Raw genomic sequence first — 110,536 nt, 5'->3', positions numbered from 1 at the left:
CGCACACCGGTGACGCCGGCGGCTTCGGGAACGGGCCCGGCGGCGGCCTCGGAACAGGGCGTGCCGACTCCGGGAGTGAGCACGGAACCGGCGCCGGAGGCCAAGAAGGCCTCCAAGGCGGGCCGGAACCTGCCCGCGGCGATCGGCGTCGGGCTGCTGCTCGGCGCCGCGATCATCGTTTCCCTGCTCACCGTGCGCTTCATCTTCATCGGGATCATCGCGATCGCGATCGCGGTCGGCACCTTCGAGTTCGCCGGGGTACTGCGCCGGGTCGCCGACACCCGGGTCGCGATGATCCCGGTGCTCGTCGGCGGGCAGGCGATGATCTGGCTGGCCTGGCCGTTCGGCCGGGAAGGCGCGCTCACCGCGTTCGTCCTCACCGTGCTCGCCTGCCTGATCTGGCGGCTGCCCGGCGGTGCGAAGGGCTACCTGCGCGACATCAGCGCGTCGACGTTCGCCGCCGCCTACCTGCCGCTCTTCGGCGCCTTCGCGGCGATGCTCGTGCCGCCCTCGGACGGCGTCGGCCGCGTCCTCACCTTCCTGATCGGCGTCGTCGCGTCGGACACCGGCGGCTACATCGCCGGCGTCCTCGGCGGCAAGCACCCGATGGCGCCCACCATCAGCCCGAAGAAGACCTGGGAAGGCTTCGGGGGTTCGCTGGTCGGCGGGGTCGTCGCGGGAGCGCTGACGCTCAGCCTGCTGCTCGACGGCCACGTCTGGCAGGGCGTGATCTTCGGCGTCGCGATCGTGCTGACCGCGACCCTGGGCGACCTCGTCGAGTCGCTGATCAAGCGCGACCTCGGCGTCAAGGACATGGGCACGCTGCTGCCCGGGCACGGCGGGATCATGGACCGCCTCGACTCGCTGCTGCCCTCAGCGGTGGTGTCCTGGCTGCTGCTCTCGGCCTTCGTACCGCTCGGCTGACCTGCGGTGGGAGCTTCCGGCTACCAGCCGTAGGCGATGGTTCGTGGACGGCCGAAGCTTCCGCGGGTTTGACTCGGGGCATGCTCACCGAAACCCGCGCCCGGCTCGCGCTCGCCGCCGTCTGCCTGGGCTTCGTGATGATCACGCTCGACGCGACCATCGTGAACCTGGCCCTGCCCGCGATCGGTGCCGACTTCGGCGAACCGTCGACGGCGGCGCTGCAGTGGGTCGTCGACGCCTACACCGTCACGCTCGCCGCGTTCCTGCTCACCTGGGGCGCCGCCGGGGACCGCTGGGGCTCGCGACGCGTCTTCGAAGCCGGCGTCGCCGTCTTCGTCCTCGCGAGCATCGCCTGCGCACTCGCCGGTGACACGGCTTGGCTGATCGCCGCGCGGGCGGTGCAGGGTGCGGGGGCCGCCGCGCTGCTGCCGTCGTCGCTCGCGCTGATCGTCCACCAGTTCCCGGACGCGCGGGAGCGAGCCCGCGCCCTCGGTGTGTGGGGCGGCATGAGCGGCGTCGGGCTGGCGGCCGGGCCGATGCTCGGCGGGCTCGCGGTCGGCCTCGCCGACTGGCGGCTCGTCTTCGCCGTCAACGTCCCGGTCGGCGTGGTCGCGATCGTCCTGACGCGGCGCGCGGTCGCGGAACCGCCCCGGCACGCCGCCACCCGCCTGGATCTGGCCGGGCAGCTGACGGGCACGGTGTCGCTCGCCGGGTTCGTCGCCGGGTTCATCGAGTCCGGGCATGCGGGGTGGTTCGCGCCCACCACGATCGCGTTGCTCGGCGGGGGAGTGGTGGCCGGCGCGGTGTTCGTGGTGGTCGAGAAGCGCGTCCCGGAACCCGTGCTCCCGCTGGGGATCCTGAAGATCCGGAACTTCGCGGTGGCGACCGGGATCGGCGGCCTGTTCAACTTCTGCCTCTACGGCACGCTCTTCTGCCTCGCGCTGTACCTGCAACGCGCCTGGTCGCTCGGCGCGCTCGCGGCCGGGCTCGCCCTGGTGCCGCTGACGGTGGCGGTCGGCCTCAACGCGTTCTTCAGCGGCCGCCTGACCGGGCGTTTCGGCCCGCGCGTCCCGATGGTCGCGGGGGCGCTGACGGGCCTGGCCGGTTCGGCGGGCTTCGCGCTGCTGCCCACGGACCGCGCGCTCGTGGCGTTCGTCGTGGTGTCGGTCGTGTTCGGCGGCTGTTCGCTGGCCATGCCCGCGATGACGTCGCTGGCGATGAACTCCCTGCCGGGCCAGGCCGGGCTGGCCGCGGGCGTGCTCAACGCGTCCCGCCAGACCGGCGGCGCGATCGGGGTCGCGCTCGTCGGCGCGCTGCTGCCCGCCACCGGGATGTGGCTGGTGGCGGGCGGGTACGCGCTCGTCGCCGGGCTCGCGTTGGCCGAACGTCAGTCGTCGTAGGGGTCGTCGACCTCGGCGCGGCCCCAGGCCTCGGAGACGCGCGAGTGGTCGATCACCGCGAAGACGGCGCCTTCCGGGTCGGCGAGGATCGACATCCGGCCGAACGGCGTGTCGTAGGGCTGGATCACGACGGTGCCGCCGTTCATGAGCGCTTCGCCGGCGACCGCGTCGACGCCGCGGGCCGGGTCGATGTCGAAGTAGACGAGCCAGTGCGGCGGGGTGTCGAGGCTGTACTCCGAGCCCATCACGTACCGGTACAGCACCGGCTCGTGCTCGATGAGCCATTCGACGTAGTCCAGGGACTCGCCGTCGCCGATCTGGTGGCTGCCGTAGGTGAAGAGCTTGGTGTAGAAGTGATCGGCCGCGTTGCCGTCGTGGGTGTTGAGGTCCGCGCCGCTGAAGGTGTTGGGGATCCCGGTGACGAACTCCCAGTCCGGCGGCACCTCCCAGAACACCACCGGCGCGCCGCTGGTGTCGTAGGCGTGCAGGATCGTGCCGCGTTGCGGGATCGGCATCGGGCCGAGCGTCAGCCGCCCGCCGAGGTGCTCCACCCATTCGGCCGCGCTCGCCGTGTGCGGCACGGACAGGTGCGGCATCCAGCCCAGCGGCGCGCCCTGGGCGGCGCGGTAGAGGCCGCCGACCGGGACGGTGTTGAGCGTCGCGATGGCGTACCGGCCGTCGGACGTCGCCGGGTCGCGCTGAGTGGCGTACGTCCAGCCGAAGAGGGCCCCGTAGAATCTTTCCGCCACGGCCTGTTCGCGGCAGGCCAGCTCGATCCAGCACGGAATTCCGGCCGGGACCGGGGACGACGTGATGGACGGGTCGATCGCCATGGGTGCTCCTCCCGAGACCCACCGAATTCTAGGCGTGCTCGGTAAGTTTTCCGCCAAGATTCGACGCCGGAAAGTCACCGGCGGCGGTCAAGGCCCCGGAAGGAGCAGCGGTGCGGTGGTCGTCCCGGCGCGCGGAGGTCGTGCCGAGTCCGAACATCTGGTACTACCAGTCCGCCTACGAGCTGGAGAACCGGGCGCAGGACAGCGGCGGCGAGATCTGGCGTGTGCTGCGCGAAGAGGGTGACTGGGCCGGCCGGGACGTGCTGGACGTCGGGTGCGGCGACGGGTTCCACCTGCCGCGTTTCGCCCGTGACGCGCGGTCCGTGCTCGGGGTGGAGCCGCACGAGCCGCTCGTGCGAAGCGCGTTGGAGCGGGTCAAGGGTCTGTCGAACGCGGAAGTCAAGATGGGCCGGGCCCAGCGGCTGCCGGTCCGCAGCGCGAGTGTCGACGTCGTCCACGCGCGCACGGCGTACTTCTTCGGGCCCGGCTGCGAGCCGGGGCTGGCGGAGGCCGAGCGGGTGCTGCGGCCGGGCGGGGTGCTCCTGATCGTCGACCTCGACGTGACCAGCGAGCCCTACGGCGGCTGGATGCGCGCCGACCTACCGCACTACGACCCGGGTGCCGTCGAACGGTTCTTCGCCCGGGCCGGCTTCGGGTGCCGCCGGGTGACCGCCGAGTGGCGGTTCGAGACGGCGGGGGATCTCGAAGCGGTGCTGAAGATCGAGTTCAGCAAGCGCGTCGCCGAACAGGCGATCGCGGAGTCGGTGCAGCGTAATGGGAATCGCGCGCACGACCTGACGCTGCCGGTGGGCTACCGCGTCCACACGCGGGTCAAGCCCACCGGCCTCGTCCTGCCAGGTCACTCGGCTGCTTCTTCGGACGTCGAGGACTCGTCCTCGTCTTCGCCGAGGATGCCGTAGAGCGAGCGCCGGGCGTCGTTGAGCACTTCGGCCGCGCGGGCCTGCTGGCTCTCGCTGCCCGCGCGCATGATCTGCACGACGGCGGCGGCCAGGTTCTTGCCCGCCTTGGCCAGCCCGACCTCGGACGGGTCGACGTCCTGCGCGATCTGCTCCCACGGCGGGGTGCTGTCCTGCTCTTCCGCGGCGGTGCGGCCGGCGTCGGTCAGCTCGAAGAGCTTCTTGCCGTGCTCGTCCTTGCTGACGACCAGGCCTTCGTCGGCCAGCAGCTGCAGGGTCGGGTAGACCGAGCCGGGGCTCGGCCGCCAGAAGCCGCCGGAGCGCTCGCCGATTTCGCGGATGATCTCGTAGCCGTGCCGGGGCTGCTCGGCGAGCAGCGCCAGGATCGCGGCGCGGACGTCACCGCGGCGGCTGCGCCGTCCGCCGTGACCCCGCCTGCCCGGTCCGTGGCCGCGACCGCGTCCACCGGGGCCGAAGCCCGGGGGGAACTCGCCGAAACCACCGAAGGGGCCGAAAGGTGCGCGCCCACGCTCGTGGGCGAAGGGGTGTCGTTGCCTACGCATGTCTGTGTTCCTTTCTCGAACTGTTGCGACACGTTCACGATATATCGGAAACAGTCGGAAAGCAACCTCGGTCCGGTGATACCGCTCACGGAGCTTGAGCCTTCAAGTTCCGCGCCATAGATTAGGCAAGCCTAAACACCGGTTAGCAAAGGTAACGACCCGTGCGGACCCGCTCGCTCCCGCTGACGGCCGGGCTGCTGGTCCTCACCGCGGCCCTGGTCGCCGCCGTGCTGCTCAGCGTCGCCGTCGGCACCCGTGGTCTCGGCCCGGGCACCGTGCTCGACGCGCTCTTCCACTTCGACCCGGGCAACCCCGACCACCTCGTGGTCCGCGAGCTCCGCCTCCCGCGCACCCTCGCCGGGGTGCTCGCCGGCGTCGCGCTGGGCCTGTCCGGCGCCGTCATCCAGGGCGCGACGCGCAACCCGCTGGCCGACCCGGGCCTGCTCGGCGTCAACGCCGGCGCGGCGCTGTTCGTCGTGCTCGGCATCGGCACCTTCGGCATCACCAGCGTCGGCGGTTACGTCTGGTTCGGCTTCGCGGGCGCCGCGGCCGCCGGGGCCGTCGTCTACGGCGTCAGCTCCCTCGGCCGGGCGGGGGCGACACCGGTGAAGCTCGCACTGGCCGGGGCGGCGGTGACGGCGGCCTTGGCCTCGGTGACGAGCGCGCTGCTGCTCACCGACGCCACGACGTTCGACCAGTACCGGTTCTGGCAGGTCGGCTCGCTGACCGGCCGGGACGCCGCGACCGTCAGCCAGGCGGTGCCGTTCGTCGTGGTCGGCGTCGTGCTCGCGCTCGTCGCGGCCCGGCTGCTCAACGCGCTCGCCCTCGGCGAGGACGTCGCCCGCTCGCTCGGCCAGAACGTGCCGGTGGCGCGGCTGGTGTGCGCGCTGGCCGTCGTCGTGCTGTGCGGATCGGCGACGGCGATCGCCGGGCCGATCGCGTTCGTCGGGCTCACCGTGCCGCACGCGGCCCGGCTGATCACCGGGCCCGACCACCGCTGGCTCCTGCCGTACTCCGCAGTGATGGCCCCCGTGCTCCTGCTGGTCTCCGACGTCGTCGGCCGCGTGGTCGCGCGCCCGGCCGAGGTCCAGGTCGGGATCATCACCGCCCTCGTCGGCGCGCCCGTGTTCGTGCTGCTGGTGCGCCGCCGGAAGGTCGTGGCGGTGTGAGCGCCCTCGCCGAAGCTGTCGCCGCCACGCGCTCGGCGCGTCGCCAGGGCACCTTCCGCGCCCGATCGGTGTCGCTGCTGCTCTTCTTGGCGATCGTCGTCCTCTTCGCGGTTTCCCTGGCGGTCGGCGACTTCCCGGTGCCGCTCGGCGACCTGCCCGGCCTCGTCTTCGGCGGTGACGGTGTCGGCCGCGCCGCCTACGTCGTCACGGAACTCCGCCTGCCGCGCGCGGTCACCGGCCTGCTCGTCGGCATCGCCTTCGGCACGTCCGGGGCGCTCTTCCAGCGTCTGCTGCGCAACCCGCTGGCCAGCCCGGACATCATCGGCGTGACGCAAGGCGCGAGCGCGGCGGCGGTCGTGGCGATCGTGCTCTTCGGCGCCGCGGGCACCGTGGTCTCGGCCGCCGCGCTGGCCGGCGCGCTGCTCACCGGCGCCACGATCTACCTGCTCTCCCGGCGCGGCGGCGTCCACGGTTACCGGCTGGTGCTCATCGGCGTCGGGGTCGGCGCGGTGCTCACCAGCGTCGTCTCGTACCTGATGACCTGGGCCGACGTCACCCTGGCCCAGCAGGCCCTGATCTGGCTCACCGGCAACCTCAACGCCCGCACTTGGGACCACGCCGTCCCGCTGGCCGCCGCGCTCGTCGTCCTGCTGCCGGCGGCGCTCGTCCAGAGCCGGGCGCTCACCGGGCTGCAGCTCGGTGACGACACCGCCGCCGGGCTCGGCCTGCGCGTCGAACGCAGCCGCCTGGCGCTGCTGCTGGTCGCCGTCGCCCTCGCCGCCTTCGCGACCGCGGCCGCCGGCCCGATCTCGTTCGTCGCGTTCGTGGCCAACCCGATCGCGACCCGGCTCGTCGGCGGCGCCCGCGCGGGATTGCTGCCCGCCGCGCTGACCGGCGCGCTCGTGGTGCTGCTCGGCGACTTCGTGGCACAGCACCTGCTCGGCGAGCAGCTGCCGGTCGGCGTCGTCACCGGCGCCGTGGGCGCGCCGTACCTGCTGTGGCTGCTCGCGACCGCGAACCGGGCCGGGCGAGTGTGAGGGGAACGCCATGACACTGCACACCGAGCACCTCGACCTCGGCTACGGCCCGCTGCGCGTCGTCAAGGACCTCTCCGTCCGCATCCCCGAAGGTCGCGTGACGATGATCGTCGGGACCAACGCGTGCGGGAAGTCGACGCTGCTGCGCGGCCTCGCGCGGCTGCTCACCCCGACCGCCGGCGCCGTCTACCTCGACGGCAAAGGCATCACGACGTTGCGCAGCAAGGACGTCGCCACCGTGCTCGGCCTGCTGCCGCAGTCGCCGACCGCGCCCGAGGGCATCACTGTCGCCGACCTCGTCGGCCGCGGCCGCTACCCGCACCAGGGCGTCTTCCGCCGCTGGAGCGACGAGGACGACGACGCCGTCGCGAAGGCGATGCTCGCGACCGACACCGTCGAGCTGGCCGGCCGCGCCGTCGACGAGCTCTCCGGCGGGCAGCGCCAGCGCGTCTGGATCGCCATGGCGCTGGCCCAGCGGACACCGTTGCTGCTGCTCGACGAGCCCACGACGTTCCTCGACATCGCCCACCAGGTCGAGGTCCTCGACCTGCTCTCCGAGCTGAACGCCGAGGACGGCCGCACGATCGTCATCGTCCTGCACGACCTCAACCTGGCCGCCCGCTACGGCGACCACCTGATCGCGATGAAGGACGGCCGGATCGCCGCCGAAGGCGCGCCCGCGGACATCCTCACCGCCGACCTCGTCGCCGACGTCTTCGGCATGCCCTGCCGGATCATCGAAGACCCCGTTTCCCGCACCCCCATGGTCGTCCCGATCGGCCGCCGGCGGGCCACCCCGGAAGGAAGTCCCCATGAGTCCTAAGTGGACGAAGCTGGTCGCCGCGCTCGCGGCGGTCACGCTCCTCGCCGCGTGCGGCCAGCCGGAGAAGCAGAGCACCTCCGGCGTCGGCGACCAGGACGTCGCCACCGGCGGCCGGCTGTTCTCGACCGCGGACACCGAGACCGCGAAGCTCGGCGCGGACGTCGGGCCCGGCGTCTTCCCGCGGACCGTCACCCACGCGCTGGGCAAGACGAAGCTGGACAAGAAGCCCACGCGGGTCGTGGTGCTCGACAGCGGTGAGCTGGACGACGTCCTCGCGCTCGGCATCACGCCGGTCGGCATGGCCACCAACGCCGGGCAGAACGACGTGCCGGCCTACCTCGCCGACCGCGCCAAGGGCATCCCGGCGATCGGCGGCGTCAGCAACCTCAACCTCGAGGCGATCGCCGCGCTGACCCCGGACCTGATCCTCGGCAGCAAGCTGCGTGCCAACGACCTCTACCCGCAGCTGTCGAAGATCGCGCCGACGGTGTTCAGCATCCGGCCCGGGTTCCCGTGGAAGGAGAACCTGCTCCTGATCGGCGCGTCGCTGGGCGCGGAGACGCAGGCGACCGGGCTGCTGAACGACTACCAGAAGCGCGCCAACGAGGTGAAGGCCGCAGTCAAGGGCGCGCCGAAGATCTCGCTGCTGCGGTTCCACTCCACCGGCATCCGGCTCTACGGCAACCTGTCGTTCATCGGCGTCATCCTGAAGGACACCGGCCTGGCGCGGCCGGCCAACCAGGACATCAACGAGCTCGCCGCGCAGATCTCCCGGGAGCGCATCGACGAGGCCGACGCCGACTGGATCTTCTACTCCAGCCTGGGCGCGGGCCCGGGCGCGGACGAAAAGGCCGTCACGAGCAGCGGGCTGTGGGCCGGGCTGAGCGCGGTCAAGGCGAAGCACGCCATCCCGGTCGACGACTCGGTGTGGTTCCTCGGCCTCGGCCCGATCGGGGCGATGAAGGTCCTCGACGACCTGAAGAAGTACCTGGGCTGACAGGATCGGGCGGTGCCGGAAACCATCGACGAGATCGACGCGCGCCTGCTCCAGGCGCTGGGGGAGGACCCCCGGTCCACGGCGGTCGCGCTGGCCGAGCGGCTGGGCCTGTCCCGCAACACGGTGCAGGCCCGGCTCGCGCGGCTGGAGCAGCGCGGTGTGCTCAGGTCGTTCGAACGCCGCATCGACCCGGCCCGGCTGGGCTACCCGCTGCGGGCGTTCGTCAACGCGCAGGTCGACCAGCGGCGGCTGGCGGAGATCGCCGACGCGCTGGCCGAGATCCCCGAGGTCACCGAGGTGTGCGGGCTGACCGGGGCGAGCGACCTGATGGTGCAGGTGGTGGCCGTCGACGCCGACGACCTCTACCGCATCGCCGGGCGCATCCTGGCCTCGCCCGGGGTGGAGCGGACGAACATCTCGCTCGTCATGCGCGAGCTCGTCCCGTACCGGCTCGCACCCCTGCTGGAGCGCGTGCATTCTGCGCACCCGGAGACCTGAGCCGTCCCGTTCGGGTGGGCATTCTGCTCGGTTTCGCGGGCGTCGGTTGTGCGAAGCGTCCACCAGTGCTGTTCTGGTGTGCGCTTCCTGCACGAAAGGTGTCGACGATGACCCAGGTCTCCCCGTCCGCTCAGGCGACCGGCACACTCGCCTCGATCGAGCAGCGGGTGCTGTGGCTCGCCACCGCGATCGTGCACCAGGCCAACCGCGTCCGGCCCAACCCGTCCGGGCTCAAGGTCGGCGGGCACCAGGCGTCGTGCGCGTCGCTGGTCTCGATCATGACGTCGCTGTGGTTCCGGCACCTGCGCCCCGAGGACCGCGTCTCGGTGAAGCCGCACGCGTCGCCGGTGCTCCACGCGATCAACTACCTGCTCGGCGAGCTCGACGAGGCCTACCTGCCGACGCTGCGCGAGTTCGGCGGCCTGCAGAGCTACCCGAGCCGCGCCAAGGACCCCGACCCGGTGGACTACTCGACCGGCTCGGTCGGCATCGGCGCGACCGCCCCGATCTGGGGCGCGCTGGCCCGCCGCTACCTGACCACCCGGGGCTCGTCGGCCGGCACCGGCCGGCAGTACTCGCTGGTCGGCGACGCCGAGCTGGACGAAGGCGCGATCTGGGAGGCCATCCTCGACCCGGGGGTCGCGGACCTCGGCGAGATCGTCTGGATCGTCGACCTCAACCGCCAGTCGCTCGACCGCGTCGTGCCGAACATCGCCGCCGCGCGGCTGCAGGGCATGTTCGACGCGGCCGGCTGGCAGGTGCTGACGCTGAAGTACGGACGGCTGCTGGAGGAGCTGTTCACCCGGCCCGGCGGCACCGAGCTGCGTGCCCGCATCGACGCGATGCCGAACCCCGAGTACCAGCGGCTGCTGCGCTGCGACGCCGCCCAGCTGCGTGACCGGCTGCCCGCCGGCGATGACGCGCTGGCCGGGCTGGTGGCGTCGCTGGACGACGAGACGCTGCTGGCCGCGATCCGGAACCTCGGCGGCCACGACCTCGGCTCGCTCGACGAGGTCTTCGCGTCCATTTCGGACAGCCGGCCGACGGTGATCTTCTGCTACACCGTCAAGGGTCGCGGGCTGCCCACCCAGGGGCACCCGCAGAACCACTCCTCACTGCTGACCGTCGAGCAGATGGAAGAGCTGGCATCGTCGCTGGGGACGGACCTGGCTTCGCCGTGGGAGGGCTTCGCGGATGGGTCGTCCGAAGCCGCGTTGTGCGCTGAAGTCGCTTCGCGCCTTCGCCGTCCGGACGTCCCTTCGGTGCCTTCGCTGGACCTGCCCGTCGACATCGGACGGACGCCGTCCGGGACCGCGACGACGCAGGCGGCGCTGGGGCGCGTCTTGCTCGACCTGACGCGCGAAGCGCCCGAAGCGGCGAAGCGGGTTGTGACGGTCAGCCCCGACGTCAGCTCGACGACCAACCTCGGGGGCTGGGTCAACAAGGTCGGCGTCTGGTCGGCGACGGAGCGCCGCGACTGGTTCGACGACGACCCCGAGACGATCATGCACTGGCGGGAGAAGCCGACTGGTCAGCACGTCGAGCTGGGCATCGCCGAGACGAACCTGGTCGGGCTGCTCGGCGAGCTGGGCGCGACCTGGAGCCGGTGGGGCGAGCCGCTGCTGCCGATCGGCGTCATGTACGACCCGTTCGTCGAGCGCGCGCTGGAGCCGTGGTCGTTCGGCATCTACGCGGGCGGGCAGTCGATCCTGATCGGCACGCCGTCGGGCGTCACGCTCGCCCCGGAGGGTGGCGCGCACCAGTCGATCACCACGCCGTCGATCGGCATCGAGCAGCCCGGCTGCGTCAGCTACGAACCCGCGTTCGCGATCGACACCGAGTGGACGCTGCTGGCGGCGCTCGGCCGGCTCGGCAAGCCGGGCGGCACGTCGTCGTACTTCCGGCTCTCGACGCGCCCCGTCGACCAGACGCTCGCCGCGGTGCCGGCGGACCCGGCGGCACGCGAACGCCGTCGCCGTCAGGTGGTGGCGGGGGCGTACCTGCTCCGCCGGGCTTCTGCGCCGGCGGTCACGCTGGCGGCGATGGGCGCGCTGGTGCCGGACACCCTGGCGGCGGCCGAGCGGCTGGCCCAGGTGGGCGTCGAGGCCGACGTCGTGTGCGTGACCAGCCCGGGTCTGCTGTTCGAGGCTCAGCAAGCGCGGTCGGGCCGGGGCAGCGGGGAGTCGTGGATCCTCGACCAGGCGTTCCCGGCTTCGCGGGCGAAGCCGCTGGTCACGGTGCTCGACGGTCATCCGCACACACTGGCGTTCCTCGCCGGGATCAACCGGGTGCCTTCGGTCGCGCTGGGCGTGACGGGCTTCGGTCAGTCCGGGTCGCTGGAGGACGTGTACCGCCACCACGGCATCGACACGGACGCGATCATCCGGGCGGCGCTGGACGTCGTCAGCTGAAGGTCGCCGCGGCGAGCATCGCGTCCATCTTCTCGTCCCAGTCGCGGGAGGACCCGTACTCGACCGCGAGGATCTTGCTCGTCGGCAGCCACCACATGCGGACCTGGTTGTTCTGGGTCGCGTCCTGGCAGGTGACCTGCCACTTGCCGTACTCGGCCGTCTTCGTGCCGATCGGCTTGAACCCGGAGTCGAGCAGGTTGCTGCCGGTCGCCACGGCGGCGTCCCCAGGCGGCGAGGCGGCGGTGATGCACGTCGGGACGTCCGTGCCCGTGTACCAGCCGAAGGGCCGCTTCGCGCTGGGCAGGTTGATGGGCGCGTTGGGGTCCGAAGTTGCTTCGCGCAGGTCCAGCAGCCGCGCCTGGCAGACGGCGCCGCCTTCGCCGATACAGCCGTCGAGCAGGCCGTCCTGGCTCTTGTCCGTGTACTTCGCGCCGACGGGCAGGGCGACGTGCATGGTCCCGACGACGATCTGCGGCCCGGCGACCTTGGTGACGGTCGGAACGGGCTGCGCCTGACCGCCGGTGGAGGTACTGCAGGCGGCGGCGCTCAGCGCCACCGCGACGGCCAGGATGAAACGGCTCCGCACGGGCTCACCTCTTTCGTCCGCCCTTGGACTCACGACCGCCCCGGCAGGTTTCACCGAGCGATCGACAATCTAGCCAGACGGGTGAAGGCGACGACGTCCGGTCCGTGGGTGACCTGGCCTACACCCGGCCAGGGCGGCGCGTGCCGGGGCTCGGGGCGCGTGGGAGACTGGTGCGGTTATGACTGCCCTCCCGCTCGTTTTCGACGCCCCCAAGCGCGGCCTGCCGCCGCGCCACCTCGCCGACCTTTCGGTGGCCGACCGCGCCGCCGCAGTGGCCGAGCTGGGGGAGAAGCCGTTCCGCGCGAAGCAGCTGTCGAACCACTACTTCTCGCGCCTCACGGTCGACCCGGCGGAGATGACCGACATCCCGGCGGCGTCCCGCTCGAAGCTGGTCGAGTCGCTGATGCCGACGCTGCTGACCGAGGTCCGCGCGCTGGAGGCCGACAAGGGCGCGACGCGCAAGACGCTCTGGCGCGCGCACGACGGCACGCTCCTGGAGAGCGTCCTGATGCGCTACCCGGACCGCGCGACGCTGTGCATCTCGAGCCAGGCCGGCTGCGGCATGGCGTGCCCCTTCTGCGCGACCGGCCAGGGCGGCCTCGACCGCAACCTGTCGACGGCGGAGATCGTGGACCAGGTCCGCTCGGCGGCGGCGGTCATGCGCGACGGCGCGATGTCCGGTGGTCCCGGTCGGCTGTCGAACATCGTCTTCATGGGCATGGGTGAACCTCTCGCGAACTACAAGCGCGTGGTTGCCGCGGTCCGGCGGATCACGGATCCCGCGCCGGGTGGGCTGGGGATCGGCCAGCGTTCGGTGACGGTGTCGACCGTGGGGCTGGCGCCGGCGATCCGCAAGCTGGCGGACGAGAAGATGCAGGTGCGGCTGGCGGTTTCGCTGCACACGCCGGACGACGAGCTGCGGGACACGCTGGTGCCGGTGAACGAGCGCTGGTCGGTGGACGAGGTGCTCTCTGCCGCCCGGTACTACGCCGACACGTCCGGTCGTCGGGTGTCCATCGAGTACGCGTTGATCCGGGACATCAATGACCAGCCGTGGCGCGCCGAGCTGCTGGCGAAGCGGCTTCGGAAGCACCTGGGTCAGCTGGTGCACGTGAACGTGATCCCGCTGAACCCGACGCCGGGGTCGAAGTGGGATGCCTCGCCGAAGCCGGTGGAGCGGGAGTTCGTGCGGCTGGTGAACGCCGGCGGAGTAGCGTGCACGGTGCGTGACACGCGCGGCCAGGAGATCGCCGCGGCTTGTGGCCAGCTCGCGGCCGAAGGCTGAGTTTTCGTTTCTATGATGGAGAAATTGTCGTGATGTATGCCCCCAGCCTGCTGGACCCGGCTGCGGATTCGTTGAAGCTCTCGGACTTCACCGGCGCGACGGATGTTGCGCGCGAAGCCCGCACGTTGCTCGGTGAGCGGTTCAGCTCGGTGACGTTCATGTATGTCTTGATGCGTGCGTACGAGGTGGAGTACAACGCGGCGCGTGATGCTTCGAGGTGGCACGAGTTCCACGGTGGGCCGCGCGCGTTGTCGGACGCCGATCTCGAGACGTTGCTGGCTCCCTGGCTGGGCCGCTGACCAGCACTCCCCGCGAGCTGACGCGGGCGGAGCGCGAAGTTCTCGAATTCGTGCTGTCGCCGGATTTCGACGGCGCGGACCGGCTTCGCGCGCAGATACCGCATTGCCGGGTCGTGGCGGTTTGGGTGCACGGGCTGCCGAGCGTCGACCTCGCCGTGCCCGCGACCGCCGCCCCGGCGCGGGTGCCGGACGGGGTCATACCGTCCGGGGCGGAAGTCCGCGACCGCGCGGGACAGTACCTGGGTGAGGTGCTCGTCTGGGTCGGCGGCGGTCATCTGTCGGCCATCGAATACGCGTGGGTCACCGACGAAGCCCCCGATCGGCTGCCCGACGTCTCGACGATGACACTCGTCTGACTAGCGGGACGGTGGCTGCCCGCCTCCCGGAGGTGCGCCGCCGGAGGGTTTGGTCGTCGTGTCGACTCCGACGTTGAGCGTTACCTGGTAGCCGCTCGTGACGTCTCCGGTCACCGTGGCGAGCTGCAATGCTCCGCTGTCGTCGCCGAACACGTTGTCGCTGCTCAGGTTCACCTTCGCGAGGTTCGGTGCGGACTGTTCGTAGCCGGGCTGGGCGTAGACCGCTTCGCACACGTTCTGCGGCAGGGCGACCTGTGAGGTGGCGATGGCCTTGGTGGAGTCGGTGATGCCGGCCTGGTCGGGGTACACCTCGAAGTGGATGTGCGGCCAGCGGCCGTCGTAGCAGGCGGGGAAGATGCTCGTGTAGCGGACGCGGCCGTCGGCGTCGGCGAGCTGGACGCCGCGCAGGTAGTTCTCGTTCTCGATGCCGTCCGAGTAGAGCGAGTACCGCCCGGCGCGGTCGCAGTGCCAGACGTAGACGGCCACGCCGGCGAACGGTGCGCCGCCCTTGGCCAGGTCCGCCACCACCAGTTCCAGGGTCATGGGCACGCCTTCGGCGGTGCCGCTGCCGGTCCCGAAACTCGACCGGATGTCCCCGCGCACGACGCCGCTTTGCTCGAGAACGTCCGGCCCGTTGGATCCGTCGCCCGGGTACGGCCCCGCGGTCTCGTCCGGGATCTCGCCCGAAGCCGCCGACGAGGTGGAGGTGGCCGAAGAACCGCCGGAGCCGGCGCCGCACGCGGTCAACACGGCACCGGCCGCCCCGACCCCGAGAAACGTCAGCGCCCGCCGGCGGCTGAGCAACGTCGCGACGTCGAAGCCGAGACCTTGGTCGACGACCTCGTCCCGCGGCCGGGGCAGCGGGCGGCCTTCGTAGGCCGGATGCGGATTTTCCATGTCTCCGAACTTGCCGGGAGAAGGTAAGGGACGCATGTGCGAGAGCTGTGCGGCGGCTTTGGAAAAGAACATTACGGACGAACGGGGTGGCTGGCGAGACGTTCCGGCGGTGAGGTCCGAGTCTCGCTGGCCTGGGCCTCCGCGGGGTGGCCGGTGGCCGGTGGCCGGAGACGCGATGCGATGGAGTGGCCGGTGTGCGGACCGGGTGGACGCGGGCGCATTGCCGGGCTGGCGCGGCTGACCGGGTTGGTGCGCAGTGTCCGACGCCGGAGTTCCGGTACCTGACCGTCGCCGCCCACGAAGCCCCTTGGCGGCAATGGTCCGCGCGATCCGGGACGAGGGCATGGATTGCACGGTGTTTCTGTCGCCGATCCGGAGCGGGAGGCGGGGCAGCAGCTTTCCGGAGGATCCGGCTCAGGCGACGTTGTTCTGACGGTGTGGGTGTAGGCCCGTAGCCGGTGGCTGCGGGCCTTTCCCGTTACGCCGCGAATGGCAGTGGTTGGTGGAGGTTGTTGCGCCTGGGTTTTCGGCGCCTGTCCAGGAATACTGGTGGCAGGAACTCGGGCAATCCATCTGCGGCGATCCGGACTTGCCAGCCGGAACGGTGCAGCAACCGGTGGTGATGGGCGCACATCAACACCAGATTGCTCAGCTCGGTGGGGCCGCCGTCTGCCCAGTGGCGGATGTGGTGGCCTTGGCAGTGCCGGGGTGGGCGATGGCAGCCCGGGAAGGCGCAGCCTCGGTCGCGCAGGTAGAGCGCGCGGCGGATTCCGGTTGTCACCAACCGGCTCTGGCGGCCGAGGTCGAGGGGTTCGCTTTTCTTGCCCAGGACTGCGGGGATGAGCATGCAGTCGCAGGCGTGGATCCTCGCTTCGGCGGCGGAGATGGTGCCGAGGTCGCCGAGGGTGGCCTGGCCGGCGCCGGCCTTGGGTGTGGCGGTGTCGCCGAGAGTGGCCTGGCCGGCCCCGACCTTGGACGCGGTGCCGAGGTTGCCGAGGATGGCCTGGCCGGCGCCGGTCTTGGACATGGTGGGGGTGTTGCCGAGCGAGGCTGTGCCGATGCCGGACTTCAGATCTGCCAACGAGACCGCGATCATCACGTGGGCTCGTTCGCCGGCTTGCATCGGCAGGTCTGGGGTGTTGAGCGCGAGGTCGATGGCGTCGGAGAAGGCGTCGCCGTAGCGTTCCTGCGGCGAGCGGAGGTCTGGGCCCTCGTCGGTCGTGCGGCGTTGAGCCAGGGAGTCCAAGAGTGCGCTGGCGCGGGTGCCGGTCTCGTCGTCGAAGCGGCCGTTCAGCTCCCAGACCCCGGTTCTTTTGCGGCGTAAGGAAAGTTCTCGGCTGGGGGTGGCCGGTTCAGTCTCGTCGGGTTCGGTGCCGTCGGGGTCGAGGTGGGCCACGATTCGCGCGCCCAACGCCGCGACCTGTTTGTGCCCGGCGTCTTCGGCGAAGGTGAGGAGGTGCTGTTCGGCCTCGTCGCGGTGCTCGGGCGAAAGTTGAGTCACTACACCAACGATGGTGTCGATCATCGGATTGCTCAACCGGCCATCAGCAGCGGCAGTGCCGGTGGCGGGAGCAACAGCGGGGATCGGCGTGCCGTCGAGGTTACGGCCGGGGGTAAGGGCTCGGGCTCGTTTGACCACGGTTTCGGCGGCAGACTTGGGAACATCGGCGAGATGCTCGAAAAGCCGTGCTACAGAGCGGTATCCGAAGAGTTCCATGACACCGCGGGACTCGATTTCCACGAGCAGTGAACCGATCTCAGCCTCGGCAGACCGCACAACAGTGAGCAGCGCGGAGACACGATCGGCCAAGGCCACCGCATCCGCTTTCCGCACCGTTTCGCTGTCCACACACCAAGATTACCGGCAGTCGAACGCATGGGCATCACACGATCAGGTGGAAGCGGCGGCGCGGCAGGGACACCGTTGCGTGGGGAATCGGCGCACTCGCACCGAGCGGCAAGCAACAACACGAAGCGCCGATTTCCCACGCCCCGGCGAAGCCGCATCAGTAAAACCCGACCTCAGGAAGACCCAGGAGCCCAAAGCCCATCAGCATCCCCGGCTTCAAGCCGCCCCCGATAAACGCCGATCTTCCGATCACTCAGCTGAACGTTCTCCTCCAGTTCAGCCAACCGAGCCAGCACCTCAGCCCGATGGGATTCCAGCAGCGCCAACCGTTCCGGCTCGTTCCCACGACCAGCGCTGCCCGGCGACGCCGCTGCCGCTCGTACTGGCGGTCTACCTGCTGTTCGGCGTCTTCCTCGGCACGGTCAACCCGCCGATCACCACCACAGCCGTCTCCGGGATGCCGGCCTCGATGGCCGGCCGGCGTGTGGTGGCCGCGCTCGGCGCCGGTGTCCTCGCCCTGGCGCTGCTCAGCGCCGGCCGCCGCGTGGCGGTCACAGCCACGCAGGCGGCCCTGTTCGCCGAAGTCGAAGGAGTCAGCCTCCGGCGACCGACGGGATGATCTGCACCTCGCCGCGGTCGCGCAACGCCGCCGACGGGCCGCCGCGGTGGCGGCACTCCTCGCCGTCGACGTAGAAGTTGACGTAGCGGCGCAGCCCCGCCTGTTCGTCGCGCAGGCGTCGTTCGAGCGCCGGGTACCGCTGCGCGAGCGCGTCGAGCAGGGTCCCCAGCGTGGCCGGTTCGGCGACCTCGAGCTCCAGGTGGGACTCGCCGCCGGTCTTCTCCCGCAGGGCGCCGGGCACCAGCACGGTGATCCGCACGGTCACACCGTCGCGACGCGGACGGACAGGATGTCGGGCAGGTGCGAGACGACCAGCTCCCAGCTGTCGCCGTCGTCCCGGCTGGCGTAGACGTCGCCGGTCCGGGAACCGAAGTAGATCCCGGCCGGGTCGGCGTCGTCGGCGCACATCGCGTCGCGCATGACCCCGGCCCAGTATCCGTCCGGCAGCCCCGGACCCACGGCCTCCCACGACTTCCCGGCGTCCTCGCTGCGGTACACCCGGCACCGGCCCTCGGGCGGGAACCGCATGACGTCGGCGGTCAGCGGGAACGTGTAGATCACCTCGGGCCGGTGCGGGTGGACGACCATGGGGAAGCCGAAGTCGCTGGGCAGGCCGTCGGCGATGGACTGCCAGCTCGCCCCGCCGTCGTCGCTGCGGTAGACGCCGTGGTGCACCTGCGCGAAGAACCGGTCCGGCGCGCTCGGGTGCATCGCGACCTTGTGCACGCAGTGGCCGTACTCGGGGTACGGGTCGGGCACGTGCACCGCCTTGATGCCCGTGTTGCTCGCCTGCCAGGACGTGCCGCCGTCCTCGGTGCGGTAGACGCCGCCGGTCGACATCGCCACGGTGACGCGGTCCGCGTCCACCGGGTCGGGGAGCACCGTGTGGATCGCCTTGCCGCCGCCCCCGGGCGTCCAGTGCTCACGGTGCGGGTGGTCCCACAGGCCGCGGACCAGCTCGTAGGTGCGGCCGCCGTCGGCCGAGCGGAAGAGCGCGGACGGCTCAGTGCCGGCGTAGACGACGTCCGGCTCACTCACCGGCCCGGGCACGAGCTGCCAGGTCCGGACGAGGGACTCGTCGGTGTCCGGCGGGAACGCGATCGGGGCGTGGTCGGGTTCCTGCCAGGTCGCGCCCAGGTCGTCGCTGGTGGCCACGCTCGGCCCGAAGTGCTCGCTGGTGACTCCGGCGAGCAGCCGCGGCGCCGACCGGCGCGTGTCGATGCCGACCGCGTACACCTCGGTCATCGGGTGGTGGGGGCCGGTCACCGCCCAGCTCCTCCGGTCGTCCATGCTGGTCGCCAGCCACAGACCCTTGCGCGTACCGATCGCCAGCAAAACGGACATCGAGCACCCTTCCTCCCAGTGACCGGGGTCACAGTATTCTCCCGGAAAACTTCCGGGGAAAAATGTCGAACGCCGCGAGCGGCCGATCGACGCGGGGGTGAAGGCCGGTCAACGAGCCCCGGAAGACCCGGGCCCCGGCCGACGAGAACCAGGGAGCAAGGCCATGCGTTTCCTCATGATGCACCGGCTCGACGAGAACGACCCGCAGGCGTGGAACCCCAGCCCGGAGTTCATGCAGAAGATGGGCGGGTTCATCCAGGAGTCGGCGGAGAAGGGCATCCTGATCACGGGGGAAGGGGTGCACAAGTCGGACAAGGGGGCGCTGGTCCGCAAGCCGCGCGGCGCGGCGATCCGCGTCACCGACGGGCCCTTCGCCGAAGCCAAGGAGGTCATCGGCGGGTTCGCGCTGATCAACGCCGCCGACCGGGCGGACGCGGTCGAGTTCGCCAAGAAGTACGTCGAGCTGTTCGACATCGACATCGAGGTCGAGGTGCGCCAGGTCTCCGAGTTCGAAGACCTTCCGGCGTAGGACCGGCGCCCGCCGGTGGCGCTAGGCCGGCCTTGAGGTCGGTCACCGGCGCCACCGGCAACGTCGGCGCGGAAGTGGTCGCGGCACTGGCGAAAGCGGGCGAACCGGTCCGGGCGCTGGTGCGCCGGCCGGACGCCGCGCTGCCGGACGGCGCCGAAGCCGTCACCGGCGATCTCGACGATCCCGCGAGCCTCGGTGACGCGCTCGAGGGTGTCGACGGGATCTTCCTGCTGCCCGGCTACCACGACCTGACCGGCCCGGTGGCGCTGCGGCCCGCCGACCAGGTCGCGGTGCCGGCCGAGGTGACCGGCCGGCCCGCCCGCACCTTCGCCGACTGGCCGAGGCGCGCGCGGCCGCGTTTTCCTGACAGCTCCCGGACATTTCCGGCGGACCGTTGTGCTCCGCCGGGCGCCACGCCAAGGTGGACCCCGGCCGGGAGGGGGAGCGTGCGCGACAAAGAGCGGGCCAGGGTGGATCTTTCCGCGGTCCTGGGGGTGGTGCTCGCCGTCCCGGTGGTCGCCAGCAGCCTGCTGGTGCTGGGCCTGCTCGGGAAGCTGGTCTGGCCGGCGTACTTCTGGGTGCTCCCGGCCGGCTGGGCGCTGGCCGGCGCGATCACGTTCGTCCCGGTCTACGAGCACCTCGTGCTGTCCGTGCTGCTCAAGATGCGCGAGCCCAGCCAAGGTGAGCTGACCTGGCTCACGCCGAGCTGGGCGGCCGTCTGCGACGCGGCCGGGGTCGACGGCAGCCGGTACCGGCTGTGGGTCGAGCCGTCGCGCGAGCTGAACGCGTTCGCCGCCGGGGGCCGGACCGTCGCGGTGACCCGGGCCGCCCTCGACCTGGAGCGCCCGGGCCTGGAAGCGATCCTCGCCCACGAGCTGGGCCACCACCTGTCCGGGCACACGCGGGCCACCCTGCTGGTCCACTGGCTCGAACTGCCGGCCCGGGTGCTGTCCCGCCTGGTCCGGCTGATCGCCTGGGTCGTGCCGCACGTCGGGCGCGTGTTCCGCTCCTTCGGCCGGTCGGCCGAGGTGCTGGTCACCGTGCTGCTCAGCCTGGGCGTCCTCACCGCACTCGCGTTCCTCGACCCGTGGCTGCTGCTGACGCCGCTGCTCGGCCCGGTGCTCGCCTGGTCGAAGCGGCTCGGCGAGTACCGGGCCGACCGGATGGCGGCGCGGCTGGGGTACGGCCGCGAGCTGGCGCTGCTGCTGAAGGCGTGGAACCTGCGCGACCACGGGGACGAGCGCCGGTTGTGGTCCCGGCTGATGGCCGGGCACCCCGCCCACATCGACCGGGTCAAGCGGCTGAAAGACCTCGGCGTCAGGCTGTGAGCACGGCGAGGACGACCTTGCCCGCCGCGCGTCCCGCGTGCAGGTGGCCGATCGCGGCGGCGGCGTCGGCGAGGGGGTACGTCCGGTCGAGCGCCGGCGTGAGCTTCCCGGCCTCGATGAGTTCCCGCAGGTCTTCGAGGTCCGCGGCGCGCACGCGGGAGACGAGCCCGCACAGCCGCTGCCCGACGAACGGGTTCAGCAGCGCCGCCCGGAGCACGCGCTGGATGCCACCGAGCCACTTGCCGCCGTTCTCGCCGCCGACGATCACCAGCGTGCCGCGCGGGGTCAGCGCCCGGCGCAGGTCGGTCAGCGAGCGCAGGCCCGCGGTGTCCACGACCAGGTCGTACCGCTGCGCCGCGAAGTCCTCGCGCGTGTAGTCGACGACGTGCTCGGCGCCGAGCGTGCGGACCAGGTCCGTCTTGGCGGTGCTGCACACCCCGGTGACCTCCGCGCCGAAGGCCTTGGCCAGCTGGACCGCGAAGGAGCCGACACCGCCTGCCGCGCCGATGACCAGGACGCGCTGTCCCGGCTGGACGCGGCCCACGTCGCGCACGGCCTGCAGGGCGGTGCCGCCGGAAACCAGGACGGCCGCCGCCTGCTCGAACGAAAGGCGTGCGGGCTTGGCCGCGACGAGGTCCGCCTTGGCGACGGCGTGCTCGGCGAACGCGCCCTCGCAGGCGCCGAACACCTCGTCACCCGGCCGGACCCGCGTGACGCCGTCGCCGACCTCCTCGACCGTGCCGGCGAAGTCGAGGCCCCGCACGGGCTGCTTCGGCCCGCGCAGCCCGAAACCCAGGAGGCGCATCAGGTACGGCTGCCCGGTGGTCAGGTGCCACACACCCGCGTCGACGCCGGCCGCGTGGACGCGCACGAGAACCTCGCCGCCACCGGGCGACGGTCTGCCGGTGTCGCGGAACTCGAGGACGTCCGGGCTGCCGTAGCGGTCTTGGACGATGGCTTTCACGGTGACTCCTCCGGGTACTGGAACACTTCTTCGAGCGGAACTCCGAACAGGTGCGCGATCTGGAACGCCATCTCGAGCGAGGGCGAGTAGCGGCCCTGCTCGATCGCGATGACGGTCTGGCGGGTGACGCCGATCCGGCTGGCGAGGTCGGCCTGGGTCAGCCGGCCGTGCGCGAACCGGAGGGCGCGGATCGAGTTGGTGACGCGGGTCGGTTTCACCACGGCTGGAAACCCCGGCGGTAGGCGAAGATCCGGGCGACCGACCCGAGGATCGCCGAGAGCGTGAAGGCCAGGTAGACGGCATTGGCGATCCAGAAGTGCGGCGCCTCGGCCATCGCCAGCAGCAGCGCCGCGACGGCGCCGATGACGACGAACGAGTGGCCGACGTACTCGCCGAACCGGCCGATCTCGCGGTCGCGCTGGTCCTTCCCGCCGTCCTTGGAAACGATCGCGGCGAGGATGCTCGCCGCGATCGTCGCGACGATGGACGCGCCGACCGTCCACAGCAGCGCCGCGACGTAGGGGACTTCGGCCAGCGGTCGCCCGCCGGCCCGGCCGAGGACCAGGACGAGGTACACCGCGTAGCTCGCTATCGCGGCGATCCCGAGGATCCACGCCCGTTTCTCTTCGTGTGTCACGACCGCTCCCGTGTAAAACAACTTTGACATCCCCAAGGTAAAGCAAAGCAGACACCGTGTCAAAGTTTCTTGACATGAGAAAATCCTCGGCGAGAGTGTCCAAGGCGGCGCAGGCCGTTCGTAGTGATCGCGTACGGCAACCGAGCCACTGGAGGATCCCGTGAAGTACCTGATGCTGATCAACGCCTCGCTCGACGCGGACGGCGCGCCCACCGGCTGCAGCACACCCGAGGACTGGATGCTGTTCGACAAGTCCATGAAGGACGCCGGCGTCCACGTCGGCGGGAACTCGCTCGCCGACTTCACTACGGCGGCCGCGGTGCGCGTCGACGAGCGCGGCGAGCGGATCGTCACCGACGGGCCGTTCGCCGAGTCGCGGGAGGTGCTCGGCGGCTACTTCGTCGTCGACGTGCCGGACTTCGACGTCGCGCTCGACTGGGCGGCGCGCTGCCCGGGCGCCCGCGACGGCGGGAACATCGTCGTCCGGCCGCTCGCTTCGTACGGGGACTGACGGCGATGAAGGGGCGGGCGTCGGTCGAAGCGGTGTTCCGGGAGGAGCGCGGGCTGCTGCTGGCCGCGCTCGTCCGCCGGTTCGGCGACCTCGACCTGGCCGAGGAGGTGACGTCGGAGGCGATCGAGGCGGCGCTGGTGCACTGGCCCGCCGAGGGCGTCCCGCCGAAGCCGGGCGCCTGGCTGATGACGACCGCGCGGCGCAAGGCCGTCGACCGGCTGCGCCGCGACCAGGCCTACGTGGCCCGGCTCGCGGTGCTGCAGGTGGAGGCCGACCGCGCGGCGCCCGCCCCGTCGTCGGATGGCGAGCTGCCCGACGAGCGGCTCCAGCTGTTCTTCACCTGCGCCCACCCCGCGCTGCCCGCCGAAGACCGGACGGCGCTGACCCTGCGCTGCCTCGCCGGGCTGACGACGTCCGAGGTGGCGCGTGCGTTCCTGGTGCCCAGCGCGACGATGGGCAAGCGGATCGTGCGGGCGAAGAACCGGATCCGCGCGGCCCGGATCCCGTTCCGGGTGCCGGACGCGGGTGAGCTGCCCGGGCGGCTGCCGGGCGTGCTCCAGGTCGTCTACTCGATCTTCACCGAGGGGTACGCGGCGAGTTCGGGGCCGGATCTGCAGCGGCTCGACCTGGCGGAGGAGGCGATCCGGCTGGCCCGGATCCTGCACCGGCTGCTGCCGGGGGAGCGGGAGGTCGCGGGGTTGCTGGCGCTGATGCTGCTGATCCACGCGCGCCGCGACGCCCGCACGGGCCCGGACGGCGACCTGGTGCTGCTCGACGACCAGGACCGCAGCCGCTGGGACAGCGCGATGATCTCGGAGGGGACCGCCTTGGTCGAGGTCGCGCTGACGGGCGGGCCGCCAGGGCTGTACGGCGTCCAGGCGGCGATCGCGGCCCTGCACGACGAGGCCGCGGACGTGGCGGGGACGGACTGGCCGCAGATCGTGGGGCTGTACGACGTGCTGCGCGGGCTGGCGCCGTCCCCGGTGGTGGAGCTGAACCGCGCGGTGGCAGTGGCGATGAGGGATGGCCCGGCGGCGGGTCTGGCGCTGCTCGACTCGCTGGCGGACGAGCCGCGGTTGCGGGAGTACAGCCCGTTCCCGACGGCGCGAGGCGACCTGCTCGCCCGCCTCGGCCGCCACGCCGAAGCTTCGGCGGCCTACCGGGAGGCGCTGGGGTTGGCGGGCACGGAACCAGAACGCGAGCACCTGCGCCGCCGGCTCGCCGAGGTGGGCGAGGTGGGCGAGCCCGCGAAAGGTCGCGAATGAGTCATTGGCGGCGTCGGAGGTCGCGAATGAGTCATTCGCGACGCTCGGCGGAACTCGCGCAGGCCTTCACGGCTTTCAAGTCGGGTGCGCAAAGCCGTGAGGGGCACCCTTAGGGACATACGAGCCATGAGGGTGCCCTTCACGGCATTCGAGCCGGTCGTGCGAGTGTCCGGAACTGTCGGTGCCGCCGGGTAAAGTGGATACCGGGGGCCGGAGGCCTACGCCGGCGTGCGCAGCGCCGCGACCGCCGGGGCGAACATCGTCGCCTTGATCGCGCCCAGCGTTCCGCGGTCCTTGCCCGCCAACGCTTGGACCCGCTCGGAAGCCACCTTCACCACGTCGCTCTCGGCCGCGATCTCGTCCACCAGGCCGAACGACAAAGCGTCCGCGCCGCCGAACCGGCGGCCCGTCGTCATCGACGCGATCGCCGCCGCCGGTGTCAGCTTTCCCTGGATCAACGCCGCCATTCCCGGCGTGAACGGGATGTTGATGTCGGCCTCCGGGAAGCAGAAGTAGCCCCGGTCGGCGCGCATCACGCGGAAGTCGTGCGCCATCGCCAGCATCGCGCCCGCGCCGAACGCGTGCCCGTTGATCGCCGCGACCGTCGGCACCGGCAGCGTCAGCACGCGCGCGAACAGCTCCTGCACGTCGGCCACGTACTCGGAAGCCTTGTCCCCGTTGGCCATGAGCCACTCGAGGTCCAAGCCGTTCGAATAGAACTTGCCGCCGCCGGTGGTCACCAGCACGTCTTCGACTTCGTCCAAAGTGGAATGGACGCGCTGCAGCCACTCCGGCGAGAAGCGGTTTTCGTCGTCGCCCAAGGGCAAAACGGTCACGGTCGGTCCTTCTCTCGAGGGGGCACGGTCAGCACGGCCCGCACGGCGGCGGCGAGCCTCTCCCGCACCAGGGAATCGGTGACGTCCCGCCGGAAGAACGCGGTCGGCAGGTCGACGACGCAGGTGGTGATCACCTCGACGGCCAGTCCGTCGCCGCGGTCCCACACCTGACGCGCCAGCCGCACGAGCAGCGCGACCAGGCGTTTGTCCAGCGCGTGCAGGGCGTCCGCCAGCTCGTCGGGCAACTCGGGCCCGAAGAGCCGGTCCGCCTTGACGCGAAGCAGCATCCGGGCTCCGTCGGGACGCAGGGAGGCGAACACCGCGGGTGTGTCCGCCGCCGCGACGACCGCGTCCACCGGGGAGGAAGCGGCGTCCACGCGTGAGGTCTGCAGGTCGAGGAACGCGGTCGCCGCGCGCAGCCAGACCTGGGCCAGCAACGCGCTGAGCGACCCGAAAGCGTGGTAGATCGTCCCGTTCGGTACGCCCGCGGCGGCGGCCAGGCCACGCACGGTGACCTCGCCCGACGACGCGACGAGCCGTTCGGCGACGTCGAGCAGCGCGTCGAGGTCGTGGACGCGAGGGCGGGGCATGCCGCGACCATAACAGAACGCGTGCTCCAAAACCAAGGCGGTAAGCTGCCGCCGTGGAGATCTGGGTCAACCCGGCGTGCGCGAAGTGCCGGTCAGCGGTGTCGATGCTCGACGAAGCCGGCGCGGAGTACACCGTCCGCCGCTACCTCGACGACCCGCCGACCGCCAAGGAGCTGAAGGCCGTCCTGAAGCGGCTCGGCCTGGAGCCGTGGGACATCACGCGCACCGCGGAGCCGATCGCGAAGGAGCTCGGCCTCAAGACGTGGGGGCGCACCGACGCGGACCGGCCGAAGTGGATCGAAGCCCTCGCGGAGAACCCGAAGCTGATCCAGCGCCCGATCATCACGGCCGACGACGGCACGACGGTCGTCGCCCGCGACCCCGAAACGGTGCGTTCGGTCCTCTAAGGAATGCGACCGTCCCGGGGAAGCAGCGGCACGTCGAGCGGCACCGTCTCCGGGTACTTGATCCCGGCGCCGGTGTTCAAGACCACGACGTCCTCGTCGCCGGAAAGCCACTCCGACTCGCGAAGGTGTCGCAGCGCGGCGAAGCACGCCCCGCCTTCCGGGCAGACGAACGTGCCTTCGAAAGTAGTCAGTTCCCGTTGCGCGGCAAGCAGTTCCTCGTCCGTGACGGCCACCGCGGTGCCGCCGGTGGCGTACACCGCGTCGAGCACCAGGAAGTCGCCCAGCGCCTTGGGTACGGTGATGCCGAAGGCGACCGTGTGCGCGTCGGGGAACGAAACACTTTCCCGGGCCCCCTGCGAGAAGGCCTGGACGATCGGCGCGCACCCGGTGGCCTGCACCGCCACCAACCGAGGCAACGGCCCGGAAGCCCAGCCGAGTGCGAGCATTTCCAGCAGCGCCTTGTAGATCCCGATGATCCCGACCCCGCCGCCGGTGGGGTAGAGGATGACGTCGGGCAGCCGCCACCCGAACTGCTCGGCGATCTCGTACCCCATCGTCTTCTTGCCCTCGATGCGGTACGGCTCCTTCAGCGTCGAGACGTCCTGCACCCCCGGACGACGCGGAACCGCCGCCGCCACGAGCTTCCCCGCGTCGCCGATCAGGCCGTCCACCCGGTACAGCTCGGCCCCCGCGGCGACGCACTCGCGCATGGTGATCGCCGGGGCGTCGTCCGGCATCGCGATCAGGCTCGTCAGGCCCGCGCGCGCCGCGTACAGCGCCCACGCCGCGCCGGCGTTGCCGTTCGTCGGCATCGCGACCCCGCCCACGCCGAGCTCGGCCGCCCGCGACACGCCGACCGCGGCACCGCGGGCCTTGAACGTGCCGGTCGGGACCAGGCCTTCGTCCTTCATCCACAACCGCGAAAGCCCCAGCTCACGGCCATAGCGCGGCAGCGGCAGCAGCGGCGTCATGCCCTCGCCGAGGCTCACGACGTGCTCGGGCGAGCGCACCGGCAGCACCTCGTGGTAGCGCCACAGCGTCGGCTCTCGCCCGGCGATCTCCTTCGGCGTCACGGCTTCGCGGACGCCGTCGAGGTCGTACCGCGCGAGCAGCGGCGCACCCGTGGACGAGAGGCCTTGGACCGCGTCGGCGTCGAGGCGCTCGCCGGTCCGGGAGCATTCGAGGTGGCTGAGGAACGAGTACGGCACGGCGTCTCCGGTCAGAAGCGGCGGGTGAACGGCTTCGGCGCGCGCATCCGGATCAGCAGCAGGAGCGGCACCAGGACGTAGGGCAGGTTGAACGCGAGGAACTTCGCCGGGTTGCCGGTGCGCATCGCCGGGTCGCCGAAGAACTCGACGCCGAACACGACGACGCCGGTCAGCGTGACGATCATCGTCGCGTAGATCACCGACGGCAGCTGGATCCAGTTCCGGCCGGTCAGCAGCGCGAACACGAGCACGACGTAGAACGGCATGTAGACGAACGCCGAGAGCCCGGTGACGATCCGCATCCAGTCCGGCGGGTGCATGAACAGCTGGTCCGCGTCGTGGGCGTACCAGTAGTTCGAGTTCACGAAGAAGTTGTCCGACGGCTGCGAGAAGTCGACGCCGACGGTCGGCAGCAGGTCGCTGATCAGCGACGTGACCGTGAAGGCCGAGAACAGCACCGCGAAGAAGATGTCGATCTTCCGGTCCCGCAGCGGCAGGTTCATGAGATCGATCCTAGGTCCTAAGGTGAGCGGATGGACGCGCTGCGGGTCTGCCTGTACGTCTTCGCCGGAGTGACGCTCGGCACCTGGCTGCTGTCGGTGCTGACCAGGGAGTACTCCTGGGTCGACCGGATCTGGTCGATCGTCCCGGTGGCCTACCTGGCGATCTTCGCCGGCGCCGCCGGGTTCGCCGACGCGCGCCTCGACGTGATGTTCGCCCTGGTCACCCTGTGGGGGATCCGGCTGACGTTCAACTTCGCCCGGAAGGGTGGTTACGCCCGCGGCGGCGAGGACTACCGGTGGGCGGTGCTGCGCGAGAAGCTCGCGCCGTGGCAGTTCCAGGTGTTCAACTTCTTCTTCATCTCGCTCTACCAGAACGCGATCCTGCTGCTGATCACGTTGCCGGCGCTGACGGCGCTGGACCACCAGGGCTCGTTCGGCGTGGCGGACGTCGTCGTCGCGGTGGTCTTCGCGGCGTTCCTGGTCGGCGAGACGGTCGCCGACCAGCAGCAGTGGGTGTTCCACCGGGAGAAGCACGCGGGCCGCGCGTCGACCCGGTTCCTCCAGGAGGGGTTGTTCCGCTACTCGCGGCACCCGAACTTCTTCTTCGAGCAGGCGCAGTGGTGGGTGATCGCGGTGTTCGGCATCGTCGCCGGCGGTCTGCAGTGGACGGTGGCGGGCGCGGTGCTGCTCACGCTGCTGTTCGTCGGTTCGACGAAGTTCACCGAGAGCATCACGAAGTCGCGCTACCCGGAGTACGCGGACTACCAGCGCCGGACGTCGCCGGTCGTGCCGTGGCCGCCGAAGCGCGAGACCGTCCGCGGATGACCGTCGTCGCGGCGCTCCAGATCGCGACGGGCGTGACCGTCTCGCGGGTCCTGGAGTTCGAAGAGGAGATCCGCGGCGCCTCCCTGGTGGTGCTCCCCGAAGCCGTGCTCGGCGGGTACCCGGGCCGGGAGCCGTTCGTCGGCTACTTCCACGCGTCGATCACGGTGCCGGGACCCGAGACGGCCGCGCTGGCCGGTCTCGCCGCGCGCACGGGCGCGAGCCTGGTCGTCGGCGTGATCGAGCGGGACGGCTCGACGCTGTACAGCACGGTGGTGTTCCTCGACCCCGGCCTCGGACTGGTGGCGAAGCACCGGAAGCTCGTCCCGACGGCGCGGGAGCGGCTCTTCTGGGGACGCGGCGACGGCTCGACGCTCCCGGCGGTGCCGACGGCGGCGGGCCTGGCCGGGGCGGCGATCTGCTGGGAGAACCACATGCCGCTGCTGCGCGCGGCGATGTACGCGAAGGGCGTGGAGATCTGGTGCGCCCCGACGGCGGACGACCGCGACGTCTGGCAGGCGTCGATGCGCCACATCGCGGACGAGGGCCGGTGCTTCGTGATCTCGGCCTGCCCGTACGAGACCGAGGGCGACGACCCGTTCCGCGGCGGGAGCGTGATCGTGGGGCCGCAGGGAGACGTGCTGGCGGGCCCGCTGCACGACGGCGAAGGCCTGATCACGGCGGAGATCGACCTCGACGAGATCGTGGCGGCGCGCAAGAGCCTCGACGTGTCGGGGCACTACGCGCGTCCGGACATCTTCGCGCTGTCGGTGGACGAGCGACCCCAGGACGGCGTCACCTTCCTGCGGTGACGCCGTCCTGGTGGGGCTCAGACCGCCAAGCGGCCGCCGTCCACCGGGAGGATCGCGCCGTGGACGAAGCTCGACTCCGGCGTCACCAGGAACGCGATCGCCGCCGCGATCTCCTCGGGCGCGGCCACCCGGCCGGCCGGGCCCGCCGAGGCCAGCTCGTCCAGGCCGTCGCCGAACACCGCCGTGCCTTCGGTGCGGGTCGGGCCGGGGCTGACCGCGTTGACGCGCACGCCGGACGGTCCGAACTCCGCCGCCCACGCCTTGGTCATCAGCTCGATCGCCGCCTTCGACGAGCCGTAGAGCGCCATGCCCGCCATGCCCCGCGCCGCGACCAACGTCGACACGTTGACGATCGCGCCGTGGCCGCGGGCGGCCATCTCCGGCGCCAGCTCGGCGGTGAGGAAGAACGGCACCTTCACGTTCGTCTCGTAGACGCGGTCGAAGTCGGCCTCGGCAGTGTCCGATGTGGACCCGGTCGGGAAGATCCCGGCGTTGTTCACCAGCACGTCGACCTGCCCGCCCACCTCGCGCGCCCGGGCCGCCAGTTCGCGCGCCGACGCGGCGTCCGTCAGGTCGGCCGCGACGAAGTCGGCCTTTCCGCCCGCCGCCCGGATCCGCTCGACGACCTCCGCCCCGCGCGCCGCGTCCCGGCCGGACAGCACGACGTGGGCCCCGAGCCCGGCGAGCGCGATCGCCGTCGCCCGCCCGATCCCGCTGGTTCCGCCGGTCACGAGCGCCGTGGTCCCGGACAGTCCTTCAGTCATCACTCAACTCCTCGCGGCCGGGGTGTTTCCCCGGTCACCGGGTTCAAGGACGAGCACCGGACAGGACTTCCGGCTGCGCGTTCGGCGCTGCTTATGCCCGCGATTCGCCGCGCCGATGGTCTTCCAGCGCGGCGACGAACTGCGCGAGGTCGCGGCGGTGCGATGTCGCCGGCCACACGGCCCAGGTCCGCCGCACGATCGGGTTCCCGGCCAGCGGCAGCCACCGGACCGTGTCCGGCATCGGGTACGGCCACCCGGGCGGCGCGAAGGCGTACGCCCCGCCCGCGCTGACCGCCGGGATCTTGAGCTCGACGATCAGCCGCTGCTCCTCCGGCACCTCCGGCCCGATGTCGAGGCCGTGGCTGCGCAGCGTCGCCGCCAGCTCGTCGTACCACGCCGGGCTGCCCGCGCGGGGGAAGGCGAACCAGTCGAGCCCGGCCAGCTTCTCCAGGCGCACTCCGGCCGGCCCCGCGAGCTTCTCCGCGACGTCGGCCGCCAGCAGGACGCCGACGTTCTCCTCGACGACGAGCGCCGCGTCGAGGTCCGGCCCGGCCGGACGCTCACGGACGAGCCCGACGTCCAGCTCGCCGGTCCGCAGCGCCGCCACCTGCGCCACCGACGACAGGTGGCGGGCCTGCACCCGCGTGTCCGGGCACGCCTCCGCCAGCCGCGCGAGGGCCGCGGGCAGCAGCTCCGGCGGCAGTTCCAGAGGTACGCCGACGCGCAGCACGCCACCGCCGGTCTTCGTGTGCCGGGTCATGGCGGCGACGGCCCGGTCGTGGCGGGCCAGCACCGCGCGGGCCTCGCCCAGCAGCGTCGTCCCGGCGTCCGTCACCTGGACGCCGGTGCTGGTGCGGACCAGCAGCTGGACGCCGAGGCGGCGTTCGAGCGCGGTGATCGTCTGGGACAGCGCCGGCTGGCTCACGTGCAGCTGCCGCGCCGCCTTCGCCATCACGCCCGCCTCGACGACCGCGACGAACGCCCGCATCTCGCGGATCTCCATCAGCGTGCCCACCGGATCGGCAGCGACTTCAGGCCGTTCTGGAAGTTCGACCGCAGCCGCACCGGTTCACCGGCGAGCGACACTTCGCCCAGCAGGTCCAGCACCGCGCCGAACATCGCCCGCAGCTGGACGCGGGCGAGGTGCGCGCCCAGGCAGAAGTGCGGGCCGTGGCCGAAGGTCAGGTGGTCGTTCGGGGTCCGGCCGACGTCGAACGCGTCCGGGGCGTCGAAAACGTCCTCGTCGCGGTTGGCCGCGGAGAACCAGACCACCACCTTGTCGCCGGCCCGGATGTCCACATCGGACAAGGTGACGTCCGCGGTCGCCGTCCGCCGGAAGTTCATGACCGGCGTCCAAAAGCGCAGCATCTCTTCGACCGCGGACGGCAGCAGCGACCGGTCGGCCAGCAGCCGCCGGTACTGCGCGGGGTGCGAGAGCAGCGCCAGCATCCCGCCGGGCAGGCCGTTGCGCAGCGTTTCGTTGCCCGCCACGGAAAACAGCCAGAAGAGGTTCTCGAACTCGGCGAGCGAGACGCGGCCGCCGTCGTCGCCGACGTGCCGCATCAGGTTGCTCATGACGTCGTCGCCCGGGTGCTCGCGCTTGTACTCGCCGAGCGCGTTGGCGTAGGCGTAGAGGTCCGGCATGCCGGCGCGCGTGCGCGGGTCCGGCATCGACCCGTCCGGCCCGGGGGACGGGCGGACGGCGAGCGCGGCCCGCGCCAGGCCGGTCACGTCGGTTTCGGAGACCGTCGAGCTTGCCGCGTACTCGGCGTCCTGGTAGCCGATGACCCGGTTGCTCCAGTCGTACATCAGCCGCCGGTCCTGCTCCGGCACGCCGAACACCGCGGCGAGGGTGAGCAGCGGCAGGTCGGCGGCCACTTTGGCGAAGTCGCACTCACCCTGCCCGGCGACCGCCGCGACGAGATCCCGCGCCGACGTCTCGATCCGCTCGGTCAGCTTCGCGATCGCGCGGGGCGTGAACGCCCGCGTCAGCAGCCCGCGCAGCCGGCCGTGCTCCGGCGGGTCCATGTTGAGCATCATCCGCCGCACGTAGGCGAGGTCCGAGGACGTCGCCGGGTCGCGGATCTGCGTCCCGCCGAGCTGCGAGGAGAAGAGGGCGGGATCGCGCAGGACGCGCCGCACGTCAGCGTGGCGCAGCACGGCCCAGAAGTCATCGACGCGCACCACTGGAGACGCGCGCCGCAGCCGCGCCAGCTCGTCGTACGGGACACCCCGCACGTAGGTGTCCGGATCGGTGATCCCCACGAGCCGACCCTAGCCGCGCCCACCGACAGTTTGGCAGGCTGCTCCGATGGACACGCTGAACATGCGCACCGGCGGCGAGGGCGAACCGGCCATCCTGTTCCTGCACGGCCTCGGTGCGACCGGCGCGGTGTGGGCCCACCTGACCGAACAGGTGCCCCGGCGCGTGCTGGTGCCCGACCTGCCCGGCCACGGCCCGTCCGCGCCGCTGCCGCACTACAGCTTCGAGACGCTGACCACGGCCGTCGCGCGGGCGCTGCCCGGGAAAGGCCCGCTGGTCGTCGCCGGGCACTCGCTCGGCGGGGTGCTCGCGCTCGAACTCGCCTCGGGCAAGTACGACGTCGAGGTCGCGGGCGTGCTGGCGCTGGGCGTGAAGGTCGAGTGGACCCAGGACGACCTGGGGCGCGCGGCGTCGTTCGCGGCGCGGCCGCCCCGGGTGTTCGAGACGCAGCCCGAGGCCGACCAGGCATACCTCAAGGTGTCCGGGCTGCTCGGCATCGCGCCCGCGGACCCGGCCGGGCTTCGCGAGACCGAGGGAGGTTGGCGTCTCGCGATGGACCCGGCCGCGTTCGGCGTCGGCGCGCCGGACATGCCGGCGCTGCTCGCCGCGGCGCGGTGCCCGGTCGTGCTGGCGGCGGGCGAGAACGACCCGATGAGCCGTCCTGACCAGCTACGCGCGCTGGACCCGGACGCGGTCACCCTCACCGGTCTCGGGCACAACGCCCACGTCGAGGATCCAGCCGCCATCCGCGCCCTGTTGGAGCGCCTCGGCGTCTGAAGGTCCGGGTGCAGCCGTCGTACCCCACGCGACGGCTGCTCCGAACCCCTCGTCACCACCGGACCCGGCAAGCCTAGGAAACCGTGGTGGACGTGGGCCTGTACCCGCCGGGCCCGCCGTCGTCACCCTCGGTACCTGCGGAAACGGTTATCTTCGCCGTTCGGTGGTACAGGTATAGCGGCACGATCGGAATGCTGGAGGGGTACGTTCCGCTGCGGGGCACGCGGGGAAAGGACGCCAGTGGACGAAGGCCTGCCGTTCGCCCGGTGGCTGCGGGAGCGGCGCGTGCTCGCGGGTCTCACCCAGGCCCAGCTGGCCGACCGCGCCGGGCTGAGCCTGCGCGCGGTGCGCAACGCCGAGCTCGGCAGCGTCCGCCGGCCCCGGCCGGAGACGGAACGCCGGCTGCGGGAAGCGCTTGCCGAAGCACCGCCGGAGCGGGTGCGGATCGGCGTCCTGGGGCCGCTCACCGTGCGGCGCGGGGACGCCCCGGTCGAGATCGGCGCCGAGAAGCAGCGCCTGCTGCTCGCGATGCTGGCCCTGGAGCCGAACCGCACCGTCCGGCGCGAGGACCTCGTCGACGTCATCTGGGACGAGCCGCCGCCGTCGTGCCTGGACCTCCTCCACACCTACGTCGCGCGGCTGCGGCGGGCGCTGCGGCCCGCCGACCTCATCGCCACCGACAAGGGCGGCTACCGGCTGTCCGCCGGTGCGGACGACCTCGATCTCCTGCACTTCGAAGCGCTCCTGGCCGAGGGCGCCCACCGCGAGGCCCTGGCGCTCTGGCGCGGTCAGGCGCTCGCCGACGTCGGACCGCTCCGGCAGCACCCCGCCCGGCTGGCCCTGGCGATGAAGCGCGCGAAGACGGTCATGGCGTACGCCGGGGCCGCGGACCCCGAGGACGCCGCGGTGCAGCTGCGCGTACTCACCGCCGAAGAGCCGCTGAACGAGTCCGCGCACGCCCGGCTGATGCAGGTCCTCGCGGCGTCCGGTCGGCAGGCGGCCGCGCTGGCGGTGTTCGAAGAAGTCCGGCTGCGGCTGGACGGCGAGCTGGGCATCGAACCCGGCCCCGAGCTGCGCGCGGCCCAGCGTCAGGTGCTGCGACAGGACTTCGCCGCCCCGGAACCGCCGGCCCGCGTGCCCGCCCAGCTGCCCGCGGACGTCCCCGGCTTCCGCGGCCGCGCCGCCCAGCTGGCCGAGCTGGACGCCCTCCTGGAGGACAGCGGCACCGGCGGGCGCATCGCGGTCCTGTCCGGCACCGGCGGGGTCGGGAAGACCGCGCTCGCCGTCCACTGGGCCCAGCGCTCGCGCGACGAGTTCCCGGACGGCCAGCTCCACCTCGACCTGCACGGCTACGGCACGGTCCGGCCGGTCGAGCCGGGCGACGCGCTGTCCGGGTTCCTGCGCGCCCTCGGCGTCGACGGCGCGGACATCCCCGCCGAGCAGGAGGAGCGCGCCGCGAAGTTCCGCACCGCGCTCACCGGCCGGCGCATGGTGCTGCTGCTGGACAACGCCGGCTCGGTCGGGCAGGTCCGCCCGCTGCTGCCCGGCTCGTCGTCGTGCCTGGTGCTGGTGACCAGCCGGGACGCGCTGCCCGGGCTGGTCGCGCGGCACGGCGCCCGCCGCGTGCTCGTCGACCTGCTGACCGAAGCCGAAGCCCTCGACCTGCTGCGGACGCTGCTCGGCGCGCGCGTCGACGACGAACCGGACGCCGCCGAGGCCTTGATCGGGTATTCGGCCCGGCTGCCGCTGGCGCTGCGGCTGGTCGCGGAGCTGGCGCTGAGCCGGCCGGGCGAGCGGCTCGCCGCCCTGTCCGCCGAGCTGGCCGACGAACGCAAGCGGCTCGACCTGCTCGACGGCGGCGGCGACCCGCTGACCGCGGTCCGCGCGGTCTTCTCGTGGTCCTACCGGCACCTGGCGGCCGACGCCGCGCGCGTGTTCCGGCTCTGCGGCCTCCACCCGGGCCGCGACCTGACGCACGCCGCGATCGCGGCGCTCGCCGGCGTCGACCTGCCGGAGGCGGAACGGCTGACCGGCACGCTGGTCCGCGCCCACCTCGCGCAGGAGACCGGCGAAGATCGCGTCCAGCAGCACGACCTGCTGCGCGTCTACGCCGCCGAACTGGCCGCGGGGGACGAGGCCGAGAGCCACGGCGCGCAGGAGCGGCTGTTCGACTTCTACGTCCGGTCCGCCGCGCAGGCCATGGACGTCGTCCTGCCGCAGGAACGGCACCTGCGCCCGGAGGTGCCCGACCCCGACGTCAAGGTGATCGACGCGCCGGCGTGGCTGGAAGCCGAGCGCCGCAACCTCCTGGCCGTCGCGGCGCACGCGACGCGGCACGGGTGGGCCGACCACCTGCGGCTGCTGTCCGGGATCCTGTGGCACTACCTGGACGTCGGCGGCTACCACGAAGAGTCGCTGGTGCTGCACTCGCACGCGTCGGCGCTGGCCCACGACGCCGGCGACCGGGTGGCCGAGGCCGAGCCGCTCATCCTGATCGCGCTCGGCCACTGGCGCGTCGGCCGGTCCCGGGAAGCACGGCGGTACCTGGAGGAGGCGCTCGTCCTCGCCCGCGAGACCGGCGACCAGCGCACCGAGATCCACGCGGTCAACACCCTCGGCCTGGTCTGCCGGGCGCTGGGCCGCTTCGCCGAGGCGATCACGTATTCGACGGAAGCCCTGTCCCTGGCGCGCAAGGCCGGTGACCGCACCAGCGAAGGCCTGGTGCTCGTGGTGCTCGGCTGCTCCTGCCGCGGCATCGGCCGGTACGGCGAAGCGCTTGGCTACCTCGAAGAAGCGCACGCGCTCGCCCGCGACACCGCCGACCGCACGGGCGAAGGCTATGCCTTGGTCAACACGGGAGACGCGCTGTCGGCGCTGGGCCGCCACGACGAAGCGGTCCGTGCGCTGGAGCAGGGGCTGGAACACTTCCGCGCCATGGGCGTGTGGGTGAGCGAGGGCTACGCGCTGGGCATCCTCGGCGACATCGAGCACGCGCGCGGCCGGTACCCGGAAGCCGCGGCGCACCTCGAGCGGGCGCTGGAAATCTCGCAGGAGACGGGAAGCCCGACCAACCGCGCCCTCGCGCTGAAGCACCTCGGCGACGTCCGGCTCGCGCAAGGACGGCACGCCGAAGCGGCCCAGCACCTCGAAGAGGCACTGGGCCTGGTCCGCGAATGCGGCGACCGCGGCGTGGAGTCCCGCGTCCTCAACAGCCTCGGCGCGCTGGCGGCGGCCCGAGGCGCGTCTTCGGACGCGCTCGGCTACCACCGCGAAGCCCTTGCCGTGGCCAAGGAAACGGGCTGCCGTCCCGAGCAGGGACGGGCGTACAGCGGGCTCGGCGAAGTCCACTGTGGACTCGGTGAGCCGGAAACCGCGCGCGGACACTGGGAACGCGCGCTGACGTGTTACGCCGGGGAGTGCGTGCCCGGCGTGAAGCGCGTCCGGGACCGGCTGGCGGACCTCGAGTAGTGGCGTTCGTCGGCGACGAGGTCGCCTTCGAGGCGCTGGAAGTCCCGGTCGGGGACGTCGGTGCTGCCGGCCAGCCGGTTGCGCGGGTACGGACGGCGGCGGTAGGCGTGGTCGAGCGCCCAGGCGAGCAAGACAAGGGCTGCGAGAACGGCGATGATCATGACGCTCCTCCCGGAGTACGACGAGCTGTTACCTTGAAGAACGTGTAAAGGAAGGTCCCGTATTCCCTGGTGGTGCGGTAAAGATCGGCGATCCCGCGGGCCCAGCCGGCTTCGTCGATCAGCCCTTGCGCGACGGCGGCTTCGCCGACGCCTTCGACCATCGCGGTGAAGGTGTCGCGGGTGAACCCGGTGACGAGGTCCGGCTTCGACGCGTCGGCGTAGACCGTCCGCGGTTCGACCTCGACGTCGCCGAAACCGGCGTCGGCGAGCAGTGGGTGGAGACGCCGTCCGAGGAGTCCGTCGCCACCCGCTTCGGCTTGCAGGCGTACGAGGCAGTCGATCGCCGCCTGGGCGTGCTCGCTGCGCGGGTGGAAGAGCGCCGAGCCGTGGTCGCCCTCGATGACGGTGATCGTCCCGCCCGGCCGCAGCAGGGTTTTCAGGTGGGCCAACGCTTTCTCCGGCTCCGGCAGGTGTTCGAGCACGAAGCAGACGAAGAGGTGGTCCCACTCGCCGTCGAGGGCGAACAGGTCGGCCCGGCGGAACTCGACGCCCTGGACTCTTTGTCTGGCTTGGTCCAGTGAGGCTTCGGAGATGTCGACCGCGGTCAGGTGCGCGTCCGGGCTGCGGGCCACGAGGTGGACGGTCTGGGCGCCGACGCCGCAGCCGACCTCCAGCACGCGGCTCCCGGCGGGGTAGGCCGTCCCGGCGTGCAGCAGCGCGGCCAGGGTGTCGGCCTGGTCGCCGAGGCGGCGGGCCTCGGGTTCGGTGTATCCGTGCACGTAGGTGGTGTCCATGCGACCAGCGTGCTGCGACAATGGCTCGATGGACAGAGCCAAAACCTCGCTCTCGGAGGGGTCCATAGGTTCGGACTTCCTCCAGCTCGACGTCCGCGAGGCACCGCCGGGCGGGCTCGCGGACTGGCTCGCCGGGCAGGTGCGCGCCGCCGTCGCCGACGGCAGGCTCCCGGTCGGTGGGCGGCTGCCCGCATCGCGGGTCCTGGCCGCGGAGCTGCGCGTGTCCCGCGGGGTCGTCACCGAGGCCTACCAGCGGTTGATCGACGACGGTCACGCCGCGGGCCGCGGCCGGGCGGGCACCGTGGTGGTGGCCGCGCCGGTCCTCCCGCCGGCTCCCGCGCACGTCCGGCCGTCGTCGAAGGTGATCACGCCGATGCCGGGCGTCGAGGTCTTCGACGCCGTCCGCGCGGCCCCGGCCCGGATCGACCTCACGCCGGGCGTCCCCGACCTGACGGCGTTCCCGCGCGCGGCGTGGCTGCGGGCCGAACGAGCGGTGCTGGACGAGCTGGAGCCGTCGCACTTCGGCTACGGCGACCCCCGCGGGGCGCCGGCGATGCGGCTCGCGGTGTCGCACTGGCTGGCGCGCAGCCGCGGCATCCGCGTGGACCCCGGCGAGATCATCGTGGTGGCCGGCGTCGCGCAGGCGTTGACGCTGGTGGGGGAGGTGCTGCGGCAGCACGGCGTCGCGGAGATCGCGGTGGAGGACCCGAGCTCGCTGGGCGCGCGCCAGCACCTGCACCACTGCGGCCTGGCGACCCCGCCGGTCCCGGTGGACGAAGACGGCCTGCGGGTCGCCGACCTGCGTGCGCCGGCGGTGTTGCTGACCCCGGCCCACCAGTTCCCGATGGGCGTGGTCCTGGGCGGCGAGCGCCGCCGCGACCTGATGCGCTGGGCGGCCGAGGGCGGCATCGTCGTGGAGGACGACTACGACGCGGAGCACCGCTACGACCGCGCGCCGGTGCCCGCGGTCCGGTCGATGCTGCCGGAGGTGCTGTACACGGGCAGCGTGTCGAAGCTGCTGGCGCCGGCGTTGCGGGTGGGCTGGCTGCTGGCGCCCGCGCGGTTCCGGGACGACCTGGTGGCGGCGAAGCGGTTCGCGGACCTGGGCAACGCGGTGCTGGCCCAGCTGGTCCTGGCCCGGCTGATGGAGACGGGCGAGTTGGAGCGGCAGCTGAGGGCTGTCCGGACCCGGCACCGCCGCCGCCGCGACGCGATGATCCGTTCACTCGCCTCGGACCTGCCCATCGCGGTGGTCCACGGCGCGGCGGCGGGGCTGCACCTGACGATCACGTTCGATGCGGATTTGGACGACGTCGCGCTGGCGGCGGCCGCGTTGGAAGAGGGGGTGAAGGTGCAGCCGCTGTCGTGGCACCGGCAGCGTCCGGGGCGGCCTGGGCTGGTGCTGGGGTATGCGGCGCGGACGTCGACGGAGATCGCCGAGGGGATCGCGATCCTGGGCCGGTTGGCCCGTTCGGTAAAGGATCCACAAAGGACACTCAACCGAGTGTGATCATGCTCTCGCAGGGGATTCGCCCAGTTGGTTGCCATACGCAAGCAAGTTGCTTAGCCTAGCTAAGGGACTTGCGAGCAGAAGGGTTGCACAGTGGCGGAACGCCGGACGTATTCGATCGCGGAACTGGGGCCGCGGTACAAGTGGATCGCGCTGTCCAACACGACGCTGGGCATGCTGATCGCCACGATCAACTCCTCGATCGTGCTGATCGCGCTGCCCGACATCTTCAAGGGCATCGGCATCAACCCCCTCGAGCCCGCCAACACCAGCTACCTGCTGTGGATGATCATGGGCTTCCTCGTGGTCACCGCGGTGCTGGTGGTGAGCTTCGGCAGGCTCGGGGACATGTACGGCCGCGCGAGGATGTACAACCTCGGCTTCGCCGTCTTCACCGTTTCTTCCATCATGCTGGCCGTCACCTGGTTCGGCGGTGACGCGGCCGCGCTGTGGCTGATCGGCTGGCGGATCGTGCAGGGCGTCGGCGGCGCCTTCCTGATGGCGAACTCCTCGGCGATCCTCACCGACGCCTTCCCGGCCAACCAGCGCGGGCTCGCGCTCGGCATGAACGGCGTCGCGGCCATCGCGGGCTCGTTCCTCGGCCTGGTCGTCGGCGGGGTGCTCGCCCCGGTCGACTGGAACCTGATCTTCCTCGTGTCGGTGCCCTTCGGCGTGATCGGCACGATCTGGGCGTACCTCAAGCTGCACGACACCGGCATCCGCAAGCACGCGCGGATGGACTGGTGGGGCAACATCACCTTCGCCGTCGGCCTGATCTCGGTGCTCGTCGGCATCACCTACGGCATCCAGCCCTACGGCTCCTCGCAGACCGGCTGGGCCAGCCCGATGGTGCTCTCGTGCCTGATCGGCGGCGTCGCGGTGCTGGTCGCCTTCGTGATCATCGAGACCAAGGTCGACAACCCGCTGTTCCGGCTGTCGCTGTTCAAGATCCGGTCGTTCACCTGGGGCAACGTCGCCAACCTGACGGCGTCGCTCGGCCGGGGTGGCCTGCAGTTCATCCTGATCATCTGGCTGCAGGGCATCTGGCTCCCGCAGCACGGCTACACCTTCGAGCAGACGCCGTTGTGGGCGGGCATCTACATGCTGCCGATGACCATCGGCTTCCTCCTGGCCGCACCGACGTCGGGCATCCTCGCCGACCGGATCGGCAGCCGTATGCTCGCGTCCAGCGGCCTGTTCATCACGGCCGTGACGTTCCTGCTGCTGATCATCCTGCCGGTGAACTTCGACTACTGGGCGTTCGCGGCGATCCTGCTGATCAACGGCATCGGCATGGGCATGTTCTCCTCGCCCAACCGCGCCGAGGTGATGAACAGCCTCCCGGCGGACTCCCGCGGCTCCGGCGCGGGCATGATGACGACGTTCCAGAACGCGGCGATGGTCCTGTCGATCGGCTTCTTCTTCAGCCTGATCATCTCGGGCCTGTCGAGCAGCCTCCCGTCGACGATGCACGACGGCCTGATCGCCCACGGCGTCTCCGACGCGGCGGCGACGCAGGTGGCGAACCTGCCGGCGGTGGCGGTGCTGTTCGCGGCGTTCCTGGGGTACAACCCGATCCAGCAGCTCCTGGGCGGCCAGCTGTCGTCGCTGCCGCCGGACCAGGCGTCGTTCCTGACGGGCCGCAGCTTCTTCCCGAACCTGATCTCGGGCCCGTTCCAGTCGGGCTTGGCGGTGGCGTTCGGGTTCGCGATCGCGGTCTGCCTGATCGGCGCGGTGGCGTCCCTGCTGACGAAGGACGCCCGTCCGAAGGACCGCGAGTCGGTGGGCGAGGAGCTGGCCGCGGTCGCCGGGGAGTCCGGTGGCGGGCCGAGCGAATTGGTGTCGCCCGCCGTCGAACGCTGACGGTGGTTTCGGAAGCCGGGTGCCGCACTGCGCGGCACCCGGCTTCCGATGTCTTGGGGGAGCGGGAGTCCGCCGCCGGCTACCTCACGGCAGCGTTGGACGAGATCCGTTCGCGTTCGTCGGTGGGGATCAGGGCCGCCGCGAGTGCGGGTTCGGCGGCCTCGGCCATCGGGGCCGCTTCGGCCTTCTTCGCCCGGCGGCGCACGATGATGCGGCGGCCGACGTCGATCATCGGGACCTCGACCCAGCGGTAGGTCAGGTCGGCGGCCAAGAGCCCGACGATCGTCACGGCGATCGCGGTGAGCGTCCGGTGCGGGGCGAACTGCGGGATCGCGCCCGCGAGCGCCATCGCGACGACGCCCTGCATGAGGTAGAGCGAGTACGAGCGCTCGCCGATGAACCGCATCGGCCGCCGGGACAGCACCCAGACCAGTGGGCCGCGGCCGGCGACCAGGGACGGCACCAGCAGCGCGGCGAACAGGATGTAGATCGTGCCGGTGATCGAGCCGCCTTCGTCACCCAGCAGCTCGGTGATCTCGCCGAACATGGTCTGGACCGCGATCAGCGCGGCGGCGACCACCAGCCCGACGGCCGGGTGCGTGAACACCCGCAGCGCGGCGAAGCCCTTGCGGTGGTGCAGCACGATCGCCAGCGTGCAGCCGATGAGGATCGGCGAGTACGCGCCCGCGTAAGGCATGAAAGGGATCAGGGCGAGCATGAGGGCGACGAGCCCGAGAGAGAGGCTTAGGCGCTTCACGAAGCTCAGCGCGCCGATGCCGAACGCGAGCAGCGGCCAGACGAGGTAGAACTTCTGCTCGACGCCGAGCGTCCAGGCCTGGCCGAACAACGTCATCTGGTGGTACTCGCCGACGAAGAGGACGTTCCACGGCAGGGCCTCGACGATCCCGCTGTGCCGCAGGCCCAAGCCCCGGAAGTAGGCGAAGACGACGACCACGCCGATCACGACGTAGTAGACGGGAAGAATGCGGAACGCCCGGCGGATGTAGAACTCCGGCAGGGACACCCGGCCGTTGCGGGCTTCCTCACGCAGGGCCAGGGTGGTGATCAGGAAGCCGGAGAGCACGAAGAACAGGTGGACGCCGATCCAGCCGTTGGCCCGCACCCAGTTGGGGCCCCCGTAGTGAAAGACGACGACGAGCACGGCGGCGATGGCCCGGACCCCGTCGAGGGCGTCGAATCTGCGAGTGGCCAGGTACTGGTCGTGCGTCATCATCGCGGGGTCCCCCTCAGGCTGCTCAACTCGCACAATGTAATCGGGCGAGAACGGCATTCACTCTTTGGGGTGACGTTCCGGATGTCGGGGCCGGTACCGTACTTGATCGCTATCGGCTGAGCGACGCGCGCTGGATCTTCACCGGATGTGCCGGGGCGCCGTCCAGGGGCCCGTTCGGGTCGGTCGGGATGATCCCGTCCGCCACCATCCGGTCCAGCGCGTCCATCCCCCGGACCACGGTGCCCAGCACCGAGTAGTTCGCCGGGATGTTCGCGAAGGAATGCACGATGAAGAACTCGGAGCCGTTCGTCCCCGGCCCCTGGTTCCCCATGGCGACGGTCCCGCGCGGGTAGGTCTCCGCACCGGTCACCTCGTCCGGGAACTTGTACCCCGGCCCGCCCTTCTCGACCTCGTAGATGTCCCCGCACTGCAGGACGCCGAGACGCGAAGAGTTCGAAAGCCGCCAGCACTGCGAACGGTCGTAGAACCGCTGGAGGATCAGCGACACCATGTTGTGCACCGCGCAGGGCGCCGCTCCGGCGCGATTCAGCCGCACCGTCACCGGCCCGTAGTTGAAGCGGAAGGTCACATCCACGGTCCCGCGCGTCAGCGCGAACGGCAGCGGGCGCACCACCGGCCGGGCCGCCGGGTTCGACGGCGTCGGCGTGAAGGAGCATCGGACCACCGGCGGTGACGCGGCCGAGGCCGAAGCCGGGGCCACGAGCAACGCACCCAGCACACCGACGAGAGCCAGACCCCAGCGCACCTTCATGCCCCGGGACGTTAGCCGGTAACGGACTACTTGCGCCAGGCCGTGCGCTGCTTACGGATGTCGAGCACCAGCAGCAGGATCAGGAACAGCGCGAGGCCGACGAGCCACACGTTCTCGGTGTTGTTCTCGTGGTTGCCCTTGATCATCACCAGCAGGATGATCGCGCTGACCCAGCCGGCGATCCGGGTGGCCTTCGGGAACGACCCGTGCCAGCCCCAGGCGGCGGACGGTTCGTCGCGGGGGTCGACCTCGGGCCGCTTCTCGACCGCCTTGCCTGCCACGATGAACTCCTCAAGACCCATGAACCACGGACGCGCCGATGATCCCACACCTCCGGGTGCGCCGCGGAGACGCCCCGCGCGACAATGACCCGCGATGACTACCTCGCGAAGCGTTCTCGTGCTCGGCTCCACCGGGTCCATCGGCGTGCAGGCCCTGGACGTCGCGGCCCGCAACCCGCACCTCTTCCGGGTGGCCGGGATCGCGGCGGGCGGCGCCGACCCGGCCGCGCTCGCCGCGCAGGCGCTCGCCCACGGTGTCGAGGCCGTCGCCGTGACCAAGGCCACGGCCGCCGAGGACGTGCAGCTCGCGCTGTACACCGAGGCGAAGAAGCGCGGCTACGACCAGGGTGACTTCAAGCTGCCGCGGCTCTTCGCCGGTTCCGACGCCGTCACCGACCTGATCGAGGCCGTGCCCGTCGACACCGTCCTCAACGCCCTGCCCGGTTCCCGCGGCCTCGAGCCGACGCTGCGTGCGCTCGCCACCGGCGCCACCCTCGCGCTCGCGAACAAGGAGTCGCTCATCGCCGGTGGGCCGCTGGTGCTCGCCGCGGCCAAGCCGGGGCAGCTGGTGCCGGTCGACTCCGAGCACTCCGCCATCGCGCAGGCCCTGCGCGCCGGCCACCGGAACGAAGTCGCCCGGCTCGTGCTGACCGCGTCCGGTGGCCCCTTCCGCGGCCGCAAGCGCGCCGAGCTGGCCGATGTCACCGTCGAGCAGGCGATGGCGCACCCGACGTGGTCGATGGGCCCGCTGATCACCATCAACTCGGCCACCCTCGTCAACAAGGGCCTGGAGCTGATCGAGGCGGCGCTGCTGTTCGGCATCGAGCCGGCGCGGATCGACGTCACCGTGCACCCGCAGTCGATCGTGCACTCGATGGTGACCTTCACCGACGGCTCGACGATCGCCCAGGCCAGCCCGCCCGACATGCGGCTGCCGATCGCGCTCGCACTGCACTGGCCCGACCGGGTGCCCGACGCCGCGCCCGCCTGCACCTGGGACAAGGCCGCGACCTGGACTTTCGAGCCGCTGGACGACGAGGCCTTCCCGGCCGTCGAGCTGGCGCGGCACTGCGGCACCGTGGGCGGCTGCTTGCCCGCGGTGTACAACGCCGCGAACGAGGAGCTGGTCGCCGCTTTCCTTGCGCAGAACACCCGCTTCACGTCGATAGTGGACACTGTTTCCGAGGTGGTGGGAGCCGCCGACGAGTGGCGTCGCGAACCGCGCGACGTCGACGACGTTCTCGCCGCCGAGCGCTGGGCTCGCGCGCGGGCCCGTTCGATCATCGAGGGGAAGTAGCGGGTGTCCTACATCATCGGTGTGGTGCTCTTCGCGCTGGGGATCTGTGTCTCGGTCGCCCTGCACGAGGCGGGCCACATGGTCACCGCGAAGGCCTTCGGCATGAAGGTACGGCGGTACTTCGTGGGCTTCGGGCCCACGGTGTTCTCCTGGCGCCGCGGGGAGACCGAATACGGCCTGAAGTGGATCCCGCTCGGCGGGTTCTGCGACATCGCCGGCATGACCGCGCTCGACGAGGTGACGCCGGACGAGGCGCCCCGCGCGATGTGGCGGTTCAAGACCTGGAAGCGCACGGTCGTCATGTGCGCCGGGTCGGTCACGCACTTCATCCTCGGCTTCGTCGTCCTCTACCTGATGGCCGTGACGATGGGGCTGCCGGTCCTGACCCCGCAGACGACCGAGCCGGTGCTGGCCGCGACCTCCTGCGCCCAGTCGGCCACCACCGAAAAGCAGCTCAGCGAAGACAGCTGCCGTCCTGGCTCGCCGACCCCGGCGAAGTCGGCCGGCCTGCAGCCCGGCGACAAGGTGCTCGCCGTCGGCGGCAAGCCGGTCGCCTCCTGGGAGCAGATGCTCGCCGCCGTGCAGGCCACCAGCGGCCCCACGCAGTTCGACGTGCAGCGCGGCGACCAGCGGCTGGCCCTGGTCGTCGACGTGCCGAAGGTGCAGCGCTGGACCGCCGACGGCGTCAAGTCGGTCGGCATGATCGGCGCGTCGGCCCAGCGGGCGTCGCCGACCACGCAGTACGGTCCGGTCGCCGCCATCGGCGCCACGTTCAGCTTCACCGGCACGATGTTCTCCGAGACGGCCCAGCGGCTCGTCGAGTTCCCCGAGCGCATCCCCGCCGTCGTCACCGCGATCTTCGGCGGCGAGCGCGACCCGAACACCCCGGTCAGCGTCGTCGGCGCCAGCCGGATCGGCGGCGAGGCCGTCGAGCGGGGCATCTGGGTGCTGTTCTTCTTCCTGCTGGCCAGCCTGAACTTCTTCATCGGCGTGTTCAACCTGCTGCCGCTGCTCCCGCTCGACGGCGGGCACATCGCGGTGGTCTGGTACGAGCGCATCCGCGACTGGATCCGCGCCCGGCGGGGCAAGGCGGCCGGCGGTCCCGTCGACTACACCAAGCTGTCCGGGATCACGATGGTGCTGGTGCTGATCGGCGGCGCGGTGACGCTACTCACGGTGACGGCGGACATCGTCAATCCGATTCGGATCGGGCAATAGCCGCCACGGAGGGGTTCCGGCCCCTCCGTGGCGGGTCATACCGGGCGTAATGCTGCTCACCGTGACGGTTGACATGATGAAGGTGGCCCGGTCGGGGTAGGTACGCTGGAAACCGTGACCGTCGCACTCGGTATGCCTGCCCTGCCCCCGCCCGTCCTGTCCGAGCGCCGCAAGACCCGCCAGCTCCAGGTGGGCTCGGTCGGTGTCGGCAGCGACCACCCGATCTCCGTCCAGTCGATGACGACGACGCTCACCTCCGACGTCAACGCGACCCTGCAGCAGATCGCCGAGCTGACCGCCGCGGGCTGCGACATCGTCCGCGTCGCGTGCCCGTCGGCCGACGACGCCGAGGCGCTGCCCGCGATCGCGAAGAAGTCGCAGATCCCGGTGATCGCCGACATCCACTTCCAGCCGAAGTACGTCTTCGCCGCGATCGAGGCCGGCTGCGCCGCGGTGCGCGTGAACCCGGGCAACATCCGGAAGTTCGACGACCAGGTCAAGGAGATCGCGCAGGCCGCGAAGGACCACGGCACGCCGATCCGGATCGGCGTCAACGCCGGCTCGCTCGACAAGCGGATCATGGACAAGTACGGCAAGGCGACGCCGGAAGCGCTGGCCGAGTCGGCGCTGTGGGAGGCGTCGCTGTTCGCCGAGCACGACTTCCACGACATCAAGATCTCGGTGAAGCACAACGACCCGGTCGTCATGGTGCGCGCGTACGAGATCCTCGCCGAGCAGTGCGACTACCCGCTGCACCTCGGCGTCACCGAGGCGGGCCCGGCGTTCCAGGGCACCATCAAGTCGGCCGTCGCGTTCGGGGCGCTGCTGCGCCAGGGCATCGGCGACACGATCCGCGTCTCGCTGTCCGCGCCCCCGGTCGAAGAGGTCAAGGTCGGCATCCAGATCCTGCAGTCGCTGAACCTCAAGCAGCGCAAGCTGGAGATCGTGTCGTGCCCGTCGTGCGGGCGCGCGCAGGTCGACGTCTACACGCTCGCCGAGCAGGTCACCGCCGGGCTCGAGGGCATGGAGATCCCGCTGCGCGTGGCCGTCATGGGCTGCGTCGTGAACGGCCCGGGGGAGGCCCGCGAGGCCGACCTGGGTGTCGCGTCCGGCAACGGCAAGGGCCAGATCTTCGTCAAGGGCGAGGTCATCAAGACCGTGCCCGAGCACGCGATCGTCGAGACGCTCATCGAAGAGGCCATGCGCATCGCCGAAGAGGCGGGCGAGTCCCTCGGCGAGGGCGAGCCGGTCGTCACCGCCGGCTGAGCTGCTGACGGACGACGCTCCGGAGGCCCCACCTACACGGGCCGGCCCCGACTACCCGGGCCGGCCGGCGCTCCACTCGTACTACGAGTCAACCCTGTAGGTGGTGCTGGGCGGCGTCGCGAATCTGGAGGCGGACGTTCTCCAGCGCGGCCGCCACCTCGTCGATCTGCTGCGAGGCCAGCTGGATCGAGCCCTGGATCGCGGTCGCGGTCGACGTCTCCCCGAGCAGGCCCATCACCTGCGCCTGCAGGTCTTCGAGGTCGCTCTTCGTCGCGAGCGCGATGCCGGTCGGCACCTGGTCGGCGAGCAGCTCGAGCTGCTGCGCCTGCTCCTGGATCGTCATGGGGTTCCTTCCGCGGTGGGGGACGCCCTTCCGTGTTAGCAGAAAGCGGAACTGTCGGTGGTGACGTTTACGCTGGTATTCGTGAGCGTGACCTGGGCCGTCCGGCAGCCGCACCCCGTGGTGCGGCCCCTGGTCACGCGCTACGTCGGGTACCGGCAGGACGACGTGACGCTGCCCGTCCACCGCGGGCTGCCGTCCCGGTATGTGACGCTGGTCATCAGCCTGGCCGGGCCGGTCCGGATGGCCGGGCACAGCCTGCACGGGCTCGTCGGCGGGCTGCACACGAGCGCGGTGCTGATCCGGCAGGACCGCAGCCAGGAAGGGCTGCAGCTGGAGCTCGACCCGCTGGGCGTGCGGACGCTGTTCGGGGTCACGGCGGCGGAGCTGAGCGGCGAGGTGCACGACCTGGCCGAGTTCGGCCTGGGCTCGCTGCCGGACCGGCTGCGGGAGCTGCCGACCTGGGGCGAGCGGTTCACCCTCCTCGACGACGTGCTGGCCGCCCGGGCGGTCGAGCCGGTGGCGCCGCCGCCCGAGCTGGGGGAGGCGTGGCGCCGGATGCGGGGCGCGGACGGTCAGGTGCGCGTCACGGAGCTGGCGGGCGAGGTCGGCTGGAGCCGCCGGCACCTGGGCGAGCGGTTCCGGGCGGAGCTGGGCCTGGCGCCCAAGCAGGCGGCGCGGGTGCTGCGGTTCGAGCGGGCCGGGAGGCTGCTGCGGCAGGGGCGGGCGGACCTGGCCGCGCTGGCGGTCGAGTGCGGGTTCTACGACCAGGCACACCTGACCAACGAGTGGCGGGCGCTGGCCGGGTGCACGCCGGGCACGTGGATCGCCGAGGAGCTCCCGTTCCTCCAAGACGAGGAAGCCGGGGCCGGGCAAGACTCGCCGGCATGACTCCTGAACCGAACGTCTGGCCAGCCCTGCGCTACGACGACGCCCCGGCGGCCGTCCGTTTCCTCGTCGACGTCCTGGGCTTCACCGAGGCGCTGGTGGTGCCCGAAGGCGACCTGATCGCGCACGCGGAGCTGCGCTGGCCCGAGGGCGGCGCGGTGATGCTGGGCAGCGTCCGCCCGCCGGACGGGATCCACGACGCGATGAAGCCCGGCACCGGCGCGGTGTACGTGGTGTCGGACCAGGTGAACGACATCTACGCGCGGGTGAAGAAGGCGGGCGCGGAGGTGACGGCGGAGCTGACGGACACCGAGTACGGCTCGCACACGTTCAGCCTCCGCGACCCGGAGGGCAACGCCTGGACGATCGGCACCTACCGCGGCGCGGCCTGACCGGAGCCGAGCGGGACCCGGACGTCATGAACGACTCGTTCAGGTCGCCGGACGTCATGAACGAGTCGTTCATGACGTCCCTCAGCCCACCGGCTTCTCGAAGGTGACCAGCAGGCCCTCGACCCCACCGGGCCCGACACGCCCCTTCACCTCCGCCGAGGTGATGGCCTTCAGCTGCCAGCCGTCGGCGGCGTGGTCGTTGAGCAGCTTCTCGAGCTTCCCACCCGACATCTTGCCTCCGACGAGCTTCTCCCGGACCTCGACGACCTTGTACGTATACCGCTGCATACACCCCATTCTCCTCGCGAACCGCGACCCGGGCTGTTCATCTCACCGTGTCCGGGGCCTCGCGTTCCGTTCAGGCGCCGAATCTGGCACCCTGGACCCCGTGTTGCGGCTTGCAGGTGCACGGCTGCTCGATGATCGGGACTATCCGGCGGTTCGTGCCGCGCTCGCCGCCGACCCGGTGGGCAGCTGCATGGTCAGCGCCCGGGTCGAGGCCGCGGGCCTCGACCCGTGGCGGCTCGGTGGCGAGCTCTGGGCCGCCGACAGCCGGCCGGTCCGGGCGGGCCGGCTCCAAGGGCTGTGCTTCTCCGGGCCCAACCTCATCCCCCTCCGCGGCAACGCCCCCGCACTGCGGTCCTTCGCCGACCGTGCGTTGCGGCGACAGCGAACCTGTTCCTCGCTCGTCGGCCCGGCCGAGCAGGTCCTCGGCCTGTGGGAAGAGCTCGAGGACGAGTGGGGCCCGGCCCGCGAGGTCCGCGACGACCAGCCGCTGATGGCCCTCGACTCGACCCCGCTGGTCGCGGCCGACCCGCTGGTCCGCCCCGTCCGGCCGGACGAGCTCGAGCGGTACCTGCCGGCGGCCGTCGCGATGTTCATCGAGGAGGTCGGCGTAGACCCGCGCAGCGGCGACGGCGGCGCCAGCTACCGCGCCCGCGTCACCGAGCTGATCGGCGCCGGGCGCGCGTTCGCCCGGTTCGAGAACGGCGAGGTCGTCTTCAAGGCCGAGATCGGCGCGATGTCGGCGACCGTCGGGCAGATCCAGGGCGTCTGGGTACACCCGGAACGCCGCGGTGACGGCCTTGGCACTGCCGGCACCGCCGCCGTGGTCAACCGGCTCGTGCGCGGGCTCGGCCGCACCGCCAGCCTCTACGTCAACGCCTTCAACACCCCGGCCCTCGCGGCCTACCGCAAGATCGGCTTCCAGCAGGTCGGCCAGTACGCGACGGTGCTCTTCTAGCCACTCTTCCGTGGCGGCGTTTCAAGGCCGGGACAGGCCCGCTGACCAGGCATCATCCCGCCATGAGTGCACGTCGACGCCGCGGTGTGCTCGCGGTGCTGCTGCTCGCCGCCGCGACCACGGCCGGGTGCTCGGGCGACAGTCCCGAGGACGCCCTCTCCGCCTTCCTCGACGCCGTCGCGTCCGGCGACGTCGCCGCCGCGGCCGCGAACACCGACTCGCCGGACGCGGCCACGACCGTGCTGTCCCAGATCCGCGGCGTGCTCGAGCCCGAGTCCCTGGACGTCGACGACGAAGAGGTGAAGGAGCCGGCGGACGGCGACACCGTCACCGCCGGCTACCAGCTCACCTGGCACCTGCCGCACGGCCGCACGTGGACCTACCACGCCGACGCGCTGCTGCGCGCGGCCGAGAACGGCTGGCAGGTGCACTGGCAGCCGTCCGTGGTCCACCCGCAGCTGGCCGTCGGCCAGACCCTCGGCCTGCTGCCGCAGCTGCCCGAGACCGCGCCGGTCCTCGACCGCGACGGCGTGCCGCTGATGCGCCCGCAGACCGTGGTCGGCGTGGTCGTCGACCCGCAGAAGACGGGCAACGCGAGCGCTGTCGCCGGCTCGCTGGCGAAGGCGCTGCACCGCTTCGAGCCGTCGGTCACCGGCCGGTCGGTGCTGGACGGGATGAGCAAGACCAAACCCGGCGACGCCTACTCCGTGATCAGCCTGCGGGCCGGCGACTACCAGCGGGTCAAGCCGGTGATCTACGACCTGCCCGGCGTCCGGTTCGCCAGCCAGGAGCGCCTGCTGCCGGTCACCCGCGGCTCCGGGCAGCAGGTCCTCCCCGGCATCCGCGCGCTGGTCGAGCAGCAGCTGGCCGGGGCGGCGGGCTGGCGGATCGTCACCCGGGACGTCACCGGCGGCGAGGTCTCCGAGCTGACGGCCGAGCCGCCGCGCCCGGCGGCCGCGGTCACCAGCACCCTCAGCGCGAGGATCCAGGCCGCCGCCGAGAAGGCCCTGGAGACCGAGCAGTACCCGGCCGCGCTGGTGGCGATCCAGCCGTCGAGCGGGGACATCCTGGCCGTCGCGCAGAACGACGCCGCCGACGAGGAGGGTTCGCTGGCCCTGGCCGGCCGCTTCCCGCCCGGGTCGACGTTCAAGATCGTGACAGCGGCGGCCGCGCTGTCGACGGGCGACGTCGACGCCGGCAGCCCGGTCGACTGCCCCGGCACCACGACGATCGAGAACCGCGTCATCCCGAACGAAGGCCGCTTCGACCTCGGGCGCGTCCCGCTGAAGACGGCCTTCGCGCGTTCGTGCAACACGACCTTCGCCCGGCTCGCCGCCGGGCTGCCGTCGTCGGCGCTCACCGATGCCGCCCGCTCGTTCGGGATCGGCGCGGACTTCGTCGTCCCCGGCCTGACGACGGTGACCGGCGCCGTCCCGGCCAGCGACTCGGCCGTCCAGCGCGCCGAGAACGGCTTCGGCCAGGGCACGGTGGTGACCAGCCCGTTCGGCCTGGCGCTGGCCGCGGCCACCGTGCAGGCCGGGAAGGTGCCGACGCCGTCGATCGTCAAGGGCCTGCCCGCGACCACGCAGAACGTCGGCGACCCGCCGTCGGACGACGTCCTGGGCGCGTTGCGCGGGATGATGCGCGAGGTCGTCACCGCGGGGACCGCGACCGGGCTGCGCGACATCCCCGACGTCGCCGGGAAGACCGGCACCGCCCAGTTCGGCGACGGCTCCCGCTCGCACGGCTGGTTCGTCGGCTACCGCGGTGACCTGGCGTTCGCGGTGCTGCTGACCGAGGCCGGGTCGTCCAAACCGGCGGTGCAGGCGGCACACCGGTTCCTGGCGGCAATCGGCTGAGCGGGCCGTCGTAAGGTGGAGGCATGTCCGTTCGTGCCCCGCTGGTTCCCGGCGTCCAGACGCCGCGCCGTGACGTCCCCAGTTCCATCGCCCGTCCCGAGTACGTGGACAAGCCGGCGCCGAAGCGGGACACCGGCAACGGCGTGCGCACGCCCGAGGTGATCGAGGCGATGCGGGTCGCGAGCCGCATCGCCGCGCAGGCCCTGGAGGAGGGCGGCAAGGCCGTCAAGCCGGGCGCCACCACCGACGACATCGACAAGGTGGTGCACGAGTTCCTGCTCGACCACCACGCCTACCCCTCGACGCTGGGCTACCGCCGGTTCCCGAAGTCGTGCTGCACCTCGCTCAACGAGGTCATCTGCCACGGCATCCCGGACTCGACGCCGATCGAGGACGGCGACATCTGCAACATCGACGTCACCGCCTACATCGGCGGCGTCCACGGCGACACGAACGCGACGTTCCTGGCCGGCGACGTCTCCGAGGAGGCCCGCCTGCTGGTGGAGCGCACCCGCGAGGCGACGCTGCGGGCGATCAAGGCGGTCCGGCCGGGCCGGCAGCTCAACGTGATCGGCCGGGTCATCGAGGCCTACGCCAAGCGCTTCGGCTACGGCGTGGTCCGCGACTTCACCGGCCACGGCGTCGGCCCGGCATTCCACACGCCGCCGACGGTGCTGCACTACGAGGAGCCCACCGTCGACACCGTGATCGAGGAGGGCATGACCTTCACGATCGAGCCGATGATCACCCTGGGCACCATCGACTACGACATCTGGTCCGACGACTGGACCGTCACCACGAAGGACAAGAAGTGGACGGCCCAGTTCGAGCACACCCTCGTGGTGACGGCCGACGGCAGCGAGATCCTCACACTGCCGTGAGTCAGTGGCTGGTCGCCTTCTTGTAGCAGCGCACCGAAAGCGGCACGAACACCGCCAGCAGCACCACGATCCACAGCACCGACGCCAGCACGGCGTGCTGCATCGGCCAGACGTCGTGCACCGGCATCACCGCGCTCGTGTTGCCGAACAGCTCCCGGGCCGCCTGGGTGATCGCCGAGACCGGGTTCCAGTCCGCGATCGCCCGCAGGGGCGTGGGCAGCCGTGCGCTGTCGACGAACGTGTTGGCCAGGAACGTGAGCGGGAAGATCGCCACGCTCGCGACGTTGTTGAACACCTCGGGCTTGCGCACGGCCAGGCCGAGCGTCCCCATCACCCAGGACAGCGCGTAGGCGAACGCGAGCAGCAGGAGCACCCCGCCCAGCGCTTCGAAGACGCCGGTGTGGATGCGCCAGCCGACCAGGAGGCCGACGATGCCCATGATGAGCAGGCTCGTCACGTTGAGGATGAGGTCGGCGGTGGTCCGCCCGATCAGCACCGCCGCCGGTGACATGGGCAGCGAGCGGAACCGGTCGATGATGCCCTTCTGCAGGTCGTCGGTCAGCCCGTAGCCGGTGACGATGCTGCCCATCGCCACCGCGAGCGTGAAGATCCCCGGCAGCATGAACTCGCGGTAGGAGATCCCGGGGATGTCGATCACGCTGCCGAACACGAAACCGAACAGCAGCACGAACATCACCGGCATGAACACGATGGACCCGAGCAGGTCCATCGACCGGAGGATCTTGATCGAGTTGCGCTTGGCGACGGTCACGCCGTCGGTCACGGCCATCTGCACCGCGTTCATCACACGGCCTCCTTCGCGGTCTCGGTCACGTCGTGGCCGGTGAGGGTAAGAAAAACGTCGTCGAGGGTGGGACGGCGGACGCCGACGTCGCGGACTTCCACGCCGTCCACCGCGAGCAGCGCCAGCGCTTCGGTAAGCGCTTTCGCGCCGTGGGTCACGGGCACGGTGAGCCGGAAGCCCTCGGCCTGCGGCTCGCCGCTGGCCAGCCGGGCCAGCGCTCGCTGCGCGACGACGACGTCGTCGTGCGTGCCGACGGTCAGCTCGATCCGCTCGCCGCCGACCAGGTCCTTGAGCTCGTCGGCGGTGCCGCGGGCGATCACGCGCCCGTGGTCGATGACGGCGATGCTGTCGGCCAGCCGGTCGGCCTCTTCGAGGTACTGGGTGGTGAGCAGCAGCGTGGTGCCGCCGGCGACCAGCTCGGTGATGACGTCCCACAGCTCGGTGCGCGCCCGCGGGTCGAGCCCGGTCGTGGGCTCGTCGAGGAACAGCACCGGCGGGTTGGCGACCAGCGCGCCGGCCAGGTCGAGCCGGCGCCGCATGCCGCCGGAGTAGCCCTTGACCGGGCGGTCGGCGGCGTCGCCCAGGCTGAACCGGGCCAGCAGCTCCCGGCCGCGGGCCTTGGCCCGCTTGGTGCCCAGGTGGTAGAGCCTGCCGACCATCTCGAGGTTTTCGGCCCCGGTCAGCTCGAGGTCGACGGCGGCGTACTGCCCCGACGCGCCGATGTGCGAACGCAGCTCCGGCGCGTCCTTCACCACGTCGAACCCGGCGACGGTCGCCCGGCCCGCGTCCGGCTGCTGCAGCGTCGTGAGGATCTGGACGGTGGTGGTCTTCCCGGCGCCGTTCGGCCCGAGCACGCCGAGCACCGTCCCTTCCGGTACCCGTAACGACATCCCGTCGAGCGCGGTGACCTTCCCGTACTTCTTGACCAGTCCCTCGGCCACGATGGCGTCTGACATGGATCTTCCCCTTTGTGTGTGCGGAGTCTTCAGGCGCGGCGGATGACGATGTCGCCGGTGTAGGTGTGGGCCTTGACCTCGACGGTGTCGGTGCTGCCGCCGGGTCCGTCGGCGGCGCTGAGCGTGTTGCGCACCGTGCCGGTCAGGGAGTTGAGCTCGAGCCACGCGGCGCTGCCCTCGCGGATGCCGACCTCGATCTCGCCGACGGCGGTCTCGACCACGACCCGGTCGCGCATGACCTCGCCGAGCCGGATGTCGCCGGAGGCCGTCTTGGCGTGCACTCCCGCGTGGGCGACGTCGACGAGGATGTCGCCGTTGGCGGTGTTGACGCGCAGGTCGCCGGTCACTTCGCCGACGCGGGTCTCGCCGTTGGAGTTCTTCAGCACGGCGGTGCCGTCGACCTCGCGGATCCGCAGTTCGCCCGAGCCGGTGTGGACCTCGGCGTGCCCGGTGGCGCGCTCGACGGTGACGTCGCCGGTGGCGGTGCTCGCCTCGACGCCGGCGGCTTCGTCGAGGTGGATGTCGCCGACGGAGGTCTTGACCCGGCTCTCGCCGACGCGGCCGCTGACGCGGACGTCGCCCATGGCGGAGGTGCTCTTGAGGCGCGAGCCGGCCGGCAGGTCGATCGTGATGTGCAGGGCGCCGGCCTTGCCCCAGAGCTTGGTGACGTACTTCGGGCCCTTGACCAGCAGCTCGCCGTGGGCGAACTCGACACTGGTCCGCGCCGCGGCCTTGACGTCCTCGTTGTCGGCCGGGTCGGCCGGGGTGACCTCGACGGTGGTCTCCGCGCGGTCGCCGGCGACGATCCGGATGTCCGCGACGCTGACGTCGATCGTGGCGGTGATCGGCTCGGGAGTGGGGAAAACGGGCATGGCTGCGCCCTCCTGGGGTGCTCGGGTGGCGTCTCCGCAGGTCGGAGACGTGAAGGAACGGACGGAAAAGGGCTACTGGACCCAGCCGGTGTACTTCTCACCGAAGGCCGAGCGGCGCTGGGTGGAGCTGCTCCGGCCGGGGCCGAGCGCGCCGCTCGCGGCCCGGACGAGCCAGGCGTTGATGGAGATCCGGTCGCGGCCGGCGGCTTCTTCGACACGCTGCTTGAGCTGTTCAGGCAGGCGCAGGTTGATCCGGGCGACGGCGCCGTCGTCGGCCTCGGCCGGGGGCGGCGGCGCTTCCGCGGGCGCCGGCTCGGGCGTCGTGGGCAGCGAAACGGCGAACTCGGCTTCACGGCGGCGAAGGCGTACTTCGACGGAGCCGGGCGCGAGGTCGCGGGTGATCTCGTCGGCCGCGGCCGAGAGCGCGTCGAGCAGGGTGAGCCGGATCGCCGATTCGAGCGGCGCGGTGAGCCGCTCGGCGAGGGCGACGGCTTCCTCACCCGCCGCCTCGGCGGCGACCGCGAGCTCCCGGCGGAGTTCGTTCACGAAGGGCGTCAGGTCCATGGCGCTACTGTGGCACCGCCGTGGCACCACGACAACCCTGAATTGGCACCCTTAAGGGTAGAAGTGGTGCCAGAGTCGGCAAAGGCGCAGTTCAGGAGCGTTCGACGCGCTCCAGGAGCTCGTCCAGGAAGCCGCACGCCTCGGCGGCGGCGCGGTCGGGATCGCGCTGGGCGATGGCTTCGGCGAGACCTTCGTGGCCGATCTCGGGCACGTGGTCGACGCCGGGCGTGATGCTCGACGTCGCCGCGACGCTCGCCGTGATGACCTCGGTCAGCCCGCGGTGGAGCTCGGTGAGCAGCCCGTTGTGGCCGGCGCGGACGACCGCCGTGTGGAACTCGGCGTCAGTGCGCGCGAAATCCTCCCAGCGCCGTTCGCGCAGCTCCACCTCGCGACGGGCCAGCAGCGACCACAGCTCCGAGACCTCTTCCTCGGTGCGCGACATCGCGGCGAGGCGGGCGCCTTCGGCTTCGAGGGTACGCCGGACCTGCAGCACCTCGCGCAGTTCCGAGCCGCAGAGCCGGCGGATCGCGCCGGACACCTCGCTGGTGGCGCGCACATACGTGCCGTCGCCCTGGCGGACCTCCAGTAGCCCCGTGTGCGCGAGCGCGCGCACGGCTTCGCGGATGGTGTTCCGTCCGACGCCGAGCTGTTCGCCGAGCTCGGCTTCGGTGGGGATGCGCTCGCCGAGGGGCCATTCGCCGTCCGCGACCGCGGTGCGCAGCTGCTCGATGACCTGGTCGACCAGGCCGGCCCGCCGGGTGGTGGCCAGAGGCACAGGAGTTATCCCTTCATCCAATCATCCTACGTATGCGATAGTAGCGGTCATGCGCGTCGAACACCGTGAATCCGCCCTCGAACCCGAGCTGGACGGCGCCGTGGAGATCCGGACGCCGGGCGTGGTCACGGCCGGCGCGCTGCTCGCGGTCGCGGTGGTGCTCACCGCCCTCAACCTGCGCCCGGCCATCACCGGCGTTGGGCCCATGCTCGCCGAAATGCGGGCGGACCTGGGCGCCTCCGTGGTCTGGGCGGGCGTGCTCACGACGTTGCCGACGCTCTGCTTCGCCGGCGCCGGGCTGGCCGCGCCGCTGCTGGCCCGCCGGGCCGGGATCGGTGCCGCCATCGCGATCGCCCTGGGCGCGCTCGCGACCGGGCTCGTGCTGCGCGTGCTCGACGGCCCGTACGTCGTGCTCGGCGGGACGCTCGTCGCGACCGCAGGAATCGCCCTCATCAACGTGCTCATCCCGGTGGTCATCAAGGGCTCCTTCCCGGCTCGCATCGGCGTCATGACCGGCGTCTACACCGCCGCTCTGCAGGGCGGCGGCGCCCTCGGGTCGGCGGTCACCCCGCAGGTCGGCGACGCGTTCGGCGGCTGGCGCCCGGCCCTGGGTTCCTGGGCGGTGGTGGCCGTCGTCGCGCTGGTCGCGTGGATTCTCGCAGCCCGTGGCACCGGCCGGGCACCGCGTCACGCCGATGCCGCCGATGCCGGGCGGTCGCTGTTGCGCAACCGGCTCGCCTGGGTCGTCACGATCTTCTTCGGCCTGCAGGCCTTCTACGCCTACGCCGCGATGGGCTGGTTCCCGCAGGTGCTGATGGACGCCGGCGTGCCGCGCGACGAGGCCGGCCTGCTGTTCGGCCTGGTCTCGCTGATCGCCGTGCCGATCAGCCTGGTCGTCGCGCCGATGGCGGCCCGTCAGCGCGGCCAAGGCCGGTGGATCGTCGCGCTCGGCGTGTTCGGGTTCGTCGGGACGACCGGGCTCATGCTCGCGCCGTCGTGGTCGCCGCTGCTGTGGAGCCTGCTGGTCGGGCTCGGGATGAGCGTGTTCTCCCTTGCCTTGACGGTGATCGCGCTGCGGGCCCGGACCGGCGCCGACACCGCCCGGCTGTCGGGCATGGCGCAGGGCTTCGGCTACCTGTTCGCCGCGCTCGGGCCGTTCCTGTTCGGCCTGCTGCACGACCTCGCGGGTGGCTGGCAGGTGCCGCTGGCGATGCTGCTGGGCCTGCTGCTCGTCCAGATGGTGTTCGGCGCGCTCGCCGGCCGCCGCCGGTTCGTCTGATTCTTAACTGTTAATGCCGTTCGCCGGGGTCGGCGCCGCTTAAGATCACCGGATGGCCGTGCCGTCGCCGGACCTCGGGACGTTGCTGCGCGTGGGCCCGTTCGACGCCGCCCTGCGCGCGGCCATCCGCGCCCGCGGGCTGAGCCTGGACCGGCTGCGCGAACACCTGCACGTCCGCGGCGTCTCGGTCACGACGGCGACGCTGAGCTACTGGCAGTCCGGCCGCAGCCGGCCGCAGCGGCGGGACTCGGTGCGCGGCGTGCGGCAGCTCGAAGTCGTTCTCGACGTGCCGCCGGGTTCGCTCGTCGCGCTGCTCGGCTCGTCGCGGCCGCGCCGGTCCACGGCCGCCGAGATCGGCCGGTTCTGGCCGGACGGCGGGCGCATCGACGCCGCGGTGTCCGATGTGGACACGCGCTGGGACGAGCGGCTGACCCGGATCAGCCAGCACGACGTCGTCACGGTCGGGCCGGATCGGGAAGAGCTGGAATTCCACTCGCGGCAGGTGCTGCGGGCCGAAGCGGACGGCCCGGACCGTTGGGTGGTCATCCTGCACCTCGACGAGCACGACCGGCCGCTGCCCGAGGTGCGGTCGCTGCGGGGCTGCCAGGCCGGGCGCAGCGTGCACAAACCGGAGGACGGCCTCCTCGTCGTCGAACTGCTCTTCGGCCGGCCGCTCGTCCGCGGCGAAACAGTGATCACCGAGCACACGCTCGTGAACCGCGCGCCGCACCCGCTGGCCACGAACTACGAACGGAAGTTCCGGCTCCCGGTCCGCGAATACGTGGTCGAAATCCGGTTCGACCCGGCCGCGGTTCCGCCGGTGTGCCGCCGGTTCATCGGCCGTGACGGGCAGCCGACCGAATACGCCGACGTCGTCCCGGAATCCGGTGCGGTGCACGGGGTCGCGCTCAACTTCGGGCCCGGTCGCTACGGTTTCGATTGGGAATGGGACGCCAGTTAACTGTTAAGGCCTTGCGGATCTTCAATTCGGTGTTTCCCGCGATCTACCGTTTGCGCATTCCGCTCCCCGAGTCGAGGAGAAAGCATGCGCAGGATCGTTTCCGTCGCGAGTGTGGCCGCACTGGCCGCGCTCGGACTGGGCTTGGCGCCCGCAGAAGCGGCCACGCCGTCCCATCCCCAGGCCGAGGTCGACGGCGTCGCCGCGGCCTTCGGGCTGACCGCGGACCAGGCGCGAGCCCAGCTCACCGCCCAGGACGACGCGCACCGGCTGGCCGCGGCCCTGCCCACGGGCGTGCGGCAGCAGTCGGCCGGGCAGTGGTTCGACGCGGCCACGGGCAAGCTGACTGTCGCCGTCACCACGCAGACCGCCGCCGACCAGGCCCGCGCCGCCGGAGCCGCGGCTCAGGTGGTCGCCCGCAGCCAGGCCGACCTGGACCGCACCGACGCGGCCGTCCGGACTCTGGTCGGCAAGGGTGTCCCCGGCGTCTACGGCTGGGGTGTCGACGTCCGCGGCAACGCGGTCGGCGTTTCCGTCGACCGGACGAAGAAGACCGCCGCCACCGAGAGCTTCCTTTCCCACGTGCGGGAAATCGGTGTCCGGATCACCGAAACGACGACCTCGCCGCGGCAGCAGTCCGGCACGATCCAGACCGGCAACCCGTGGTGGCCGGGCAGCGAATCCAACTGCTCGGTCGGGTTCCCGGTCACGGATTCCAGTGGTGCCAAGCACTTCCTGACCGCCGGCCACTGCACGAACGACCGCGACCAAGCCGCGTACGGTGCTTCGGGGCAGCAGAACAAGATCGGCACGTCGAACGTCGGCGGCACGCACAGCGTCAACGCTCGCGAAGGCGACATGGGCGTCGTCGCGGTCACGGAGGCGGGCTGGAACCTCTCGGCGTCGGTCAACACCTGGGGCCAGCCGGCGGTGACGCTCACCGGCGCGGCCGAGGCGATGGTCGGCGACCGCGTCTGCCACTCCGGCAACACTTCGCACTGGCAGTGCGGCGAGGTGAAGTACACCCACAAGTCCGCCGACTACGGCAACGGCCTCATCATCGACGACCTGACCTGGACGACCGCGTGTTCCCTCGGCGGCGACTCCGGCGGCGGCTGGCTGCTCGGCGACAAGGCCACCGGCCTGCACGACGGCGGTCCGTCGCAGTGCGTCCAGAACCCGAGCGACGGGGACATGTCCCTGTTCCAGCCGGTGCTCGAGGCGCTGAACAAGTGGCAGCTCACGCTGGTCACGAGTGGCGGCACGGGGGACACGACGGCGCCGAGCGCGCCCGGCAACCCGCGGTCCACGGGCACGACGGCGAACAGCGTCTCGCTCGCGTGGGACGCCGCGACGGACAACGTCGGCGTCACCGGCTACGACGTCTACAACGGCTCGGCGCTCGCCGCGAGCGTCGCCGGGACCAGCGCCACGGTCAGCGGCCTGAACCCGGACACGGCGTACACCTTCACGGTCAAGGCTCGTGATGCCGCCGGGAACGCGTCTCCCGCGAGCGCGGCGGTGTCCGCGCGCACGCAGGCGGGCGGCGGCGGCAACCGGACGCTGACCAACGACACGGACTTCGCCATCCGTGACTACCAGCAGGCGTTTAGCCCGATCGGCTCGACGCTCACCGGCAGCGCGGCCGCCACGATCGGCGTCTCGCTGACCATCCGCCACACGTGCGCCGAAGACCTCGGCATCACGCTGCTGGACCCGAAGGGCAAGGCATACGCGCTGAAGTACAGCGGCGGCAGCACGTGCACGCCGTGGAGCGGGGCCCGGACGTTCAGCGTCCCGGCGACGGCGTCGTCCCCGGCGGCCGGCAAGTGGCAGCTGCGCGTGACCGACTACGGGCCCGGCGACACCGGCACCCTGGACACCTGGTCGATCACGCTCTGAGTGCTCCCGTGGGCCGGGCGGTCACCCCGCCCGGCCCGCGGTGACTCAGTCCAGGGGCAGGTTGAGCAGCGCGTTCTCGATCAGCTCCGGCATGGCCGGGTGGATCCAGTACTGCCCGCGGGCGATCGAGTGCGCGTCCTGGCCGAAGCTCATGGCCTGGATCAGCGGCTGGATCACCGACGACGCCTGCGGGCCGATGATGTGCGCGCCGAGCAGCTGCCCGGTCGCCGGGTCGGCCAGGAGCTTCGCGAAGCCCGTGGTGTCCTCCATCGCCCAGCCGTACGCGATCCCGGCGTAGTCCTGCTTCGAGGTCACGTAGGAGACGCCCTTGTCGCGCGCCTTCTGCTCGGTGAGCCCGACCGACGCGACCTGCGGGTGGGTGAACACGGCGTGCGGCACGAACCGGTGGTCGGCCTTGATCCGCTCGTCCGGGTGCAGCAGGTTGTGCTGCACCACCCGGGATTCGTGGTTCGCGACGTGCTTCAGCTCGTGCGGCGACGAGAGGTCGCCGAGCGCGTAGATGCCTTCGACCGCGGTCTCCTGGTAGTCGTCCACCACGACGTGTCCACTGTCCATTGTGGTCACTCCGGTGGCGGCGACGTCGAGCAGGTCCGAGTTCGGCTTCCGGCCGGTGGCGATCAGCAGCAGGTCGGCCTCGACGGTTTCGGCGCCCTGGGGGCCTTCGAGGTCGAGCGCGACGCCGCCGTCGGTCTTGCGGGCCCGCACGGTCTTGCGTTCGAGTCGGACGTCGAAGCGTTCCGAAGCCAGCTCGGTGAAGCGCGCGCTGACGTCCTCGTCCTCCGAGCGCAGCAGCCGCGCCGAGCGGTTGACCAGCGTGACCTGCACGCCGAACGACGCGAAGACGTGCGCGAACTCGGCCGCGATGTACCCGCCGCCGAGGATGACGATGCGCTCGGGCAGCTCGTCGAGCCGCATCACGGTGTCGGAGGTGTAGTAGTCGACGGTGTCCAGGCCGGCGATGTCCGGGATCACCGGGCGCCCGCCGGCGGCCAGCACGAACTTGTCGGCGGTCAGCACCTCGTCGGGGCGGCCGTCGGGGAAGCTGACGCGCAGCTCCTTGTGCCCGGTGAAGCGGCCGGTGCCCTCGTAGACGTCGACGTTCTCGTTGTCCTCGTGGCTGCGCCGGTACTCCGCGCCGCCCGCGGCGATCGGGTCGATCCGGCCGAAGATGCGGTCGCGGATGTCGCGCCAGCGCACGCCCTTCAGCTCTTCGTCGACGCCGTACTTCGCGCTGTGCGAAGGCGTGTACGCGACGTCGGCGGCGTACACGAACATCTTCGTCGGGATGCAGCCGACGTTCAGGCAGGTGCCGCCGAAGGTGCCCTTCTCCACGATGGCCGTCTTCTTGCCGGCGAAACCGGGGCCGAGGATCGAGTTTCCCGATCCCGTCCCGACGATCACCAGGTCGTAGTGGGGCACTGCATCCTCCGCGGGGTTCGGTCCGGTCGAGTCACCCTAGCCAACCGTCTCCGGGAGGCGGGTGTTCCCGGCTGTGCTTAACGTCGTATTACGTGGTCAGTGGCCGTTGCCGGTGAAGTGCATCCGGTCCTTCGGGCTGGTCCACGCGCCACCCCAGCTCCAGCCGATCGCGGCGAACGCGCGCACGGTCGCGTCGCCGGCCAGGACCATGCCCGGCCGGCGGTTCGAGCGGTCGAGGTAGGCCGACGCCAGCTCGGGCAGCACGAGCTTGCCCTGGGTGTAGGGGTTGCAGAACGGGTTGACGTCCACCGCGAGCCCGTACGCGTGCGCCGACCAGGACGTCTGCCCGCGCGCCGGGCGGCAGACGAACGCGCTGGTGCTGTTGCCGTCCCCGGTCGGCGGCGCGGTCAGCTCGGCGGGGCTGGTCACGCGCATCTCTTCCAGCGGGAAGCGCGCCGCGAAGAGCTGCCCGAAGACCTTGGTGATCCCGGCGGCGCCCTTCGCGTTGACCAGCATCTCGCCGGTGTGCGCGCGGCCGTCGAAGCCCCGGAACGACATGGTCAGGTAGCGCAGGTCGGCCGCCTTGACCGGGCAGGCCGGCTGCCAGGTGCTGCGCGCGAGGACGTCGGCGGGCACCGCGCTGATCGTCGCCTGGTACTTGTCGTTCGCCGGCGGCGGGAGGAGGTCTTTTGTCGGAAGTGCCCGGTTCACCAGTTCGGGTGGTGTCGGTTCGACCGCGCCGAACCCGTCCGGGCCGACGGGGAGGAGCCGGGCACCCACCTGCCAGGTGACAGCCGGGGCGCTGGACGTCTTCGGCGGCGCCGAAGTCACCGGTGCGGGGGGTTTGGCCACGGTGGTCGAGAAGGGCGTCGCGGCCGCCGGCTGGGGTGCCGAAGGGGCCTCCGACGAGCATGCGGCCAGCGTGAAGGCCATGACCGCCCCCGCTGTCGCCGTCGCTGTCCGTCGCATCGAATCAGCTTGACAGAAGCGCTCGGTGAGCGCGGAGTCCACCCGTTTCAGTGACACCGTTTCGGGCCCACTCCGATTAGGGTATTCAGCGCCACTCCTTCACGCACCGGAGTCGTCCGGGTGCCGAGTGTCTTGCCTTGTGTTGTGTCGAAGAGGGGAACGACCCATGTCCGTGAAGTCCCGCCGATCCCTGCTGCTCGTGAGCGGCGCGCTCCTCGCGGTCGCCGCGGTGGTCGTCCCGGTCGTCGTCGGCACGGCGTCGGCGGATCCCGCGTCCGCCAACCAGCCGCGGATCGTCGGCGGCGACAAGGCATCCCTCTCCGACCACCCGTACGCGGTCTACCTGACCGACGCGGGCGGCAACCAGTTCTGCGGCGCGGTGATCGTCAGCTCGACGGCGGTCGCGACGGCGGCGCACTGCGCCAAGGCGGTCGGGAAGCAGGACGTCCGCGTGGTGGCCGGCCGGGAGGACAAGCGCACCGGCGAGGGTGACGTCCTGAGCGTCTCGAAGGTCTGGATCAGCAAGGGCTACAACGACCCGACGCAGGGCGACGACATCGCGGTGCTGACCGTCCGCGGCCAGCTCGACTACCGGCCCGCGAAGCTGCCGGACAGCAGTGACTCGAAGGTGTACGGCACCGGCACGAAGGCGACGGTGCTCGGCTGGGGCCGGGTCGCCGACGGCGGCGACCGGTCCGACTACCTGCGCAGTGCCCAGGTGCCGCTCGTCTCCGACTCGGACTGCAGCTCCGACTACGACGTCTACAACAGCAAGACCATGGTCTGCGCGGGCTACACCGAGGGCGGCATCGACGCCTGCCAGGGCGACTCCGGCGGCCCGCTCGTCGTGGGCGACACGCTGATCGGGATCGTGTCGTTCGGTGACGGCTGCGGCAAGGCAGGCAAGCCGGGCGTCTACACGCGCGTCTCGGCGTACACCGACGACATCGAGGCCCAGGCCAAGCCACGCATCTTCTGAGCGTGGTAAGCAGGGGTATGCCGACCCTGCACGACGCGACCGGGCCCGAGCTGACCGCCGCCCAGCTGCACGACATCCTCCGCCTGCGCGTGGACGTGTTCGTGGTGGAGCAGAAGGCGGCGTACCCCGAGCTGGACGGCCGTGACCTGCTCCCGGACACCCGCCACCTGTGGTTCGAGGACTCCAGCGGTGTGTTGTCCTACCTGCGGGTGCTCGCCGACCCCGGTGGTGTCCGCCGGATCGGCCGGGTGGTGACGGCGGCCTCCGCCCGCGGCCGCGGCCTGGCGGCCCAGCTGATGGACGCGGCCCTGCTCACCCCGGGCGAGTACGTCCTGGACGCGCAAACGTACGTCCAGGGCTTCTACGCGCGCTACGGCTTCGTCGCGGAAAGCGCCGAGTACGTCGACGACGACGGAATCCCGCACATCACAATGCGCCGCCCCGCCTAAAGCCCGCCTAATCACGCGAGTTCCGCCTTCAATCACGCGAGTTCCGGCCAGGATCACGCGAGATCCGCCCCCGATCACGCAAACCGACCCGCCAGGTACGTGAGCCGACTCTCCAGGTACGTGAGCCGACCCTCTGGGTACGGCTCAGGCGGTCGCGCCCGGGGGAGCCGTCGCCGTGATCACCTTCACTGCGCGGTCCACATCGGACTCCGTGAGGTCGGCTCGCGCCGTCAGCCGCAGCCGCGAGATGCCGTCCGGCACCGACGGCGGCCGGAAGCACCCGACCCGGATTCCCTGCTCCGCGCACGCCGCCGCCCACGCGACCGCCGTCTCCGCGGATGGTGCCTGAACCGAGATCACGGCCGCGTCCGGCATGCTCACCTTCAGCCCGGCCGCCTTCAACGACATCGCCAGGTTGCCCGCGTTCTCCAGCACCTTCTCCGCCAGCCCCGGCTCTTCCTTCAGCGCGTGCAACGCGGCCAACGCGGCGGCGGCGCTCGCGGGCGCCAGGGCGGTGTCGAAGATGAAGCTGCGAGCGGTGTCCACCAAGTGCTTGATCACCCGGCGCGGCCCGAGCACCGCCCCGCCCTGAGCACCAAGCGACTTCGACAGCGTCAACGTCGTGACGACGTCGGGCGCGCCCGCCAGCCCGGCCGCGTGGACCGCGCCGCGGCCGCCGTCGCCCAGGATGCCGAAGCCGTGTGCGTCGTCGACCACCATCGCGGCGCCGTGCTCGCGGCAGATCCCGGCCAGCTCGGCGAGCGGGGCGAGATCGCCGTCGACCGAGAACACCGAGTCGGTCACCACCAGTGCCCGCGGCTTCCGCCGGGTCGCCAGCGCGTTCTTGATCGCCGACGGCGTCGCGTGCGCGACCGCGGCGATGTCGGCCCGCGAGAGCCGGCAGCCCTCGATCAGCGACGCGTGGATGTACTTGTCGGTGACGATCGCGGACTCGGCCCCCGACAACGCCGTCACCGCGCCGAGGTTCGCGGTGAAGCCGGACGAGAACACCAGCGCCGCCTGCACGCCGCAGAACCGGGCGAGCTCCAGCTCCAGCTCGGTGTGCAGCTCGGTCGAACCGGTGACCAGCCGTGACCCGGTCGACCCGGCGCCCCAGCGCAACGCGGCGGCCGCGGAGGCCCCGGCGACGCGCTTGTCGCGGGCCAGCCCGAGGTAGTCGTTGCCGGCCAGGTCCAGCTCGTCCGCCTTCGCCGGACGCGGCCGCAGCTGCCGCACGAGCCCCGCGTTCGCCCGCTTCTCCGCCTCGATGTCGAGCCAGTCGAAAACCTCTTCGGGCGGGAGCGTCGGCGGCGTAGTCACGTCCCGCAGTCTCGCATCCGAGCCCGGCACAACCGGGAAGCGGGCCCGGAAACGCCGGAAGCCCCGGACCGAGGTCCGGGGCTTCCGAAAACTTGCTACCAGGAGATCAGCTGTCGTAGCCGCGACGCGGGCCACGGCTCGGGCGGCCGTAGCCACCACCGTTGCCCGAGCGGGGCTGACGGGCACGGCCGCCGAAGCCGCCGGGACGACCCTCGCCGGAGCGCTGGCCGTAACCGCCGCGGTCGCCACCGCGGTCGCCGCCGCCGTAGCTGCCGCTGCCGCCGCGCTCGCCGCTCTGGCTGCTGCTGCTGCCACCGCGGTAACCACCGCGGCTCGAGCCACCGAAGCCGCGGTCGCCGCGGAAGCCACCGCCGCCGCCGCGACGCGGGGTCTCGCGCCGACGCTCGATGACCGGCTCGCCGCTGGGCTCGCGGGCACCGGTGATGCGGGTCAGGGCTTCGTCACCCGGGCGGACCATCGTGGACTCGGCGCGGACGCCGGCCCGGTCGGTCATCCGCTTGACCATGCGGCGCTGGTCGTTGGTGACCACCGTGACGACGACCCCGGACGCCCCGGCGCGGGCCGTGCGGCCGGCGCGGTGCAGGTAGTCCTTGTGGTCGGCCGCCGGGTCGACGTGCAGCACCAGCGAGATGTCGTCGACGTGGATGCCGCGCGCGGCGACGTCCGTGGCGACCAGCACCGGGGTGTGGCCTTCCTTGAAGTCGGCGAGGACGCGGTTGCGCTGTCCCTGCGTCTTGCCGCCGTGCAGCGCCGCCGCGTTCACGCCCTGCTCGCGCAGCCGCTCGGCGAGACGGTCGACGTGGTGCTTGGTGCGCACGAACATGATCGTGCGGCCCTCGCGGGCGCCGATCTGCGTGATGACGTCCTGCTTGTCCTGGTGCGAGACCTGGAGCACGTGGTGGTCCATGGTCGTCACGCTCGCGGTCGACGGCGCGACCGAGTGCGTGACCGGGTCGCTCAGGTACTGCCGCACGAGGCGGTTGACGTCACCGTCGAGCGTCGCCGAGAACAGCAGCCGCTGCCCGCCCGGCGGGGTGAGGTCCATGATCTCGCGGACCTGCGGCATGAAGCCCATGTCGGCCATCTGGTCGGCTTCGTCGAGGGCGATGAAGTTGCAGTCGCCCAGGTGCGCGGTGCCCTGCCGGACGTGGTCCGACAGCCGCCCCGGGGTGGCGATCAGCAGGTCGACGCCACGCGAAAGCGCGTCGGCCTGGCGAGCGAAGGCCATGCCGCCGACGGCGGTGCGGCACCACAGGCCGAGGGACTTGGCCAGCGGGGTCAGCGAGTCGGCCACCTGCATGGCCAGCTCACGGGTCGGGACGAGGATCAGCGCGCGGGGGCGCTTCGGGCGGGCCTTGCCGTCGGCGAGCCGGGCCAGCATGGCCAGGCCGAAGGCGAGGGTCTTGCCGGAGCCGGTCTGGGCGCGGCCCAGCACGTCGCGGCCGGCCAGGGCGTCCGGGATGGTCGCGGACTGGATCGGGAACGGGCTGTTGATGCCGGCCTCGGCCAGCGCGCGGAGCAGCGGCTCCGGCAGGCCCAGCTCGGCGAAGGTCCTGGTCTCCACGGTCTCGACAGCGTCATCGCGCAGCGCGTCGCCACCGGCGGGGCGCTGACGCGGCCTGCGGTCGGGACGGCCCGCGTGCGCGGACGTCGAGGAGGGACCAGAGTTGAACGTGACTGTCACAAATGCCTCTCGGACGTGGTTCGTCACAAGGGAGGCCCGGGCTCCCTGCGCGCAGGCAGGGCAAGATGGTGTGCGTGGGCGTTCACAGGGACGGACCCGGCACACTGTGTCTTGCGCTGTTCCGACACTGCGCGCCGCTTGGGGGGTTGCGGATCACCGCGAGCCATTCGGTGGCTCTGGAGGCGACGGACACCAACTCATCCACGCCGCCGGTTGCGGTCTGTACATACTGTACCTGAGGGGGAGCTGGTCCTCCGCATCGAGGTAACCGGTTGTGGGCGGCGTCGCAGACGTGTTCCGTGCCACATCGGCGACGCCGCCGCGGAATCAGCCGAGCCCGGCGGCGGAAACGAGCTCGGTCAGCAGCTCATCGGTATCGGTGACGTGCTCACCGAGCCCGCGGCCGTGGAACCAGCCGGCGAGGTTGCGCACGTCCCGCGCGAGGAACTCGACGCCGCCGGGGTTGGCGACGACGTCGACCACCTGCGGCAGGTCGATCACCACCAGCCGGCCCCGGTGCACGAGCAGGTTGTACGCCGAGAGGTCACCGTGCGCGAGACCTTCCGAAGCGAGCAGCTCCAGCGCCGCCGTGGCCTGGAACCACAGATCCTTGAGCTCGTCCGGCTCCGGGCGCACCTGGGCCAGGCGTGGTGCGGCCGTCCCGTCGTCCTCGCCGAGGAACTCGAGGAGCAGCTCGGTGCCCTTGCGCTGCACCGGGTACGGCACCGGCGCGCTGAGCGTCCACAAGCGACTCAACGCGGCGAACTCCGCGACCGCCCACTGTTCGGCGATCAGGTTGCGGCCGAACGCGGTGCGCTGCGCCATCGCCCGGGTCTCGCGGGAGCGGCGCATCCGCCGTCCTTCGAGGTAGCCCGCGTCGCGGTGGAACAGCTTGTGTTCGTCGCTGCGGTAGCGCTTCGCGGCGAGCAGCGTGCCGGGGGTGCCGGGGGTGCCGGGCAGACCGCGCCGCAGCAGGTGGACGTCGGCCTCCTTGCCGGTCTTGAGGACGCCGAGGTCGGTGTCGACGGCGGCGAGCTCGGTGACGACCCAGCCAGGCCGGGGGAGCGGGCCGTGTTCGGCGTCGTCCCAGGTCGACCAGCGGTCGGCGCCGTCCGGCAGCTGGTTTTCGGTGTAGGCGTCGTCGCGGAGCTTGGCGAGCCGGACGCGTTCGCCTTCGGTCAGCCGGCCGCTGCGGGTGGGTTCGGGTTCGTCGTCGAACCGCGTGGCCCGGCGAACCCGCGGGGAGTCGTCCTCGGACCGCGTACGACGGCGGGTGGGGCGTTCGTCGAACAGGTCGAAGTCTTCGAAGTCGTGCTGGCGCACTGGTGGGGTTCTCCTTGGTCAGGGATGCCCCACCGGGCGCGTGGTCAGCTCCGGGGGGCGGGTGGGTGGGGGCGCGAAAGGGCCCGGACATCCATCACGACAGGCACCTCCCACTCTCGACACCCCGGCTCCCTGCCGGCTGCGTTCAGCTTGCCGGACCGATCCGGGCTCGCGCAACCGAATAGCGCGAAAGGACCGTTCGTGCGCTTTCCTTGAATTCCGCCTGCCGCCGTGGTCACGATGAACGGGCAAGCCGAGCTAGGAGGAGCGGATGGACTCGTACGACGTCGTGGTCGTCGGTGGCGGCCACAACGGGCTGGTGGCGGCCGCGTACCTGGCGCGGGCAGGCCGGTCGGTGCTCGTGCTCGAACGGCGGGGCGAGACCGGTGGCGCCGCCGTGTCGTTCCGCGCGTTCGGCGGCGTCGACGTCCGGCTTTCGCGCTACTCCTACCTGGTCAGCTTGCTGCCGAAGAAGATCGTGGCCGACCTCGGCCTCGACGTGCGGCTGAAGCGGCGCCGGATGTCGTCCTACACGCCCACCGGCGACTCGGGTCTCCTTGTCGACACGGGGGACGGCGGCCGGACGGCGGCGTCGTTCCGCGCGGTCACCGGGTCCACTTCGGACTTCGCGGCATGGCAACGGTTCTACGAGCTGACCGAGCGCGTCGCCGAACGCTCCTTCGGCACCCTCACCGAACCCCTGCTGTCCGAAGTGGACTTCCGCGACCGCGTCAGTGACGGCGAAGCGTGGTCATTGCTGTTCGAGCGGCCGATCGGCGAGACGCTCACGTCGTGGTTCGGCGACGACACCGTGCGCGGCGTCGTGCTCACCGACGCCCTGATCGGTACTTTCGCCGCGGCGGGCGGCGAGGACCTGCGGCAGAACCGCTGCCTGCTCTACCACGTGATCGGCAACGGGACCGGCGACTGGGACGTCCCGGTCGGCGGCATGGGCGCGGTCACCGGCTCGCTCGCGGCGGTGGCCGCCGGGGCGGGCGCGCGGCTCGTGACCGGTGCGGAGGTGCTCTCGGTCGACCCCGGCGGCGAGGTGCGCTACCGCCGTGACGACGCCGAACACGTCGTGCGCGGCGGGCACGTCCTGGCGAACGTCTCGCCGGACACGCTGGCCCGGCTGTTGGGGGAGGAGCCACCCGAGCGGCCGGAAGGCGCGCAGCTGAAGGTGAACATGGTGCTGTCGCGGCTGCCGAAGCTGCGCGACCCGCACGTCGACCCGGCCGAGGCGTTCGGTGGCACGTTCCACGTCAACGAGACGTTCACCCAGCTGGAGGCGGCCTATCGCGAGGCGGCGGCGGGGAAGATCCCTGCGCTGCCGCCGTGCGAGATCTACTGCCACTCGCTGACGGACCCGTCGATCCTCGGCCCGGCCGAACGCGCGGCCGGCGTGCAGACCCTGACGTTGTTCGGCCTGCACATGCCCGCCCGGCTCTTCGAAGGGCGCAACGACGAGGCGCGCGAAGCGGCGTTGCGCGCGACGCTGGCTTCGCTGAACAGCGTGCTGGCCGAGCCGATCGAGGACTGCCTGCTGACCGGGCCGGACGGGAAGCCCTGCGTGGAGGCGAAGACTCCGCTCGACCTGGAGGCCGAGCTGGGCCTGCCGGCCGGGCACATCTTCCACCGCGACCTGGCCTGGCCGTTCGCCTCGGAGCCGGCGCAGGCGGGCCGGTGGGGCGTCGAAACGGCCCACGAACGCGTGCTGCTGTGCGGTGCGGGAGCGGTGCGAGGAGGTGGTGTCAGCGGCATCCCCGGCCACAACGCGGCGATGGCGGTGCTGGGCGTCTCCGGGAGCTGAATTGTTCCCGGATTTCCGGGGCCCGGGAAAGCATTTCGCGAAATCGGCGGCTGCTGCACCTCCGAGGGGCCGTTCGCGCCGCCGGAAAGTGCCGTGTCAGGGGCGGGGTTCGGCGCACAGGCACCCGACGCCCGGCTCGATCCACTCCCGCCCGGCCCACTCCGGATGGCGGCCGACCAGCACGTCGCGGACCTCGGCGGCGATCTCGTCGACGCCGAGACCCGCGTCCTGCCGGCGCCACGTCTCGTCCCGCAGCTCGCGCAGGTAGTCGCGGACGTCGGTGAGCACCGAAACGCCCCCGGCCTCGCCGTGCCCGGGCACCACCACCCGGGGCTCGCCGAGCGTCAGCCGGTCCAGGACGTCGAGCCAGCCGACGCCGGTGACGTCCGTGTCGTGCGGCGGGAACCACGGGAGGATCGCGAACTGCCCGGTCTCGGCCAGGTCGCCGGTGAACAGCACGCCGGCGTCCGGCACCTCGACGACCTGGTCACCGGTGGTGTGGCCCCGGCCCGTGGGCCGCAGCAGGACGGTCCGGCCGCCGAGGTCGAGCTCCCGCGTGCCGTCGTAGACCACGTCGGGCGTCGGCACGCGGACGCCCTCGAGGCGGCGGGCGACCACCTCGCCGAGACCGCGGAACATCTCCAGGTAGCCCGCGCCCTTCGTGGCGAGGTCGTCCGCCTGTCCGCGGTTGACCAGGTACGTGGCCTCGCCGGCGAACACCTGCGCGCCGTACGCGTGCTCGGGGTGGAAGTGCGTCGTGGTCAGGTACAGGCGACGGCCCTTCGCGACTTCGGCCGCGAAGGCGAGTACCTCCGAGGCGTTCGCGGTGCCCAGGCCCGTGTCGACGACCAGGACGGCCTCCGTGCCGCCGATGACGCCGATGTTGGGCACGAGGTCGACCCCGCGGTTCGGGAGCACCAGCAGATCCGCGGCGAGTTCCTGGGCGTCGGTCACCCGCACGGCGGGATCGGTCAGGTCGGTCATGCCCCGATTCCACCGCCGGGACGCCGGCGCCGTCCAAGACCGGTTTCGTCGCACCGATACCGGGCGCCTATCGTCGCCGGTCATGGAGCTGCGGACGCTGCGTTACTTCGTGGCCGTCGCCGAAGAACTCCACTTCGGCCGGGCCGCGGTGCGGCTGCACATGAGCCAGCCGCCGCTGAGCCGGGCGGTCAAGCAGCTGGAAGCCGACGTCGGCGCCGTCCTGCTGGTGCGCTCCGCGGCCGGCGTCACGCTCACCCCGGCCGGCGCGGCACTGCTGGACGAGGCACGCGCCCTGCTCGACCAGGCCGACCGGGCGCGCGTGCGCGTGGCCGCCGCGGCCGGCGCCGCGACGATCACCGTCGGCCTCCTCGCCGACAGCGCCGACCCGGACGCGACGCGGCTGGCCGACGCCTACCGCCGGCAGCACCCGGGCGTCGAGGTCCGCGTCCGCGACACGGACCTGACCGACCCGACGTGCGGGCTGCGCGCCGGGCTGGTCGACGTCGCGCTGACCCGCGGGCCGTTCGACGAGACCGGGCTGACGGTGCACCGGCTGCGCGAAGACCCGGTGGGCGCGGTGCTGCGCGCCGACGACCCGCTGGCCCGCCGCGACCACCTGGAGCTGGCCGACCTGGCCGGCCGGCCGTGGTTCCGGTTCCCGGACGGCACCGACCCGGTCTGGCAGGCCTACTGGCACGGCGGCGAACCGCGCGAAGGGCCGGTGGTGCGCGGGGTCCAGGAATGCCTGCAGGCCGTGCTGTGGAACGGGACCGTCGGGCTGATGCCGCTCGGCCACCGGCCGCCGGGAGAGCTGACCGTCGTGCCGCTCACCGACCTGGCGCCCAACCCGGTGGTCGTCGCCTGGAAGGACGCCGGCCCGCTGGTCCGCTCGTTCGTGCGGCTCGCGAACGCCGCGTATCAGACGACCGGCGGGCGCCGCACGTCGTAGAGGTCCCAGTCCAGCTGCCAGAACGCGTCGATGCCGTGCTCGCGGATGTACTTCCGCTCGGTGTCGTGCACCGGGTAGCAGCCGGCGATGCTGATCGGCGCGCCGCCGATGTCGATCAGCGTGTACTGGTGCGCGTCGAGGCCCGCGGGCGCCGACACGGCGAACGCCGTCATCGTGGACTCCGGGGCGATCGGCTCGCCGAAGTCGATGGTGTCGCCGTAGACGAACGGGCAGGTGCCCCGCAGCTGCTCGGCGAGGTAGCCGATGGCCAGCGCCCACACCGGGTCGTCGGACCGGACGCTGATCCACAGCTCCGGTTTCACGCCGTGCCAATCGGCGTGGTCGCCCAGCGAAAGGCCGTACGTCACACCGGTCAGGTATCTCGGCTCCGGTTCGTCGGTGTAGACGAACGCGATGACGTCGTCGAGCCCGGCGTGGGTCGACGAGATCGGCTGCAGCCGGGGCTCGGTGCTCCCGGTCAGGCCATCGAGATGGGCGACATACCGCTCGGCACGGCTCGGCATGGCGCGCAGCATACGGCCGGTCGGCCGAGGGCGCGGGGCAAACCCGGTGGCCCGGGCGCGGCACGGTCGGGCAGGGTGGGGGACATGCGAGTGCTCGTGATCGGAAGCGGAATCGGCGGCGCGGCAACGGCCTGGCACCTGGCGGGCCGGGGCGCGGAAGTGATCGTCGCGGATGCGGCCCGGCCGGGGACGGCCACCGAAGCCGGCGCCGGGATCGTCAGCCCCTGGGTGTCGCGCGGGGAAGACGCGCTGTACCCGCTGTCATCGGCGGCCGGCCGGTACTACCGTGAGTTCACGGCCTCACTGGAGGACTCGTCGTTCGAGGTCGTCGGCGGGATGGTCGTGTCGGCTGACGACGCTGAGCTGACCGAGGCGCACGAACGGCTGACCGCGCGAGCGGCGGAAGCGCCCGAAATAGGGGAAATCCGGCGGCTCGACTCCGCGCAGGCGCGCGAACTGTTCCCCGAGTTGGCGCCCGGCCTGAGTGCGGTGCACCTGTCGGGCGCGGGCCGCGTCGACGGCCACCAGCTGCGCCGGGCCCTGCTGTCGGCCGCCGAGCGCCGGGGCGCGAAGTTCGTCGAAGGCGAGGTCGCGTTCCGGGCCGACGGCACGGTGACGAGCGCGTCAGGCCCGCTGGAGGCGGACAGCATCGTGGTCGCGGCGGGCGCGTGGAGCCGGGAACTGCTGGCACCGCTGGGGATCGACCTGCCGGTGACGCCGCATCGCGGCCAGATCAGTCATTTCGACCTGCCGGGCACGGACACGTCGGCGTGGCCGGTGGTGCTCCCGCGCACGAGCCACTACCTCCTGGCGTTCCCCGGCGGCCGCGTGGTGGCGGGCGCGACGCGCGAGGCGGAGTCCGGCTTCGACTACCGCGTGACGGCGGCGGGCCAGCGCGAGGTGCTGGACAACGCGCTGACGGTGGCCCCGGGCCTGGCGGACGCGACGCTGGCGGAGACCCGGGTCGGCTTCCGCCCGGGGACGCCCGACGGCTTGCCGATCCTGGGTCTGCTGCGGCCGGGGCTCGCGGTGTCGACGGGTTTCGGCGCGGGCGGGCTGACGAACGCGCCGTTCGCGGGGAAGCTGGTCGCCGAGGTCGCGCTGGGGGAGGACCCGGGCTTCGACCTGACGCCGTTCGCCCCGCACCGGTTCTGAGCGGAGGCCGCGCCCCTGCGATGACATGAACGACTCGTTCACCTCGTCCGGCGACAGGAAAGAGTCGTTCATGACGTCCGGCGAGCCGTCAGCCCTCCGTGACCAGCTCCAGCGCGTGCTCGCCGGTGCGCTCCACCACCAAGCCCGCCTTCGTGATCACCTTCACCAGCTGGTCCACAGTGGACGGCTCGGCCCGGGTGATCGCCAGTTCACGAGCCAGCCGGCCCTTGTACGCCTTGTTGAAATGGCTGACCGTCACGCGCTCGCCGCGGGCGTTGGCCGTCACCACGCGGACCGTCACCGCGTCCGGGCGCAGCTTCGCGAACGCCGAGTACGTGCCCGACCGCAGGTCCACCACCAGGCCCTCCACCTGCTGCAGCACCGGTTCGAGCACGGGCTTCCAGTGCCCGCGGACCGTCCCCAGCGACGGCAGCGAGTTCCCGCCGGAAAGCCGGTACGCGGGAATCGGGTCGGTCGCCGACACCACGCCGAACAGTGACGACGTCACCGCCAGCCGCCGGTGTGCCTTCTCCAGGCTCGCCCTCGTGAAGCTCTTCACGTCCAGCGCGTCGTACAGGACGCCGGTGTAGCGGCGCAGCGCCGGCATCGTCGGCGACGTCAGCAGCTCCGCGTTGCGCGCCACCTCCCCGGCCTGGCGCTCAGTGAGGCCCAGGGCCGAGACGCTGCCCGGGACGTCACGAGCCAGCTCGACGAGCGCGTCGGCGAGCTTCGCGCGCGCCGGGTTCAGCTCGGGGAACGACAGTGCGTCGAGGTCGAGCGGGCCGCCGCGGCCGCCGTCGGCCTTGGTCTCAGAAGGAGGAAGGAGGACCAGCACGCACCGAGCGTACTGTGTCGGCTTTTGCCAAATCGGGGTGCGCGGACGTCGCCGTCCGGCCTAGCCTCGCGGCATGGACCTGACCTGGCGCCCGTTGACCCTCGACGACGTCCCCGCGTTCACCCGGCTGTACGCCGCCGCCGAGGAGATCGACCGGACGGGTGACCACTTCACCGACGAAGACCTCCGCGAGGAGCTCGAAGGACCCAACATCGACCTGGCCCGGGCCACCACCGGCGCCTGGGCGGGCGAGACGCTCGTCGGCTACGGCCTCGTCCGCCGCCGCGACGCCGCGACCCCCGTCCACATGCTCCGGCTCCAGTCCGTCGTGCGCCCGGAGTACCGGGGCGCCGAAGTCGGCGCTCACCTGGTCGAGTGGTTTTCGCGGACGAGCCGCGAGGTCAACGAGCGCACTTTCCCGGACGCGCCGATCGAGCTGCACCACGGCCACCACCAGAACGAGCGCTGGATCGCCGGCGTCCTGGCCGGCGCCGGGTACACGCACGCGCGGACGATGGTCAACATGCGCGTCGGCCTCGCCGACCTGCCGCCGCAGCCGGCCCTGCCGGACGGTTTCACGGCAGTCCCGTTCGACTTCGAGCACGACCTCGCCGTGCTCGACGCCCGCAACGACACCTTCGCCGACCACTGGGGCAGCACGGTCTACGAGCCCGACGCCTGGCGCCACCTGGTCACCGGCTCGAAGGACTTCCGCCCGGACCTGTCGTACCTGGTCCTCGACGGCGACAAGGTCCTCGCGTTCGTGCTGAGCCACTTTTACGCGTCCGAAGCGGCGGCGACGGGCATCCGCGAGCACTACGCCAGCTGGGTGGGAACGCGGTCGGTGCTGCGCGGCCGCGGCGTCGCGTCGGGGCTGCTGGGACACACGCTTTCGGCGGCGAAGGCCGCGGGGTTCGACCGGTCGGCGCTGAACGTCGACGTCGACAACGCGCACCGCGCCCTGGGCGTTTACGAGCGGTGCGGATATCGCGTCGACGACGAATGGCACGTCTACGTACTGTCCTGAAATCGGGACGCCCCAGGGGCAGCGAGTCCCCGGCCCGGCTGCCGCCGTCAGTGCTCTACGAGGTTGAGCAGCTCCTCACCCTTCGCGTACCTCCGCAGCTGCTCGCCCGCCAGCTTCTTCGCGCGCGGGTAGAACGACGCCGACCCGCCGGCGATGTGCGGGGTGATGACCACGCCCGGCACCGTCCACAGTGGATGGTCCGCGGGCAGCGGTTCCGGGTCCACGACGTCGAGGCCCGCGCGCAGGCGGCCGGTGCGCGTCTCCGTCAGGAGGGCGTCCGTGTCGATCGCCGTGCCGCGGCCGACGTTCACGACCAGGGCGTCGTCGGGGAGGGCGGCCAGGGCCTTCGCGTCGAGCAGGCCGCGCGTCGCGGGGGTGTCCGGGAGGACCAGTACCACGATGTCGGCCTCGGGCAGCAGGTCCGGCAGCTCGGCGACGCCGTGGACGTCCTCGTCCGGGCGCGCGCGGCTCGCCACCCGGGTCACGACCGCTTCCGCGGCGAGGAGCTGGCGCTCGATCGCCTGCCCGATCGAGCCGTGACCGACCAGCAGGACACGGCTGTCGGCGAGGGAGCGCGTGTGCTCACGGGTCCATTCGCCGCGCGCCTGCTGCGCGAACCAGCGCGGCAGGTCGCGCTGCGCCGCGTGGATCAGCGCGAGGGCGTGCTCGGCGACGCTCAGGTCGTGGAGCCCCCGCCCGTTCGCCAGCCGCACCCCTTCGGGCAGCAGCGGCACGAGCGTCTCGACGCCGGCGGACAGCGACTGCACCACCCGCAGCGACGGCAGCTCCTTGATGAGCTTCGGCGGTTCCGGCCCGCGGTCGTAGGGCAGCACGTAGAACTCGACGTCGTCCAGCTCGGCCGGGGGCGGCTCGACGCCGTCGTAATAGGCGGCTTCGACCCCCTCGGGCACGTCGATGTCGGTCCAGGGCAGCAGTACGCGAGCGCTCATGCCGCCTTTCTACCCGCTGCCGCGCCGACCGGCCGCGCAGGCCTGTGACCAGCCATTTCGGCTCATCCCGATACGCAGAACTCGTTCCCCTCCGGATCCGTCAGCACCGTCCACGCCAACCCGGGCACCTCGTGCTCGCCCAGCTCTTTCGCACCCAGCCCCACCAGCCTCGTCACCTCCGCTCCTCGATCGTCCGCACCGAAGTCGATGTGCACCCGGTTCTTCCCCGCGCGCGGCTCCGGCACCCGCTGCAACCCCAGCGGCAGCCCGCCCTCCGGGGGCGCCAGCACCAGGAACTCGCCCCCGTAGTCCTGGGCCACCGTCGTGCCGAGCGCCGCCGTCCAGAACTCCGCCAGACCGCGTGGATCCGCGCAGTCGATCGTGATCATGCCCATGTGGATCGCCATGCCCCCGAAGCTAGCGGCCACCACCGACAAAAACCGGCCGCCGAGTAACCCGTTGGAGTCACGGCCGGGGGAGTGACTACCCTGAGCGGGACTTTCACACCCGCCCGGAGCAGGGAGCTCGCAGTGATCACCAGGACTTCGTCGTTGTTCCTTCGCACCTTGCGCGAGGACCCGGCGGACGCCGAGGTACCGAGCCACCGGCTCCTGGTGCGCGCCGGCTACGTCCGCCGGGTCGCACCGGGCGGGTACTCCTGGCTTCCCCTCGGCCTCCGCGTGCTGCGCCGCATCGAGAACATCGTGCGCGACGAGATGAACGCCATCGGCGCGCAGGAGATCCAGTTCCCCGCGCTGCTGCCGAAGGAGCCCTACGAGGCCACCGGCCGCTGGACCGAGTACGGCGACGCCCTCTTCCGCCTCAAGGACCGCAAGGGCGCCGACTACCTCCTCGGCCCGACGCACGAAGAGCTCTTCACCCTCACCGTCAAGGGCGAGTACAGCTCCTACCGCGACTACCCGGTCACGCTGTACCAGATCCAGACGAAGTACCGCGACGAAGCGCGGCCCCGCGCCGGCATCCTGCGCGGCCGCGAGTTCGTCATGAAGGACTCGTACTCCTTCGACCTCGACGACGAGGGTCTCGAGCGCTCCTACCAGGCGCACCGCGCGGCCTACACCAAGCTGTTCGACCGCCTCGGCCTCGAGTACGTCGTCGTGAAGGCGACGTCGGGCGCGATGGGCGGCTCGGCCTCGGAAGAGTTCCTCGCGGTCGCCGAGACGGGTGAGGACACCTACGTCCGCAGCACCGAGTCGGGCTACGCGGCGAACGTCGAAGCCGTCGTGACGCCCGCGCCGCCCGCGCAGCCGGTCGAGGGCCGTCCCGAGGCGCAGGTGCACCACACGCCGAACACGCCGACCATCGAGACGCTGGTCAACTTCCTCAACGCGGCCGGGCTCGGCCGCGAGTTCACCGCCGCGGACACGCTGAAGAACGTCATGCTCAAGACGCGTCAGCCGGGCGCGAAGGAGTGGGAGCTGGTCTGCGTCGCGCTCCCCGGTGACCGCGAAGTGGACATGAAGCGCCTCGAAGCGTCGCTCGAGCCGGCCGAGGTCGAGCTGCTCGAAGAGGCCGACTTCAAGGAGAACCCGTTCCTGGTCAAGGGCTACATCGGCCCGAAGGCGCTGCAGGACAACGGTGTGCGCTACCTCGCCGACCCGCGGATCGCGCCCGGCACCGCCTGGGTCACCGGGGCCGACAAGGCCGACCACCACGTCGTCGACCTGCTCGCCGGCCGTGACTTCACCCCGGACGCCACGATCGAGGCCGCCGAGGTCCGCGAAGGCGACGCGTCGCCGGACGGCCAGGGCACCCTGGTCGCCGCGCGCGGCATCGAGATCGGGCACATCTTCCAGCTCGGCCGCAAGTACGCGGACGCGTTCGAGCTCGACGCGCTCGGCCCCGACTCCAAGCCGATCCGCATCACGATGGGCTCCTACGGCGTCGGCGTCTCGCGGCTGGTCGGCGTGCTCGCCGAGCAGAACCACGACGAGCTCGGCATCATCTGGCCGCGCGAGGTGTCGCCGTTCGACGTGCACATCGTCATCGCGGGCAAGGACGACGCGGTGCGCGCCGGCGCCGAGAAGATCGCCGCCGAGCTGGACACCGCCGGTCTCGAGATCATCCTCGACGACCGCAAGGCGACGCCCGGTGTCAAGTTCGCCGACGCCGAGCTGGTCGGCGTGCCGACCATCCTGGTGGTCGGGCGTGGCCTGGCCAACGGCGTCGTCGAGGTCAAGGACCGGCGGACGGGCGAGCGCGAAGAGATCGCGGTCGACGCCGTCGTCGAGCACCTGGTCAAGCTCGTCCGCTCCTGATGGGGCTGTTCTCCCGGCGCTCGGACGACACGACGCCGGGGTACGAGGACAACGCGGCGCTCCGCGGGTTCGGCGGCTACGAACCCGCGGACGCGCCGCCGCCTTCGCCCTCGCTCTCGCCGGAACCGCCGAGGGCACAGCCGAAGCGGATCCGCCCGGCGCCGAAGCCGCAGAAGTGGCGGCGGGCGCCGTGGGTCGGGCTGGTGCTCATCGCGCTGATCGCGGGCGTGCTGAACGCGCTGGGCGTGGGCAAGTCGCACCACACGTCGACGCCGACGTCGCGCCCACCGCGGGTCGAGACGCCGTCGCCGCGGACGGTCGTCCCCGCGGCCGTCGCCGGTTGGCGGTCGGTTGCGGGCAAGGACGGCTCGTACGCCTATGACGTCCCGCCGAGCTGGGAACCGTCGCCGAGCACGCTGCACGGCTGGGAGAAGACCGCTGCCGCGCCGGGGATCCGCCTCATCACGAGCGCGTTCCTGGGCGAGAACTTCTGCGAGCACGCGAACCTCGGCGGCGCGGGTGTCACGACGGAGCCGCTGCCGGACGCCGACGCGGCCGCCCGCAAGGCGGTGACGGACCTCGGGGTGAGCGCGTACAGCCCGGACAACGGCCCGCCGGCCGCGGTGACCGCGGACGCGGGTAGCGACGCACAGGTGACGAAGGCCGACGGCTCGAAGGCGCCGGCGCGGATCGTGATCGCGGACGTCATCCCGACCGAGACCGGGCCGTGCTGGGCGAAGCACGCTTTGGTGGCGGCGATGGGGTTCGGGAACGGCTCGGGTGGTGCGTCGGGCGTGGTGGTGGCGTACGCCGACGCCGACCGCTCCGGGCCGACGATCCGGGAGGACCTGGTGCGGATCCTGCAGAGCTATCGCTTCGTCCCGGCCACGAGCCGGAGCACGACCACTCCGCCGCCGACCACCTACCGCTGACCGGCGTCACGGCGGATCATTTCGGTCGATAGCTCAGGTGGTGGATGAATTAATGGATAAACGGCTGCTTAGGGTAAGGGCTGGTGCAATCAGCGTGCTGGTTGTGGCCGGAATTCTTCTGCTGTTCGGTCCGTTGCTCGGCAAGGCTTGGACGTGGGTCACAAGGGCTCGTGGTGCCGACTGGTGGGGCGCCGCTGGGCAGTGGGCTGGTGCAGCGGGAACGGTCGCGGCGGTGGTCGTCGCGTTGTGGATCGCCCGCCGGGATGGGCGGATAGCTCGAGAAGACCGCCGACGGCAGGAACTGCGCGACAGGCAGGAGCAAGCATCGCGCGTGACGGCATGGATCGAGGCCTCTGAGGACGGTGCGACCTTCCCTGACGGCACACCGGTGGATTTGTACATGATCGTCGCCAACGGGAATCCAGAAGCAATCAACAATGTTATTGTCTCCTTTGACATCTTCAAGAGTCTTCCGGTACGCGGTCCCTACATCCAGCGCGGTGATAGCGTTGAACGAGACGAGTACCTGTACGCGGTGCTCCCGCCGGGAAAATGGCGAATGCCGGTGCGGCCCGGTTGGGGAGGAATGAGCGCCCAACCGGGTGTCATGTTGGCCTTCACAGATTCCACGAACTGTCATTGGCTACGCCTGACGGACGGCACTCTGACCGAACAGTCGGAGAATGTCATCAAGCGGCGTGAGATTTGGTTCCCGCAGGGGATCAGCGTCCCCGAGAGCTACTGACCAGCTTCGCCAGCTCTCGCAGCCGGACGTCCGGCAGGTACGCCCGGCTCAGCGCCAGCCCGATCCGCGGCAGGTCCGCCTCGTCGCGGTAGGCCAGGTACAGCGGCACGTGCCGGGGCTGGAACTTCGCCTTGAACGCGTGCAGGGAACGGAATCCGTAGTACGGCTCCATCACGCGGCCCAATGACTCCAGCGCGCGGTCGATCGTGCGCGCCGGGCCGTCGTCGGGCGTGCGGGCCAGGGGCGCTCCCGACAGCGAGACGAACCTCGCGCCCTCGGCGCGGAACTGGACGCAGGCCGACGCGATCAGGAACTCCATCACCGGGCGGAATCCGTGGGGGCTGCGGCGCATCACGTCCAGCGTCCAGCCGCCCACCTTGCCCGCGCCCGTGTGGACCGGCAGCCACGACGTCACGCCGTGGACCGTGCCCTCGGCGTCCACCGCCAGGCCGACGCGCGTTGCCGGGTCCATCGCCTCGTCGAGGCCGCCGAGGGTGAAGCCCATCTCCGGCATGCTCTTGCCCGACATCCACTCCTCCGACAGCGCCCGGACCTGGGCGAGGATGGGCTCCGGCTGGTCGGCCAAGCGGATCAGCCGGAAGTCGATGTCCTGCTTCGCGGCCTTGTTCAGCGCCGAGCGGACGTCCTGCCACGCCTTGCCGCGGAACTCCAGCGCTTCCAGGTCGAGCACGTTGTCCTCGGCGACCTGGACGTGCTGCCAGCCCTGCTCGCGGGTCGCCGCGACGGTCGCCTCCGTCGCCGAGAACACGCACGGCACCAGGCCGGCGTTTTCGCACATCGCGGTGAACTCGGTGACCGTGGCCGCCGCCGTGCCGTCCGGCGCGATCGGGTCGCCCAGCGCGACCGCGACGCCCGCGTGCTTGCGGTAAGCCAGGTACGAACGGCCGTCTTCACGGACGAAGTACGTGTTGCGCGGCCAGGTCGTCATCCACGACAGCGTGCTGCCGCCGTGCCGCCCGAGCAGCGTGCGGGCCAGCGCCGCCCCGGGACCCTGCGCGTGGCGCCGCCGCCGTCGCCGCGAAGGGACGCGGAAGGCGTGCCGCGCGGCGATCAGGACGCCGAGCTCGACCGTCCACAAGAGATTGTCCACGAAGAACAGCGGCAGGCCCGTGGTGTCGTAGTCCGCACCGAAGAGGTCGGCCAGCCCGTAGACCGTCGCCGCGGCGAGCCCTTGCAGCGTCACGAAAGCCGACAGCGCGATCGCCCAGCGCCACGCGACGCGGCGGCCCTTGCGCAGCCCGTTGATCATCGGCACCACGATCAGCACGAGGACCGCCAGCTCCGGCGCCGACAGCGAAACCCCTTCGGTGGAGCCGAACGGGCCTTCGCCGGGCACCAGGAACATCACGATCTCGGCGATGGTGAGCAGCAGCAGGCCGGCGACGGTGAGCAGCCGCCACTCCCGCGGGTCCGGCCCCGCCGAGGGCGCCCGCCGCGAGCCGACGAGCCGGTTGCCGAGCGGGATCGCCGCCAGCAGCGCGAAGAAGTGCACGAGGTCGGCCAGCGTGCCGACGTAGACGATCGCGACCCCGGCGTACACGCAGAGCCCGGCTCGCAGCCGAAGCGCCCACGGCGGCCGCAGCGTCGCGCTGGCGACCGCGACCGCGGCGAGCGCGCCGCCGGAGAACCCGACGTCGAGGCTGCCCGCCATGCGCTCGGCCCACAGCCAGCCGGAGTTGCGGCACAGCGCGAGGAACTGGGTCGCGACGAGCACCGAGACGAACTGGCCGCCGATGGTCACCGTCATCGCGCGCCGCGTCCCCAGCTGCCACTCGGCGAAGCCGGCGAAGAGCGCGAAGCTGCCGACCATCGGGAGGTAGAACCACGGGACGACGGCGAAGAACGGCCCGGTGAGCATGGTCCACCACCGGCCCGTCTCCAGCGACGGCAGCCCGTAGGCGATGAACGGGTAGGCCGCGCGGTCTTCGGCGGCGCTCCAGAGCGCCCCCGACACGACGGCCAGCACGAGCATCGCGAGCACGACGCTGCTGGTGAACGGGAGGCGTTGCCTGAGCACCGCGACCGTGCCGCGGATGCGTCCCCCTCCGGCGGGCATGGCCGCCGACGCTGCTTCAGTCATGACCGGAAGTGTGGCGAACAGCGGTCTCCGGCCACATCAGGCGAAGGAAGGAGATTGACCCCTAAGGGGTCGTCCCTTCGGATGAGGGTTGACACCCTCCGGAGGACGACGAAGACGACTTTCAGCTGAACACGGCGGTTTTCACGGCGTCGGTGTCGGCCAGGTCCGGCAGCACGATGTGCGCGCCGGCCGCCCGCAGCTCGTCGGCGCTGTAGAGCCCGGTGGCCACCGCGATGGAGAGCGCGTCGTGGTCCAAGGCCGCCTTGACGTCGTTCGGGGTGTCGCCGACGACGACGACCGCGTCGGCATCGAACGGCGCGCCGTGCTTCGCTGCGGCCAGCCCCACCGCGTGCGGGACCAGGTCGGGGCGGTGCACCGAAAGCGTGCCGTAGCCGCCGATGTCCAGGTCGAGGTGCTCGTGCAGGCCGAACGCGACCAGCTTGTGCCGCGAGATCTCCGGCAGGTTGCCGGTGACGAGCGACTGGACGACGTCGTCGCGCCCGGCGAACGCGGTCAGCGCTTCGGTCGCGCCCGGCAGCGCCCGGGCTTCGGTCGCGAAGCGGTGCACCGCGCGTTCCGACTCCGCCACCAGGGCCTTGAACATCGCTCGGATCGTGTCCGGGGCGGGTTCGAAGCCGTTCGCGGTGAGCAGCTCGGTGGTGGTCGCCAGTTCGGTGCGGCCGCCGAACACCGGGTCGACGCGCAGGGTCGCGCCGGTCGCGGCGGTGAACGCGGCGGCGTACCAGGCCGCGCCCAGACCGGCGAAGTCCACCAGCGTGTGGTCGATGTCCCAGAGCACGAGCCGCTTCTTCGTCACGACGTCGAGGTTACCGGCGTCACTATTCAACACGCGTTGACTTCTTGAGCGCGCAGTCGTACCTTGACCATTAATTCAACAAGCGACGAATAAATGGAGGTTGTCATGACCAGTCCTGTCCGGCGCCCCGCCGGGGCGCTCGCCCTGGTCGCCGCCGTGGCCGGCGCGCTGGTGGCCGTGGTGCTCGGGTTCCTGACCTTCGGCGCGCAGGCCACGGCCGCGCCGGACGGCGTCCCGGTCGCGGTCGCCGCGCCGCCGGAGGTCGCGCAGCGCATCGCGGCGCACGGTGGCGGTCAGCTCGCCTGGACGATCGCGTCCCCGGCCGACGCGCGGAAGCTGCTGGAGGACAAGAAGGTCTACGGCGTGCTCGAGCTCGGGCCGGGGCCGTCCGCGACGGTCGTGACGTCGGGGGCGGTCAACCCGGCCGGCACCCAGATCGCGCAGCAGGCACTGACCGGCGCGGCGTCGGCGCTGGGGAGCGCCCCGAAGCAGGAGGTGCTGCACCCGGTGAGCGTCGCCGGCCGGACCGCGCCGCTGGCCGCGTCCGCGCTGGCCTGGATCGGCGCGCTCGTCGCGGGTCTCGCGCTGACGCAGCTGGCCAAGCGCACCGGCCGCACGGTCGGCGCCGGCGCGCGGTTCCTGCAGGTCGCCGGCGCCGGAGTGCTGGTGACGGCGGCCGTGGCCGGGTTCTTCGCGCTGTGGGACGCCGCGCTGCCGCTCGACGCCGGCGTCCTGGGGTTCGTCTTCCTCGCCGCGACCGCGTTCGCGGCCCTGCAAGCCGGGCTGCTGCGCCTGCTCGGGCTGCGCGCGATGGCCGTGCTCGGCCCGCTGTACCTGGTCGCGCCCGCGGTCGCCGGCCAGGTGCCGGAGCTGCTGAACCCGGGCTACCGCACGCTGCTGTGGTCGTGGACGCCGTTCCGCTTCTCGACCGAAGGCCTGCGAAGCCTGCTTCAGGGCGTCCCGGGCGCGCCCGACGTCACGACCGGCGTCTGGGTGCTCGGCGCACTGCTGGCCGCGGGCCTGCTGGTGACGCTGTGGCCGGGCCGGTCAGCCCGCCAGGAAGCTGAAGCGCACGCGCCGGACCGGGTTGTCGAGGTTGGTGTCCACTAGGCAGATCGACTGCCAGGTCCCCAGCGCCAGGACGCCGCCGAGCACCGGGACCGTCGCGTAGGGCGGCACCAGCGCCGGGAGCACGTGGTCACGGCCGTGACCCGGGCTCCCGTGCCGGTGCCGCCAGCGACCGTCGCGGGGGAGCAGTTCGTCGAGCGCGGTCACCAGGTCCTCGTCGCTGCCGGCGCCGGTCTCGAGGATCGCCAGCCCGGCGGTGGCGTGCGGGACCCAGACGTGCAGCAGCCCGTCGGTCGCGTCCGCGTCGCGCAGGAACGACTCGGCCTCGTGGGTGAGGTCGTGGACGACGGCTTCGGAGCCGGTGCGGACCTCGATCTCGGTGGAGTACATGCGCCCCAGCCTAGGGAGCGACGGGCACCTTCGCGGGTTGCCGCGTCACGACGCCGAGGCCGGTGAACGCGAACACCGCCAGGCCCGCCAGGAGCACCGCGCCGGCGAGGTACGGGACGGTGGGGGAGACCTCGTACAGGCCGGTCCCCAGCAACGGCCCGCCCATGAACGCCAGTGCACTGCTCGACCCCATCAGCCCGGCGACGGCACCCTGTTCGTCCCGGGTCGCGAGCAGCGTCGGCGCGGACATGAACCCCGGCGTGGCGAAGCCCATCCCGGCGCCGAGCACAGCCACCCCCGCGCCGAGCAGCAGCCCGCTCGAAGCGACGGCCACGACGAGCATGCCGCCGGTCATCGCCACCGCGCCCACCCGGACCAGGCGCAACGGCGTCCAGCCCAGCCGCGGCACGGCCACCACCTGGACCAGGATGATCAACCCCGCACCGGCCAGCATGACGAGGCTGGTCACGCGGCTCGTTTCCGACGCGGCCAGGTAAAGCCGGTCCTGCACCAGGAAGCCGATGGTCATGAGCACGATCGCGAGCGCGAGGTAGAGGCCGAACCCGATGGTCAGGAATGGCCACATGCGCCGGTCGAACGGGCTGACCTTCACTGTCACAGGCTGGGATTCACGCTTCGGCGGTTTCGGCAGCGCGAGCGTGATCACGACGGCGATCACGGCGAGGATCACCGGCGCCGCGTAGACCGGGACGAGCAGGTTGCCGGTCAGGCTCAGGACGCCGCCGAGCGCCGGGCCGACGGCGAGCGCGAGTCCTTGCGCCGCACCGAACATCGACATCCCGCGCACCCGTTCGTCCGGGCCCGAGGTCATGTCGGCGATGTAGGACTGCGCCGTCACCGGTGTCGCGGCCCAGGCCAGGCCGAACACGATGCCGCGGGTGAGCAGGACCGCCGCGAACAGCACCGGCCCGGCGAGGGCGCCCGACAGGCCGGCCTGGGCGACGACCGCGAACCCGAGCAGGCCGAGCATGGCGCCCGCCAAGGAGATCAGCAGGACCGGCCGGTGTCCCCGGAGCGCGGCCCGGCGGCCCCAGAACGGGCTGGCCAGCACGACGCCGGCGCCGCCGACCGCCCACACGGCACCGAGGGCCAGCTCGCTGAACCCGAACTCGCGGGCCAGCGGCGGCAGGATCGGGTTGAGCATCTGCTGGCCCGCCATCAGCCCGAAGACCGCCAGGCACACCACCAGGATCGGCCGTCTCATGCCACGTCCCGTTCGTGCTCGGTGCCGGCGCGGGGCGTGATCGACAGCAGGTCGCCGGGCTCGTCCACGGACAGCCGGTGCCAGCGGCCGGGCGGGACGATGAAGGACCGCCCGGCGGTCAGGGTGGCCACGTGTCCCTCTTCGCGCAGGTAGACGCGAAGCGCGCCGGAGAGCACGACGAGGACTTCGTGCCCCTTGGAGTGGCGTTCCCAGACGTCCGAGTGCACGGCCCGGTCGTTCTCGGCGTGGAACGCGCTGATGGTCCACAGGCTCTCGCCGTCGGTTCCCGTGAGGGCTTCCCGGCGGTGTTCGGCCGGCTCGGCGACCCCGCTCGGACGCAGCTGGATCAGGGTCTTGAACAGGTCATAGTTTTCGAACATGTTCCGAAAGTAGCATCCGGGGCGAGCGCGTGTCGAACGGCCCGGCGGGCATGATGGGGGCATGCCACGCATCGGACGGCCGCCGGCGACCTCGCGTCCGCAGATCCTCGAAGCGGCGCGGGTGATCCTCGACCGGGACGGCTGGGGGAAACTGACGATCCGCCGGCTGGCCACCGAGCTGGGGGTCGGCGCGACGACGCTGTACCACCACGTGCGCGACAAGGACGACCTGCTGGTCCAGCTGCTCGAGTACTACGCCGACCAGCTGCCGCGGCCCGAGCTGCCGGACGACCCGCGCGAGCGGATCATCGCCGCGGCGACCGTCATGCACGACTCGCTGGCCGCCTGGCCGCAGGCCGTGGAGGTCCTGACGGCCGACGACCTGCTGGGCGAATCGGCCCTGTGGATGGTCGAAGCCATCGTCGGCGGCGCCCTCGGCTGCGGCCGCACGCCCGAGCAGGCCGTCGACCTCTACCGCGGCATCTGGTACTACACGGCCGGGGAAATCCTCATCCGCGTGCGTGCCGAGCGGCGACGGGCTTCAGAAGGCCGGCCGAGCTATCGCGACACGGTGTTCGCGGGCCTGGACGAGTCCCGGTTCCCCAGCCTGGCCGCGCTCGGGAGCCGCTGGCCGGAGCTGACCGCCCGGGACACCTACGCGCCGGGGCTGCGCGCGCTCGTCGACGGGCTGCTGGCTCAGGAATCCAGGTAGCGCAACACCGCCAGCACCCGGCGGTTGTCCCCTTCGGACGGTGGCAGGCCGAGCTTGCCGAAGATCGACGTCACGTACTTTTCGACCGATCCGGCCGAGAGGAACAGTTTCGCGGCGATCGCGGAGTTCGACCGGCCTTCCGCCATCAGGCCCAGGACTTCGCGCTCCCGCGGCGTGAGCCCGCTGAGCGCGTCGGTCTGGCGCGTCGCCGAGAACAGCTGGCTGACGACTTCGGGGTCGAGCACCGTCTCGCCGTCCGCGACGCGGCGCAGCGCGTCGAGGAAGTCCGACACCTCGGCGACGCGGTCCTTGAGCAGGTAGCCGACCCCGCCCGCGCGATCGGCCAGGAGCTGGGCCGCGTACTTCGTCTCGACGTACTGGGAGAACAGCAGGATCGCGTTGCCCGGCGACTCGCGGCGCAGCGAAATCGCCGCCCGCAGGCCCTCGTCGGTGTGCGTCGGCGGCATCCGGATGTCCACAATGGACACATCGGGGGAGTGCTCCTCGACGGCGGCCCGCAGCGCGTCGGCGTCCTTCACCGCGGCGACGACCTCGTGGCCCCGGAAGGTCAGCAGCTCGACGAGACCTTGGCGCAGGATGGTCGAGTCCTCCGCGATGACGATCCGCATGCCGCGACCCTAGCGGGGCAGCGGCACCCTTGCGGTCACTTCGGTCGGACCGCCCACCGGGCTCGCGACGGTCAGCTCGCCGTCGACCGTCCGCAGCCGTTCGGCGACGCCGGCCAGGCCGCCGCCGGGGACGAGCCGCGAACCGCCCCGTCCGCGGTCGCGCACCCGCAGCCACAGGACATCCCGCTCCTCGGTGACTTCGACGTACGTCGTCGTCCCGCCGTGCTTCGCGGCGTTCGTGAGCAGCTCGGCGGCGCTGAAGTAGACGATCGTCTCCAGCGACGGCGGCGGGCGGCGCGGCAGGTCGACGGTGACCCGCGCGTCCATCCCGGACGTCGCGACCAGGGTGGCCAGCGCGACGTCGAGCCCGGCGTCGAGGGCGGCGGGGTGGATGCCGCGGGCGAGGTCGCGCAGCTCGGTCAGCGCCTGCTTCGCGTTGGCGTGGGCGGCGGTGACCAGCTGCTTGACCTGGGGGAGGTCGACGTCTTCGAGCTCGTCCTTGGCGAGCCCGAGCTTCATGGCGAGCGCGACGAGCTGGGCCTGCGCGCCGTCGTGCAGGTCGCGCTCGATGCGCCGCAGCCGCAGCGCGGCGTCCTCGACCGCCGTCGCGCGGCTCGCTTCGAGGTCCCGGACGCGTTCGGAGAGCACGCGTGCGCCGAGCAGGCCGACGACCAGCAGCCGGTCGAGCGCGGCGAAGGCGTGCGTCACCCACGGGAGCGCCACGAGCACCAGCAGCCCCGACGCCGACCAGGCGAGCGCGCCCGCCCAGTTGTCGGCGTAGATGTCGAAGACCGGCAGTGCCCGCTCGCCCAGCGGGAACCAGAAGAAGGCGAAGGGGAGCGCGGCCAGGGCGTAGAGCGTCGCGCTGACCATGGTGAACAGCTCGGCGAAGGTCAGCGGCAGCCGCAGCACCAGGTAACCGGCCGTGCGCCAGCCCGCCGGATCGCCGACGCGCGCCTTCACCCAGGCCCAGAGGCCGGGCTTGAGCTCGGGCCGGCGCGGGGCGGGCACGCTCACGCCGAGCAGCTTCCTGGCGAGGCCGCGATGGGCGGCGCCGAGGCCGCGGCCGTAGGAGATGGCGCCGGCGAGGACGAGGAATCCGAAGAGCACGGGCGTCAGCCACAGGCCGAGCGCGAGCAGGACGAGGAAGCTGGTCAGCGAGAACACGGTCAGCGGGCCGGAGAGCCACAGCCAGGCGTATTCGGCCCAGAAGTCGCGCGCGGCCAGCGGCCCGAACACCCGCCGCAGCGGGTGGGAGCGAGGGACTTCGAGGCTGGTCACGGATCCAGTCTCGCCGCGGCGGGGCTCGATGCCCATCCGGTTTTCCCCCGAGCACGGCCCGGGGAACCGGAATCAGCACGGGCCCGCGGGGGCGCCCCCCGTCTTCTACGCTACCGGCCGGCACCGACAGTTCCGGCGCCGAGAAGCCCGGCGGGGCCCGGTTGTCCACACCTCGCCGCGGACCCCGCCGGACGTCATGAACGACTCGTTGATGACGTCCGGCGCGGTGAACGGGTCGTTCACGACAACGCGGGCGCTCGGTCAGTCGCTGTCCGGGTCGTCGTCGCGGGCCTTCTGCGCCGCTTCGCGCATCTCGATGACGTCCGTCAGCCAGTCGCCCGTCTCGCGGGCGATGTCGCGGATCGCGCCGGTGATGATGCTCGCGATGTTGCCCACGTGCGTCGCGGCCGATTCGGTGATCACCTGCAGGGTGTCCTTGTCCCGTTCGAACTGACCCACCATGTCACCCTCACGCTGCTCGAAGCTGCCGGTCGGGTTCCACCGTAGTGGGAGTGGGCCGGACCTGCGGGGGAAGCGCCAGCTTGACGATCTTCTTCGCCACCGACCAGAGCTGCTTGTGCAGCGGCCCCGTGTGGTACGGCAGGCCGTACTTCTCGCAGATCGCGCGCACCTCGCCGGCGATCTCCGGGTAGCGGCGCGCCGGGATGTCCGGGAACAGGTGGTGCTCGATCTGGTGCGACAGGTTCCCGCTCATGATGTGGAACAGCGGGCTGCCGGTGATGTTCGCCGAGCCGAGGATCTGCCGCAGGTACCACTGCCCGCGCGTCTCGTTCTCGGTCTCCTCCTCGGTGAAGCTCTCGACGTCGGCGGGGAAGTGTCCGCAGAAAATGATGGAGAACGACCACAGGTTGCGGACCAGGTTCGCGGTCGCGTTGCCGGCGAAGGTCAGCGGCGCGAGCGGGCCGGTCAGCAACGGGAACAGCACGTAGTCCTTGCCGACCTGGCGCCCCGCCTTGCGGACGATCTTCTTCAGCACCGGCACGTTCTCGGCCCAGCTGCGCTCGCCCTTGACCACGCGCTCGATCTCGAGGTCGTGCAGCATCACGCCCCACTGGAAGAACAGCGCCAGCAGCGTCGCGTACACCGGGTTGCCCAGGTAGTACGGGTGCCACTTCTGGGCCGGGTCCATCCGCAGGATGCCGTAGCCGACGTCGCGGTCCTTGTCGAGGATGTTCGTGTACGTGTGGTGGATGTAGTTGTGCGAGTGCCGCCAGTTTTCGGCGGGCGCCACGGTGTCCCACTCGAAGCGCTGCGAGCTCAGCGCCGGGTCGCGCGTCCAGTCGTACTGGCCGTGCATGACGTTGTGGCCGATCTCCATGTTGTCGAGGATCTTGGCCACCGACAGCGCGCCGACGCCGGCGAGCCACGCGGGCGGGAAGAACCCGGCGAACAGCAGCGCCCGCCCGGCGACCTCCAGGCCGCGCTGCGTCTTGATGATGCCGTGGATGTAGTCGACGTCTTCCTGGCCGAGGTCGTCGACGATCCGCTGCCGCAGCGCGTCGAGCTCGCGGCCGAACTCCTCGACCTGTTCCGGGGTCAGGCGGTCCTGCAGACCGGTCATGGCAGTCTCCCTAAGCGTCGATCTCGACGTCCCCGACCGGGACGGAGATGCAGAGCTGGATTTCTTCGTCTTCTTCGCCGGAGATCTCGCCCGTCTTGGCGTTGCGGACGCGCCCGGCGGTCTTGAGCTGGGTGCAGGAGAAGCAGATGCCCATCCGGCAGCCGTGCTCCGGGGACAGGCCCGCTTCTTCGGCCTGCTCCAGCAACGGCTTCCCGGAGTTGGCGCACTCGCGCCCGCTGCGCTTGAAGCGCACCTGGCCTTCGGCGTTCTCCGTGTCGAAGGTCAACGCCGGCGGCGTGAACTCTTCGGTGTGCACGCGTTCACCCAGATGATCACGCACGGCGTCCATCAACGGCTGGGGGCCGCAGACGAACGCCTCCGCGTCGCGGTACCACGGCGCGACGGCTTCCAGGTGCTCCGGCGAGAAGAACCCGCGCAGGTCGCCGCCGTTGGCGTGGGTGTAGGCGTGGACCACCTTCAGCCCGGGGTGCCGGGCGGCGAGCTCGGCCAGCTCGGTGCGGTAGAGCGCGTCCGCCGGGCCGTTCGAGTAGTGCAGGAACACGATCTCGCCGGTGTGACCCTCGGCGGCCAGCGTGCGGGCCATGGCGAGCACCGGCGTGACGCCGCTGCCGCCGCTGATCAGCAGCACGCGGGCGGGTCGGGTGGCGGGCAGCGTGAACGTGCCGTCCGGAGTGGACAGACCGACCACCGAGCCGGCGCCGAGTGCGCGGTTCAGGTGCCCGGAGACCAGGCCCTGCTCCTTGACGGTGAACTCGAGCTCGCCGTCGTACTGCGAACCGCACGGCGAATAGCAGCGCGTGCGCCGGACGCCGTCGACCTCCACCTGCAACCGGACGTACTGCCCGGCGGTGAAGCCGGGCCACGCGCGGCTGGGCTTGACGGTGAGGGTGACGCTGTCCGGCGTCTGCTTGCGCACCGCCGTGACCAGGCCACGGATCTCGCGGCGCACCAGCATCGGGTCGACGAGCTCCAGGTAGCGGTCCATCCCGTGCGGTGTCAGCAGCGCTTCGGCCAGCGAAGCGAGGCTGCGCACCCGACGGGGGATGAGCGCCGTCATCGGAGACCTCCTCGATTACAGTGAACGACTGTACACTCAACAGTGCACTGCACGAGTGGAGCAGCTGTCAACGCAGAACGCGGAGGATGTGACGTGAGCAACGCGGTGGACATCCGTACGCTGGAGCCCGTGTCGGAAGAGCCGGTGACCCGCCAGGAGCGCAAGCAGCGCACGCGCCAGGCGTTGCTGGACACCGCCCTGGACCTGCTGGCCGAGCGCCCGTTCGCGACGCTGTCCCTGCGCGAGGTCGCGAAGGGCGCCGGCCTGGTGCCGACGGCGTTCTACCGGCACTTCGCTTCGATGGAGGAACTCGGCGTCGCGCTCGTCGAAGAAGCGACGGTCACGCTGCGCGGGATGATGCGCTCGGCGCGCAGCGACCCGGACACCTACCGGGGCATGATCAGCGCTTCGGTGGCCACCGTGCACCAGTTCGTCCGGGCCAACGAGGACCATTTCCGGTTCCTGACGCGCGAGCGCTACAGCGGTGGTCCGCTCGCCCGCGCGATCGCCGTCGAGCTGCGCATGTTCTCCGGCGACCTGGCGATCGACCTCGCCCGGTTCGCGCAGCTGCGGGCGTGGAGCACCGAAGACCTGCACATGCTGGCCGACTTGATCGTTTCCGTGATGATCACGACGATTGTCGAACTGCTGGAAGCCCGCCCAGGTGAAGACCCGAAAATCACCGGAACGGCGGAAAAACGGCTGCGCCTGATCCTGCTCGGCGTGCCCCATTGGAAAACGAGCTGAACGTTTCCCGCACGGCGCTCGTATCTTCTGGCACAACCCCGAGACTTGCGACCCACGTCACTGGGGAGTGTCGGTCCGGCGTGGTACAACCCTCGGATCGTGCCTCGCCGATGAGGAGGTCGTGTGGCCGACAGCGAACAGCATCAGCAGCTCACCGTGGGTGTGGTGACCGAGTCACGCCCCGGGGAGCGCCGGGTGGCCATGGTGCCCAAACTGGTCGGGAGGCTCGTGCAACGAGGGTTGCGCGTCCTGGTCGAACCGGGCGCCGGGTCCCGTGCGCACCTGAGTGACGACGCGTACACGCAGGCGGGCGCCGAACTCGGCGACGCCTGGGGCGCGGCCATCGTCGTGAAGGTGAACCCACCCGCGCCCGAAGAGGTCGCGAAGCTGAGCCGGGGCGCCGTCCTCGTCGGCTTCCTCGACCCGCGCGGCAACCCGGACGGGCTCGCGAAGCTCGAAGAAGCGGGTCTCAAGGCGTTCGCGATGGAGGCGGTTCCGCGGATCTCCCGGGCCCAGGCGATGGACGCGCTGTCGTCGCAGGCCAGCATCGGCGGCTACCGCGCCGTGCTGCTCGCGGCGCAGAAGCTCCCGCGCTTCTTCCCGATGCTCACCACCGCGGCGGGCACCGTGCCGCCGGCCAAGGTGCTGGTGCTCGGTGCCGGCGTCGCCGGCCTGCAGGCACTGGCCACCGCGAAGCGGCTCGGCGCCCAGACCACCGGCTACGACGTGCGGCCCGAGGTCGCCGAGCAGGTCAAGTCGCTCGGCGCGCAGTTCCTGGACCTCGGCATCGAGGCGGTCGGCGAAGGCGGGTACGCCCGCGAGCTGACGCCGGAGGAGCGCGAGGAGCAGCAGCGGCGGCTCACCGAGGCGATCACGCGGTTCGACGTCGTGATCACCACGGCGCTGGTGCCGGGCCGCAAGGCGCCGACGCTGGTCACCGCGGACGCCGTCAAGGGCATGCCGGCCGGTTCGGTCGTCATCGACCTCGCCGGCGAGACCGGCGGCAACTGCGAGCTGACCAAGCCGGGCGAGGACGTCGTGGAGCACGACGTCACCATCTCGTCCCCGCTGAACTTGCCCGCCGAAATGCCTTCGCACGCCAGCGAGCTGTACGCCCGCAACGTCACCGAGCTGCTGGAGCTGCTCGTGACGAAGGAAGGCGCGCTCGAGCTCAACTTCGAGGACGAGATCGTCGCCGGTGCCTGCGTGGCCGGGCGCGAAGGGAGCACTTCGTGAGCCCACTGGTGCAGAACCTGGCGGTGCTCGTGCTCGCCGGGTTCGTCGGCTTCGCCGTCATCTCCAAGGTGCCCAACACCCTGCACACGCCTTTGATGTCCGGCACCAACGCGATCCACGGCATCGTGCTGCTGGGCGGGCTGGTCGTGCTCGGCCTCGGCGTCGACGGCGTGTTCAACAAGATCCTGCTGGTGATCGCGATCGCCTTCGGCACGATCAACGTCGTCGGCGGCTTCCTGGTCACCGACCGGATGCTGTCGATGTTCAAGGCCAAGAAACCCGCTCCCGGTGAGGAGGACGAGAAGTGACCGACTTCGTCGCGATCCTCTACATCATCGCGTTCGCCCTCTTCATCTACGGCCTGATGGGGCTGACCGGCCCGCGCACCGCGGTCCGCGGCAACTGGATCGCCGCGGTCGGCATGGGCATCGCGGTGATCGCCACCCTGCTCACCCCGGGTATGGGCAACTGGCTGCTGATCGTCCTCGGCGTCGCGATCGGCGCGGTGGTCGGCGTGCCGTCCGCGCGCAAGGTCAAGATGACCGCGATGCCGCAGATGGTGGCGCTGTTCAACGGTGTCGGCGGCGGCGCGGTCGCGCTCATCGCGTGGGTGGAGTTCAACTCCACCGACGGCTACGCGCACGAGCCGGCCTACATCGCGATCGCGTCGTTGTTCGCCGCGATCATCGGGTCGATCTCCTTCTGGGGCTCGAACGTCGCGTTCGGCAAGCTCCAGGAGCTGATCAGCGGCCGCCCGATTTCGATGGGCAAGCTGCAGCAGCCGGTCAACGCGCTGCTCCTGCTGATCGCGCTCGCGTGCGCGGTCTTCATCGTCGCCGGCGGCGACTCGTGGCTGCTGATCGTCGGGCTGCTCGTCGCGGCGGGCATCCTCGGGCTCACCGTGGTGCTGCCGATCGGCGGCGCGGACATGCCGGTGGTGATCTCGCTGCTCAACGCGTTCACCGGGCTCTCGGCCGCGGCGATGGGCCTGGCGCTGGACAACACGGCGCTGATCGTGGCGGGCATGATCGTCGGCGCGTCCGGCTCGATCCTGACCAACCTGATGGCCAAGGCGATGAACCGGTCCATCCCGGCCATCATCGCCGGCGGTTTCGGCGGCGGCCCGGCGGTTTCGTCCGGCGGGGGTGCGAAGGAGGAGCGCCCGGTGCGCTCGACCAGCGCCGCCGACACCGCGATCCAGATGGCGTACGCCAGCAAGGTCGTCGTGGTGCCCGGCTACGGCATGGCCGTGGCGCAGGCTCAGCACACCGTCCGCGAGATGGCGAAGCTGCTGGAGAAGAAGGGCATCACGGTCGCCTACGCGATCCACCCGGTGGCCGGCCGGATGCCCGGGCACATGAACGTGCTGCTCGCCGAGGCCGACGTGCCGTACGAGCAGCTCAAGGAGATGGACGAGATCAACTCCGAGTTCGCCCAGACCGACGTCGCGCTGGTGATCGGCGCGAACGACGTCACGAACCCGGCCGCGCAGACCGACCCGAGCTCGCCGATCTACGGGATGCCGATCCTCAAGGTCAACGAGAGCCGGTCCGTGATCGTCTTGAAACGCGGGATGGCCTCCGGCTTCGCCGGGATCGACAACGACCTGTTCTACGATCCGAAGACCAGCATGCTCTTCGGGGACGCCAAGTCGTCGGTGGGCGAGATCGTGGAGGAACTCAAGGCGTTATGACGACCGGGTCGGACGTGCGTGCGGCATTCACGGATCCGGCCGAAAACCTGGCGTTCGACGAAGCGCTCCTCCGGGTTGCGCCCGGGTCACCGGTGTTGTGGCTCTGGCGCAACCCGGTCTGCGTCGTGGTGGGGCGCGGCCAGCGGATCGCGCGCGAAGTACGGGTCGAGGAGTGCGCCCGGGACGGCGTCCCGGTGCTGCGGCGGGCCAGCGGCGGCGGCACCGTGTTCCACGACCCGGGCAACCTGAACGTGACGCTGGTCCAGCCGCGGCCCACCGACCGGCCGCTGGAGATGCTCGGCAAGGTGATGAGCGCCGCCGTCGACCAGCTCGGGCTGGTGCCGCGGATCGGCGACCGCGGCTTGTTCGTCGACGACGCGAAACTGTGCGGCTTCGCGGTGTTCCGCACCAAGACCGGGCTGCTGGCCCACTCGACGCTGCTGGTCGAGACGTCGGCCACGCTGGTCGGCCGCTACCTGACGAGCGCGCCGCCGGACCCGCGGCCGCTCGACTCCCACCGCAGCCCGGTGGCGTCGCTGGCCGAGCACGGGCTGCGTCCCGGGTTCCCGTCGGTCGAGGCGGCCGTGCGGGCGGCGGCGTCGCAGATCCTCGGGACGCTGGTGCCGCGCCCGCCGTCCTCTGCCGAGCTGGCGCGACAGCGGGCGCTGCTGCACACGCGGTACCGGTACCCGTCCTGGCACGCCGACGGCGCCCAGCGCGCGGCCTGACCCCCAAACGTCGTGAAGGGCACCTTCAGGGCTTATATGTCCCTGAAGGTGCCCTTCACGGCACGTCTGTCTACTGTGGAGCTACTTCTCGGCCGCCGAGAACGTGACTCCCGGCACCTTCCGCGCCGTCGCCCGGGTGGTCTTCTTCGGCTCCGCCGTCTTGCGGGCGCGGGTGGTCTTCGCCGGCTCGGCCTTGGCCGTGGCCTTCACCGGGGCGGCCTTCGTGGTGGTCTTGGCCGCGGTCGTCTTGGCGGTCGCCGTGCGACGGCCGGCGACCGGCTTCGCCGGCTTCGTCGTCTTCGGGGTGGCCTTCGCCCGGGGCCTCTTCGCACCCGGGACGATCCGCGGCCGGCGCTTGCGGCCGCCGGTGCGGCGACCAGCGTCGGCGTAGCGCTGGAGCAGCTCGCGCAGGGCGTCGGCGTTGGCGAACGAGAGATCGATGTCGTAGTCGATGCCGTCGAGCCCGAAGCCGACCGTCTCCGCGGCGGGCTCACCCGTCAGATCGTCCAGGACCCGCACAGCCGTGTTTCTGGCCACGACAAACCTCCCGTGCTCGAACGTGTGATTCGCGTGCACCGGGTTTCGGCGACACCCCGGTGCCGCCGATAACTTGCAGCTTCGGTGACGAGGATAGCCGCTGGCTTGCGCGATCTCGCGTGGTGGTGTGCGCTGATGCCATGGCCGGACAGACTTTTGACGTAGTGGTGATCGGTGCGGGCCCGGTGGGCGAGGTGGCCGCCGAACGAGCGGCGCGCGGCGGCCTGAAGGTCGCGCTCGTCGAGAACGAGCTCTTCGGCGGCGAGTGCTCCTACTGGGCGTGCATCCCCAGCAAGGCGTTGCTGCGGCCGGGAAACCTCCTCGCCGCGGCGAAGCGGATCCCCGGCGTGCCGGTCGGCGACCGGCTCGACCCCGCCGCGGTGTTCGCGCGCCGTGACTGGTTCACCGGCAAGGGCGACGACTCGGGGCAGGTCGCGTGGGCCCGCGGGGCCGGCATCGAGCCGATCCGCGGGCACGGCGAGATCACCGGCGAGCGGGAGGTGACCGTCGGCGGCGACCGCGTGCTGACCGCACGGCACGCGGTGATCGTGTGCACCGGCAGCGTGCCGAGCAAGCCGTCGATCCCGGGGCTCGACACGATCCGGCCGTGGGGTTCGCGGGAGGCGACGTCGGCGGAGTCCGCGCCGGCCCGCCTGGGTGTCCTCGGCGGCGGCGTGGTCGGCGTCGAGATGGCGCAGGCGTTCGCGTCGCTGGGCTCGGAGGTGCACCTGGTGATCACCGGCGAGCGGCCGCTGCCGCGTAACGCCGCGTTCGCCGGCGACCTCGTGCTGCACGGGCTGCGCGAAGCCGGCGTGTACGTGCACACGGAGTCCGGGGTCGAACGGGTCGCCGCGGGTGAGTCCGGCACCGAGCTGACGCTGAAGGACGGCGAGACGGTCGTCGTCGACGAGTTCCTGGTGGCGACCGGCCGCCGTCCCGCGACCGCCGGGCTCGGCCTCGAGGCCTTCGGCGTGGAGCCGGGGCACGCGCTGGAGGTCGACGACACCGGCCGCGCGTCCGCAGTGGACGGTGGCTGGCTGTACGCGGCGGGCGACGTCACCGGCCGCGCCCCGCTGACCCACCAGGGCAAGTACGGCGCCCGCGCGGCGGGGGACACCGTCGCCGCGCTGGCCGCAGGCTCGCCGGTGTCTTCGAAGCCGTGGAGCAAGTTCACCGCGACCGCCGACCACAGCGCGGTGCCGCAGGTGGTGTTCACCGACCCGGAGGTCGCGGCCGTCGGCCTGGCGGACGCGCGTGCAGGTTCTGCCGACCGCGTCGTCGACATCGACATCGCGGTGGCGGGCTCGTCGTTGCACGCCGACGGTTACACCGGCAAGGCCCGGATGGTCGTCGACACCGAGCGGAACGTCCTGCTCGGCGTGACGTTCGTCGGCCAGGACGTCTCGGAGCTGCTGCACTCGGCGACCATCGCGATCGTCGGGGAGGTGCCGCTGGACCGGCTGTGGCACGCGGTGCCGTCGTTCCCGACGATCAGCGAGGTGTGGCTGCGGCTGCTGGAGGCCTACGGGCTCTGATCACTGAGCGGGCAGGTCCAGGGCGGCTTTCGCGGCCCGGGCCAGGCCGGGATCGTCCGGAGTGGACGGTCCCGGCGCCCAGACCGCCTGGACGACCCGCACGGACGTGCCCTCGACCCGCGAGGTGTAGGCGGCGTTGTCGAACCGCGGCGGCGGGGTGGCGCCCCACTTGCCGGTCTCGGAGGCGAGGTCGAGGATCCCGCCCCCGCCGGGCGTGTCGGCGACGGCCTTGAACGCGGCGGCCTGCGTGGCATCGGGGAACTCGACGATCCCGACGGTGACGGCGGCGCCCCGGCCGTCGACGGTGGCGGCGTAGGACGCGCGCCGGACGCCGGCGCAGCTGGTCTGCTGCAGGCTGGCCTGGGCGTCCCCGAAGGCGTGGGAAGCACACCGCTGGTCGTGATCGGCGGCGCGCAGGGCGAACTGCAGGCTCTCCGCGGGAGCGGAGGTGCTCGAAGGCGGCGGCTGGGTCGCCGGCGTGGGCGGCCCGGTGGGAGCGGCGTCGGTGTCATCACCGGAGGTGGCGACGGCGATGGCGGCGACGACCAGGGCGACGAGCAGGCCGATGGCGCCCAGGGGAAGCCACCGGACGGTCTTCGAGCTCGGGCCGGCTTCGCGAGGGGCCGGCCTCGGGGTGGGGAAGGGCCGCGGCGCGTCGGCGCTCGCGGGTTGCAGGTTGATCTGGCCGAGGGTGACGGCTTGGGGTGCGCTTTGCGCGGGCTTGGCCGGGGGTGGGCCGGTTCTTTGGGGGAAGCCGAGGTTTTCGGTGCGTTCGGTGTCGTCCGCGAGCGAAGAACCATCGTTCGGCCGGGGGGACCCCGGAAGCCGCGGCGCCTCGGCGGCGCCGGGGAAGACCGGAAGATCTTCGTGCGCGGGCGGCGGGAGTACCTCGGTGCGTTCGGATTCGGTGGGAAGAGCCGGCTCTTCCGCGCCGGGGGGATCCGCGTCCGGCCCGGGCGCGGTGGCCGGCGCCTCGACGGCGGGCTCCGGGTTTTCGGCATGAGCGGCCGCCGGTTCGGTGGGCTTCGGGTCTTCGGCTGGTGCGGGCGCCGGCTCGACTGGCGTCGAATCGTCGGTGGAGGCGGCTGGCGGTTCGGTGGGCTTCGGGTTGTCGGCGGGTGTGGGCGCCGGCTCGGCTGGCGTCGAATCGTCGGCGGAGGCGGCCGGCGGTTCGGTGGGCTTCGAGTCCTCGGCGGGAGCGGGTACCGGCTCGGGTGTGACCGAAGCCGGAGTTTTGCTTTGCCACCCGGTACCGCCCGCCGCAGCCGCAGCCGCGCTCGCCGGACCGGCCGCGCCCGCAGCAACCGCACTGGCCGCGCCCGGAACCGTCGTTCCCGCCTGGCTGGGCACCGCCGGGCCACTGTCCCAAAGGGACTCCGGCGGCGAGTCGTCCGTGAACCGGCTGAATCCCTCGCCCACGAGCACCTCGTCCGAAAATTCCGGTGCCTCCGGGGCCAGCCCGCGGATCAGCGCCCGCACCTGGTCCACCGAGCGGGGCCGGTGCGCCGTCGCCAGGGAGACCGTCGCCGCCAGCATCGTCGTCGGTGTCGGGTGCAGAACCCGGACCGGGCCCGCCAGATCGCTCGCCGGCTGGTCGACCGTCTCCACGTACGGTCCTACCGCGACGATCGTCCCCACCGGGCCCGTGCCCGGTACCAGCGAAGCGATCCGCTGCTCGCACGCCTGGGAGACGTCCAGCGCCTCCGTCGCCGGGTTGACCGCGTCGTCGTCGGCGATCAGCGGCCACCCGTCCGCTTTCCACGGCGCCCCCAGCGGGGCTTCCAGTCGCAGCGCCGGGTCCGGGAGGTCCACGCCGATCACGATGATCACACCGTGGGGCAGCAGAACCACCGCCTCGATCGGGCGTTCGGTCACCGACCCGACGCCCACCAGCGCGATCCCGCCGATGACGGTGCTTCCGCGACCGAGGGATGCCAGCGCCGCCCGGACGTCATCCGCCACCCGGGACTGCTGCCGCTCGAGGCGCACCAGTCGCACCGAAACCCCTCCCTGCTCGTCGTTCCGGGGCATCACGCTAGCGCGCGTGGCGGTAACCATCGTGCGACACGGGGAGGACGTGGCCGCGTGCCCACCGAAAGTGGTGCCCCGGGTGACTTGTGGTGTTCATGTGGCCAAACAGCACGGTTGGGGTGCAGAATGTGCTACAACGCATCGGAGGCGGCATTCGGGAGCCGCACTGAGGCCGCGCTGTAGCTCGAAGTCAGGGCGTAGGGGAAGACGTCCCTCGTCGAGCAACAAGCGGAGGTAGCAGTGAGCACCCGTGGCAGCACCCGAGGTGTGGTGTACGTCCACTCGTCGCCGTCTGCGGTGTGTCCGCACGTCGAGTGGGCTATTTCGGGCACCCTGGGTGCCCGCGTTGACCTGAAGTGGACGGCGCAGCCGGCCAGTCCGGGTCAGCTTCGCGCCGAGTGCGGCTGGCGCGCGCCCGCGGGCAGTGGCGCCAAACTGGCGTCCGCCCTCAAGGCGTGGCCGATGATTCGGTTCGAGGTCACCGAAGAGCCCAGCGCGGGCGTCGACGGCGAACGGTTCTGCTTCGCGCCCGGCCTCGGCCTGTGGCACGGGCGGACCAGCGCCAACGGCGACATCGTGGTGGGCGAAGACCAGCTGCGCGCCCTCGTCGCCATGACCCGTGGGGGTGAGTCTCTCGCGCACAAGCTCGACGAACTCCTCGCCGCGAGCTGGGACGAGGCGCTCGAGCCCTACCGCCACGCCGGTGACGGCGCGCCGGTGACCTGGCTGCACCAGGTCGGCTAGCCGCGGGACGGGGGCCGGTACGCTCAGTTGCGTGACCACCCCCGCCCCCAGCTCCCGCCAGCGCTGGCTGGTGCCCGTCGTGGTCGTGGTGCTTTCCGTGACCGTGGGCGCCGGCTTGCTCGCGCGCGAGCTCTACCGCCGTCCCGACCAGCCCGCCGACGATCCTGCCGCCTCGTCGGCCGCGCCGTCGCCGGCCACCAGCGGGGCGCCGGCCGCGGCGGGTGTCGTCCGGATGACCGACGACGCGAAGGCGCACCCCCAGTCCGACGCCGTCCGCAAGCTCCTCGAAACGTACTTCGCGGCCATCAACACCAAGCAGTACCTGCAGTGGACGGAGACCGTCAGCACCGAACGGATCGCGCGCCAGCCGATCGGTGACTGGCGGAAGGGCGTCAAGTCCACAACGGACACCGACGCGCTGGTCTACCGGATCGAGCGCGGCGCCGGCGCGTCGCTGCGGGTCCTGGTCAGCTTCACGAGCGAGCAGGACGTCGCCGACGCCCCCGCCTGGTTCCGCGAGCCCTGCATCAAATGGCGCCTCGTCCTGCCGGTGATCGCCGAGCGGACCGGGTTGAAGATCGACACCGTCGACAACGGGCCGTCGCCAGAACACGAAAAGTGCTGAACGCGAGAAGGGGCCCGGCCGAAGCCGGGCCCCTTCTCGTTTTCGTCAGTGCGTTCAGGCCGCCGGGGTGAACAGCAGCGCGGTGTTGTGCCCGCCGAAGCCGAACGAGTTGCTGATCGCCGCGGTCAGCTCGACCTTGCGCGCCTCGCCCGACACGACGTCCAGCTGCACCCGCGGGTCCAGGTCGGTCAGGTTCATCGTGGCCGGCACGAGACCGTGGTAGAGCGACAGGATCGTGATGATCGCCTCGACCGCGCCGGCACCGCCGACGAGGTGGCCGAGGGCGCCCTTCGGCGCCGTCACGACCGCGTGGTCGCCGACCGCCTTGCGGATCGCCGCCGCCTCGCCGATGTCACCGACCACAGTGGACGTCGCGTGGGCGTTCACGTGCCCGACGTCCGCGGCGGTCACGCCGGCCATCTTCATCGCCGCGCGCATCGCGGCGATCTGGCCGATGCCCTCGGGGTGGTTGCCCGTGATGTGGTAGGCGTCCGAGGTGATGCCGTGCCCGGCGATCGTCGCGTAGATCCGCGCCCCGCGGGCCTTCGCCTGGTCCGCGCGCTCCAGGATGACCACGCCGGCGCCCTCACCGAGGACGAAGCCGTCGCGGCTCGCGTCGAACGGCCGGGACGCGCTCGCCGGGTCGTCGTTGCGCGTGGACACCGTGCGGGCCTGGGCGAACCCGGCCAGCGTGATCGGGTGGATGCACGCTTCGGCACCCCCCGCGACCACGACGTCGGCGCGGCCGGAGCGGATCATCTCCACCCCGCTCGCGATGCCCTCGGCGCCGGAAGCGCAGGCCGAGGCCGGGGAGTGCACCCCGGCCCGCGCCTTCAGGTCGATGCCGACGTGCGCGGCCGGGCCGTTCGGCATCAGCATCGGCACGGTCAGCGGCGACACCTTGCGGAGACCCTGCTGGTGCAACAGATCGTTCTGGGTGAGCAGGGTGACCGGGCCACCGACGCCGGTGCCGATCGACACACCGAGGCGGTCGGGGTCGACGTCCGTGTGGTCGTCCGTCGGTTCCGCGTACCCGGCGTCGGCCCACGCCTGGCGGGCGGCGATCAGTGCGACCTGCTCGCAGCGGTCCAGCCGGCGGGCCTGCACCCGCGGGAGGACTTCCGAAGGATCGACGGCGAGGATGCCGCCGATCTTGACCGGCAGCTGCAGCTCCTCGACCCAGTCGGCCTCGATCGTCCGGATCCCGCTCCGCCCGGCCAGCAGACCGTCCCAGGTGGACGTCACGTCCCCGCCGAGCGGTGTGGTGGCGCCGAGACCGGTGATCACGACGTCGATGTTGCTCATGGGAGTCTCCTCAAGGAGGGAACAGACTTACTTGGAGTTGGCCGAGACGTAGTTGACGGCGTCGCCCACGGTCTTCAGGTTGGCGAGCTCGTCGTCCGGGATCTTGACGCCGAACTTGTCCTCGGCCTGCACGGCGATCTCGACCATCGACAGCGAGTCGATGTCCAGGTCGTCCACGAACGACTTCTCGGCGGTGACGTCGTCCTGAGCCACACCGGCCACCTCTTCGACGATCTCGGCGAGGCCGGCGAGGATCTCAGCGTTGTCAGCCATGGGGTAGTTCCCTTCTCGGTGTTTCTTGGGGCTTCTTTGAGAATTTCAGCGTGCCCTCGGGCGAGTGCCCGCGGGGAGCGTAACGGTGATCAGGGGCAGACGAACGCCTGCCCGGCGTAGGACAGGCCCGCGCCGAACCCGACCGCCAGCACCACGTCGCCGGACTTCGCCGTCCCGGCCTTGCGCATGTGGTCCAGCGCGAGGGGGATGGACGCCGACGAGGTGTTGCCGGAGTACTTGATGTCGTCGGCGACGACCATGTCTTCACGGGCGCCGTTGGCCCGCAGCTTCTTCGCGATCGCCTCGACGATGCGCAGGTTCGCCTGGTGCGGGATCAGCACGTCCACATCGGACGGCTTGAGCCCGGCGGCTTCCAGCGCCCGCAGCGCGATCGGCGCGATCTGGGTGGTCGCCCACCGGAAGACCGACTGGCCCTCCTGGTAGATGTACTTGTCGTCGCGCATGTAGATCAGGTCGACCAGGTCGCCCGCGCTGCCCCAGGTGACCGGGCCGATGCCCGGCTCGTCGGACGCGCCGACGACCGCGGCGCCCGCGCCGTCGGCGAAGATGATCGCGTTGGCCCGGTCGACCGGGTCGACCCAGTCGGTGAGCTTCTCCGCGCCGATGACGAGGACCTTCTTCGCCGAGCCGCCCCGGATCAGGTCGGAGGCGACGCCGAGGCCGTAGCAGAACCCGGCGCACGCGGCGTTGAGGTCGAACGCGCCGGGGCTCGGGATGCCGATCCGGGCCGCGACCTGGGCGGCGGCGTTCGGGATCGGCGTCGGCATCGTGCAGTTCGGCAGGATCACGGTGTCCACTTCGGACGGGTCGACACCCGCGTCGGCCAGCGCGGCGGTGCCCGCGGCGACGGCGAAGTCGGTGAGCGACTCGTCCTTCTCCGCGAACCGGCGCTCGATGATCCCGACGCGGTCGCGGATCCACTGGTCGTTGGTTTCCATGATCTGCGAAAGGTCGTCGTTGGTGACGATCTTGTCCGGCTGCGCGCTGCCGATGCCCAGCACGCGGCTGCCGCGGGAGCCGGGGTTGAGGCTCAGGGCGGGTCGGTCGGTCACGAGGCGTCCTCCTGGCGCAGCGCCGCCAGTTCGGCCGGCGTCTTCAGCGCGGTGGTAGTGGTGACGACGCCCTTGAGCTGCCGCTTGACCAGGCCGGTCAGCGTGCCCGCGGGCGCGAGTTCGACGGTGCGGGTGACACCGAGGGAGACCAGGCCGTCCATCGTCAGGTCCCAGCGGACCGACCGGGTGACCTGCGCGACCAGGCGCGCCAGGTACTCGGCCCCGCTGGTGACGACCGCACCGTCCGCGTTGGACAGCAGCGGGCGGACCGGGTCGGCCGGGGTCAGCTCGGCGGCGTGGGCGCGCAACGCCTCTTCGGCGGGCGCCATGTACTGCGTGTGGAACGCGCCGGCGACCTTGAGGGCGCGGATCTTCGTGCCTTCGAGGGGCTCGGCGACGATCTTCGCGATGGCGTCGGCGGCACCGGAGGCGACGATCTGCCCCGCTCCGTTGCGGTTCGCCGCGGTCAGGCCCCGCTCTTCCAGCCACGCGACGACCTGCTCGGGGTCCCCGAGCATGACCGCGGCCATCGACGTCGGTTCCAGCGCGCACGCCTTCGCCATCTCGGCACCGCGGACGGCGGCGAGCGCGACGGCGTCTTCGGGCTTCAGTACCCCGGCGATCGCGGCGGCGGCGAGCTCGCCGACGGAGTGGCCGGCGACCGGCGCGTCCGCGGGGACCGGCGCGGTGGCCTGGAGGTGTTCGAAGGTGAGCAGCGACAGCGCGACGATCAGCGGCTGCGCGACGGCGGTGTCCTGGATCTCGTCGGCGTCCGCCTCGGTGCCGAGGCGGAGCAGGTCGAGCCCCGCGCGCTCCGACCACAGCGCGACGCGTTCGCGGGCGCCGTCGAGGTCGAGCCAGGGCGTGAACATGCCGGGGGCCTGGGACCCCTGACCGGGAGCGAGGACTGCTGCTGTCACCCTTCAAGAGAACACGTTCACGGTGCTCCGGCGTGATGCCGACGCTGACAGTGTCTGTGCGGCGTCTTTGTCGGAACCCTCCAAAGACGCGCCGGATAACCTCGCGCGTAACCCGGATGCCTTGTCGGGTTCAATCACCTTTCGCTGTTAAGTCCATCACGTGACGGGGCTCTCGCCGAGGCGTCACCAGAGACCGCGGGCCCGCGCCAGCCGTCCCACGGTCAGCGCGATCCGCAGCACCAGCGCGTCCCGCGGGTCCGTCGCCTGGCACCCGGTCAGGTCCGCCGCCTTGCGCAGCCGGTACCGGACCGTGTTCGGGTGGACGAACAGCGTCTTCGCGCACGTCTCCAGCACGCCGCCGCTTTCGAGGTACGCCTCCACCGTGCGCTGCAGTGTGGGACCCGCCTCCTCCAACGGGCGCGCGATCGAGTCCACCAGCAGGCGCTCCGCCTCCGCGTCGCCCGCCAGCGCGCGCTCCGGCAGCAGGTCTCCCGACCGGACCGGGCGGGGTGCCCCCGGCCAGCCGACCACCGCGCGCAGCCCCGACAACGCCTCCGTCGCGCTGTGGTGCGCCTCCGCCAGTGACGGCACCGTCGGGCCCGCCACCACCGGGCCGTCGGCGAACGCCACCGACATCCGGGTGAGGATTTCGCGCTCCTTCACGCCGCCGTCGGTCGGGCCGCCGACCACGACCACCAGCCGGGAGCCCTGGACCGACAGCAGCACCGGGCGGCCGACGCGGGCCGCGCGGCTGCGGACCTCGAACACCACCGTCGGCGGGTCCTCCGACGGCGGGTTGCCGACCAGGACCGTCGCGGCCGCCGACGGTTCCCAGCCCAGCGCCGTCGCGCGCGAAAGCACCGACTCCTCCGCGTCGCCGCGGACGATCCCGTCGACGACCAGCGCCTCCAAGCGGGCATCCCACGCGCCGCGGGCTTCGGCCGCCGCCGCGTAGGAGTTCGCCGCCGCGAACGCGATTTCCCGGCCGTAGCGCAGGATTCCCTCGATCAGCGCCGCCCGTTCCGCCTCGTTCGCGGCGAACTCCGGCAGCTGCTCTTCGAACACTTCGATGGCCAGGCGCACCATGCCGACGGCCTGGCGCAGGCTGACCCACCGGGACAGCTCGGCCGGCGCGTCGCGGAAGGCCTCGGTCGTCAGCTTCAGGGCCTCCTTCGAGTCCCGGAGCCAGCTGACGAAACCGGCGGCGCCGGCCTGGGTGATCAGCAGGACGCTCGCGCGCTGGTCGGCGGGCAGCCGGGCGAACCACGTCAGCCGCCGCTCCATCACCGCGACGCTCGCGCTCGCCAGGCTGCCGGAGGCGTGCTCCAGCCGCCGGAGCGTCTTCGCGGAGAGTCCGTGGTGCTTCGGCACCTGGCGCGGGGCGGTGGTTCCATCCATGGCGGACGCGATCCTACGTGCCCGCAACTTTAGTAGCCGCCGGCGGCAACGCGCGGCGCTGTGCGGCGCGTGTACGGACTGCCTAGGATCACGCACGGGGGCAGGCCAGTAAATGAACGGGGGAACCGGAATGACCGGTTTAGAGATCGACAAGGTCTCCAAACGATTCGGCGACGTGGTCGCTTTGCACGAAATGACGTTCGACGTCCGGCCGGGCGAGCTTTTCGGCTTCGTCGGCAGCAACGGCGCCGGCAAGACCACGACCATGCGGATCGCGCTCGGCGTGCTTTCCGCCGACGGCGGTGAAGTCCGCTACGACGGCGAGCCGGTGACGCACGAAACGCGCCGCCACATCGGGTACATGCCGGAGGAACGCGGCCTCTACCCGAAGATGAAGGTGGCCGAGCAGCTCACCTACCTCGCGCGGCTGCACGGCATGCCCACCGCCGAGGCGCGGGCGTCGGTGGACAAGTGGACCGAGCGGCTCGGGGTCGCCGGCCGCCGCGACGACGAGGTGCAGAAGCTCAGCCTCGGCAACCAGCAGCGCGTCCAGCTGGCCGCGGCGCTGGTGCACGAGCCGCGGATCCTGGTGCTCGACGAGCCGTTCTCCGGCCTCGACCCGGTCGCGGTCGACGTGATGAGCCAGGTGCTGAAGGAGAAGGCCGCCGACGGCGTCCCGGTCGTGTTCTCCAGCCACCAGCTCGATCTGGTGGAGCGGCTCTGCGACCGCGTCGGGATCGTCCGGAGTGGACAGATGGTCGCCAAGGGGACCGTCGGCGAGCTGCGCGCGGGCGGCGCCGTCCGGCTGCGCGTCGACGCGCCCGACGCCACCGACGGCTGGGCCGACGGCCTCGCCGGGGTGAAGACGCTGGGCCGGACGGGCTCGGTGACCGAGCTCGAGCTGGGGGAGGGCGCCGACGACCAGGCCGTCCTCAAGGCGGCGCTGGCCACCGGGCCGGTCCGCGAGTTCGCCCGCGAGCAGCCGTCCCTGACCGAGCTGTTCCGTTCCGTCGTGACCGAGGAGGTTCACGCATGAGTACCCCGGTCCAGGACGTCCGGATGAGCCCGGCGGCGGCGGTCGGGCTGGTCGCCTCCCGCGAGATCAGCACCCGCGTGAAGTCGAAGGCCTTCCGCGTCGCCACCGTCGTCATGCTGCTGCTGATCGTGATCGGCATCGTGCTGCTCAAGCTGATCTCGGGCGGCAGCGGAGCCGACTCGACCGTCGGCTACACCCCGGCGACCGCCCCGCTCTCGGCGCCGCTGCAGGCCGGCGGGCAGACGGTCGACGAGAAGATCGACGTCACCCAGGTCGCCGACGAAGCCGACGGCCGCGCGAAGCTGGCCGACGGCTCGATCGACGCGCTGCTCACCGGCGACGGCAAGACCGTGCACGTCCAGGTGAAGAAGGACCTCGACGGCAAGCTGGCCAACGTCCTGCAGCTGCTGTCCCAGCAGGTGGCGATCGACCAGCAGATCACGGCGCTGGGCGGTGACCCGGCGCGGTTCAAGGCCGCGGTCGCGTCGGCGAAGTTCATCGAGGACACGCCGCTGGAGCAGCCCTACGACTACAACGGCGCGCAGCTGGGGCTCGGCATCGCCGCCGGCATCCTGATCTACCTGTCGCTGATGATCAACGGCCAGACCGTGGCGCAGGGCGTCGTCGAGGAGAAGACGTCGCGGGTCGTCGAGCTGCTGCTGTCGACGATCAAGCCGTGGCAGCTGATGGCCGGCAAGGTGCTCGGCATCGGCGTCGTGGGACTGATCCAGATGGTGGTCATCGGCGTCGGTGGCCTGGTCACCGTCGCCGCGACCGGGGCACTACCGGATCTTTCGCTTTCGTCGGCCATCGGCACCGTCGTCTGGCTGATCGTCTGGTACCTGCTCGGGTTCTTCATGTACTCGATCGTGTTCGCCGCGCTGGGCGCCCTGGTTTCGCGCCAGGAAGACGTCGGTGGCGCGACGATGCCGGCGCTGATGTTCGTGATCGCCGGGTACGTGATCGGTATTTCGGTGCTGCCGTCGAACCCGAGCAGCACGTTCGTCGAGGTGCTTTCCGTGATTCCGGTGTTCTCGCCGACGCTGATGCCGATCCGGCTGGCGATGGGTGGGGTCCCCGTGTGGGAAGCCGCGTTGTCGGTGGTGCTGGTGGTGCTGATGATTCCGGGGCTGATCTGGCTGGCCGCGCGGATCTACCGGAACGCGGTCATGCGCACCGGCGCGAAGGTGAAGCTGCGCGACGCCCTGCGCGCCGCCTGAGGTTTTACCGCTGTCAACCGGCCCTCGAGTGCTCCGGCACCCGAGGGCCGGTTTTTGCGTGGAGCAGCGTGAGTCCCCCAAATGCTCGAGGCCGCCCGGCGCTTGCGGTTTACGCTGCGCCGGACGGCCTCGTCTCCCCGGTCCCCACCGGTAGAACCAGTATGGCCGCCGGTGATCTTTCCGCGCCAGTCGTCTCACTCGATCGTGGGGCGCACGAGTTGCCGCCGCTGGGTACCTGATCAACGATCCGGTGCACAACAGCGCGCACCACCCGAATCGCGGCGCGATTCGGTGCGGAACACCAAGAGGGAGTCGTCATGGGCCAGCAACTGAAGGACGGGCTCGGGCAAGCGTGGAACCTGGTGGCCACGTTCGTTCCGAAACTCGTCGGTTTCCTGATCATCCTGCTGATCGGCTGGCTGATCGCGAAGGCGATCTCGAAAGGGCTGAGCCTGGTCCTCGGAAAGGTCGGGTTCGGCAAGCTGATCGAGAAGACCGGCCTTTCCGGCAGCATCGGCCAGCAGAAGATCGACGCGGCCGGAATTCTCGTGAAACTGGTCTACTACTTCGTTCTGCTGATCGCGCTGCAGCTGGCGTTCGGCGTGTTCGGGCCGACCAACCCGGTCAGTCAGCTGCTCAACGACATCATCGCGTTCCTGCCGCGGATCGTGGTCGCGCTGGTGCTGATCGTGGTCGCGGCGGCCATCGCGAAGGTCGTGCGTGACGTCGTCTCGTCGGCGATGTCGGGCCGCCCGGCCGGTCGCTACCTGGCCACCGGCGCCTACTGGCTGATCATGGCGTTCGGCATCATCGCCGCGCTCGGCCAGGTGAACATCGCGACCGCCATCACCGGCCCGGTGCTGATCGCCGTGCTGGCCACCATCGGCGGCGTCATCGTCGTCGGCTTCGGCGGCGGCCTGATCAAGCCGGCGCAGGATCGCTGGCGCGGCTGGATGGCGAACATGCAGCAGCAGCTGGCCGAGACGCCGGCGCAGCGGACCGGCGAGATGGGCACGAGCGCGCCCCCGCGGGTGCCGGTCGGCGCCGACAACACCCCGACCCCGCCGGCGGGCACCCCGCGCCCGCAGATGTGAGCAGTCCAGGCCCGGCGGCGCTCGCGAGGCAGGAGGTCTTCGCGCCGGCCCCCAGCGTCGGCGTGCCGATTCCGTCGAGGTTCTTCTTCGCCGTGTTCTTGC

At 71.5% G+C, this 110,536-nt stretch carries 113 protein-coding genes (1 of these 113 cut by a window edge); 57 read left to right on the top strand and 56 right to left on the bottom strand.

Annotated elements, in window-relative coordinates; translation table 11 throughout:
* Together AB0C38_RS18775 and AB0C38_RS18770 are read left to right on the top strand one after the other, a co-directional pair.
* Nucleotides 1–924, top strand: partial view of a phosphatidate cytidylyltransferase gene (locus AB0C38_RS18775; RefSeq protein WP_360674484.1) — the 3' portion only. It extends 141 nt beyond the left edge of the window; the window shows 924 of its 1,065 coding nt (coding positions 142–1,065); the start codon falls outside the window, past its left edge; it ends in the stop codon at nt 922–924.
* A gap of 80 nt (nt 925–1,004) precedes the next feature.
* Nucleotides 1,005–2,324: an MFS transporter gene (locus tag AB0C38_RS18770; RefSeq protein WP_360674481.1), complete on the top strand. Its 1,320-nt coding sequence runs from the start codon at nt 1,005–1,007 to the stop codon at nt 2,322–2,324.
* Here AB0C38_RS18770 and AB0C38_RS18765 read toward each other — a convergent pair.
* Nucleotides 2,312–3,157 carry a VOC family protein gene (locus tag AB0C38_RS18765; RefSeq protein ID WP_360674478.1) on the bottom strand — a complete coding sequence of 282 codons (846 nt, stop codon included), beginning with the start codon at nt 3,155–3,157 and terminating at the stop codon, nt 2,312–2,314. The two genes, AB0C38_RS18770 and AB0C38_RS18765, sit on opposite strands and share 13 nt — an antisense overlap.
* 110 nt (nt 3,158–3,267) lie before the next feature.
* Here AB0C38_RS18765 and AB0C38_RS18760 point away from each other — a divergent pair, with 110 nt between their 5' ends.
* A complete protein-coding gene (locus AB0C38_RS18760) occupies nt 3,268–4,077 on the top strand; it encodes a methyltransferase domain-containing protein (RefSeq protein WP_360674475.1) in 810 nt (269 codons plus the stop codon).
* Here AB0C38_RS18760 and AB0C38_RS18755 read toward each other — a convergent pair.
* Nucleotides 4,017–4,637 (bottom strand): PadR family transcriptional regulator, encoded by a 621-nt coding sequence (locus AB0C38_RS18755; RefSeq protein ID WP_360674472.1) that lies wholly within the window; start codon nt 4,635–4,637, stop codon nt 4,017–4,019. The two genes, AB0C38_RS18760 and AB0C38_RS18755, sit on opposite strands and share 61 nt — an antisense overlap.
* 161 nt (nt 4,638–4,798) lie before the next feature.
* Between AB0C38_RS18755 and AB0C38_RS18750 the strand changes: the two genes are divergently transcribed.
* The 6 genes from AB0C38_RS18750 to AB0C38_RS18725 all read left to right on the top strand — a co-directional run bounded on the left by AB0C38_RS18750 (nt 4,799) and on the right by AB0C38_RS18725 (nt 11,572).
* Nucleotides 4,799–5,806: an iron chelate uptake ABC transporter family permease subunit gene (locus AB0C38_RS18750; RefSeq protein ID WP_360674469.1), complete on the top strand. Its 1,008-nt coding sequence runs from the start codon at nt 4,799–4,801 to the stop codon at nt 5,804–5,806.
* A complete protein-coding gene (locus AB0C38_RS18745; RefSeq protein WP_360674466.1) occupies nt 5,803–6,843 on the top strand; it encodes an iron chelate uptake ABC transporter family permease subunit in 1,041 nt (346 codons plus the stop codon). The genes AB0C38_RS18750 and AB0C38_RS18745 overlap by 4 nt, the downstream gene beginning before the upstream one ends.
* Nucleotides 6,844–6,853: 10 nt before the next feature.
* Nucleotides 6,854–7,666: an ABC transporter ATP-binding protein gene (locus AB0C38_RS18740; RefSeq protein ID WP_360674463.1), complete on the top strand. Its 813-nt coding sequence runs from the start codon at nt 6,854–6,856 to the stop codon at nt 7,664–7,666.
* Nucleotides 7,656–8,663: an iron-siderophore ABC transporter substrate-binding protein gene (locus AB0C38_RS18735; RefSeq protein ID WP_360674460.1), complete on the top strand. Its 1,008-nt coding sequence runs from the start codon at nt 7,656–7,658 to the stop codon at nt 8,661–8,663. The genes AB0C38_RS18740 and AB0C38_RS18735 overlap by 11 nt, the downstream gene beginning before the upstream one ends.
* A 12-nt stretch (nt 8,664–8,675) precedes the next feature.
* Complete coding sequence (locus AB0C38_RS18730) at nt 8,676–9,161, top strand: Lrp/AsnC family transcriptional regulator (protein ID WP_360674457.1); 486 nt, start codon at nt 8,676–8,678, stop codon at nt 9,159–9,161.
* Between the two features lie 107 nt (nt 9,162–9,268).
* A complete protein-coding gene (locus AB0C38_RS18725; RefSeq protein WP_360674454.1) occupies nt 9,269–11,572 on the top strand; it encodes a pyruvate dehydrogenase in 2,304 nt (767 codons plus the stop codon).
* Here the strand turns inward: AB0C38_RS18725 and AB0C38_RS18720 are convergent.
* Complete coding sequence (locus AB0C38_RS18720; RefSeq protein ID WP_360674450.1) at nt 11,565–12,158, bottom strand: hypothetical protein; 594 nt, start codon at nt 12,156–12,158, stop codon at nt 11,565–11,567. The two genes, AB0C38_RS18725 and AB0C38_RS18720, sit on opposite strands and share 8 nt — an antisense overlap.
* Before the next feature lie 178 nt (nt 12,159–12,336).
* Here AB0C38_RS18720 and rlmN point away from each other — a divergent pair, with 178 nt between their 5' ends.
* From rlmN to AB0C38_RS18705, 3 genes are all read left to right on the top strand, one after another.
* On the top strand, nt 12,337–13,443 hold the full coding sequence (gene rlmN, locus AB0C38_RS18715) for a 23S rRNA (adenine(2503)-C(2))-methyltransferase RlmN (protein ID WP_360674447.1): 1,107 nt from the start codon (nt 12,337–12,339) through the stop codon (nt 13,441–13,443).
* A gap of 32 nt (nt 13,444–13,475) precedes the next feature.
* A complete protein-coding gene (locus AB0C38_RS18710; protein ID WP_360674444.1) occupies nt 13,476–13,742 on the top strand; it encodes a hypothetical protein in 267 nt (88 codons plus the stop codon).
* 113 nt (nt 13,743–13,855) lie between these two features.
* A complete protein-coding gene (locus AB0C38_RS18705; RefSeq protein WP_360674441.1) occupies nt 13,856–14,098 on the top strand; it encodes a hypothetical protein in 243 nt (80 codons plus the stop codon).
* Here AB0C38_RS18705 and AB0C38_RS18700 read toward each other — a convergent pair whose 3' ends face one another.
* Entirely contained in the window at nt 14,099–14,995 is an 897-nt protein-coding gene (locus AB0C38_RS18700) for an intradiol ring-cleavage dioxygenase (protein WP_360674438.1), read from the bottom strand.
* 478 nt (nt 14,996–15,473) lie between these two features.
* Nucleotides 15,474–16,844, bottom strand: a complete 1,371-nt coding sequence (locus AB0C38_RS18695; protein WP_360674435.1) for a DUF222 domain-containing protein — start codon at nt 16,842–16,844, stop codon at nt 15,474–15,476.
* Between the two features lie 79 nt (nt 16,845–16,923).
* Between AB0C38_RS18695 and AB0C38_RS18690 the strand changes: the two genes are divergently transcribed.
* A complete protein-coding gene (locus tag AB0C38_RS18690) occupies nt 16,924–17,463 on the top strand; it encodes a hypothetical protein (protein WP_360674432.1) in 540 nt (179 codons plus the stop codon).
* Here the strand turns inward: AB0C38_RS18690 and AB0C38_RS18685 are convergent.
* Together AB0C38_RS18685 and AB0C38_RS18680 are read right to left on the bottom strand one after the other, a co-directional pair.
* A complete protein-coding gene (locus AB0C38_RS18685) occupies nt 17,438–17,722 on the bottom strand; it encodes a MoaD/ThiS family protein (RefSeq protein ID WP_360674429.1) in 285 nt (94 codons plus the stop codon). The genes AB0C38_RS18690 and AB0C38_RS18685 overlap by 26 nt on opposite strands.
* A gap of 2 nt (nt 17,723–17,724) precedes the next feature.
* Nucleotides 17,725–18,807 (bottom strand): exo-alpha-sialidase, encoded by a 1,083-nt coding sequence (locus tag AB0C38_RS18680; protein ID WP_360674426.1) that lies wholly within the window; start codon nt 18,805–18,807, stop codon nt 17,725–17,727.
* A gap of 163 nt (nt 18,808–18,970) precedes the next feature.
* On the opposite strand from AB0C38_RS18680, the gene AB0C38_RS18675 reads away from it, so the two are divergent.
* Together AB0C38_RS18675 and AB0C38_RS18670 are read left to right on the top strand one after the other, a co-directional pair.
* Nucleotides 18,971–19,336: a YciI family protein gene (locus AB0C38_RS18675; protein WP_360674423.1), complete on the top strand. Its 366-nt coding sequence runs from the start codon at nt 18,971–18,973 to the stop codon at nt 19,334–19,336.
* Between the two features lie 32 nt (nt 19,337–19,368).
* Complete coding sequence (locus AB0C38_RS18670) at nt 19,369–20,664, top strand: M48 family metalloprotease (RefSeq protein ID WP_360674420.1); 1,296 nt, start codon at nt 19,369–19,371, stop codon at nt 20,662–20,664.
* Here the strand turns inward: AB0C38_RS18670 and AB0C38_RS18665 are convergent.
* Genes AB0C38_RS18665 through AB0C38_RS18655 form a run of 3 tightly spaced genes read right to left on the bottom strand, consistent with a single transcriptional unit; the run spans nt 20,654 to nt 22,295 of the window.
* A complete protein-coding gene (locus AB0C38_RS18665) occupies nt 20,654–21,628 on the bottom strand; it encodes an NAD(P)-dependent alcohol dehydrogenase (protein WP_360674418.1) in 975 nt (324 codons plus the stop codon). The genes AB0C38_RS18670 and AB0C38_RS18665 overlap by 11 nt on opposite strands.
* Nucleotides 21,625–21,849 (bottom strand): helix-turn-helix transcriptional regulator, encoded by a 225-nt coding sequence (locus AB0C38_RS18660; RefSeq protein WP_360674415.1) that lies wholly within the window; start codon nt 21,847–21,849, stop codon nt 21,625–21,627. Before AB0C38_RS18660 ends, AB0C38_RS18665 begins: the two co-directional genes overlap by 4 nt.
* Complete coding sequence (locus AB0C38_RS18655; protein WP_360674412.1) at nt 21,843–22,295, bottom strand: hypothetical protein; 453 nt, start codon at nt 22,293–22,295, stop codon at nt 21,843–21,845. Before AB0C38_RS18655 ends, AB0C38_RS18660 begins: the two co-directional genes overlap by 7 nt.
* Nucleotides 22,296–22,425: 130 nt before the next feature.
* On the opposite strand from AB0C38_RS18655, the gene AB0C38_RS18650 reads away from it, so the two are divergent.
* Nucleotides 22,426–22,776, top strand: a complete 351-nt coding sequence (locus tag AB0C38_RS18650; protein WP_360674409.1) for a YciI family protein — start codon at nt 22,426–22,428, stop codon at nt 22,774–22,776.
* A 5-nt stretch (nt 22,777–22,781) separates the two neighbouring features.
* Entirely contained in the window at nt 22,782–24,041 is a 1,260-nt protein-coding gene (locus AB0C38_RS18645) for an RNA polymerase sigma factor (protein ID WP_360674406.1), read from the top strand.
* A gap of 218 nt (nt 24,042–24,259) precedes the next feature.
* On the opposite strand, the gene AB0C38_RS18640 is transcribed toward AB0C38_RS18645, so the two are convergent.
* Both AB0C38_RS18640 and AB0C38_RS18635 read right to left on the bottom strand, forming a co-directional pair.
* The gene (locus AB0C38_RS18640; protein WP_360674403.1) at nt 24,260–24,877 is read right to left on the bottom strand and encodes an enoyl-CoA hydratase/isomerase family protein; all 618 of its coding nucleotides are present in this window, start codon (nt 24,875–24,877) and stop codon (nt 24,260–24,262) included.
* Nucleotides 24,874–25,467, bottom strand: a complete 594-nt coding sequence (locus AB0C38_RS18635; protein WP_360674400.1) for a TetR/AcrR family transcriptional regulator — start codon at nt 25,465–25,467, stop codon at nt 24,874–24,876. The genes AB0C38_RS18640 and AB0C38_RS18635 overlap by 4 nt, the downstream gene beginning before the upstream one ends.
* A gap of 53 nt (nt 25,468–25,520) precedes the next feature.
* On the opposite strand from AB0C38_RS18635, the gene AB0C38_RS18630 reads away from it, so the two are divergent.
* The gene (locus AB0C38_RS18630; RefSeq protein WP_360674397.1) at nt 25,521–25,874 is read left to right on the top strand and encodes an arsenate reductase family protein; all 354 of its coding nucleotides are present in this window, start codon (nt 25,521–25,523) and stop codon (nt 25,872–25,874) included.
* Here the strand turns inward: AB0C38_RS18630 and AB0C38_RS18625 are convergent.
* Together AB0C38_RS18625 and AB0C38_RS18620 are read right to left on the bottom strand one after the other, a co-directional pair.
* Complete coding sequence (locus AB0C38_RS18625; RefSeq protein ID WP_360674394.1) at nt 25,871–27,082, bottom strand: threonine synthase; 1,212 nt, start codon at nt 27,080–27,082, stop codon at nt 25,871–25,873. The genes AB0C38_RS18630 and AB0C38_RS18625 overlap by 4 nt on opposite strands.
* 11 nt (nt 27,083–27,093) lie before the next feature.
* Nucleotides 27,094–27,585: an emopamil-binding family protein gene (locus tag AB0C38_RS18620; protein WP_360674391.1), complete on the bottom strand. Its 492-nt coding sequence runs from the start codon at nt 27,583–27,585 to the stop codon at nt 27,094–27,096.
* Between the two features lie 30 nt (nt 27,586–27,615).
* Here AB0C38_RS18620 and AB0C38_RS18615 point away from each other — a divergent pair, with 30 nt between their 5' ends.
* Nucleotides 27,616–28,410 (top strand): DUF1295 domain-containing protein, encoded by a 795-nt coding sequence (locus tag AB0C38_RS18615; protein ID WP_360674389.1) that lies wholly within the window; start codon nt 27,616–27,618, stop codon nt 28,408–28,410.
* A complete protein-coding gene (locus AB0C38_RS18610; protein ID WP_360674386.1) occupies nt 28,407–29,219 on the top strand; it encodes a carbon-nitrogen hydrolase family protein in 813 nt (270 codons plus the stop codon). Before AB0C38_RS18615 ends, AB0C38_RS18610 begins: the two co-directional genes overlap by 4 nt.
* 17 nt (nt 29,220–29,236) lie before the next feature.
* On the opposite strand, the gene AB0C38_RS18605 is transcribed toward AB0C38_RS18610, so the two are convergent.
* From AB0C38_RS18605 to AB0C38_RS18595, 3 genes are all read right to left on the bottom strand, one after another.
* Nucleotides 29,237–29,983 (bottom strand): SDR family oxidoreductase, encoded by a 747-nt coding sequence (locus AB0C38_RS18605; protein WP_360674383.1) that lies wholly within the window; start codon nt 29,981–29,983, stop codon nt 29,237–29,239.
* 91 nt (nt 29,984–30,074) lie between these two features.
* Nucleotides 30,075–30,998 carry a LysR family transcriptional regulator gene (locus tag AB0C38_RS18600; protein ID WP_360674380.1) on the bottom strand — a complete coding sequence of 308 codons (924 nt, stop codon included), beginning with the start codon at nt 30,996–30,998 and terminating at the stop codon, nt 30,075–30,077.
* Entirely contained in the window at nt 30,986–32,248 is a 1,263-nt protein-coding gene (locus AB0C38_RS18595; RefSeq protein WP_360674378.1) for a cytochrome P450, read from the bottom strand. Before AB0C38_RS18595 ends, AB0C38_RS18600 begins: the two co-directional genes overlap by 13 nt.
* A gap of 46 nt (nt 32,249–32,294) precedes the next feature.
* Between AB0C38_RS18595 and AB0C38_RS18590 the strand changes: the two genes are divergently transcribed.
* Together AB0C38_RS18590 and AB0C38_RS18585 are read left to right on the top strand one after the other, a co-directional pair.
* On the top strand, nt 32,295–33,023 hold the full coding sequence (locus AB0C38_RS18590) for an alpha/beta fold hydrolase (RefSeq protein WP_360674375.1): 729 nt from the start codon (nt 32,295–32,297) through the stop codon (nt 33,021–33,023).
* Between the two features lie 240 nt (nt 33,024–33,263).
* The gene (locus AB0C38_RS18585; protein WP_360674372.1) at nt 33,264–36,491 is read left to right on the top strand and encodes a tetratricopeptide repeat protein; all 3,228 of its coding nucleotides are present in this window, start codon (nt 33,264–33,266) and stop codon (nt 36,489–36,491) included.
* Here AB0C38_RS18585 and AB0C38_RS18580 read toward each other — a convergent pair.
* Both AB0C38_RS18580 and AB0C38_RS18575 read right to left on the bottom strand, forming a co-directional pair.
* Nucleotides 36,428–36,652: a hypothetical protein gene (locus AB0C38_RS18580; protein ID WP_360674369.1), complete on the bottom strand. Its 225-nt coding sequence runs from the start codon at nt 36,650–36,652 to the stop codon at nt 36,428–36,430. The two genes, AB0C38_RS18585 and AB0C38_RS18580, sit on opposite strands and share 64 nt — an antisense overlap.
* Nucleotides 36,649–37,446, bottom strand: coding sequence for an L-histidine N(alpha)-methyltransferase (locus AB0C38_RS18575; protein ID WP_360674367.1), 798 nt, complete (start codon nt 37,444–37,446; stop codon nt 36,649–36,651). The genes AB0C38_RS18580 and AB0C38_RS18575 overlap by 4 nt, the downstream gene beginning before the upstream one ends.
* Before the next feature lie 28 nt (nt 37,447–37,474).
* Between AB0C38_RS18575 and AB0C38_RS18570 the strand changes: the two genes are divergently transcribed.
* A complete protein-coding gene (locus AB0C38_RS18570) occupies nt 37,475–38,956 on the top strand; it encodes a PLP-dependent aminotransferase family protein (RefSeq protein ID WP_360674364.1) in 1,482 nt (493 codons plus the stop codon).
* A gap of 93 nt (nt 38,957–39,049) precedes the next feature.
* Nucleotides 39,050–40,819, top strand: a complete 1,770-nt coding sequence (locus AB0C38_RS18565; RefSeq protein ID WP_360674361.1) for an MFS transporter — start codon at nt 39,050–39,052, stop codon at nt 40,817–40,819.
* A gap of 79 nt (nt 40,820–40,898) precedes the next feature.
* Here AB0C38_RS18565 and AB0C38_RS18560 read toward each other — a convergent pair whose 3' ends face one another.
* From AB0C38_RS18560 to AB0C38_RS18550, 3 genes are all read right to left on the bottom strand, one after another.
* A complete protein-coding gene (locus AB0C38_RS18560) occupies nt 40,899–42,053 on the bottom strand; it encodes an acyltransferase (protein ID WP_360674358.1) in 1,155 nt (384 codons plus the stop codon).
* 109 nt (nt 42,054–42,162) lie between these two features.
* A complete protein-coding gene (locus AB0C38_RS18555) occupies nt 42,163–42,825 on the bottom strand; it encodes a peptidylprolyl isomerase (RefSeq protein WP_360674355.1) in 663 nt (220 codons plus the stop codon).
* A 26-nt stretch (nt 42,826–42,851) separates the two neighbouring features.
* Nucleotides 42,852–43,106 carry a DUF2631 domain-containing protein gene (locus tag AB0C38_RS18550; protein ID WP_360674352.1) on the bottom strand — a complete coding sequence of 85 codons (255 nt, stop codon included), beginning with the start codon at nt 43,104–43,106 and terminating at the stop codon, nt 42,852–42,854.
* A 94-nt stretch (nt 43,107–43,200) separates the two neighbouring features.
* On the opposite strand from AB0C38_RS18550, the gene dxr reads away from it, so the two are divergent.
* The 3 genes from dxr (at nt 43,201) to ispG (ending at nt 46,887) form a co-directional block, all read left to right on the top strand.
* A complete protein-coding gene (gene dxr, locus AB0C38_RS18545; RefSeq protein ID WP_360674349.1) occupies nt 43,201–44,403 on the top strand; it encodes a 1-deoxy-D-xylulose-5-phosphate reductoisomerase in 1,203 nt (400 codons plus the stop codon).
* A gap of 3 nt (nt 44,404–44,406) precedes the next feature.
* Entirely contained in the window at nt 44,407–45,621 is a 1,215-nt protein-coding gene (locus AB0C38_RS18540; RefSeq protein WP_360674346.1) for a site-2 protease family protein, read from the top strand.
* Nucleotides 45,622–45,735: 114 nt separating this feature from the next.
* Entirely contained in the window at nt 45,736–46,887 is a 1,152-nt protein-coding gene (gene ispG / locus AB0C38_RS18535; RefSeq protein ID WP_360674343.1) for a flavodoxin-dependent (E)-4-hydroxy-3-methylbut-2-enyl-diphosphate synthase, read from the top strand.
* A gap of 88 nt (nt 46,888–46,975) precedes the next feature.
* On the opposite strand, the gene AB0C38_RS18530 is transcribed toward ispG, so the two are convergent.
* Nucleotides 46,976–47,230, bottom strand: coding sequence for a hypothetical protein (locus AB0C38_RS18530; RefSeq protein ID WP_247062465.1), 255 nt, complete (start codon nt 47,228–47,230; stop codon nt 46,976–46,978).
* Between the two features lie 81 nt (nt 47,231–47,311).
* On the opposite strand from AB0C38_RS18530, the gene AB0C38_RS18525 reads away from it, so the two are divergent.
* Both AB0C38_RS18525 and AB0C38_RS18520 read left to right on the top strand, forming a co-directional pair.
* Nucleotides 47,312–48,118, top strand: coding sequence for an AraC family transcriptional regulator (locus AB0C38_RS18525; RefSeq protein WP_360674340.1), 807 nt, complete (start codon nt 47,312–47,314; stop codon nt 48,116–48,118).
* On the top strand, nt 48,115–48,507 hold the full coding sequence (locus AB0C38_RS18520; protein ID WP_360674337.1) for a VOC family protein: 393 nt from the start codon (nt 48,115–48,117) through the stop codon (nt 48,505–48,507). Before AB0C38_RS18525 ends, AB0C38_RS18520 begins: the two co-directional genes overlap by 4 nt.
* 81 nt (nt 48,508–48,588) lie before the next feature.
* Here the strand turns inward: AB0C38_RS18520 and AB0C38_RS18515 are convergent, their stop codons facing one another.
* Nucleotides 48,589–48,795: a DUF4177 domain-containing protein gene (locus tag AB0C38_RS18515; protein WP_360674334.1), complete on the bottom strand. Its 207-nt coding sequence runs from the start codon at nt 48,793–48,795 to the stop codon at nt 48,589–48,591.
* A 100-nt stretch (nt 48,796–48,895) separates the two neighbouring features.
* Here AB0C38_RS18515 and AB0C38_RS18510 point away from each other — a divergent pair, with 100 nt between their 5' ends.
* From AB0C38_RS18510 to map, 3 genes are all read left to right on the top strand, one after another.
* On the top strand, nt 48,896–49,750 hold the full coding sequence (locus AB0C38_RS18510; protein WP_360674331.1) for a GNAT family N-acetyltransferase: 855 nt from the start codon (nt 48,896–48,898) through the stop codon (nt 49,748–49,750).
* Nucleotides 49,751–49,812: 62 nt separating this feature from the next.
* A complete protein-coding gene (locus tag AB0C38_RS18505) occupies nt 49,813–51,609 on the top strand; it encodes a penicillin-binding transpeptidase domain-containing protein (RefSeq protein WP_360674328.1) in 1,797 nt (598 codons plus the stop codon).
* Nucleotides 51,610–51,632: 23 nt separating this feature from the next.
* A complete protein-coding gene (gene map / locus AB0C38_RS18500) occupies nt 51,633–52,490 on the top strand; it encodes a type I methionyl aminopeptidase (protein WP_360674325.1) in 858 nt (285 codons plus the stop codon).
* Nucleotide 52,491: 1 nt separating this feature from the next.
* Here map and AB0C38_RS18495 read toward each other — a convergent pair whose 3' ends face one another.
* From AB0C38_RS18495 to AB0C38_RS18475, 5 genes are all read right to left on the bottom strand, one after another.
* Nucleotides 52,492–53,295, bottom strand: a complete 804-nt coding sequence (locus AB0C38_RS18495) for an ABC transporter permease (RefSeq protein ID WP_360674322.1) — start codon at nt 53,293–53,295, stop codon at nt 52,492–52,494.
* Nucleotides 53,295–54,251 (bottom strand): ATP-binding cassette domain-containing protein, encoded by a 957-nt coding sequence (locus AB0C38_RS18490; RefSeq protein WP_360674319.1) that lies wholly within the window; start codon nt 54,249–54,251, stop codon nt 53,295–53,297. The genes AB0C38_RS18495 and AB0C38_RS18490 overlap by 1 nt, the downstream gene beginning before the upstream one ends.
* Before the next feature lie 29 nt (nt 54,252–54,280).
* The gene (locus tag AB0C38_RS18485; RefSeq protein WP_360674316.1) at nt 54,281–55,123 is read right to left on the bottom strand and encodes a DUF4097 family beta strand repeat-containing protein; all 843 of its coding nucleotides are present in this window, start codon (nt 55,121–55,123) and stop codon (nt 54,281–54,283) included.
* A 72-nt stretch (nt 55,124–55,195) separates the two neighbouring features.
* On the bottom strand, nt 55,196–55,687 hold the full coding sequence (locus AB0C38_RS18480; protein WP_360674312.1) for a hypothetical protein: 492 nt from the start codon (nt 55,685–55,687) through the stop codon (nt 55,196–55,198).
* Nucleotides 55,688–55,778: 91 nt separating this feature from the next.
* Nucleotides 55,779–56,462: a FadR/GntR family transcriptional regulator gene (locus AB0C38_RS18475; RefSeq protein WP_360674309.1), complete on the bottom strand. Its 684-nt coding sequence runs from the start codon at nt 56,460–56,462 to the stop codon at nt 55,779–55,781.
* Between the two features lie 49 nt (nt 56,463–56,511).
* Here AB0C38_RS18475 and AB0C38_RS18470 point away from each other — a divergent pair, with 49 nt between their 5' ends.
* The 3 genes from AB0C38_RS18470 (at nt 56,512) to AB0C38_RS18460 (ending at nt 60,601) form a co-directional block, all read left to right on the top strand.
* Nucleotides 56,512–57,741 (top strand): MFS transporter, encoded by a 1,230-nt coding sequence (locus AB0C38_RS18470; RefSeq protein ID WP_360674306.1) that lies wholly within the window; start codon nt 56,512–56,514, stop codon nt 57,739–57,741.
* 52 nt (nt 57,742–57,793) lie between these two features.
* A complete protein-coding gene (locus AB0C38_RS18465) occupies nt 57,794–58,702 on the top strand; it encodes an XRE family transcriptional regulator (protein ID WP_360674303.1) in 909 nt (302 codons plus the stop codon).
* Nucleotides 58,703–58,786: 84 nt separating this feature from the next.
* Complete coding sequence (locus AB0C38_RS18460) at nt 58,787–60,601, top strand: proprotein convertase P-domain-containing protein (RefSeq protein ID WP_360674300.1); 1,815 nt, start codon at nt 58,787–58,789, stop codon at nt 60,599–60,601.
* 45 nt (nt 60,602–60,646) lie between these two features.
* Here AB0C38_RS18460 and AB0C38_RS18455 read toward each other — a convergent pair whose 3' ends face one another.
* Nucleotides 60,647–62,041 (bottom strand): mycothione reductase, encoded by a 1,395-nt coding sequence (locus tag AB0C38_RS18455; RefSeq protein ID WP_360674297.1) that lies wholly within the window; start codon nt 62,039–62,041, stop codon nt 60,647–60,649.
* Nucleotides 62,042–62,137: 96 nt separating this feature from the next.
* Nucleotides 62,138–63,010, bottom strand: coding sequence for a M15 family metallopeptidase (locus AB0C38_RS18450; RefSeq protein WP_360674294.1), 873 nt, complete (start codon nt 63,008–63,010; stop codon nt 62,138–62,140).
* Nucleotides 63,011–63,176: 166 nt separating this feature from the next.
* Here AB0C38_RS18450 and AB0C38_RS18445 point away from each other — a divergent pair, with 166 nt between their 5' ends.
* Both AB0C38_RS18445 and AB0C38_RS18440 read left to right on the top strand, forming a co-directional pair.
* Nucleotides 63,177–63,989, top strand: coding sequence for a serine protease (locus AB0C38_RS18445; RefSeq protein WP_360674291.1), 813 nt, complete (start codon nt 63,177–63,179; stop codon nt 63,987–63,989).
* A gap of 17 nt (nt 63,990–64,006) precedes the next feature.
* On the top strand, nt 64,007–64,438 hold the full coding sequence (locus AB0C38_RS18440) for a GNAT family N-acetyltransferase (RefSeq protein WP_360674288.1): 432 nt from the start codon (nt 64,007–64,009) through the stop codon (nt 64,436–64,438).
* Between the two features lie 144 nt (nt 64,439–64,582).
* On the opposite strand, the gene AB0C38_RS18435 is transcribed toward AB0C38_RS18440, so the two are convergent.
* From AB0C38_RS18435 to AB0C38_RS18425, 3 genes are all read right to left on the bottom strand, one after another.
* Nucleotides 64,583–65,758, bottom strand: coding sequence for an 8-amino-7-oxononanoate synthase (locus AB0C38_RS18435; protein WP_360674285.1), 1,176 nt, complete (start codon nt 65,756–65,758; stop codon nt 64,583–64,585).
* Between the two features lie 106 nt (nt 65,759–65,864).
* On the bottom strand, nt 65,865–67,463 hold the full coding sequence (locus AB0C38_RS18430) for a DEAD/DEAH box helicase (protein WP_360674282.1): 1,599 nt from the start codon (nt 67,461–67,463) through the stop codon (nt 65,865–65,867).
* Between the two features lie 327 nt (nt 67,464–67,790).
* Nucleotides 67,791–68,786 carry an RIO1 family regulatory kinase/ATPase gene (locus tag AB0C38_RS18425; RefSeq protein ID WP_360674279.1) on the bottom strand — a complete coding sequence of 332 codons (996 nt, stop codon included), beginning with the start codon at nt 68,784–68,786 and terminating at the stop codon, nt 67,791–67,793.
* Between the two features lie 271 nt (nt 68,787–69,057).
* Between AB0C38_RS18425 and AB0C38_RS18420 the strand changes: the two genes are divergently transcribed.
* On the top strand, nt 69,058–70,596 hold the full coding sequence (locus tag AB0C38_RS18420; protein WP_360674276.1) for an NAD(P)/FAD-dependent oxidoreductase: 1,539 nt from the start codon (nt 69,058–69,060) through the stop codon (nt 70,594–70,596).
* 96 nt (nt 70,597–70,692) lie between these two features.
* On the opposite strand, the gene AB0C38_RS18415 is transcribed toward AB0C38_RS18420, so the two are convergent.
* Entirely contained in the window at nt 70,693–71,580 is an 888-nt protein-coding gene (locus AB0C38_RS18415; protein WP_360674273.1) for an MBL fold metallo-hydrolase, read from the bottom strand.
* A gap of 82 nt (nt 71,581–71,662) precedes the next feature.
* On the opposite strand from AB0C38_RS18415, the gene AB0C38_RS18410 reads away from it, so the two are divergent.
* The gene (locus AB0C38_RS18410) at nt 71,663–72,529 is read left to right on the top strand and encodes a LysR family transcriptional regulator (protein WP_360674270.1); all 867 of its coding nucleotides are present in this window, start codon (nt 71,663–71,665) and stop codon (nt 72,527–72,529) included.
* Here the strand turns inward: AB0C38_RS18410 and AB0C38_RS18405 are convergent.
* Nucleotides 72,499–73,053: a suppressor of fused domain protein gene (locus AB0C38_RS18405; RefSeq protein ID WP_360674267.1), complete on the bottom strand. Its 555-nt coding sequence runs from the start codon at nt 73,051–73,053 to the stop codon at nt 72,499–72,501. The two genes, AB0C38_RS18410 and AB0C38_RS18405, sit on opposite strands and share 31 nt — an antisense overlap.
* An 84-nt stretch (nt 73,054–73,137) precedes the next feature.
* Here AB0C38_RS18405 and AB0C38_RS18400 point away from each other — a divergent pair, with 84 nt between their 5' ends.
* Nucleotides 73,138–74,208: an FAD-dependent oxidoreductase gene (locus tag AB0C38_RS18400; protein ID WP_360674264.1), complete on the top strand. Its 1,071-nt coding sequence runs from the start codon at nt 73,138–73,140 to the stop codon at nt 74,206–74,208.
* Between the two features lie 88 nt (nt 74,209–74,296).
* Here AB0C38_RS18400 and yaaA read toward each other — a convergent pair whose 3' ends face one another.
* Nucleotides 74,297–75,043 carry a peroxide stress protein YaaA gene (gene yaaA, locus AB0C38_RS18395; protein WP_360674261.1) on the bottom strand — a complete coding sequence of 249 codons (747 nt, stop codon included), beginning with the start codon at nt 75,041–75,043 and terminating at the stop codon, nt 74,297–74,299.
* A 73-nt stretch (nt 75,044–75,116) separates the two neighbouring features.
* Between yaaA and AB0C38_RS18390 the strand changes: the two genes are divergently transcribed.
* The gene (locus tag AB0C38_RS18390; RefSeq protein WP_360674258.1) at nt 75,117–76,070 is read left to right on the top strand and encodes a GNAT family N-acetyltransferase; all 954 of its coding nucleotides are present in this window, start codon (nt 75,117–75,119) and stop codon (nt 76,068–76,070) included.
* 47 nt (nt 76,071–76,117) lie between these two features.
* On the opposite strand, the gene AB0C38_RS18385 is transcribed toward AB0C38_RS18390, so the two are convergent.
* Together AB0C38_RS18385 and AB0C38_RS18380 are read right to left on the bottom strand one after the other, a co-directional pair.
* The gene (locus tag AB0C38_RS18385) at nt 76,118–77,020 is read right to left on the bottom strand and encodes a 2-hydroxyacid dehydrogenase (RefSeq protein ID WP_360674255.1); all 903 of its coding nucleotides are present in this window, start codon (nt 77,018–77,020) and stop codon (nt 76,118–76,120) included.
* Nucleotides 77,021–77,082: 62 nt separating this feature from the next.
* Nucleotides 77,083–77,427 (bottom strand): VOC family protein, encoded by a 345-nt coding sequence (locus tag AB0C38_RS18380; RefSeq protein ID WP_360674252.1) that lies wholly within the window; start codon nt 77,425–77,427, stop codon nt 77,083–77,085.
* A gap of 123 nt (nt 77,428–77,550) precedes the next feature.
* On the opposite strand from AB0C38_RS18380, the gene AB0C38_RS18375 reads away from it, so the two are divergent.
* Genes AB0C38_RS18375 through AB0C38_RS18365 form a run of 3 tightly spaced genes read left to right on the top strand, consistent with a single transcriptional unit; the run spans nt 77,551 to nt 80,976 of the window.
* Nucleotides 77,551–79,299 carry a proline--tRNA ligase gene (locus AB0C38_RS18375; protein ID WP_360674249.1) on the top strand — a complete coding sequence of 583 codons (1,749 nt, stop codon included), beginning with the start codon at nt 77,551–77,553 and terminating at the stop codon, nt 79,297–79,299.
* The gene (locus AB0C38_RS18370; RefSeq protein WP_360674246.1) at nt 79,299–80,231 is read left to right on the top strand and encodes a hypothetical protein; all 933 of its coding nucleotides are present in this window, start codon (nt 79,299–79,301) and stop codon (nt 80,229–80,231) included. Before AB0C38_RS18375 ends, AB0C38_RS18370 begins: the two co-directional genes overlap by 1 nt.
* A 52-nt stretch (nt 80,232–80,283) precedes the next feature.
* Nucleotides 80,284–80,976 (top strand): hypothetical protein, encoded by a 693-nt coding sequence (locus AB0C38_RS18365; protein ID WP_360674243.1) that lies wholly within the window; start codon nt 80,284–80,286, stop codon nt 80,974–80,976.
* On the opposite strand, the gene AB0C38_RS18360 is transcribed toward AB0C38_RS18365, so the two are convergent.
* Complete coding sequence (locus tag AB0C38_RS18360; RefSeq protein ID WP_360674889.1) at nt 80,954–83,053, bottom strand: DUF2156 domain-containing protein; 2,100 nt, start codon at nt 83,051–83,053, stop codon at nt 80,954–80,956. The genes AB0C38_RS18365 and AB0C38_RS18360 overlap by 23 nt on opposite strands.
* A 145-nt stretch (nt 83,054–83,198) precedes the next feature.
* Nucleotides 83,199–83,894, bottom strand: a complete 696-nt coding sequence (locus AB0C38_RS18355) for a haloacid dehalogenase-like hydrolase (RefSeq protein WP_360674241.1) — start codon at nt 83,892–83,894, stop codon at nt 83,199–83,201.
* Between the two features lie 105 nt (nt 83,895–83,999).
* Here AB0C38_RS18355 and AB0C38_RS18350 point away from each other — a divergent pair, with 105 nt between their 5' ends.
* Nucleotides 84,000–85,004: an ABC transporter permease gene (locus AB0C38_RS18350; protein ID WP_360674238.1), complete on the top strand. Its 1,005-nt coding sequence runs from the start codon at nt 84,000–84,002 to the stop codon at nt 85,002–85,004.
* On the opposite strand, the gene AB0C38_RS18345 is transcribed toward AB0C38_RS18350, so the two are convergent.
* The 3 genes from AB0C38_RS18345 to AB0C38_RS18335 are packed head-to-tail and all read right to left on the bottom strand — an operon-like array spanning nt 84,942 to nt 86,957.
* Nucleotides 84,942–85,352 (bottom strand): secondary thiamine-phosphate synthase enzyme YjbQ, encoded by a 411-nt coding sequence (locus AB0C38_RS18345; protein ID WP_360674235.1) that lies wholly within the window; start codon nt 85,350–85,352, stop codon nt 84,942–84,944. The genes AB0C38_RS18350 and AB0C38_RS18345 overlap by 63 nt on opposite strands.
* Before the next feature lie 10 nt (nt 85,353–85,362).
* Nucleotides 85,363–86,577, bottom strand: a complete 1,215-nt coding sequence (locus AB0C38_RS18340) for an MFS transporter (RefSeq protein ID WP_360674232.1) — start codon at nt 86,575–86,577, stop codon at nt 85,363–85,365.
* Nucleotides 86,574–86,957 (bottom strand): cupin domain-containing protein, encoded by a 384-nt coding sequence (locus AB0C38_RS18335; RefSeq protein WP_360674229.1) that lies wholly within the window; start codon nt 86,955–86,957, stop codon nt 86,574–86,576. Before AB0C38_RS18335 ends, AB0C38_RS18340 begins: the two co-directional genes overlap by 4 nt.
* A 61-nt stretch (nt 86,958–87,018) precedes the next feature.
* On the opposite strand from AB0C38_RS18335, the gene AB0C38_RS18330 reads away from it, so the two are divergent.
* Entirely contained in the window at nt 87,019–87,669 is a 651-nt protein-coding gene (locus AB0C38_RS18330; protein ID WP_360674227.1) for a TetR family transcriptional regulator, read from the top strand.
* Here the strand turns inward: AB0C38_RS18330 and AB0C38_RS18325 are convergent.
* The 5 genes from AB0C38_RS18325 to AB0C38_RS18305 form a co-directional block, all read right to left on the bottom strand.
* Entirely contained in the window at nt 87,654–88,298 is a 645-nt protein-coding gene (locus tag AB0C38_RS18325; protein WP_360674224.1) for a response regulator transcription factor, read from the bottom strand. The genes AB0C38_RS18330 and AB0C38_RS18325 overlap by 16 nt on opposite strands.
* A gap of 9 nt (nt 88,299–88,307) precedes the next feature.
* Nucleotides 88,308–89,615 carry a sensor domain-containing protein gene (locus tag AB0C38_RS18320; RefSeq protein ID WP_360674221.1) on the bottom strand — a complete coding sequence of 436 codons (1,308 nt, stop codon included), beginning with the start codon at nt 89,613–89,615 and terminating at the stop codon, nt 88,308–88,310.
* Between the two features lie 225 nt (nt 89,616–89,840).
* Complete coding sequence (locus tag AB0C38_RS18315; protein ID WP_360674218.1) at nt 89,841–90,041, bottom strand: hypothetical protein; 201 nt, start codon at nt 90,039–90,041, stop codon at nt 89,841–89,843.
* Nucleotides 90,042–90,048: 7 nt separating this feature from the next.
* Nucleotides 90,049–91,161 (bottom strand): acyl-CoA desaturase, encoded by a 1,113-nt coding sequence (locus tag AB0C38_RS18310; protein ID WP_360674216.1) that lies wholly within the window; start codon nt 91,159–91,161, stop codon nt 90,049–90,051.
* Between the two features lie 10 nt (nt 91,162–91,171).
* Entirely contained in the window at nt 91,172–92,239 is a 1,068-nt protein-coding gene (locus tag AB0C38_RS18305) for an FAD-binding oxidoreductase (protein WP_360674213.1), read from the bottom strand.
* A gap of 93 nt (nt 92,240–92,332) precedes the next feature.
* On the opposite strand from AB0C38_RS18305, the gene AB0C38_RS18300 reads away from it, so the two are divergent.
* The 5 genes from AB0C38_RS18300 to AB0C38_RS18280 all read left to right on the top strand — a co-directional run bounded on the left by AB0C38_RS18300 (nt 92,333) and on the right by AB0C38_RS18280 (nt 96,643).
* Nucleotides 92,333–92,986 carry a TetR family transcriptional regulator gene (locus AB0C38_RS18300; RefSeq protein WP_360674210.1) on the top strand — a complete coding sequence of 218 codons (654 nt, stop codon included), beginning with the start codon at nt 92,333–92,335 and terminating at the stop codon, nt 92,984–92,986.
* A gap of 123 nt (nt 92,987–93,109) precedes the next feature.
* Nucleotides 93,110–94,222: a Re/Si-specific NAD(P)(+) transhydrogenase subunit alpha gene (locus tag AB0C38_RS18295; protein WP_360674207.1), complete on the top strand. Its 1,113-nt coding sequence runs from the start codon at nt 93,110–93,112 to the stop codon at nt 94,220–94,222.
* Between the two features lie 5 nt (nt 94,223–94,227).
* Nucleotides 94,228–94,530, top strand: coding sequence for an NAD(P) transhydrogenase subunit alpha (locus AB0C38_RS18290; RefSeq protein ID WP_360674886.1), 303 nt, complete (start codon nt 94,228–94,230; stop codon nt 94,528–94,530).
* Nucleotides 94,527–95,915: an NAD(P)(+) transhydrogenase (Re/Si-specific) subunit beta gene (locus AB0C38_RS18285; RefSeq protein WP_360674205.1), complete on the top strand. Its 1,389-nt coding sequence runs from the start codon at nt 94,527–94,529 to the stop codon at nt 95,913–95,915. The genes AB0C38_RS18290 and AB0C38_RS18285 overlap by 4 nt, the downstream gene beginning before the upstream one ends.
* The gene (locus tag AB0C38_RS18280; protein ID WP_360674202.1) at nt 95,912–96,643 is read left to right on the top strand and encodes a lipoate--protein ligase family protein; all 732 of its coding nucleotides are present in this window, start codon (nt 95,912–95,914) and stop codon (nt 96,641–96,643) included. Before AB0C38_RS18285 ends, AB0C38_RS18280 begins: the two co-directional genes overlap by 4 nt.
* Nucleotides 96,644–96,724: 81 nt before the next feature.
* Here AB0C38_RS18280 and AB0C38_RS18275 read toward each other — a convergent pair whose 3' ends face one another.
* The gene (locus AB0C38_RS18275) at nt 96,725–97,180 is read right to left on the bottom strand and encodes a histone-like nucleoid-structuring protein Lsr2 (protein WP_360674199.1); all 456 of its coding nucleotides are present in this window, start codon (nt 97,178–97,180) and stop codon (nt 96,725–96,727) included.
* Between the two features lie 140 nt (nt 97,181–97,320).
* Here AB0C38_RS18275 and AB0C38_RS18270 point away from each other — a divergent pair, with 140 nt between their 5' ends.
* Complete coding sequence (locus AB0C38_RS18270) at nt 97,321–98,715, top strand: NAD(P)/FAD-dependent oxidoreductase (RefSeq protein WP_360674196.1); 1,395 nt, start codon at nt 97,321–97,323, stop codon at nt 98,713–98,715.
* Here AB0C38_RS18270 and AB0C38_RS18265 read toward each other — a convergent pair whose 3' ends face one another.
* Complete coding sequence (locus tag AB0C38_RS18265) at nt 98,716–100,713, bottom strand: hypothetical protein (RefSeq protein ID WP_360674193.1); 1,998 nt, start codon at nt 100,711–100,713, stop codon at nt 98,716–98,718.
* Nucleotides 100,714–100,986: 273 nt separating this feature from the next.
* Between AB0C38_RS18265 and AB0C38_RS18260 the strand changes: the two genes are divergently transcribed.
* On the top strand, nt 100,987–101,490 hold the full coding sequence (locus AB0C38_RS18260) for a DUF3145 domain-containing protein (RefSeq protein ID WP_360674190.1): 504 nt from the start codon (nt 100,987–100,989) through the stop codon (nt 101,488–101,490).
* A 31-nt stretch (nt 101,491–101,521) separates the two neighbouring features.
* Nucleotides 101,522–102,115 (top strand): hypothetical protein, encoded by a 594-nt coding sequence (locus tag AB0C38_RS18255; protein ID WP_360674187.1) that lies wholly within the window; start codon nt 101,522–101,524, stop codon nt 102,113–102,115.
* A gap of 54 nt (nt 102,116–102,169) precedes the next feature.
* On the opposite strand, the gene AB0C38_RS18250 is transcribed toward AB0C38_RS18255, so the two are convergent.
* The 5 genes from AB0C38_RS18250 to AB0C38_RS18230 form a co-directional block, all read right to left on the bottom strand.
* Entirely contained in the window at nt 102,170–103,420 is a 1,251-nt protein-coding gene (locus AB0C38_RS18250) for a beta-ketoacyl-[acyl-carrier-protein] synthase family protein (protein ID WP_360674184.1), read from the bottom strand.
* Nucleotides 103,421–103,447: 27 nt separating this feature from the next.
* Nucleotides 103,448–103,693 (bottom strand): acyl carrier protein, encoded by a 246-nt coding sequence (locus AB0C38_RS18245; protein ID WP_004559006.1) that lies wholly within the window; start codon nt 103,691–103,693, stop codon nt 103,448–103,450.
* Nucleotides 103,694–103,782: 89 nt separating this feature from the next.
* Entirely contained in the window at nt 103,783–104,766 is a 984-nt protein-coding gene (locus AB0C38_RS18240) for a beta-ketoacyl-ACP synthase III (RefSeq protein WP_360674180.1), read from the bottom strand.
* Entirely contained in the window at nt 104,763–105,686 is a 924-nt protein-coding gene (locus AB0C38_RS18235) for an ACP S-malonyltransferase (RefSeq protein ID WP_360674177.1), read from the bottom strand. The genes AB0C38_RS18240 and AB0C38_RS18235 overlap by 4 nt, the downstream gene beginning before the upstream one ends.
* A gap of 183 nt (nt 105,687–105,869) precedes the next feature.
* Nucleotides 105,870–107,084 carry a helix-turn-helix domain-containing protein gene (locus AB0C38_RS18230; RefSeq protein WP_360674175.1) on the bottom strand — a complete coding sequence of 405 codons (1,215 nt, stop codon included), beginning with the start codon at nt 107,082–107,084 and terminating at the stop codon, nt 105,870–105,872.
* A gap of 130 nt (nt 107,085–107,214) precedes the next feature.
* On the opposite strand from AB0C38_RS18230, the gene AB0C38_RS18225 reads away from it, so the two are divergent.
* The 3 genes from AB0C38_RS18225 (at nt 107,215) to AB0C38_RS18215 (ending at nt 110,434) form a co-directional block, all read left to right on the top strand.
* Complete coding sequence (locus AB0C38_RS18225; RefSeq protein WP_360674173.1) at nt 107,215–108,120, top strand: ATP-binding cassette domain-containing protein; 906 nt, start codon at nt 107,215–107,217, stop codon at nt 108,118–108,120.
* Nucleotides 108,117–109,340, top strand: coding sequence for an ABC transporter permease (locus tag AB0C38_RS18220; RefSeq protein WP_360674170.1), 1,224 nt, complete (start codon nt 108,117–108,119; stop codon nt 109,338–109,340). The genes AB0C38_RS18225 and AB0C38_RS18220 overlap by 4 nt, the downstream gene beginning before the upstream one ends.
* 317 nt (nt 109,341–109,657) lie before the next feature.
* Nucleotides 109,658–110,434, top strand: coding sequence for a hypothetical protein (locus AB0C38_RS18215; RefSeq protein ID WP_360674168.1), 777 nt, complete (start codon nt 109,658–109,660; stop codon nt 110,432–110,434).
* The last annotated feature ends 102 nt before the right edge of the window (nt 110,435–110,536 follow it).

The organism is Amycolatopsis sp. NPDC048633 (assembly GCF_040650695.1).
Lineage (GTDB): Bacteria > Actinomycetota > Actinomycetes > Mycobacteriales > Pseudonocardiaceae > Amycolatopsis.
The sequence above is the reverse complement of the archived record's forward strand: the minus strand, read 5'-3'. Positions and strand labels throughout refer to the sequence as shown.

Bases quoted from the DNA above. Each gene is read 5' to 3' on its own strand.
- AB0C38_RS18770 (WP_360674481.1), top strand. From the start codon at position 1,005: ATGCTCACCGAAACCCGCGCCCGGCTCGCGCTCGCCGCCGTCTGCCTG.
- AB0C38_RS18765 (WP_360674478.1), bottom strand. From the start codon at position 3,157: ATGGCGATCGACCCGTCCATCACGTCGTCCCCGGTCCCGGCCGGAATT.
- AB0C38_RS18755 (WP_360674472.1), bottom strand. From the start codon at position 4,637: ATGCGTAGGCAACGACACCCCTTCGCCCACGAGCGTGGGCGCGCACCT.
- AB0C38_RS18740 (WP_360674463.1), top strand. From the start codon at position 6,854: ATGACACTGCACACCGAGCACCTCGACCTCGGCTACGGCCCGCTGCGC.
- AB0C38_RS18735 (WP_360674460.1), top strand. From the start codon at position 7,656: ATGAGTCCTAAGTGGACGAAGCTGGTCGCCGCGCTCGCGGCGGTCACG.
- AB0C38_RS18725 (WP_360674454.1), top strand. From the start codon at position 9,269: ATGACCCAGGTCTCCCCGTCCGCTCAGGCGACCGGCACACTCGCCTCG.
- rlmN (WP_360674447.1), top strand. From the start codon at position 12,337: ATGACTGCCCTCCCGCTCGTTTTCGACGCCCCCAAGCGCGGCCTGCCG.
- AB0C38_RS18710 (WP_360674444.1), top strand. From the start codon at position 13,476: ATGTATGCCCCCAGCCTGCTGGACCCGGCTGCGGATTCGTTGAAGCTC.
- AB0C38_RS18700 (WP_360674438.1), bottom strand. From the start codon at position 14,995: ATGGAAAATCCGCATCCGGCCTACGAAGGCCGCCCGCTGCCCCGGCCG.
- AB0C38_RS18680 (WP_360674426.1), bottom strand. From the start codon at position 18,807: ATGTCCGTTTTGCTGGCGATCGGTACGCGCAAGGGTCTGTGGCTGGCG.
- AB0C38_RS18675 (WP_360674423.1), top strand. From the start codon at position 18,971: ATGCGTTTCCTCATGATGCACCGGCTCGACGAGAACGACCCGCAGGCG.
- AB0C38_RS18655 (WP_360674412.1), bottom strand. From the start codon at position 22,295: ATGTCAAAGTTGTTTTACACGGGAGCGGTCGTGACACACGAAGAGAAA.
- AB0C38_RS18645 (WP_360674406.1), top strand. From the start codon at position 22,782: ATGAAGGGGCGGGCGTCGGTCGAAGCGGTGTTCCGGGAGGAGCGCGGG.
- AB0C38_RS18635 (WP_360674400.1), bottom strand. From the start codon at position 25,467: ATGCCCCGCCCTCGCGTCCACGACCTCGACGCGCTGCTCGACGTCGCC.
- AB0C38_RS18620 (WP_360674391.1), bottom strand. From the start codon at position 27,585: ATGAACCTGCCGCTGCGGGACCGGAAGATCGACATCTTCTTCGCGGTG.
- AB0C38_RS18615 (WP_360674389.1), top strand. From the start codon at position 27,616: ATGGACGCGCTGCGGGTCTGCCTGTACGTCTTCGCCGGAGTGACGCTC.
- AB0C38_RS18610 (WP_360674386.1), top strand. From the start codon at position 28,407: ATGACCGTCGTCGCGGCGCTCCAGATCGCGACGGGCGTGACCGTCTCG.
- AB0C38_RS18605 (WP_360674383.1), bottom strand. From the start codon at position 29,983: ATGACTGAAGGACTGTCCGGGACCACGGCGCTCGTGACCGGCGGAACC.
- AB0C38_RS18590 (WP_360674375.1), top strand. From the start codon at position 32,295: ATGGACACGCTGAACATGCGCACCGGCGGCGAGGGCGAACCGGCCATC.
- AB0C38_RS18580 (WP_360674369.1), bottom strand. From the start codon at position 36,652: ATGATCATCGCCGTTCTCGCAGCCCTTGTCTTGCTCGCCTGGGCGCTC.
- AB0C38_RS18575 (WP_360674367.1), bottom strand. From the start codon at position 37,446: ATGGACACCACCTACGTGCACGGATACACCGAACCCGAGGCCCGCCGC.
- AB0C38_RS18570 (WP_360674364.1), top strand. From the start codon at position 37,475: ATGGACAGAGCCAAAACCTCGCTCTCGGAGGGGTCCATAGGTTCGGAC.
- AB0C38_RS18560 (WP_360674358.1), bottom strand. From the start codon at position 42,053: ATGATGACGCACGACCAGTACCTGGCCACTCGCAGATTCGACGCCCTC.
- AB0C38_RS18555 (WP_360674355.1), bottom strand. From the start codon at position 42,825: ATGAAGGTGCGCTGGGGTCTGGCTCTCGTCGGTGTGCTGGGTGCGTTG.
- dxr (WP_360674349.1), top strand. From the start codon at position 43,201: ATGACTACCTCGCGAAGCGTTCTCGTGCTCGGCTCCACCGGGTCCATC.
- AB0C38_RS18530 (WP_247062465.1), bottom strand. From the start codon at position 47,230: ATGACGATCCAGGAGCAGGCGCAGCAGCTCGAGCTGCTCGCCGACCAG.
- AB0C38_RS18520 (WP_360674337.1), top strand. From the start codon at position 48,115: ATGACTCCTGAACCGAACGTCTGGCCAGCCCTGCGCTACGACGACGCC.
- AB0C38_RS18515 (WP_360674334.1), bottom strand. From the start codon at position 48,795: ATGCAGCGGTATACGTACAAGGTCGTCGAGGTCCGGGAGAAGCTCGTC.
- AB0C38_RS18505 (WP_360674328.1), top strand. From the start codon at position 49,813: ATGAGTGCACGTCGACGCCGCGGTGTGCTCGCGGTGCTGCTGCTCGCC.
- map (WP_360674325.1), top strand. From the start codon at position 51,633: ATGTCCGTTCGTGCCCCGCTGGTTCCCGGCGTCCAGACGCCGCGCCGT.
- AB0C38_RS18495 (WP_360674322.1), bottom strand. From the start codon at position 53,295: ATGAACGCGGTGCAGATGGCCGTGACCGACGGCGTGACCGTCGCCAAG.
- AB0C38_RS18490 (WP_360674319.1), bottom strand. From the start codon at position 54,251: ATGTCAGACGCCATCGTGGCCGAGGGACTGGTCAAGAAGTACGGGAAG.
- AB0C38_RS18485 (WP_360674316.1), bottom strand. From the start codon at position 55,123: ATGCCCGTTTTCCCCACTCCCGAGCCGATCACCGCCACGATCGACGTC.
- AB0C38_RS18480 (WP_360674312.1), bottom strand. From the start codon at position 55,687: ATGGACCTGACGCCCTTCGTGAACGAACTCCGCCGGGAGCTCGCGGTC.
- AB0C38_RS18470 (WP_360674306.1), top strand. From the start codon at position 56,512: ATGCGCGTCGAACACCGTGAATCCGCCCTCGAACCCGAGCTGGACGGC.
- AB0C38_RS18465 (WP_360674303.1), top strand. From the start codon at position 57,794: ATGGCCGTGCCGTCGCCGGACCTCGGGACGTTGCTGCGCGTGGGCCCG.
- AB0C38_RS18460 (WP_360674300.1), top strand. From the start codon at position 58,787: ATGCGCAGGATCGTTTCCGTCGCGAGTGTGGCCGCACTGGCCGCGCTC.
- AB0C38_RS18450 (WP_360674294.1), bottom strand. From the start codon at position 63,010: ATGCGACGGACAGCGACGGCGACAGCGGGGGCGGTCATGGCCTTCACG.
- AB0C38_RS18445 (WP_360674291.1), top strand. From the start codon at position 63,177: ATGTCCGTGAAGTCCCGCCGATCCCTGCTGCTCGTGAGCGGCGCGCTC.
- AB0C38_RS18440 (WP_360674288.1), top strand. From the start codon at position 64,007: ATGCCGACCCTGCACGACGCGACCGGGCCCGAGCTGACCGCCGCCCAG.
- AB0C38_RS18420 (WP_360674276.1), top strand. From the start codon at position 69,058: ATGGACTCGTACGACGTCGTGGTCGTCGGTGGCGGCCACAACGGGCTG.
- AB0C38_RS18415 (WP_360674273.1), bottom strand. From the start codon at position 71,580: ATGACCGACCTGACCGATCCCGCCGTGCGGGTGACCGACGCCCAGGAA.
- AB0C38_RS18410 (WP_360674270.1), top strand. From the start codon at position 71,663: ATGGAGCTGCGGACGCTGCGTTACTTCGTGGCCGTCGCCGAAGAACTC.
- AB0C38_RS18405 (WP_360674267.1), bottom strand. From the start codon at position 73,053: ATGCCGAGCCGTGCCGAGCGGTATGTCGCCCATCTCGATGGCCTGACC.
- AB0C38_RS18400 (WP_360674264.1), top strand. From the start codon at position 73,138: ATGCGAGTGCTCGTGATCGGAAGCGGAATCGGCGGCGCGGCAACGGCC.
- AB0C38_RS18390 (WP_360674258.1), top strand. From the start codon at position 75,117: ATGGACCTGACCTGGCGCCCGTTGACCCTCGACGACGTCCCCGCGTTC.
- AB0C38_RS18385 (WP_360674255.1), bottom strand. From the start codon at position 77,020: ATGAGCGCTCGCGTACTGCTGCCCTGGACCGACATCGACGTGCCCGAG.
- AB0C38_RS18380 (WP_360674252.1), bottom strand. From the start codon at position 77,427: ATGGCGATCCACATGGGCATGATCACGATCGACTGCGCGGATCCACGC.
- AB0C38_RS18370 (WP_360674246.1), top strand. From the start codon at position 79,299: ATGGGGCTGTTCTCCCGGCGCTCGGACGACACGACGCCGGGGTACGAG.
- AB0C38_RS18365 (WP_360674243.1), top strand. From the start codon at position 80,284: ATGGATAAACGGCTGCTTAGGGTAAGGGCTGGTGCAATCAGCGTGCTG.
- AB0C38_RS18360 (WP_360674889.1), bottom strand. From the start codon at position 83,053: ATGCCCGCCGGAGGGGGACGCATCCGCGGCACGGTCGCGGTGCTCAGG.
- AB0C38_RS18350 (WP_360674238.1), top strand. From the start codon at position 84,000: ATGACCAGTCCTGTCCGGCGCCCCGCCGGGGCGCTCGCCCTGGTCGCC.
- AB0C38_RS18345 (WP_360674235.1), bottom strand. From the start codon at position 85,352: ATGTACTCCACCGAGATCGAGGTCCGCACCGGCTCCGAAGCCGTCGTC.
- AB0C38_RS18340 (WP_360674232.1), bottom strand. From the start codon at position 86,577: ATGAGACGGCCGATCCTGGTGGTGTGCCTGGCGGTCTTCGGGCTGATG.
- AB0C38_RS18335 (WP_360674229.1), bottom strand. From the start codon at position 86,957: ATGTTCGAAAACTATGACCTGTTCAAGACCCTGATCCAGCTGCGTCCG.
- AB0C38_RS18330 (WP_360674227.1), top strand. From the start codon at position 87,019: ATGCCACGCATCGGACGGCCGCCGGCGACCTCGCGTCCGCAGATCCTC.
- AB0C38_RS18325 (WP_360674224.1), bottom strand. From the start codon at position 88,298: ATGCGGATCGTCATCGCGGAGGACTCGACCATCCTGCGCCAAGGTCTC.
- AB0C38_RS18320 (WP_360674221.1), bottom strand. From the start codon at position 89,615: ATGGGCATCGAGCCCCGCCGCGGCGAGACTGGATCCGTGACCAGCCTC.
- AB0C38_RS18315 (WP_360674218.1), bottom strand. From the start codon at position 90,041: ATGGTGGGTCAGTTCGAACGGGACAAGGACACCCTGCAGGTGATCACC.
- AB0C38_RS18310 (WP_360674216.1), bottom strand. From the start codon at position 91,161: ATGACCGGTCTGCAGGACCGCCTGACCCCGGAACAGGTCGAGGAGTTC.
- AB0C38_RS18305 (WP_360674213.1), bottom strand. From the start codon at position 92,239: ATGACGGCGCTCATCCCCCGTCGGGTGCGCAGCCTCGCTTCGCTGGCC.
- AB0C38_RS18280 (WP_360674202.1), top strand. From the start codon at position 95,912: ATGACGACCGGGTCGGACGTGCGTGCGGCATTCACGGATCCGGCCGAA.
- AB0C38_RS18270 (WP_360674196.1), top strand. From the start codon at position 97,321: ATGGCCGGACAGACTTTTGACGTAGTGGTGATCGGTGCGGGCCCGGTG.
- AB0C38_RS18250 (WP_360674184.1), bottom strand. From the start codon at position 103,420: ATGAGCAACATCGACGTCGTGATCACCGGTCTCGGCGCCACCACACCG.
- AB0C38_RS18245 (WP_004559006.1), bottom strand. From the start codon at position 103,693: ATGGCTGACAACGCTGAGATCCTCGCCGGCCTCGCCGAGATCGTCGAA.
- AB0C38_RS18230 (WP_360674175.1), bottom strand. From the start codon at position 107,084: ATGGATGGAACCACCGCCCCGCGCCAGGTGCCGAAGCACCACGGACTC.
- AB0C38_RS18225 (WP_360674173.1), top strand. From the start codon at position 107,215: ATGACCGGTTTAGAGATCGACAAGGTCTCCAAACGATTCGGCGACGTG.
- AB0C38_RS18220 (WP_360674170.1), top strand. From the start codon at position 108,117: ATGAGTACCCCGGTCCAGGACGTCCGGATGAGCCCGGCGGCGGCGGTC.
- AB0C38_RS18215 (WP_360674168.1), top strand. From the start codon at position 109,658: ATGGGCCAGCAACTGAAGGACGGGCTCGGGCAAGCGTGGAACCTGGTG.